General features: G+C 64.4%; 115 protein-coding genes and 3 pseudogenes (1 of these 118 running past the window's edge). 50 read left to right on the top strand and 68 right to left on the bottom strand.

Annotated features, from left to right (window positions below; all coding sequences use genetic code 11):
- The 6 genes from NF681_20185 to NF681_20160 all read left to right on the top strand — a co-directional run.
- Positions 1 to 49, top strand: the 3' end of a protein-coding gene (locus NF681_20185; protein ID UST56301.1) for a MaoC family dehydratase N-terminal domain-containing protein. 824 nt of this gene lie to the left of the window's left edge; only the last 49 of its 873 coding nucleotides appear in the window; its start codon lies off the left edge, out of view; its stop codon occupies positions 47 to 49.
- A gap of 14 nt (positions 50 to 63) precedes the next feature.
- Complete coding sequence (locus NF681_20180) at positions 64 to 1,233, top strand: acyl-CoA/acyl-ACP dehydrogenase (GenBank protein UST56300.1); 1,170 nt, start codon at positions 64 to 66, stop codon at positions 1,231 to 1,233.
- A 15-nt stretch (positions 1,234 to 1,248) separates the two neighbouring features.
- Positions 1,249 to 2,430: a CoA transferase gene (locus NF681_20175; protein ID UST56299.1), complete on the top strand. Its 1,182-nt coding sequence runs from the start codon at positions 1,249 to 1,251 to the stop codon at positions 2,428 to 2,430.
- Positions 2,430 to 3,293, top strand: a complete 864-nt coding sequence (locus tag NF681_20170) for an aldolase/citrate lyase family protein (GenBank protein ID UST56298.1) — start codon at positions 2,430 to 2,432, stop codon at positions 3,291 to 3,293. The genes NF681_20175 and NF681_20170 overlap by 1 nt, the downstream gene beginning before the upstream one ends.
- Before the next feature lie 67 nt (positions 3,294 to 3,360).
- Positions 3,361 to 4,353, top strand: a complete 993-nt coding sequence (locus tag NF681_20165) for a tripartite tricarboxylate transporter substrate-binding protein (protein UST56297.1) — start codon at positions 3,361 to 3,363, stop codon at positions 4,351 to 4,353.
- Between the two features lie 47 nt (positions 4,354 to 4,400).
- Positions 4,401 to 5,789 carry an MmgE/PrpD family protein gene (locus NF681_20160; protein ID UST56296.1) on the top strand — a complete coding sequence of 463 codons (1,389 nt, stop codon included), beginning with the start codon at positions 4,401 to 4,403 and terminating at the stop codon, positions 5,787 to 5,789.
- 30 nt (positions 5,790 to 5,819) lie between these two features.
- Here the strand turns inward: NF681_20160 and NF681_20155 are convergent, their stop codons facing one another.
- Positions 5,820 to 6,758, bottom strand: a complete 939-nt coding sequence (locus NF681_20155; GenBank protein ID UST56295.1) for a LysR family transcriptional regulator — start codon at positions 6,756 to 6,758, stop codon at positions 5,820 to 5,822.
- A gap of 157 nt (positions 6,759 to 6,915) precedes the next feature.
- Between NF681_20155 and NF681_20150 the strand changes: the two genes are divergently transcribed.
- Genes NF681_20150 through NF681_20135 form a run of 4 tightly spaced genes read left to right on the top strand, consistent with a single transcriptional unit; the run spans position 6,916 to position 10,917 of the window.
- The gene (locus NF681_20150) at positions 6,916 to 7,875 is read left to right on the top strand and encodes a tripartite tricarboxylate transporter substrate binding protein (GenBank protein ID UST56401.1); all 960 of its coding nucleotides are present in this window, start codon (positions 6,916 to 6,918) and stop codon (positions 7,873 to 7,875) included.
- Between the two features lie 32 nt (positions 7,876 to 7,907).
- On the top strand, positions 7,908 to 8,894 hold the full coding sequence (locus NF681_20145) for a tripartite tricarboxylate transporter substrate binding protein (GenBank protein ID UST56294.1): 987 nt from the start codon (positions 7,908 to 7,910) through the stop codon (positions 8,892 to 8,894).
- A gap of 36 nt (positions 8,895 to 8,930) precedes the next feature.
- The gene (locus NF681_20140; GenBank protein UST56293.1) at positions 8,931 to 10,010 is read left to right on the top strand and encodes an isocitrate/isopropylmalate family dehydrogenase; all 1,080 of its coding nucleotides are present in this window, start codon (positions 8,931 to 8,933) and stop codon (positions 10,008 to 10,010) included.
- Positions 9,997 to 10,917 carry an amidohydrolase family protein gene (locus NF681_20135; protein ID UST56292.1) on the top strand — a complete coding sequence of 307 codons (921 nt, stop codon included), beginning with the start codon at positions 9,997 to 9,999 and terminating at the stop codon, positions 10,915 to 10,917. The genes NF681_20140 and NF681_20135 overlap by 14 nt, the downstream gene beginning before the upstream one ends.
- A 54-nt stretch (positions 10,918 to 10,971) precedes the next feature.
- Here NF681_20135 and NF681_20130 read toward each other — a convergent pair whose 3' ends face one another.
- Positions 10,972 to 11,934: a VTT domain-containing protein gene (locus tag NF681_20130; protein UST56291.1), complete on the bottom strand. Its 963-nt coding sequence runs from the start codon at positions 11,932 to 11,934 to the stop codon at positions 10,972 to 10,974.
- Between the two features lie 173 nt (positions 11,935 to 12,107).
- On the opposite strand from NF681_20130, the gene NF681_20125 reads away from it, so the two are divergent.
- Positions 12,108 to 13,139, top strand: a complete 1,032-nt coding sequence (locus NF681_20125) for a D-cysteine desulfhydrase family protein (GenBank protein UST56290.1) — start codon at positions 12,108 to 12,110, stop codon at positions 13,137 to 13,139.
- Between the two features lie 130 nt (positions 13,140 to 13,269).
- Here the strand turns inward: NF681_20125 and NF681_20120 are convergent, their stop codons facing one another.
- The 3 genes from NF681_20120 to NF681_20110 form a co-directional block, all read right to left on the bottom strand.
- Entirely contained in the window at positions 13,270 to 13,446 is a 177-nt protein-coding gene (locus NF681_20120; GenBank protein ID UST56289.1) for a hypothetical protein, read from the bottom strand.
- Positions 13,443 to 14,813, bottom strand: a complete 1,371-nt coding sequence (locus tag NF681_20115) for an MmgE/PrpD family protein (protein ID UST56288.1) — start codon at positions 14,811 to 14,813, stop codon at positions 13,443 to 13,445. Before NF681_20115 ends, NF681_20120 begins: the two co-directional genes overlap by 4 nt.
- Positions 14,814 to 14,874: 61 nt before the next feature.
- Entirely contained in the window at positions 14,875 to 15,846 is a 972-nt protein-coding gene (locus NF681_20110) for a tripartite tricarboxylate transporter substrate binding protein (GenBank protein ID UST56287.1), read from the bottom strand.
- Positions 15,847 to 16,035: 189 nt separating this feature from the next.
- On the opposite strand from NF681_20110, the gene NF681_20105 reads away from it, so the two are divergent.
- From NF681_20105 to NF681_20075, 7 genes are all read left to right on the top strand, one after another.
- A complete protein-coding gene (locus NF681_20105) occupies positions 16,036 to 17,226 on the top strand; it encodes a CoA transferase (protein ID UST56286.1) in 1,191 nt (396 codons plus the stop codon).
- Between the two features lies 1 nt (position 17,227).
- Positions 17,228 to 18,037 (top strand): enoyl-CoA hydratase, encoded by an 810-nt coding sequence (locus NF681_20100; protein UST56285.1) that lies wholly within the window; start codon positions 17,228 to 17,230, stop codon positions 18,035 to 18,037.
- A gap of 25 nt (positions 18,038 to 18,062) precedes the next feature.
- Positions 18,063 to 19,046 carry a zinc-binding dehydrogenase gene (locus tag NF681_20095; GenBank protein ID UST56284.1) on the top strand — a complete coding sequence of 328 codons (984 nt, stop codon included), beginning with the start codon at positions 18,063 to 18,065 and terminating at the stop codon, positions 19,044 to 19,046.
- Between the two features lie 33 nt (positions 19,047 to 19,079).
- Positions 19,080 to 20,057 carry a tripartite tricarboxylate transporter substrate binding protein gene (locus tag NF681_20090; protein ID UST56283.1) on the top strand — a complete coding sequence of 326 codons (978 nt, stop codon included), beginning with the start codon at positions 19,080 to 19,082 and terminating at the stop codon, positions 20,055 to 20,057.
- Between the two features lie 56 nt (positions 20,058 to 20,113).
- On the top strand, positions 20,114 to 20,809 hold the full coding sequence (locus NF681_20085; protein UST56282.1) for an FCD domain-containing protein: 696 nt from the start codon (positions 20,114 to 20,116) through the stop codon (positions 20,807 to 20,809).
- Positions 20,810 to 21,289: 480 nt separating this feature from the next.
- Entirely contained in the window at positions 21,290 to 22,849 is a 1,560-nt protein-coding gene (locus NF681_20080) for a hypothetical protein (GenBank protein UST56281.1), read from the top strand.
- Between the two features lie 18 nt (positions 22,850 to 22,867).
- On the top strand, positions 22,868 to 23,065 hold the full coding sequence (locus tag NF681_20075) for a hypothetical protein (GenBank protein ID UST56280.1): 198 nt from the start codon (positions 22,868 to 22,870) through the stop codon (positions 23,063 to 23,065).
- An 85-nt stretch (positions 23,066 to 23,150) separates the two neighbouring features.
- Here the strand turns inward: NF681_20075 and NF681_20070 are convergent, their stop codons facing one another.
- A complete protein-coding gene (locus tag NF681_20070; GenBank protein ID UST56279.1) occupies positions 23,151 to 23,900 on the bottom strand; it encodes a helix-turn-helix domain-containing protein in 750 nt (249 codons plus the stop codon).
- On the opposite strand from NF681_20070, the gene NF681_20065 reads away from it, so the two are divergent.
- Complete coding sequence (locus tag NF681_20065; GenBank protein UST56278.1) at positions 23,899 to 24,180, top strand: hypothetical protein; 282 nt, start codon at positions 23,899 to 23,901, stop codon at positions 24,178 to 24,180. The genes NF681_20070 and NF681_20065 overlap by 2 nt on opposite strands.
- Positions 24,181 to 24,314: 134 nt before the next feature.
- Positions 24,315 to 24,887: a TetR/AcrR family transcriptional regulator gene (locus tag NF681_20060; GenBank protein ID UST56277.1), complete on the top strand. Its 573-nt coding sequence runs from the start codon at positions 24,315 to 24,317 to the stop codon at positions 24,885 to 24,887.
- An 89-nt stretch (positions 24,888 to 24,976) separates the two neighbouring features.
- Here NF681_20060 and NF681_20055 read toward each other — a convergent pair whose 3' ends face one another.
- Positions 24,977 to 26,086 carry an alpha/beta hydrolase gene (locus NF681_20055; protein ID UST56276.1) on the bottom strand — a complete coding sequence of 370 codons (1,110 nt, stop codon included), beginning with the start codon at positions 26,084 to 26,086 and terminating at the stop codon, positions 24,977 to 24,979.
- Positions 26,087 to 26,468: 382 nt separating this feature from the next.
- Between NF681_20055 and NF681_20050 the strand changes: the two are divergent.
- From NF681_20050 to NF681_20040, 3 genes and pseudogenes are all read left to right on the top strand, one after another.
- Positions 26,469 to 27,263 (top strand): annotated as a pseudogene (locus NF681_20050) (PAS domain S-box protein).
- A gap of 45 nt (positions 27,264 to 27,308) precedes the next feature.
- A pseudogene (locus NF681_20045) lies at positions 27,309 to 27,758 on the top strand (GGDEF domain-containing protein).
- 21 nt (positions 27,759 to 27,779) lie between these two features.
- Positions 27,780 to 28,628 carry an EAL domain-containing protein gene (locus tag NF681_20040; GenBank protein ID UST56400.1) on the top strand — a complete coding sequence of 283 codons (849 nt, stop codon included), beginning with the start codon at positions 27,780 to 27,782 and terminating at the stop codon, positions 28,626 to 28,628.
- A 349-nt stretch (positions 28,629 to 28,977) separates the two neighbouring features.
- Here NF681_20040 and NF681_20035 read toward each other — a convergent pair whose 3' ends face one another.
- From NF681_20035 to NF681_20000, 8 genes are all read right to left on the bottom strand, one after another.
- Positions 28,978 to 29,799, bottom strand: a complete 822-nt coding sequence (locus NF681_20035; protein UST56275.1) for a hypothetical protein — start codon at positions 29,797 to 29,799, stop codon at positions 28,978 to 28,980.
- 1 nt (position 29,800) lies between these two features.
- Complete coding sequence (locus NF681_20030) at positions 29,801 to 31,858, bottom strand: ATP-binding protein (GenBank protein UST56274.1); 2,058 nt, start codon at positions 31,856 to 31,858, stop codon at positions 29,801 to 29,803.
- Positions 31,859 to 32,330: 472 nt separating this feature from the next.
- Positions 32,331 to 33,308 carry a tripartite tricarboxylate transporter substrate-binding protein gene (locus NF681_20025; protein UST56399.1) on the bottom strand — a complete coding sequence of 326 codons (978 nt, stop codon included), beginning with the start codon at positions 33,306 to 33,308 and terminating at the stop codon, positions 32,331 to 32,333.
- A 35-nt stretch (positions 33,309 to 33,343) separates the two neighbouring features.
- On the bottom strand, positions 33,344 to 34,795 hold the full coding sequence (locus tag NF681_20020; GenBank protein UST56273.1) for a sensor histidine kinase N-terminal domain-containing protein: 1,452 nt from the start codon (positions 34,793 to 34,795) through the stop codon (positions 33,344 to 33,346).
- The gene (locus NF681_20015) at positions 34,796 to 35,461 is read right to left on the bottom strand and encodes a response regulator (GenBank protein UST56272.1); all 666 of its coding nucleotides are present in this window, start codon (positions 35,459 to 35,461) and stop codon (positions 34,796 to 34,798) included.
- 70 nt (positions 35,462 to 35,531) lie between these two features.
- On the bottom strand, positions 35,532 to 36,542 hold the full coding sequence (locus tag NF681_20010) for a tripartite tricarboxylate transporter substrate binding protein (protein ID UST56271.1): 1,011 nt from the start codon (positions 36,540 to 36,542) through the stop codon (positions 35,532 to 35,534).
- Positions 36,543 to 36,603: 61 nt separating this feature from the next.
- Entirely contained in the window at positions 36,604 to 37,788 is a 1,185-nt protein-coding gene (locus NF681_20005; GenBank protein ID UST56270.1) for an MBL fold metallo-hydrolase, read from the bottom strand.
- Positions 37,789 to 38,097: 309 nt separating this feature from the next.
- Positions 38,098 to 38,544: a hypothetical protein gene (locus tag NF681_20000; protein ID UST56269.1), complete on the bottom strand. Its 447-nt coding sequence runs from the start codon at positions 38,542 to 38,544 to the stop codon at positions 38,098 to 38,100.
- Between the two features lie 400 nt (positions 38,545 to 38,944).
- On the opposite strand from NF681_20000, the gene NF681_19995 reads away from it, so the two are divergent.
- Complete coding sequence (locus tag NF681_19995) at positions 38,945 to 39,955, top strand: amidohydrolase family protein (GenBank protein UST56268.1); 1,011 nt, start codon at positions 38,945 to 38,947, stop codon at positions 39,953 to 39,955.
- Here the strand turns inward: NF681_19995 and NF681_19990 are convergent.
- A complete protein-coding gene (locus NF681_19990; protein ID UST56267.1) occupies positions 39,927 to 40,400 on the bottom strand; it encodes a metallophosphatase family protein in 474 nt (157 codons plus the stop codon). The two genes, NF681_19995 and NF681_19990, sit on opposite strands and share 29 nt — an antisense overlap.
- Positions 40,401 to 40,639: 239 nt before the next feature.
- On the opposite strand from NF681_19990, the gene NF681_19985 reads away from it, so the two are divergent.
- Entirely contained in the window at positions 40,640 to 40,825 is a 186-nt protein-coding gene (locus NF681_19985; GenBank protein ID UST56266.1) for a hypothetical protein, read from the top strand.
- Positions 40,826 to 40,989: 164 nt separating this feature from the next.
- Here NF681_19985 and NF681_19980 read toward each other — a convergent pair whose 3' ends face one another.
- From NF681_19980 to NF681_19970, 3 genes are all read right to left on the bottom strand, one after another.
- Positions 40,990 to 41,337, bottom strand: a complete 348-nt coding sequence (locus NF681_19980) for a hypothetical protein (protein UST56265.1) — start codon at positions 41,335 to 41,337, stop codon at positions 40,990 to 40,992.
- A 28-nt stretch (positions 41,338 to 41,365) separates the two neighbouring features.
- Positions 41,366 to 41,566 carry a hypothetical protein gene (locus tag NF681_19975; protein UST56264.1) on the bottom strand — a complete coding sequence of 67 codons (201 nt, stop codon included), beginning with the start codon at positions 41,564 to 41,566 and terminating at the stop codon, positions 41,366 to 41,368.
- Positions 41,567 to 41,799: 233 nt separating this feature from the next.
- On the bottom strand, positions 41,800 to 42,222 hold the full coding sequence (locus NF681_19970; GenBank protein ID UST56263.1) for a Cd(II)/Pb(II)-responsive transcriptional regulator: 423 nt from the start codon (positions 42,220 to 42,222) through the stop codon (positions 41,800 to 41,802).
- A 97-nt stretch (positions 42,223 to 42,319) separates the two neighbouring features.
- Here NF681_19970 and NF681_19965 point away from each other — a divergent pair, with 97 nt between their 5' ends.
- Positions 42,320 to 44,848, top strand: a complete 2,529-nt coding sequence (locus NF681_19965) for a heavy metal translocating P-type ATPase (protein UST56262.1) — start codon at positions 42,320 to 42,322, stop codon at positions 44,846 to 44,848.
- Positions 44,849 to 44,907: 59 nt separating this feature from the next.
- On the opposite strand, the gene NF681_19960 is transcribed toward NF681_19965, so the two are convergent.
- The 12 genes from NF681_19960 to NF681_19905 all read right to left on the bottom strand — a co-directional run bounded on the left by NF681_19960 (position 44,908) and on the right by NF681_19905 (position 59,066).
- Positions 44,908 to 46,260: a heavy metal sensor histidine kinase gene (locus NF681_19960; GenBank protein ID UST56261.1), complete on the bottom strand. Its 1,353-nt coding sequence runs from the start codon at positions 46,258 to 46,260 to the stop codon at positions 44,908 to 44,910.
- Positions 46,257 to 46,940: a heavy metal response regulator transcription factor gene (locus tag NF681_19955; GenBank protein UST56260.1), complete on the bottom strand. Its 684-nt coding sequence runs from the start codon at positions 46,938 to 46,940 to the stop codon at positions 46,257 to 46,259. The genes NF681_19960 and NF681_19955 overlap by 4 nt, the downstream gene beginning before the upstream one ends.
- 206 nt (positions 46,941 to 47,146) lie before the next feature.
- A complete protein-coding gene (locus NF681_19950) occupies positions 47,147 to 47,584 on the bottom strand; it encodes a hypothetical protein (GenBank protein ID UST56259.1) in 438 nt (145 codons plus the stop codon).
- Between the two features lie 129 nt (positions 47,585 to 47,713).
- Complete coding sequence (locus NF681_19945; GenBank protein ID UST56258.1) at positions 47,714 to 48,136, bottom strand: hypothetical protein; 423 nt, start codon at positions 48,134 to 48,136, stop codon at positions 47,714 to 47,716.
- A gap of 88 nt (positions 48,137 to 48,224) precedes the next feature.
- Positions 48,225 to 51,479 (bottom strand): CusA/CzcA family heavy metal efflux RND transporter, encoded by a 3,255-nt coding sequence (locus NF681_19940; protein ID UST56257.1) that lies wholly within the window; start codon positions 51,477 to 51,479, stop codon positions 48,225 to 48,227.
- 13 nt (positions 51,480 to 51,492) lie between these two features.
- Positions 51,493 to 53,067, bottom strand: coding sequence for an efflux RND transporter periplasmic adaptor subunit (locus NF681_19935; protein UST56256.1), 1,575 nt, complete (start codon positions 53,065 to 53,067; stop codon positions 51,493 to 51,495).
- Between the two features lie 10 nt (positions 53,068 to 53,077).
- Positions 53,078 to 54,253 carry a TolC family protein gene (locus NF681_19930; protein UST56255.1) on the bottom strand — a complete coding sequence of 392 codons (1,176 nt, stop codon included), beginning with the start codon at positions 54,251 to 54,253 and terminating at the stop codon, positions 53,078 to 53,080.
- A gap of 268 nt (positions 54,254 to 54,521) precedes the next feature.
- Entirely contained in the window at positions 54,522 to 54,899 is a 378-nt protein-coding gene (locus tag NF681_19925) for a cobalt-zinc-cadmium resistance protein (protein UST56254.1), read from the bottom strand.
- Positions 54,900 to 54,920: 21 nt separating this feature from the next.
- A complete protein-coding gene (locus NF681_19920; protein ID UST56253.1) occupies positions 54,921 to 55,844 on the bottom strand; it encodes a cation diffusion facilitator family transporter in 924 nt (307 codons plus the stop codon).
- A gap of 213 nt (positions 55,845 to 56,057) precedes the next feature.
- The gene (locus NF681_19915; GenBank protein ID UST56252.1) at positions 56,058 to 56,306 is read right to left on the bottom strand and encodes a hypothetical protein; all 249 of its coding nucleotides are present in this window, start codon (positions 56,304 to 56,306) and stop codon (positions 56,058 to 56,060) included.
- A 33-nt stretch (positions 56,307 to 56,339) separates the two neighbouring features.
- Complete coding sequence (locus tag NF681_19910) at positions 56,340 to 58,271, bottom strand: cytochrome c/FTR1 family iron permease (protein UST56251.1); 1,932 nt, start codon at positions 58,269 to 58,271, stop codon at positions 56,340 to 56,342.
- 354 nt (positions 58,272 to 58,625) lie between these two features.
- Positions 58,626 to 59,066 (bottom strand): DUF305 domain-containing protein, encoded by a 441-nt coding sequence (locus NF681_19905; GenBank protein UST56250.1) that lies wholly within the window; start codon positions 59,064 to 59,066, stop codon positions 58,626 to 58,628.
- Between the two features lie 445 nt (positions 59,067 to 59,511).
- Here NF681_19905 and NF681_19900 point away from each other — a divergent pair, with 445 nt between their 5' ends.
- Entirely contained in the window at positions 59,512 to 59,946 is a 435-nt protein-coding gene (locus NF681_19900; protein UST56249.1) for a hypothetical protein, read from the top strand.
- Positions 59,947 to 60,005: 59 nt separating this feature from the next.
- Here the strand turns inward: NF681_19900 and NF681_19895 are convergent, their stop codons facing one another.
- Both NF681_19895 and cueR read right to left on the bottom strand, forming a co-directional pair.
- Positions 60,006 to 62,333 (bottom strand): heavy metal translocating P-type ATPase, encoded by a 2,328-nt coding sequence (locus tag NF681_19895; protein UST56248.1) that lies wholly within the window; start codon positions 62,331 to 62,333, stop codon positions 60,006 to 60,008.
- Between the two features lie 167 nt (positions 62,334 to 62,500).
- Complete coding sequence (gene cueR / locus NF681_19890; GenBank protein ID UST56247.1) at positions 62,501 to 62,965, bottom strand: Cu(I)-responsive transcriptional regulator; 465 nt, start codon at positions 62,963 to 62,965, stop codon at positions 62,501 to 62,503.
- A gap of 272 nt (positions 62,966 to 63,237) precedes the next feature.
- Here cueR and NF681_19885 point away from each other — a divergent pair, with 272 nt between their 5' ends.
- Positions 63,238 to 63,489, top strand: coding sequence for a heavy-metal-associated domain-containing protein (locus NF681_19885; GenBank protein UST56246.1), 252 nt, complete (start codon positions 63,238 to 63,240; stop codon positions 63,487 to 63,489).
- 17 nt (positions 63,490 to 63,506) lie between these two features.
- On the opposite strand, the gene NF681_19880 is transcribed toward NF681_19885, so the two are convergent.
- The 5 genes from NF681_19880 to NF681_19860 all read right to left on the bottom strand — a co-directional run bounded on the left by NF681_19880 (position 63,507) and on the right by NF681_19860 (position 68,762).
- On the bottom strand, positions 63,507 to 63,989 hold the full coding sequence (locus NF681_19880; protein ID UST56245.1) for a DUF411 domain-containing protein: 483 nt from the start codon (positions 63,987 to 63,989) through the stop codon (positions 63,507 to 63,509).
- 38 nt (positions 63,990 to 64,027) lie between these two features.
- Complete coding sequence (gene copD / locus NF681_19875; protein ID UST56244.1) at positions 64,028 to 64,954, bottom strand: copper homeostasis membrane protein CopD; 927 nt, start codon at positions 64,952 to 64,954, stop codon at positions 64,028 to 64,030.
- A 3-nt stretch (positions 64,955 to 64,957) separates the two neighbouring features.
- Entirely contained in the window at positions 64,958 to 65,329 is a 372-nt protein-coding gene (gene copC / locus NF681_19870) for a copper homeostasis periplasmic binding protein CopC (GenBank protein UST56243.1), read from the bottom strand.
- Positions 65,330 to 65,358: 29 nt separating this feature from the next.
- Entirely contained in the window at positions 65,359 to 66,528 is a 1,170-nt protein-coding gene (locus NF681_19865) for a copper resistance protein B (GenBank protein UST56398.1), read from the bottom strand.
- Positions 66,529 to 66,998: 470 nt separating this feature from the next.
- Positions 66,999 to 68,762: a copper resistance system multicopper oxidase gene (locus NF681_19860; GenBank protein UST56242.1), complete on the bottom strand. Its 1,764-nt coding sequence runs from the start codon at positions 68,760 to 68,762 to the stop codon at positions 66,999 to 67,001.
- Between the two features lie 191 nt (positions 68,763 to 68,953).
- Between NF681_19860 and NF681_19855 the strand changes: the two genes are divergently transcribed.
- Positions 68,954 to 69,646 carry a heavy metal response regulator transcription factor gene (locus tag NF681_19855; protein ID UST56397.1) on the top strand — a complete coding sequence of 231 codons (693 nt, stop codon included), beginning with the start codon at positions 68,954 to 68,956 and terminating at the stop codon, positions 69,644 to 69,646.
- Positions 69,643 to 70,998 (top strand): heavy metal sensor histidine kinase, encoded by a 1,356-nt coding sequence (locus NF681_19850; GenBank protein ID UST56241.1) that lies wholly within the window; start codon positions 69,643 to 69,645, stop codon positions 70,996 to 70,998. Before NF681_19855 ends, NF681_19850 begins: the two co-directional genes overlap by 4 nt.
- 47 nt (positions 70,999 to 71,045) lie before the next feature.
- Here the strand turns inward: NF681_19850 and NF681_19845 are convergent, their stop codons facing one another.
- Both NF681_19845 and NF681_19840 read right to left on the bottom strand, forming a co-directional pair.
- Complete coding sequence (locus NF681_19845) at positions 71,046 to 71,222, bottom strand: hypothetical protein (GenBank protein UST56240.1); 177 nt, start codon at positions 71,220 to 71,222, stop codon at positions 71,046 to 71,048.
- A 74-nt stretch (positions 71,223 to 71,296) separates the two neighbouring features.
- Complete coding sequence (locus tag NF681_19840) at positions 71,297 to 71,626, bottom strand: hypothetical protein (protein UST56239.1); 330 nt, start codon at positions 71,624 to 71,626, stop codon at positions 71,297 to 71,299.
- 280 nt (positions 71,627 to 71,906) lie between these two features.
- On the opposite strand from NF681_19840, the gene NF681_19835 reads away from it, so the two are divergent.
- The 8 genes from NF681_19835 (at position 71,907) to NF681_19800 (ending at position 80,711) form a co-directional block, all read left to right on the top strand.
- The gene (locus NF681_19835; protein ID UST56238.1) at positions 71,907 to 72,401 is read left to right on the top strand and encodes a hypothetical protein; all 495 of its coding nucleotides are present in this window, start codon (positions 71,907 to 71,909) and stop codon (positions 72,399 to 72,401) included.
- An 83-nt stretch (positions 72,402 to 72,484) separates the two neighbouring features.
- Entirely contained in the window at positions 72,485 to 72,817 is a 333-nt protein-coding gene (locus NF681_19830; protein UST56237.1) for a four-helix bundle copper-binding protein, read from the top strand.
- 82 nt (positions 72,818 to 72,899) lie between these two features.
- Positions 72,900 to 73,598 (top strand): DUF305 domain-containing protein, encoded by a 699-nt coding sequence (locus NF681_19825; GenBank protein UST56236.1) that lies wholly within the window; start codon positions 72,900 to 72,902, stop codon positions 73,596 to 73,598.
- Between the two features lie 74 nt (positions 73,599 to 73,672).
- Positions 73,673 to 74,128, top strand: coding sequence for a DUF305 domain-containing protein (locus NF681_19820; GenBank protein UST56235.1), 456 nt, complete (start codon positions 73,673 to 73,675; stop codon positions 74,126 to 74,128).
- A 228-nt stretch (positions 74,129 to 74,356) separates the two neighbouring features.
- Complete coding sequence (locus NF681_19815; GenBank protein ID UST56234.1) at positions 74,357 to 74,743, top strand: hypothetical protein; 387 nt, start codon at positions 74,357 to 74,359, stop codon at positions 74,741 to 74,743.
- 75 nt (positions 74,744 to 74,818) lie between these two features.
- The gene (locus tag NF681_19810) at positions 74,819 to 76,051 is read left to right on the top strand and encodes a TolC family protein (GenBank protein UST56233.1); all 1,233 of its coding nucleotides are present in this window, start codon (positions 74,819 to 74,821) and stop codon (positions 76,049 to 76,051) included.
- A complete protein-coding gene (locus NF681_19805) occupies positions 76,048 to 77,571 on the top strand; it encodes an efflux RND transporter periplasmic adaptor subunit (GenBank protein ID UST56232.1) in 1,524 nt (507 codons plus the stop codon). The genes NF681_19810 and NF681_19805 overlap by 4 nt, the downstream gene beginning before the upstream one ends.
- On the top strand, positions 77,568 to 80,711 hold the full coding sequence (locus NF681_19800; GenBank protein UST56231.1) for an efflux RND transporter permease subunit: 3,144 nt from the start codon (positions 77,568 to 77,570) through the stop codon (positions 80,709 to 80,711). The genes NF681_19805 and NF681_19800 overlap by 4 nt, the downstream gene beginning before the upstream one ends.
- Positions 80,712 to 81,164: 453 nt before the next feature.
- On the opposite strand, the gene NF681_19795 is transcribed toward NF681_19800, so the two are convergent.
- From NF681_19795 to NF681_19755, 9 genes are all read right to left on the bottom strand, one after another.
- Entirely contained in the window at positions 81,165 to 81,413 is a 249-nt protein-coding gene (locus tag NF681_19795; GenBank protein UST56230.1) for a hypothetical protein, read from the bottom strand.
- Positions 81,414 to 81,446: 33 nt separating this feature from the next.
- The gene (locus NF681_19790; GenBank protein ID UST56229.1) at positions 81,447 to 83,378 is read right to left on the bottom strand and encodes an FTR1 family protein; all 1,932 of its coding nucleotides are present in this window, start codon (positions 83,376 to 83,378) and stop codon (positions 81,447 to 81,449) included.
- A gap of 169 nt (positions 83,379 to 83,547) precedes the next feature.
- Entirely contained in the window at positions 83,548 to 84,282 is a 735-nt protein-coding gene (gene arsH / locus NF681_19785; protein ID UST56228.1) for an arsenical resistance protein ArsH, read from the bottom strand.
- Complete coding sequence (gene arsC / locus NF681_19780) at positions 84,251 to 84,682, bottom strand: arsenate reductase (glutaredoxin) (GenBank protein UST56227.1); 432 nt, start codon at positions 84,680 to 84,682, stop codon at positions 84,251 to 84,253. The genes arsH and arsC overlap by 32 nt, the downstream gene beginning before the upstream one ends.
- Positions 84,683 to 84,720: 38 nt before the next feature.
- Positions 84,721 to 86,004 (bottom strand): arsenic transporter, encoded by a 1,284-nt coding sequence (locus tag NF681_19775; protein UST56226.1) that lies wholly within the window; start codon positions 86,002 to 86,004, stop codon positions 84,721 to 84,723.
- A 79-nt stretch (positions 86,005 to 86,083) separates the two neighbouring features.
- The gene (locus NF681_19770; protein UST56225.1) at positions 86,084 to 86,578 is read right to left on the bottom strand and encodes an arsenate reductase ArsC; all 495 of its coding nucleotides are present in this window, start codon (positions 86,576 to 86,578) and stop codon (positions 86,084 to 86,086) included.
- 61 nt (positions 86,579 to 86,639) lie between these two features.
- Entirely contained in the window at positions 86,640 to 86,966 is a 327-nt protein-coding gene (locus NF681_19765; GenBank protein ID UST56224.1) for a metalloregulator ArsR/SmtB family transcription factor, read from the bottom strand.
- 81 nt (positions 86,967 to 87,047) lie between these two features.
- Positions 87,048 to 87,539: a hypothetical protein gene (locus NF681_19760; protein ID UST56223.1), complete on the bottom strand. Its 492-nt coding sequence runs from the start codon at positions 87,537 to 87,539 to the stop codon at positions 87,048 to 87,050.
- Positions 87,540 to 87,565: 26 nt separating this feature from the next.
- Positions 87,566 to 87,874 carry a hypothetical protein gene (locus NF681_19755; GenBank protein UST56222.1) on the bottom strand — a complete coding sequence of 103 codons (309 nt, stop codon included), beginning with the start codon at positions 87,872 to 87,874 and terminating at the stop codon, positions 87,566 to 87,568.
- Between the two features lie 296 nt (positions 87,875 to 88,170).
- Between NF681_19755 and mntP the strand changes: the two genes are divergently transcribed.
- Both mntP and NF681_19745 read left to right on the top strand, forming a co-directional pair.
- Positions 88,171 to 88,743, top strand: coding sequence for a manganese efflux pump MntP (mntP, locus tag NF681_19750; protein ID UST56221.1), 573 nt, complete (start codon positions 88,171 to 88,173; stop codon positions 88,741 to 88,743).
- Between the two features lie 21 nt (positions 88,744 to 88,764).
- Positions 88,765 to 89,820, top strand: coding sequence for a DMT family transporter (locus tag NF681_19745; GenBank protein ID UST56220.1), 1,056 nt, complete (start codon positions 88,765 to 88,767; stop codon positions 89,818 to 89,820).
- 461 nt (positions 89,821 to 90,281) lie between these two features.
- Here the strand turns inward: NF681_19745 and NF681_19740 are convergent, their stop codons facing one another.
- Genes NF681_19740 through NF681_19720 form a run of 5 tightly spaced genes read right to left on the bottom strand, consistent with a single transcriptional unit; the run spans position 90,282 to position 93,649 of the window.
- A complete protein-coding gene (locus tag NF681_19740; GenBank protein UST56219.1) occupies positions 90,282 to 91,721 on the bottom strand; it encodes a rhodanese-like domain-containing protein in 1,440 nt (479 codons plus the stop codon).
- 60 nt (positions 91,722 to 91,781) lie between these two features.
- A complete protein-coding gene (locus tag NF681_19735; GenBank protein UST56218.1) occupies positions 91,782 to 92,438 on the bottom strand; it encodes a DUF599 domain-containing protein in 657 nt (218 codons plus the stop codon).
- Between the two features lie 4 nt (positions 92,439 to 92,442).
- Positions 92,443 to 92,880: a YeeE/YedE family protein gene (locus tag NF681_19730; protein ID UST56217.1), complete on the bottom strand. Its 438-nt coding sequence runs from the start codon at positions 92,878 to 92,880 to the stop codon at positions 92,443 to 92,445.
- Between the two features lie 10 nt (positions 92,881 to 92,890).
- A complete protein-coding gene (locus tag NF681_19725; protein UST56216.1) occupies positions 92,891 to 93,325 on the bottom strand; it encodes a YeeE/YedE family protein in 435 nt (144 codons plus the stop codon).
- Positions 93,326 to 93,328: 3 nt separating this feature from the next.
- A complete protein-coding gene (locus NF681_19720) occupies positions 93,329 to 93,649 on the bottom strand; it encodes a metalloregulator ArsR/SmtB family transcription factor (protein ID UST56215.1) in 321 nt (106 codons plus the stop codon).
- 74 nt (positions 93,650 to 93,723) lie between these two features.
- On the opposite strand from NF681_19720, the gene NF681_19715 reads away from it, so the two are divergent.
- The 6 genes from NF681_19715 to NF681_19690 all read left to right on the top strand — a co-directional run bounded on the left by NF681_19715 (position 93,724) and on the right by NF681_19690 (position 98,065).
- Positions 93,724 to 94,617, top strand: coding sequence for an MBL fold metallo-hydrolase (locus NF681_19715; GenBank protein UST56214.1), 894 nt, complete (start codon positions 93,724 to 93,726; stop codon positions 94,615 to 94,617).
- A 28-nt stretch (positions 94,618 to 94,645) separates the two neighbouring features.
- Positions 94,646 to 95,440: a redoxin family protein gene (locus NF681_19710; protein ID UST56213.1), complete on the top strand. Its 795-nt coding sequence runs from the start codon at positions 94,646 to 94,648 to the stop codon at positions 95,438 to 95,440.
- 176 nt (positions 95,441 to 95,616) lie between these two features.
- On the top strand, positions 95,617 to 95,994 hold the full coding sequence (locus NF681_19705; GenBank protein UST56212.1) for a hypothetical protein: 378 nt from the start codon (positions 95,617 to 95,619) through the stop codon (positions 95,992 to 95,994).
- Between the two features lie 35 nt (positions 95,995 to 96,029).
- Positions 96,030 to 96,554 (top strand): sigma-70 family RNA polymerase sigma factor, encoded by a 525-nt coding sequence (locus tag NF681_19700; protein UST56211.1) that lies wholly within the window; start codon positions 96,030 to 96,032, stop codon positions 96,552 to 96,554.
- 1 nt (position 96,555) lies between these two features.
- Positions 96,556 to 97,392: an anti-sigma factor gene (locus NF681_19695; GenBank protein UST56210.1), complete on the top strand. Its 837-nt coding sequence runs from the start codon at positions 96,556 to 96,558 to the stop codon at positions 97,390 to 97,392.
- Positions 97,393 to 97,450: 58 nt separating this feature from the next.
- Positions 97,451 to 98,065 carry a class I SAM-dependent methyltransferase gene (locus NF681_19690; GenBank protein ID UST56209.1) on the top strand — a complete coding sequence of 205 codons (615 nt, stop codon included), beginning with the start codon at positions 97,451 to 97,453 and terminating at the stop codon, positions 98,063 to 98,065.
- Positions 98,066 to 98,080: 15 nt separating this feature from the next.
- On the opposite strand, the gene NF681_19685 is transcribed toward NF681_19690, so the two are convergent.
- The 9 genes from NF681_19685 to NF681_19645 all read right to left on the bottom strand — a co-directional run bounded on the left by NF681_19685 (position 98,081) and on the right by NF681_19645 (position 105,869).
- Entirely contained in the window at positions 98,081 to 98,710 is a 630-nt protein-coding gene (locus tag NF681_19685) for a hypothetical protein (GenBank protein ID UST56208.1), read from the bottom strand.
- A gap of 52 nt (positions 98,711 to 98,762) precedes the next feature.
- Positions 98,763 to 99,320, bottom strand: coding sequence for a hypothetical protein (locus NF681_19680; protein ID UST56207.1), 558 nt, complete (start codon positions 99,318 to 99,320; stop codon positions 98,763 to 98,765).
- A gap of 29 nt (positions 99,321 to 99,349) precedes the next feature.
- Positions 99,350 to 100,744 (bottom strand): hypothetical protein, encoded by a 1,395-nt coding sequence (locus tag NF681_19675; protein UST56206.1) that lies wholly within the window; start codon positions 100,742 to 100,744, stop codon positions 99,350 to 99,352.
- A gap of 31 nt (positions 100,745 to 100,775) precedes the next feature.
- Positions 100,776 to 101,105: a DUF305 domain-containing protein gene (locus NF681_19670; protein ID UST56396.1), complete on the bottom strand. Its 330-nt coding sequence runs from the start codon at positions 101,103 to 101,105 to the stop codon at positions 100,776 to 100,778.
- 71 nt (positions 101,106 to 101,176) lie between these two features.
- Positions 101,177 to 101,497: a high-potential iron-sulfur protein gene (locus tag NF681_19665; protein ID UST56205.1), complete on the bottom strand. Its 321-nt coding sequence runs from the start codon at positions 101,495 to 101,497 to the stop codon at positions 101,177 to 101,179.
- Between the two features lie 61 nt (positions 101,498 to 101,558).
- Positions 101,559 to 102,239 (bottom strand): c-type cytochrome, encoded by a 681-nt coding sequence (locus tag NF681_19660; protein UST56204.1) that lies wholly within the window; start codon positions 102,237 to 102,239, stop codon positions 101,559 to 101,561.
- A 9-nt stretch (positions 102,240 to 102,248) separates the two neighbouring features.
- The gene (locus tag NF681_19655; protein ID UST56203.1) at positions 102,249 to 103,520 is read right to left on the bottom strand and encodes a molybdopterin-dependent oxidoreductase; all 1,272 of its coding nucleotides are present in this window, start codon (positions 103,518 to 103,520) and stop codon (positions 102,249 to 102,251) included.
- Between the two features lie 114 nt (positions 103,521 to 103,634).
- The gene (locus tag NF681_19650) at positions 103,635 to 104,687 is read right to left on the bottom strand and encodes a YncE family protein (GenBank protein ID UST56202.1); all 1,053 of its coding nucleotides are present in this window, start codon (positions 104,685 to 104,687) and stop codon (positions 103,635 to 103,637) included.
- 66 nt (positions 104,688 to 104,753) lie between these two features.
- On the bottom strand, positions 104,754 to 105,869 hold the full coding sequence (locus NF681_19645) for a YeiH family protein (protein UST56395.1): 1,116 nt from the start codon (positions 105,867 to 105,869) through the stop codon (positions 104,754 to 104,756).
- A gap of 120 nt (positions 105,870 to 105,989) precedes the next feature.
- Here NF681_19645 and NF681_19640 point away from each other — a divergent pair, with 120 nt between their 5' ends.
- Complete coding sequence (locus NF681_19640) at positions 105,990 to 106,940, top strand: LysR family transcriptional regulator (protein UST56201.1); 951 nt, start codon at positions 105,990 to 105,992, stop codon at positions 106,938 to 106,940.
- Between the two features lie 320 nt (positions 106,941 to 107,260).
- On the opposite strand, the pseudogene NF681_19635 reads toward NF681_19640, so the two are convergent.
- Positions 107,261 to 107,452, bottom strand: a pseudogene (locus NF681_19635) (arsenical efflux pump membrane protein ArsB).
- Positions 107,453 to 107,598: 146 nt separating this feature from the next.
- Between NF681_19635 and NF681_19630 the strand changes: the two are divergent.
- The 3 genes from NF681_19630 (at position 107,599) to crcB (ending at position 108,927) form a co-directional block, all read left to right on the top strand.
- Positions 107,599 to 107,874, top strand: coding sequence for a hypothetical protein (locus NF681_19630; protein UST56200.1), 276 nt, complete (start codon positions 107,599 to 107,601; stop codon positions 107,872 to 107,874).
- Positions 107,871 to 108,281 carry a type II toxin-antitoxin system PemK/MazF family toxin gene (locus tag NF681_19625; GenBank protein UST56199.1) on the top strand — a complete coding sequence of 137 codons (411 nt, stop codon included), beginning with the start codon at positions 107,871 to 107,873 and terminating at the stop codon, positions 108,279 to 108,281. The genes NF681_19630 and NF681_19625 overlap by 4 nt, the downstream gene beginning before the upstream one ends.
- Before the next feature lie 256 nt (positions 108,282 to 108,537).
- On the top strand, positions 108,538 to 108,927 hold the full coding sequence (gene crcB, locus NF681_19620) for a fluoride efflux transporter CrcB (protein UST56198.1): 390 nt from the start codon (positions 108,538 to 108,540) through the stop codon (positions 108,925 to 108,927).
- A gap of 325 nt (positions 108,928 to 109,252) precedes the next feature.
- Here crcB and NF681_19615 read toward each other — a convergent pair whose 3' ends face one another.
- The 4 genes from NF681_19615 to NF681_19600 all read right to left on the bottom strand — a co-directional run bounded on the left by NF681_19615 (position 109,253) and on the right by NF681_19600 (position 111,313).
- Positions 109,253 to 109,945 (bottom strand): Crp/Fnr family transcriptional regulator, encoded by a 693-nt coding sequence (locus NF681_19615; protein UST56197.1) that lies wholly within the window; start codon positions 109,943 to 109,945, stop codon positions 109,253 to 109,255.
- 135 nt (positions 109,946 to 110,080) lie between these two features.
- Positions 110,081 to 110,362 (bottom strand): DUF421 domain-containing protein, encoded by a 282-nt coding sequence (locus tag NF681_19610; protein ID UST56394.1) that lies wholly within the window; start codon positions 110,360 to 110,362, stop codon positions 110,081 to 110,083.
- Positions 110,274 to 110,759, bottom strand: a complete 486-nt coding sequence (locus NF681_19605) for a hypothetical protein (GenBank protein UST56408.1) — start codon at positions 110,757 to 110,759, stop codon at positions 110,274 to 110,276. Before NF681_19605 ends, NF681_19610 begins: the two co-directional genes overlap by 89 nt.
- Before the next feature lie 134 nt (positions 110,760 to 110,893).
- Positions 110,894 to 111,313, bottom strand: a complete 420-nt coding sequence (locus tag NF681_19600) for a hypothetical protein (protein UST56196.1) — start codon at positions 111,311 to 111,313, stop codon at positions 110,894 to 110,896.
- Between the last annotated feature and the right edge of the window lie 43 nt (positions 111,314 to 111,356).

The raw sequence follows: 111,356 nt of genomic DNA, 5'->3' as shown, positions 1-111,356 counted from the left end.
GGACGCCGACGGGTGGCTGACGATGCAGGCCACCGCCACCCTCGCCTGAAAGGCCCTTGCTCCATGAAGACCCAGATTCCCCCGCCCGACGACCACCAGGACATGCGCGACGCCCTGCGCGACGTCTGCGGCCAGTTCGACGCCGCCTACTGGCAGAAGGTGGACCACGAGCGCGGCTACCCCGAGGCCTTCGTCGACGCCCTGACGCGAGCCGGCTGGCTCGCCGCGCTCATCCCGGCGGCCTATGGCGGCTCCGGGCTCGGGCTGACCGAGGCGGCGGTGATCATGGAGGAGATCAACTTCTCCGGCGGCAACGCCGGGTCGTGCCACGGCCAGATGTACAACATGGGCACCCTGCTGCGCCACGGCAGCGAGGCGCAGAAGCAGCGCTACCTGCCCGCCATCGCCAGCGGCGCGCTGCGCCTGCAGTCGATGGCCGTCACCGAGCCGACCACCGGCACCGACACCACCAAGATCAAGACCACCGCCGTGCGCCGGGGCGACCGCTACGTCGTCGACGGCCAGAAGGTCTGGATCTCGCGCATCCAGCATTCGGACCTGATGATCCTGCTGGCGCGCACCACGCCGCTGGCCGACGTCAAGCGCAAGTCCGAGGGCATGTCGATCTTCATCGTCGACCTGAAGGAGGCGCTGGGCAAGGGCATGACCGTGCGCCCGATCCTCAACATGGTCAACCACGAGACCAACGAGGTGTTCTTCGACCAGCTGGAGATCCCGGCGGAGAACCTGATCGGCGAGGAAGGCCAGGGCTTCCGCTACATCCTCGACGGCCTGAACGCGGAGCGCACGCTGATCGCCGCCGAGTGCATCGGCGACGCCTGGTGGTTCATCGACAAGTCGCGCCGCTACGCGAGCGACCGCAACGTCTTCGGCCGCGCCATCGGCCAGAACCAGGGCGTGCAGTTCCCGATCGCCGACAACCACATCGAGACCGAGGCGGCCAACCTGATGCGCCTGAAGGCCTGCGCGCTGTTCGACGCGGGCCGGCCCTGCGGCGCGGAGGCCAACATGGCCAAGTACCTGGCGGCCAAGGCCAGCTGGGAGGCCGCCAACACCTGCCTGCAGACCCACGGCGGCTTCGGCTTCGCCTGCGAATACGACGTCGAGCGCAAGTTCCGCGAGACGCGGCTCTACCAGGTCGCGCCGATCTCCACCAACCTCATCTATTCGTACGTCGCCGAGCACCTGCTCGGGCTGCCGCGTTCGTTCTGACCGCTCGGAGGCACCATGACCGGACCGCTCGACGGCATCACCGTCGTCTCCCTCGAACACGCCATCGCCGCGCCGTTCTGCACCCGCCAGCTGGCCGACCTGGGCGCGCGCGTCATCAAGGTCGAACGCCCCGGCGCCGGCGATTTCGCGCGCGCCTACGACCAGCGGGTGGACGGCGAGGCGTCGCACTTCGTCTGGGTCAACCGCTCCAAGGAGAGCCTGACGCTGGACCTCAAGCAGCCCGCCGCTCTGGCCGTGCTGCGCGAGCTGATCGCGGGGGCCGACGTGCTGGTGCAGAACCTCGCGCCCGGCGCCGCCGCGCGCATGGGCCTGGGCTGGGAGACGCTGCACGCCGCGCATCCGGCGCTCGTCGTGTGCGACATCTCCGGCTACGGCGAGGACGGGCCCTACCGCGACAAGAAGGCCTACGACCTGCTCATCCAGAGCGAGGCGGGCTTCCTGTCGGTCACCGGCACGCCCGAGGCGCCGTGCAAGTCGGGCAATTCGATCGCCGACATCGCCGCGGGCATGTACGCCTACACCGGCGTGCTGGCCGCGCTGCTGCAGCGCGGCCGGACCGGCGAGGGCTCGCACATCGACGTCTCGATGCTGGAATCGCTGGCCGAGTGGATGGGCTTCCCGATGTACTACGCCTACCAGGGCGCCAGCCCGCCGCCGCGCAGCGCCGCCTCGCACGCGACCATCTATCCCTACGGACCGTTCGCCGCCGGCGACGGCGGCACGGTGATGCTGGGCCTGCAGAACGAGCGCGAGTGGCGCGTCTTCTGCGAGCGGGTGCTGCTGCGGCCGCAGCTCGCGAGCGACCCGCGCTTCGACACCAACGCCCGGCGCAACGCGCAGCGCGGCGCGCTCGAGGCGCTCATCCTGGAGACCTTCGCCGCGCTGAGCACCGCGCAGGTGCTCGAACGCCTGGACGCCGCGCAGATCGCCAACGCGCGCATGAACGACATGGCCGACCTGTGGTCGCACCCGCAACTGCGGGCGCGCGAGCGCTGGCGCGATGTCGGCTCGCCCGCGGGCCCCATCCCGGCGCTGCTGCCGCCCGGCCGCCAGAGCGCCTTCGACTACCGCATGGACCCGGTCCCCTCGGTGGGCGAGCACACCGAGGCCATCCTGCGCGCGCTCGGCCGCGACGCGGACGCGATCGCGGCGCTGCGAGCCACGGAGGCGATCTGATGGCCGCCGCGCCCGCCGTCGCGCTGGCCATGGCCAGCAGCTTCCTGTTCGTGCCGGGCGACCGCCCGGAGCGCCTGGCGCGGGCGCTCGCCAGCGGCGCGGGCGGCGTCATCGTCGACCTGGAGGACGCGGTGGCGCCGGCGCGCAAGGACGCCGCCCGCGCCCAGATCGCCGACGGCTTCGCGGCGCTGCCGCCGGCCGCGCGCGACCGCCTGCTGGTGCGCGTGAACGCCAGCGACACGCCCTGGCACGCCGAGGACCTCGCGCTGGTCGGCCGCCTCGCCGCGGGGGACCGGCTGGCCGGCGTGGTGCTGCCCAAGGCCGAGCGCGCGACGGACCTGGCCGCCCTGGCGCGCGCCGCCGGCCCGGGCGTCGCGCTGCTGCCGCTGGTCGAGTCGGTCGCCGGGCTGGACGCGCTCGACGCGCTGGCGGCCGCGCCGCAGGTCCTGCGCCTGGTGTTCGGCCACCTCGACTTCCAGGCCGACGCGGGCCTCGCCTGCGGCCCCGACGAGACCGAGCTGGTGCCGGTGCGCCTGGCGCTGGCGCTGGCGTCGCGCCGGGCCGCGCTGGCCGCGCCGGTCGACGGCGTCGTGGCGGACTGGCGCGACGCGGCGCGGCTCGCGGCCGAGGCCGCGCGCGCGCGCCGGGGCGGCTTCGGCGCCAAGCTGTGCATCCATCCGGACCAGGTCGCCGCGGTGCAGGCCGCGTTCCGCCCGGGCGACGACGAACTGGCCTGGGCCCGGCGCGTGGCCGAGGCGGTGCGCGCGGCGGGCGGCGGCGTGGTCAACGTCGACGGCCGCATGGTCGACGCCCCCGTCGTCCGGCTCGCCGAACGCCTGCTGGCGCGGGCGGCGGCGGGCTGAGCCCGCGCCCCGCCCGGCCCCTCGGCCCGACCCCCCCCCTTTTTTCAAACGACCCACAGGAGACGACATGACATCGAAGATCAGGACATGGCTGGGCATCGCACTCACCGCCGCCCTGGCGCCCCTGCACGTGCCCGCGGCGGCGCAGGCCGCCTGGCCCGACAAGCCCATCACGCTGGTGGTGCCCTACTCGGCCGGCGGGCCGACCGACGTGGTGGCGCGCATGCTCGCCATCCCGATGGGCAAGTCGCTCGGGCAGACCGTGATCGTGGAGAACACGGTCGGCGCGGGCGGCACCATCGCCCCGGCGCGCGTGGCGCGCGCGGCGCCCAACGGCAACACCATCCTCATCCACCACATGGGCATGGCGACCGCGCCGGCGCTCTACCGCAAGCTCTCGTTCGATCCGCTCAAGGACTTCGAGTACATCGGCCAGGTGCTCGACGTGCCGATGACGCTGCTCTCGCGCAAGGACTTCCCGGCCAACAACTTCCAGGAACTGCTCGCCCACGTCAGGGCCAACAAGGACAAGGTGACGCTCGCCAACGCCGGCATCGGCGCGGTGTCGCAGCTGTGCGGCCTGCTGTTCGCCAACCAGGCCGGCGTCGAGCTCACGACCGTGCCCTACAAGGGCGCCGGCCCGGCGCTCAACGACCTGATGGGCGGCCAGGTCGACCTGCTGTGCGACCAGACGACCCAGACCGCGCCGGTCATCAAGGACGGCAACCGGGTGAAGGTGTTCGGCGTGACCACGCCCAGGCGGCTGGCGTCGATGCCGGCCATTCCGACCCTGGACGAACAGGGCTTCAAGGACTTCGACGTCCGGGTCTGGCACGGCGTGTACGCGCCCAAGGGCACCCCCGCCGACGTCACGGCCAAGCTCAACGTCGCGCTGCGCGCCGCCCTGCAGGACGAGGCGGTCCGCGCGCGCATCGCCGAACTCAGCGCGGAGATCGTGCCCATGGACAAGGTCACCCCGGAGTCGCTGCGCGCCCTGCTGACCACCGAGACGGCCAAGTGGGGCAAGGTCATCAGGGCCTCCGGCGTGCAGGCCGAATGACGCGCCACGATCCCTCCACCGACCCGACCCGTCCCCACCCCCATCCCATGACCGCTGTCGACCACCCCTCACTGACCCTCGCGACGTTCGCCGCCGGCCTGCGCTTCGAGGACATCCCGGCGCCGGTGCTGCGGCGCGCGGAAGACCTGTTCCTGGACTGGCTCGGCTCCGTGCTCGCCGGCAAGGGATCGCGGCCCGTCGAGGCCATCGCCGCCTTCGCGCGGGCCATGGGGCCGGGCGACGGGCCCAGCGAGGTGCTGATCTCCCGCACGCGCACCAGCCCGATGTTCGCCGCCATGGTGAACGCGGCGGCGTCGCACGTGGCCGAGCAGGACGACGTCCACAACGGTTCGGTGTTCCATCCGGCGGCGGTGGTCTTCCCGGCGGTGCTGGCGGTGGCGCAGTCGATCGGCGCCTCGGGCCGCGACCTGCTGGCGGCGTCCGTGGCGGGCTACGAGGTCGGCATCCGCGTGGGCGAGTTCCTCGGCCGCTCGCACTACCGGACCTTCCACACCACCGCGACCGCCGGCACCGTGGCGGCGGCCGCCGCGGTCGGCCGGCTGCTGGGCCTGGACGCGACGCGCATGCTGCACGCGTTCGGTTCGGCCGGCACGCAGGCCGCCGGCCTGTGGGAGTTCCTGCGCGACGCGGCCGACTCCAAGCAGCTCCACACCGCCAAGGCCGCCTCCGACGGCCTCGCGGCGGCCTACCTGGCGCGCGAGGGCTTCACCGGCGCGCGCCGCATCCTCGAGGGCGCGCAGGGCATGGGCGCGGGCATGTCCACCGACGCGGACCCGCGCCGGCTGACCGATCGCCTGGGCGAGCGCTGGGCGCTGGTCGAGACGTCGTTCAAGTTCCACGCCTCGTGCCGCCACACGCACCCGGCGGCCGATGCCCTGCAGCAGGTGATGCGCACGCACGGGCTGCGGCCCGAAGCGATCGAACGGGTGACGGCGCGCGTGCACCAGGGCGCGATCGACGTACTGGGGCCGGTGGTCGCGCCGTCGACCGTGCACCAGAGCAAGTTCTCGATGGGCACGGTGCTCGGGCTGATCGCGGTGTTCGACCGCGCCGGGCTGGGCGAATTCGACACCCACTTCCTCGATCCGCGCGTGGTGGACGTGCGGCGCAGGGTGACCATGGAACTCGACGCCGAAGTGGACGCCGCCTACCCGAAGCGCTGGATCGGCAAGGTCGAGGTCCTGACCACCGACGGCCGCCGGCTGCTCGGGCGGGTGGACGAACCCAAGGGCGATCCCGGCAACACGCTCGCGCGCGCGGAGATCGAGGCCAAGGCGCGCGCGCTCGGCGCCTACGCCCGGGGGGCCGGGGCGGCGGAGATGGACGCGGTCATCGCGCGCGCGTGGCGGCTGGCGGAATGGCCGCGCGTGGACGCGCTGTTCGCGCGGCCGGCCCCGGTCGCCGCGCCCGCCTGACCCACGCCGTCGCGCCGCCGACGACGGCCGTCAGGCCGCCGGTCCCGCGCGGGGCCGGGCGGCGCGCGCCGGCGCGTCGTGGGAGCGGTGGGCCGCCACGAGCGCGTCGTGGAACGCCTGCGCGGCGGCGCCGGCGGGGCGTCCCCGGCGGCGCACGATGCCCACGCTGCGCGCGAGCGCGGGTTCGACCAGCGGCACGCCGACCAGCGCGGCACCGGCGCCGCCGGCCAGCGCCAGCTTGGGCACGGCGCCGACCCCGACGCCGGCCTCGATCAGGCTGAGCTGCGCCGGCACGTGCTGGACCTCGCAGGTCCAGCGCGGCTTGGCCGCCACGTGTGCCAGGCCCTGGTCCATCAGCAGCCGGTTGCCACTGCCCGGCGCGAGCACCACGCAGTCGTGCTCGGCCAGTTCGGCCCAGCGCACCCGGCGCCGGCGCGCGAGCGGGTGGTCGCCCCGGCAGGCCAGCACGAACGGTTCGTCGACGAGCCGCTCGAATTCCAGGTCGGGTTCCTGGAGGCCCAGGTAGGTGATGCCGAAGTCGGCCTCCGACCGCGCCACCGACAGCAGGATGTCGGGCGCGGGCTGGTCCAGCAGCCGCACCCGGATGCCGGGCAGCCGACGGTGGAAATCGCGCACCACGCCGGAGATGAAGTTGTCCACCGCCGACGGGATGCACGCCACGGTCACCAGGCCGTGGATGCGCGCGGACAGGTCCACCATGCCCAGCAGCGCCGACTCCAGTTCGCCGAGCACGTGCCGCGCCCGGGGCAGGAAGGCCCGTCCCATCGCGTTGATGTCGACCTTGCGCGTGGTGCGCTCGAACAGCCGGAAGCCGAGTGCCTGTTCGAGCTTGTCGACGCGCCGCGAGAGCGCCGGCTGCGACAGGTGCAGCGCCTCGGCAGCGGCGCGGAAGCTTCCCAGGTCGGCGACGCAGACGAAGGCGCGCAGGTCGGACAGATCGAAATTCATGCGCCGAGCGTATCAATGCGAAGCTTCTTTGCAATTTACAGCGACCGCCGGCCGATCGATCATGCCCCGCACCGGTCACCGTCCCGACGTCCTTCGTCGCGGTGGCGCGGCAAGAAACGACGGAGACACCATGACCCTTTCCCATCGCCGCCGGCAGATGCTGCTGGCCACGCTCGCCGTCCTGGCCGTGCCCGCGCTCGCGCCCGCCCGGGCGCAGGCCCCATGGCCGACGCGCGCCATCACGCTGGTCGTTCCCTTCGCGGCCGGTGGCGGCACCGACAGCATCGCGCGCGACATCGCCAAGACCATGTCCGAACGCCTCGGACAACCCGTGGTCGTCGACAACCGGGGCGGCGCGGGCGGCGCGATCGGCGCCAACCTGGTCGCCAAGGCGCCGGCGGACGGCCACACCCTGCTGTTCGCGACCTCGACCTTCGCGACCAATGCCGCCATCGAGCCGAAACTGCCCTTCGATCCGGTCAGGGATTTCAGCCCGATCGCCATGATCGGGCGCGGCCCGCTGCTGGTGGTGGCCAACAAGGCCCTGGGGGTGTCCGGCATCGCCGAGCTGGTGGCCGCCGCGAAGGCGAGGCCCGAGGGGCTGAACTATTGCTCGGCCGGCAACGGCAGCATCAACCACCTGGCCGGCGAGATGTTCCGCCAGAAGACCGGGCTCGCGATGACGCACGTGCCCTTCAAGGGCAGCGCGCCTGCGACGGTCGAGCTGCTGGCCGGGCGGGTCGACCTGTTCTTCGCGACCGTGCCGACGATCCAGACGCACCTGAAGGACGGCAAGCTGAGCCTGCTGGCCGTGACCAGCGCCCGCCGCTCGCCGCTGTTTCCAGCGCTGCCCACGCTGGCGGAATCGGGCGTGCCGGGCTACGACGTCACCACCTGGTGGGGCGTGCTCGCGCCGGCGGGGACGCCGCCGGCCGTCGTGGCGGCGCTCAACGCGGTGGTGAACGACGCCGCCGCCGCCGAACCGGTGAAGGGCCGCCTGCTGCACGAAGGCGCCGACCCGATCCGCCTGACGCCCGCCGCGTTCGCGGCCGAGCTGGGCAAGGAGCTTGCGCTGTGGCGCGACGTCGCCAACAAGCCCGGCATGCAGCTGCGCTGAACGATCCCGATCCCGTACAGGAGCCTGTTCCCATGACCCCCTTCGAACTCGACCGGCGCCGGCTGCTCGGCGCGTGCGCCGCCGGCGCGGCCCTCGCCCTGGCCGGCAACGTCCGCGCCGCGACCTGGCCGGAGCGCACCGTGACCGTGATCGTGCCGTACGCGCCCGGCGGCCAGGGCGACGTCTTCGCGCGCCTCGTGGGCGATCGCCTCGCGCGCGCGCTGGGGCAGTCCGTGATCGTCGACAACCGCCCGGGCGCCACCGGGGCACTGGGCGCCAGGCTGGTGGCCAGGGCACCGGCCGACGGCCACCTGCTGCTGCTGGGCCAGACCGGCGAGATCGCCATCAACGGCACCGCCATGAAGAACCCGGGCTACGACGCGCTCAAGGACCTGCGCCCGGTGGCGCTGGTGGGCAACGCGCCGCTGGTGCTGGCCGTGCCGTCGGGCTCGCCCTTCCAGAGTGTCGCGGACCTGGTCAAGGGCGCGCGGGATGCGCCCGGCCGCGTGGCCTACGCCTCCTCCGGCACCGCCACCCCCGGCCACCTGGCGGCGGCGGCGCTGGCCGCGGGCACCGGCACCGAGATGACCCACGTGCCCTACAAGGGCGCCGGCCAGGCCATCACCGACCTGATCGGCGCGCAGGTGCAGTTCTTCTTCGCCAGCGCGTCGTCGATCGTGCCGCACCTGCAGGGCGGCCGGGTCCGGGCGCTGGCGGTCTCGACCCCGGCACGGCTGGCCGGCCTGCCGCAGGTGCCACCGGTCGCGGACACCCTGCCGGGCTTCGACTTCAGCCTGTGGGGCGGTTACTTCGCCCCGCGCGCCACCCCCGAGGACATCGTCCGGCGCCTGTCCGAGGAGATCAACCGGATCATCGTGACGCCCGACCTGAAGGCGCGCTTCGAGGCCGAAGGCAGTGCCGTGTCGCCGATGACGCCGGAGCGTTTCGAGCAGTTCGTGCGCGCGGAGGTCGCCAAGTACGCGCGCCTGATCAAGGCCACGGGAACGATCCTCGACTGAGTCCCGCACGAATCACCAACCCACTGGAACACTCCCATGAAAATCGTTGTACTCCCCGGCGACGGCATCGGTCCGGAGACCATGGCCGCGACGATCGAGGTGCTGGCGGCCGCGTCCTCGCGCTTCGGACTCGCGCTCGAATTCGATCACGACGTGGCGGGCCACGAGAGCCTGCGGCGCCACGGCGCGACCGTTACGCCGGACCTGCTCGCCAAGGTCAAGGCCGCCGACGGCCTGATGCTCGGCCCGATGGCGACCTATGACTTCAAGGACGAGGCCCGGGGCGAGATCAATCCTTCCAAGTTCTTCCGCAAGGAACTCGACCTCTACGCCAACATCCGGCCCGCGCGCACCTGGAGCGGGCTCCCGCAGAAGGTCGGCGAATTCGACCTGGTGGTGGTGCGCGAGAACACCGAGGGGTTCTATGCCGACCGCAACATCGCCTCCGGCGGCAGCGAGATGCTCATCACGCCCGACGTGGTGGTGTCGCTGCGGCGCATCACGCGGGTGTGCTGCGCGCGCATCGCGGCATCCGCCTTCGAGCTGGCCATGACGCGCGGCCGCCACGTGAGCATCGTCCACAAGGCCAACGTGCTGAAGATCGGCGACGGCATGTTCATCGAGGAATGCCAGCGCGTGGCCGAGCGCTTTCCCGAGGTGCGCGTCGACGACTACATCGTCGACGCCATGATGGCCCACGTGGTGCGCGACCCCCGGAAGTTCGACGTCATCGTGACCACCAACATGTTCGGCGACATCCTGTCAGACCTGACGGCGGAGCTGTCGGGCAGCCTGGGGCTGGGGGGATCGCTCAACGCGGGCCAGGACCACGCCATGGGCCAGGCTGCGCACGGCTCGGCGCCCGACATCGCGGGCCAGGACGTCGCCAATCCGTTCTCGCTGATCCTGTCGGCCGGACAGCTGCTCGGCTGGCACGGACAGCGGCGCGGTCTGCCCGCGTTCGTCGCGGCGGCGCAGGCCATCGAGCACGCCGCCACCGCCGCCATCCGGGCGGGCCAGGCGACGCGCGACGTCGGCGGCGCCCTGGGCACCGGCGCCACGGGGCGGGCCTTCGCGCGCCGCCTGGCGAGCGCGGACGACCATGTCGGCGGCTGAGACGCACCACGTCCCGGACGCACCGGACACCGCGCTGCCCGCTGGCGCGTGCGACTGCCATGTCCACGTCATCGGCACGCCGGAGGCCTATCCCATGGTGGCGCAACGCCACTACACGCCCGGTCCCGCCTCCCTGGACGCCTTGCGCCGGCACCTGTCGGGTCTGGGGCTGCAACGCGCGGTGATCGTGCAACCCAGCGTCTACGGCACCGACAACCGCTGCACGCTCGACAGCCTGGACCGCCTGGACGGCGCCGCCCGTGGCGTGGTCGTGCCGCCCGAGGACGTCGCGCCGGACGCGCTGCGGCGGATGCATGCGCGCGGCGCGCGCGGCGTCCGCATCAACCTTGAGAGTTCGGGCCGCCAGGACGCCGCCGTGCTCGACGACCTGCTGACGCGGTGGAGCGAGCGCATCGCGGACCTTGGATGGCACCTGCAGCTCTATGCCGCTGCGGGCGTCGTCCGGGTCCTGGCCGACCGGCTGGCCACCCTGCCGGTGAAGGTCGTGCTCGACCACTTCGCGCTGGTGGACGGCGACCCCCGCGACGGCGGCGCCGCCACCGTTGCCGACCTGCTGCGCGCCGGACGCGTCCTTGTGAAGCTGTCGGCGCCCTACCGGTTGGCGGTGCCCGGATCGGCCGGCGCCTGGGCACGGGCGTTCGTCGAGGCCGCCCCGGCCTCGCTCCTGTGGGGCAGCGACTGGCCCCACACGGCCCGGCAGCCGGAGGCGGGACGGTGGGGCGTCAGCGCCTACCGCGCCATCGCGCCCGGCGAACTGCTCGACACGCTGCACGCGTGGCTGCCCACGCCCGCGCTGCGGCGTCTGGTGCTGGTCGACACGCCGGCGGCGCTCTATGGCTTCCCGCCGGCGGACGCGACGCGGGGCCGTCCCCGGGTCGACCCCTGAGCCGATGGCCGGCGCCGCGCGGCTGCCGGATCGGCCCGCGCGCGGCAGGCCGCATCAGCCCGCGGACGTCGTGGACGTCGCGGTCGTCTGCGCAGGACCCGGGGGCGGGTTGTTCGCCTTCCTCCAGCCTTCCAGGCCCTCGGCCAGTGGGCGCACGCGGCCGAAACCGGCGTCGCCCAGGGCGCGCGCGATCACGGCGGCGGAGGCCTCCGCCGGACAGTCGCAGTACGTGACGATGACCTTCTCCAGGTGCGGGTGGCCGGCCGCGGTCTTCCACGCCCGGGCGTCGTAGGGGATCGATCCCGGAATGCGCTCCTTCTCCCAGAGCGCGCGCTGGCGCACGTCGATGAGGACCACGTCCGCGCCGCTGTCCTGCAGGTCCTTCAGTTGCGCGATCGTCAGGCGTTCCAGGCGCAGGTGCTTGCGGAAATTGATCCGGCTCCAGGCCTTGCGCGCGACGTAGATCAGGATGGCCGCGGCCAGCAGTCCCGCCCCCCAGTGCCCGAGCTGCTGCAAGGTCGCGAGCACGACCTCGACGGCCGGCGCGAACAGCCATCCCAGGGCCAGTCCCACGACCGCCCACAGCAGGGAGCCGATGAAGTCGTAGACCAGGAACGCGGAGCGCGAGACGCGCGTGGCGCCGGCCATCGCGGTGGCCACGGACGCGAAACCCGGAATGAATTTGGCGACGATCAGCGACCGGGGTCCCCATCGGTCGAAGACCGACTCCGTCTGACTGACACAGCTGTCGGGCGTGAGCGACAGCCTGCACATCAGCCGCAGGACGCGTCCGCCGAAGCGGTGTCCCGCCAGGTACCAGCCATGGTCGGCGATCAGGCAGGCCGCGACGGTCACGGCGACGAGCCACGGCAGCGAGAGCTCGCCGACGGCGGCCAGCGAACCGGCCACCATCAGCATCGGGTAGGCGGGCAGGGGAACGCCCGCCTGCTCGATCAGCACCCAGGCGAACACCGCGACGAGCCCGTACTGGCCCAGCAAATCGACAAGGTAGGTCATCGCCTGATCGTAGCGACTCGTCCGCCGCCGGTGGTCCGGCGGGACGGCCGGAGCGGCGCCGCCGGGCCCCGGTCGGCGCGGCGGGCGTCGCGGTGGCCGCGCCGGGAGGTGCCTGCGCCACGCGGTCCTACACTGGAACGTCCAGAGGCCAGGCCCTCGAACAGGACGCTCCCGTGACCCCCCATGAACTCGCCCGGGCGCTCGCTCGTTTCGCCCGCGTCCCCCTGGTGGCGGGACCGACGCCGATCCGGCGCCTGAAGCGCCTGGAGGCCGCGCTCGGGGCCGACGCCCTCGGCGTCGCGCTGTTCGTCAAACGCGACGACCACATGGAACTCGGCGGTGGCGGCAACAAGCTGCGCAAGCTCGAATACCTCCTGGGCGCCGCGCGGGCGCAGCGCGCGGACACCGTGCTCACGGTCGGTGCCCTGCAGTCCAACCACGCGCGGCTGACGGCGGCGGCGGCCGCCCGCATCGGGCTCGCCTGCGAACTCTTCCTCGCCAGAACCGTGCGGCGCACCGACGCCGATTACGAGCACAGCGGGAACCTCGTGCTCGACGCCGTCTTCGGCGCCCGGATCGTCACGCTGGAGCCCGGATCGGACGCCCTGGAAGCAGCGAACGCGCGCGCGGAGGTGCTGGCCGGCCTCGGCCGGCGCGCCTGCGTCATCCCCACGGGAGGCTCCACCCCGCTGGGCGCCCTGGGCTACGTCCGGTGCGCCCTCGAGATCGCGGGGCAGGAACGGCGCTCCGGCTGGCGTTTCCGGCAGGTCGTCGTCCCCAACGGCAGCGCGGGCACGCAATCGGGCCTGGCGGCCGGCTTCGAACTCCTGGGACGCGGCGCCGCCACCGTGCGGGGCCATTCGGTGCTGGCGGATCTGGCGCCGACCCGGGCCGCGACGCTGGAACTCACCCGGTCGACCCTGGCGCTCCTCGGCCACCCCGGGGACCTCGACGACGACGCCATCGACCTCGACGGCACGCACCGGGGCGCGGGCTACGGCATTCCGACCGACGGGATGCTGGCCGCCCTCCGCCTGCTGGGCGCCACCGAGGGTCTGCTGGTCGACCCGGTCTATTCGGGCAAGGCCCTGGCGGGGCTGATGTCGGACCTCGCGGCCGGGCGGTACGCGCGCGGCGACAAGGTGCTTTTCGTGATGACGGGCGGGACCCCCGGCCTGTACGCCTACCGCAGCCTCTTCACGTGACGGCGGGTGGCGGGACGGCCGGCCCGCGCGGAGCCACGCAGCCACCCCGATCGCGATCGCGCGCCGGGCCGGTCGATGCGGCATCGCCCCGCGGACGCACGCTCCGTCGCATCCCGTGGCGCCACGGCGTTCAGGCCACCCGGTGCGGCAGCACGCCGCCGTCGAGCCAGCACCGCAGGTTGTCCAGGAAGCGCGCCGCGACCCGCGCTTCGTTGCCATCGGAATGCCCGGCGCTGTGCGGCGTCACGATCACGGGGTCGAAGCCCCGGAGCGCGGAGCCGGCGGGCAGCGGCTCGTTCGTCCTCATGGCCGGGCCAGCGCGGTCAGCGCGCGCACGTCCGCGGCATCGCCGAGGGCCCAGCAGGCCTGCAGCAGGCGGTCGCTCGCCCCGGTGCCGAGCAGCGCGTCCGACAGGCCGTGGAACTTGCGTTCCAGGTCGCCGTCGCTCATGGGCCGCTGCACCGATCCGATCGCGTGCTCGACGAACACGTGCTCGCGCCGGCCGTCGGCCAGCACCGCCGTGACGTCGGCGCTGGCCTCGTCGATGCCGTCGTCGACGGTCGCCACGACCTTGCGGCGCAGGGCGACCACGTCGGGACGGCTCACGATGTCGTCGGCGAACTCCTCCTCGGCGGCACGACCGAAGACCAGGCCGGCGGCGCACCCGTGGTAGACGCTGAACTTGCCCTGGAGACCGTCGACCGGTTCCTTCTTGCCGGTGAGTTCGAGCACCAGCGAATGCACCTTCAGCTCGATGCGCTCGACCTGCTCGGGCTTCACGCCGCGCTCGCGCAGCTGCACGCAGGCGTCGATGCTCGGGTGGATCACGATGCCGCAGGCGAACGGCTTGTAGCTGTTGAAGGAAATCTCGAAGCGCTCGCCCAGTTCGTCGGTCACCTCGTTCCACGCGTGCTTGGTCGACACCACCTGCGCCCAGCCCCGGGGCGCTTCGATGGCCCGCGGGCTGGCGGTGAAACCGTGCCTGGCCATCAGGGCGGACATCAGGCCCGCGCGCGCGGCGCCGCCGGGGTGGAACGGCTTGGTCATGGTGCCGAACTGCTCGCGCAGGCCGACCGGCTGCGACGCCGCGATGCCCAGCGCCATCGCCGTCCGGTCGGCGCTCAGGCCCAGCAGTCGCGCGCAGGCGGCGGCCGCGCCGAACATGCCGGTGGTGCCGGTGATGTGCCAGCCGCGGTCGTAGTGCTCGGGATAGACCGTGTTGCCCAGCCGGCAGGCGACGTCGATGCCCAGCACCAGCGCGTCGAGCATCACCCGGCCGCTGGCGCCGGTGTGTTCGGCCAGCGCCAGCACGGCCGATGCGACCGGGCCGGCCGGATGGATGATGGTCTTCAGGTGCGTGTCGTCGAAATCGAAGGTGTGCGAGGCGATCCCGTTGAGCAGGGCCGCGCTGGCGATGTCGACCTGCTCGGCGCGGCCCAGGACGCTCGCCTGCGGCGCGGGCTGCAGCGTCTGCACCGCGGCCAGGGCGGCCTCGACCGCTTCGTGGCGGGCCGCGCCCACGGCGCAGCCCAGCCAGTTGAGGAACGTCCGGTGCGCCTCGTGGTCGACGGCGTCGCTCCATCCCCGCGACGGGTGATTGGCCACGTAATCGGCCAGGATGCGGGTGACGGGCGGCGCGTCGTGATCGGCGGTGACTTGGGTATTGCGTGCCATGGGTGGGAAGTGGTGGTTGAGGTGGGGGTTCGAAGGGGAAGGTCGGACGCGGACGGCCGCCTCAGGTGTCGAGTTCGATCTTTCGCTCGCGCGCCAGCTGGGTCCAGCGCGCGAGATCGGCCCGCAGGTAGTCGCCGAACTGGCGCGGGGTCATGGGCATCGGCTCGACCGCCTCCACCGCCAGTTTCTCGCTCAGGTCGGGGGCTCTGAGCACGGTGTTGAGGGTGTCGTTGAGCCGGCTCACCACGTCGCCCGGCATGCCGGCCGGGCCGACGACGCCGTACCACTGCATGGCGTCGAAGCCCTGCAGGCCCAGCTCCTCGAGCGTGGGCACGTCCTTGAGCTGGGGATGGCGTGCCTTGCCGGTCACGGCCAGGGGCACCGCGCGGCCGGACTTGATGTGCGGCATGGCCGCGGCGAGCCCCGGGAACATGGCCTGGGTCTGGTTGCCGATGAGGTCGGTGAACGCCGGGGCGATGCCCCGGTACGGCACGTGGGTCATCTGGATGCCGGTCTGCTGCCTGAGCAGCTCCATCGTCAGGTGCGTCAGCGAACCCGCGCCGGCCGAGCCGTAGCTGACGCCGCCCGGCTTGGCCTTCACCAGGGCCACGAACTGCCTGAAGTCCCTGGCGGGCAGATCGACGTTCACCACCAGCACGTTGGGCGTCCCGCCGATCATGCCGATCGGCGTGAAGTCCCGCACGGCGTCGTAGGGCACCTTGCGGGTGGCCGGACTGGTGCCGTGGGTGGCGACATAGCCCTGCATCAGGGTGTAGCCGTCGGGCGCCGCGCGCGCGGTGTTCTGGGAGGCGATGACCCCGCCGCCGCCGCCCTGGTTGTCGACGACGAAGGTCTGGGCGAGCAACCGGCCCCAGCGCTCGGTCACGGTGCGTCCGACCATGTCGCTGCCACCGCCGGCGGAGACCGGAACGATGTAGCGGATCGGCTTGTTCGGAAAATCCTGGGCGAAGGCTCGGAGGTGCATTCCGAGCAGCACAGGCGGCATCGCCAGGGCGAACGTGCGACGTTGCATGAAAGGGTCCGGTGGATGGGCGGCACCCACCGGTGCCGTCGCTCGAAAGCCTGCCGATGCTGCAGCACCGCCGATCAAAATGCGATAAGGGTTTGCGATTGGGATCAAAGTGTTGACACTTTCGACGATTCATTCTGACAATCCTCGGCATTCGAAGCCGCCTTGCGCTTCCCACCGGTGCCATCGCCCATGCCCCACCTCCCCGCTTCCACCGCGCTCCAGCGCTTCCGCGTCATCGACCTGAGCCAGGTCCGCGCGGGTCCGACGGCGTGCCGGCAGCTGGCCGACTGGGGCGCCGACGTGATCCAGGTGCAGATGCCCGAGCACATGCGCGGCGACGACACGCTCGGCGGGCAGGACGGTTCCGACTACCAGTACACCCACCGGAACAAGCGCTCGATCACGCTCAACCTCAAGGAGCCCGAAGGCATCGCGACGCTCAAGCGCCTGATCGCCGGCGCCGACGTCGTGGTGGAGAACTTCCGCCCCGACGTGAAATTCCGCCTCGGCATCGACTACGAGACGCTGGCGGCGGACCATCCCCGCCTCGTCTACGCGAGCATCTCCGGCTTCGGCCAGACCGGTCCGCTCGCCTCGCGCCCGGGCTTCGACCAGATCGCGCAGGGCATGGGCGGCCTGATGTCGGTCACCGGGCTGCCGGGCGACGGGCCGGTGCGCGTGGGCATCCCGATCGCCGACCTGTGCGCCGGCATCTTCGCGGCGCAGGGCATCCTGGTCGCGCTGCTCGAACGCGAGACCTCGGGACGCGGCCAGTTCGTCCACACCTCGCTGCTCGAGTCCATGGTCTACATGATGGATTTCCAGACCGCGCGCTACCTGATCGACGGCGAGGTCGGCACGCAGGCCGGCAACTTCCATCCGACGAGCATTCCCACCGGCGTCTACAAGGCGCGCGACGGCTACCTCAACATCGCCGTCTTCGGCTCGAAGATCTGGGAGCGGTTCTGCCACATCCTCGGGGCGCCCGAGTGGATCGACGACGCGCGCTACCGCGACAAGGCGTCGCGCTCGGCGAACCGCGACGCGCTCAACGCCGAGATCGACCGGCGCCTGGCCGCGCACGACCGCGGCCACTGGATCGCGCAGTTCAACGCGGGCGGCGTGGCCTGCGGACTCATCAGCGACATGCGCGAGGTCTTCGCCGAACCGCAGATCGAACACCTGGGGATGGTGAAGGACGTGGTGTCGGCACGGCTGGGCCCGCAGCGCCTGGTCGGCCAGCCGATGCAGCTCGCGCGCACGCCCAGCACCATCGCGCGGTCGGCACCGCTGCGCGGCGAGCACACCGTCGAGGTGCTGCGCGAGCTGAGCATCGAGGCCGACGAGATCGACCGCCTGAAAGCCACCGGAGTCCATTGAGATGAACACCCCCGACTACGCGTCCACCAGCGACCGGGTGCTGGCGTGGCGCGACGCCACCACCCTGCACGTCCGCTTCAACAACCCCGCGCGCCACAACGCGCTGTCGGTCGACATGTGGGAGGCGGTGCCCCCGCTGCTGCGGCGGGCCGCCGACGACGACCGCGTGCGCCTGGTCGTGTTCTCGGGCGCCGGGGAGAAGGCCTTCGTATCGGGCGCCGACATCTCCCAGTTCGAGGACATGCGCGCGGCGAAGGACGCGGTGGCCCGGTACGAAGCCATGGCCGAGGACGCGCTCATGAGCATCCACGACTTCGCCAAGCCGACGCTGGCGTGCATCCGCGGCTACTGCATCGGCGGCGGCGTGAACGTGGCGATCAGCTGCGACATCCGCATCGCGGCGAGCGACGCGGTGTTCGCCATCCCGGCGGCGCGGCTGGGGCTGGGGTATCGCTATTCGGCGCTGAAGAACCTGGTCGACCTGATCGGTCCGGGCGCGGCGAAGGACCTGTTCTTCACCGCGCGCCGCATCGGCACCGACGAGGCGCGGGCGCTGGGCCTGGTCTCGCGCGTCGCGCCGCCCGAAGGCCTGGAGGCGCTGCTGGCCGAATACACCGGCGCGCTCGGCGACAACGCGCCCATCACGGTGGCCGCCGCCAAGGCCGTCATGCGCGAGATCCTCAAGCCGTCGCCCGAGCTCGACATGGAGCGCTGCGCCACCCTGATCCGCGGCTGCTTCGAGAGCGCCGACTACACCGAAGGCCGCACGGCCTTCATGCAGAAGCGCAAGCCGGTCTTCACCGGCCGCTGACCGACCCAACCGAACGGGAGACCCCATGCGCGCCTACTGGATGCAGATGACCGACGACGCCACCGTGCTCGAGGTGCGCGAGACGCCCGTGCCCGCGCCCGGGCCGCACCAAATGCTGGTGCGCATCGCGGCGGCTTCGCTCAATCGCGGCGAGTTCGTCTCGGGCCACGGCCTGACCACCGCCGGGACCTGGAAGGCGATCGGCGGCGAGGGGGCGGGCGAGGTCGTCCGCGTCGGCGACGGGGTCACGTGTTTCCGGCCGGGTGATCGGGTGTTCGGCCGCTGTGCCGGCGCCTTCGCCGAATGCGCTTTGATGGAGGATGCCGAGGCCATGGCGCTGCCCGAGGGGCTGTCCTGGGAAGAAGGCGCCAGCATCGCGCTGACCTACCTGGTCGCCTACGACATGCTGGTGCTCCAGGGGCGCGTGCAGCCGGACGACTGGGTGCTGGTGAACGGGGTCTCGTCCGGGGTGGGCGTGGCGTCGCTCGAGCTCGCCAAGGTCCTGGGCGCCCGGGTGCTCGGCACGTCGGGCTCGGCGGACAAGCTCGCGGTGCTGAAGCCGCTCGGGCTCGACGTCGCCATCCATTCGCGCGCGGCCGATTTCGCGGCCACGGTGATGGCGGCGACCCAGGGCCATGGCGCCGACCTCGTCGTCAACACCGTCGGCGGCACGGTCTTCGCCGAAGCCATCCGCTGCATGGCCTTCGAAGGCCGGCTGGCCACCGTGGGCTACGTCGACGGCGTGGTCCACGCCGACCTCGATCTGGCCGCCCTGCACGCGAAGCGGCTCAGCGTGTTCGGCGTATCGAACAAGCTGCGCACCAAGGCGCAACGCGCCGCGGCCGTGCCGGGCTTCGTCGCGCAGGTGATGCCGCACTTCGCCGCCGGCTGCCTCCGGCCCCGGATCGACCGGGTCTTCGACTTCACGCAGCTGCCCGAGGCCAAGGCCCGGATGGAAGCGGGCGGGCACGTCGGAAAGATCGTCCTGCGACCGCCCGCCATGGCGTGAGCGCCGGCCGATCACCACCACGAGACATCCACCATGAAGCATTTCCGCAAGATCGCGCTGGCCCTCGGCCTGTTCGCCCTGGCATCGATGCCGGCGGGGGCGCAGCCCGCGCCCTACCCCAGCAAGCCCATCCGGCTCGTCGTCGGGTTCGCGCCCGGGGGCGCCGCCGACTACGTGGCGCGCGCGATGAGCGAGGCCTTCGGCAAGGCCATGGGCCAGCCGGTGGTGGTGGACAACAAGCCGGGCAACGGCTCGAGCATCGCCGCCGAGCTGGTGGCGAAGGCGCCGGCGGACGGCTACACGCTGCTCGTCGCCAGCCCGAGCAGCATCTCCGTGAACCTGGCCCTGAACCCGAAGCTGCCCTACACCGCGCGCGACCTGGCCGCCATCACCAGGATGACGACGTCGCCGCTGGTGCTGGCCGTCAACCCCGACACCGGCATCCAGTCGGTGGCCGAACTCGTGGCGGCCGCCAGGAAGGCACCGGGCCGGCTCAACTACTCGACGTCGGGCAACGGCTCGGCGCCCCACCTCGGCGCCGCGCTGTTCAGCCAGATCACCGACACGGAGATGACCCACATCCCCTTCCGGGGCGGCAGCCTGGCCATCCAGTCGGTGATGGCGGGCGACACCCAGCTGACGTTCGGCACGTCGCCCTCGGTGCTTCCGATGGCGACCGGCGGCCGGCTGCGCGCCCTCGCCGTCAGCACGCGGGAGCGGTCGCCGCTGGTGCCGAACCTGCCGGGAATGAGGGAGGCCGGCCTTCCCGACTACCACCTCGAATTCTGGTACGGCATGTTCGCGCCCGCGAACACGCCGCCCGCGGTGATCAGGAAGATCTACGAGGCCACCCGGATCGCCATGCAGCAGCCGTCGGTCAAGGCATCGCTCGCACGCGACGGCACCGAAGTGTCGGTATCGCCGTCACCGGAGGATTTCAACAATTTCCTCGAGGGGGACGAGAAGTTCTGGGTCAAGCTCGTGAAAAGCGCCAACGTGAAGGTGGAGTGAGGTCGCAGGGCCCTGCGCGAGCCGGCGCCGGGGGTCGTTGCCGTTAGGATTTGCCGATGCCCACCCCAACTTCCCATCCTCGCGGCGCCGGCCTCTCGCACTCGATCGTGAACGAACTCAAGCAGCTGATCTACTCGGGCGAATTCCAGCCCGGCGACCGGCTCAACGAGGCGGCCCTCGCGTTGCGCATGGGCACCAGCCGAGGTCCCATCCGCGAGGCCATCAAGGTGCTCGCCGGCCTGGGGCTGGTCACCGCCGTGGCCAATCGAGGCGTCTTCGTGAGGCAGTTGTCGCTGCGCGAACTGCTGGAGATCTACGAGTTGCGGGCGCTCGTCTTCGGCTACGCGGCGGACCGTGCGTGCGAACATCTGACGGAGGATTACAGGCGCCAGCTGGAATCGTTGCTCGACGCCATGGACGCGGCCTGCGACGCGGAGGACGGCACGCTCTACTACGACCTGAACCTGCAGTTCCATGCACTGGTGCTGATCCTCTCGAACAACCAGCGCGCGCATCAGGCCTACGACGACTACGTCAAGGAACTGCACCTGGTGCGCCGCAAGTATTTCAACGTTCCGGGCAACATGCGCCGCTCGAACGTGGAGCACCGCGCCATCTTCGATGCCATCGTGGCCTCCAATTCGTCGCGCGCGAAAGCGGCTGCGGAGCGTCACGTGCATGCGGGTCGCGGCCGGTTGCTGGCCAATTTCGAAGCATCGCTGCCGATGCCGCCCGCTCGCAAATCGACCTAGGAAACCGGCCGGTCGGCCCCCGGGCGGCGGCGCGTCGGCGTCGGTTTCCGGGCCGGCGGCGATCGCCAACGCGCCGTTCGACGCCATCGGCAGGCACGGACCGTGGATCGGAGCCGCATGCGCGGAAATCGGTCGCTGGAGGCTGCCCCGGCCGGGTGTCGTTTCTCCGCGCAACGCGAGCCCTCCGCACTCGCGCCCTCGCGCGACTTCCACATCCATGGAAGCCGATGCGCAATCCCGCCAATTGTCCTGTGGCTCGGGAAACGTTCCCCAATACTCCGACACGCCAGCCCGCTGGACCGTTCCGTTGACGACGGAGCGAACCCCTTCCGGAGAATTTTGATGGTCGTTTTTCAACGCTTGAGAGTCATGGGTTTGTCGGTGGTCGCGATGGCCGCGCTGAGTGCGTGCGGCGGCAGCGACAACGACGAGCCAGCCCCGATACCGCCCACTTCCGGGGGGGTCCCCGCACCCGCACCGGTGTCCTGCAGCTGGAATGCCAGCGTTCCCCTGGCCTACGAGGAGCAGCGTCTCCTGACGCCACTGCCGAGCGGAACGCCCACCGCCGTCGGCAACGACACCACGCCGGTCGCCGAGCGGCTCGTCAAGGGCGCCGCGTTCGACACCTTCAATCCCGCTTTCGCGAGCGTGCTGTGCGCCGCGGACAACACGACGGCCATCGCCTCCTACGATGCCGCGCTCGCGCTCGTGAAGCAGCAGGGCGCGTCGCTCTGGCGCGCCGCGGTCGACCGCGTCCAGGGCCGCCGCGCCGGCGGCACGCTGCCCGCGAGCGACGATCGCGCGCTCTACTGGACGCGCGTCTACATGACCAAAACGCTGCGCCAGTGGTCGCCATCCTTCGCGATGACCGATGCCCAGCGGGAGGAGCTGCAGTGGCAGTTCGAGCGCTCCTCGCGCGGCCAGTACGATCTGGACCTCCCCACCGGAGCGAACGCGAACGGCGCCCGCTACCGGCGCGTGCTGATGAGCGGCTTCGACACCTTCACCCTCGGCATCCCGGGCACGCCGAACACCGGCCTGCGCAACGGCAATCCCTCGGGCGCGACGGCGCTCGAACTCGACGGGCGGGAATTCCCATTGGCCGACGGCACCATCGCGCGCGTCGAGACCTACCTGCTTCCGGTCAGCTACGACCCCTTCAACAAGGGCATGCAGGAAGACACGATCGGCCCCTTCTTCAGGCCGGGCCCCCAGCGCGTCGATGCATCCATCACCATGAGCCAGGGGAGCGCCAACATCTTCAATCTCGAAGCGTTCAACGGCCGCTTCCACGGGTCGTCCGCCGGCAACGACGGGATCGTCTACTGCCCGGCGGGCGCGACGCGACTGCCCGCCTACGTGCTGCCCATCGGGTCGCCCTCCACGGCGGGCGCGTCGCCCATCACCCTGTCCAATTCGGGCTGCAACGTGTACCCGCCGGCACGATGGCTCGGCTACCAGAGCGCAGGACAATGGATGAAGGACTATCCGCCCCAATTCAGCAATGCCAGCCTGCCCTTCCCCGCCATGGTCACGGGCCAGACCGGCGCGGGCGTGGCGCGCCCGCCAGGCGCCACCAGTGCCGGCACGGAAGGTTTCGATGTCACCTACCATACCAATTACACCTATTTTCCGAATTGCGGCGCGCTCGAGACGCTGAGCAAGCCGTCCAACGGGGTGGTGAATCGCATGCCGGACTTCCTGCCCACCACGCTCGACCCCTACGATCCGACCAACACCAGCGTGGTGCCACCGAAGCCGGAATGGTGCTCGCGTCAGGGCGGCGGTGGCGATTACCTCTCCAACGAAAGCGCCTACCGCAACACCGTGCTGCGCGACACGTTCGGCCTGAGCATTCCGGCGGGCCACATCCACACGCCGGTCATGACGAATTTCTTCGGGGGCACGCCCACGACGGGTGGCAACGTCCGCGACGACAACGCCATCACCGACGCGCGGTTCGAGGCCTACCGCACCGCCATCGTTGCCCAGGGCAAGAACCTGATGATGGTGGTGGCCAACAGCCTCGCCTACAAATAATCAACCTGGAACCGATCCATGAAACTCCAACTCATCCTCGCCACCCTGGCGCTCGCCGCATCCTCACTGGTCGCGGCGCAGCCCAGCGAGTACTACGTGTGGAAGAACAAGGCCACCGGCGCCACGCTGTGCGAACCCGACATGCCGGCCGACAAATGGACCCGGGAGTCCGGTCCCTACGAGGATTCGAACTGCAAGTTCAAGAAGCCGACCTGACGCGGCGCCTGGCGCCTGGGCGGCACGGGCCGTCCGGGTGCGCCGGCGTCGGCCAGGGATCGACCGGCCGCCGGCCCGGCCTGTCCTAGGCCCGGATCAGCCATTCATCGAGCACTTCCTTGAGCGTTCGATGCAGGAGCGTGAGCTTGGTGTCCAGCCGCTCCAGCGGGCCGCCGATGCCGACGGTCAGGCGCCGGCCATCGACAGGCCGTGACAGCGGCATCGCGATCATGCCCGCGCCCCACGTGACACGACCACGCGACATGGCGAAGCCGCGCTGGCGCACCTCCGCCACCTCCCGCCTGACCGCCGCGACCCGGAGTTCCGGCGAACTGGCGACCTTGTCGAGTCGCACCTGCGCGAGGGCCTCGCTGAGTTCGTGCGGAGCCAGCTCGCTCAGCAGTGCCAGGCCGACCGCCGACGTGCACAGCGGCCGCAGCATGCCGGTCTGCACATGGGTGAGCACCGGATGCGCCACACGGATCACGTGCACATAGCGGGCGAAGTTGCCGGTGCGTTCGGCGACCACCACCGTCTCCCCGGTGCGCGCATGCGCCTGCTCGAGCAGTCGGATCAGTTCGGCTTCGCTGGAAAGCGCCTGCGGGCTGACCCAGGCACCGAGCTGCGACAACTTGGGCGTGGGCATGTAGCTGCGGTGCCGGCGATCGTGCAGGAAGTAGCCACGGTCGGTCAGGGTGCCCAGCAGCGCGGCGCAACTCGACGACGGATAGCCGGTCAGCGCCACGATCTCGCCGAACACGAGCGGGCGTTGCAGATGGTCGAAGAGTTCGAAGAGTTCGAGCACCCGGAGTGCGCTCTTGACGGGAAGGTCCATGATGATCGGCACACCGCTGTCCAGGGATGTCGGCTCGAACGGTGGCGTGACGCATCGCTCGCCGGTGACAACGGAATGTCCATGCAGTTTTCGTGCCCTGGATGATCCGTGGAATTTCGTTGTGCCGCAGACCGGCCACGGCCTGGCCGATGCACGTCACGCGGTGCGATACCGGCCCGGCGCGTGTCGTCGATCCGCCATTGAACCCGATGACAAAGGCCGGCATATGGGTCTCGGCCTTTCGCAATGCGCATTGCATGACAGCATGGAAAAAGGATGAGACTGTTTTTTCCAGGTGCAGCAGGAACCGGAGACTTGTCGAGTTACCTCGATTCCAATTGACAGGAAGGTGCCCATCGTGGCGCTGCTGCCGGAATCGACTGAAGGTTGAAACGGCGGCTGCTAGAGTGACCCATGACGAACAAAAGTGCAGGTCGCCCCCGAAGCTTCGAGGAGGATGCGGTCCTTCGGCGTGCGACCGGCCTGTTCTGGGAAAAAGGCTACGCGGCCACCTCGCTCGACGAGCTTTTGACGACGATGGGCATCGCGCGCTCGAGTTTCTATGCGATCTTCGGCTCCAAGCAGAAGATCCTGCGGGCCGTTCTGCTCCTCTACACCGACGAACTCGTCGAGCGCATGCGAGCGGCGGCGGCGACGGGACCGACGCCCCGGGACGCACTGGTGGCGGTGCTGGAAGTCGCGGGATGCAGCCTGCGGCCATCCGAAGGCTGTCTCTTCGTCAACGTGGCGATGGAACTGGCACCCTCCGACGCGGAAGTCCGCCGGATCGGTCAAGCCTATCTGGGCAAGGTGGACGACCTGCTGACCTCCTTGCTGACCCAGCATGGCTTCACCGCCGAGCGAGCGTCCGACATCGGCGGTGCCATGATGGCGTTGACCACCGGTGCCATCACCCTGCGCAAGGCGGGCGCGTCGGAAGCACGCGCACGTGCCATGCTGAAGGTGGCCATCGAACTGATGGACTAGGCCTCGGGCACGCGGTCGAGGCACGGCCGACGCGCATGCCCCATGAAAAAAGCCGACGTGGCGTCGGCTTTTTTCATCGCTGGCTGGCTTTATTTGCCAAAGGACGATTTCAGCGCCTTGCCACCGTACTTCTGGGCGTCCGCCGCGTCCTTCACCACGGCAGCCATGCCGAAGAACTCGTGCGTCACGCCGTCGTAGACCTTGCGATCGACCTTGACGCCCGCCTTCTTCAACGCGGCCTGCAGCAGGGCACCGTCTTCGCGCAACGGATCGATCTGGGCATTGATGATCGTCACCGGCGGCAGGCCGGCGAGCTTGGCATTGAGGACGTCGAGACGGGGATTCGCCTTGTCTTCCGGCTTGGCCAGCAGCTTGTCCACGAACCACTCGATCATCGGCTTGTTCAGGGGCTTGGCGGTGGCGCTGTCGACATACGACCTGGTGTTGAGGTTGCCGGTCTGGCCCACGGGATAGACGGCCAGGATGTGCGTCGGTTTCGTCAGGCCCGCGTCGCGCACGGCCACGGCCGTCGAGATGGCCATGTTGCCGCCTGCGCTCTCGCCCGCGAGGGCCATGCGCTTGGGGTCGCCGTTGATGCTGGCCGCGTTGTCCGCTGCCCACTTGTACGCCGCGAACGCGTCGTCGTGGGACGCCGGGAACTTGGCTTCCGGCGCCCGGCGGTAGTCCGACGACACGACGATCGCATTGGCCTGCTTGGCGAGGCCGCGCGCGCCACCGTCGTACACCTGCTTGTCGGCGATCACCCAGCCACCGCCGTGGTAGTAGACGATGACCGGGAACGGGCCCGGGCCGTCCGGGGTGTAGATGCGCGCGGGAATGTTGCCTGCGGCACCGGTGATCTCGCGGTCGACGCTGGTGACGCCCGGGACCAAGGCCGTCGGCGACGTGTCCTTGCCCTTCTTCTTGAGGACCGACATCACCGCATCGGTCGGCGTGGGCTGCTGGCGAGCCTCGTCGGGCGTCAGGGTCTCGATGGGCTTGCCGCCGAGCGTCGCCAGTTCGTCCAGGACGACCTGCATGTCCGCATCGGCCTTGTACCGGGTGCCGGTCTTGGCCATGGCATCGTCGGGTGCCGCCTGGGCGGTCAGGCCGACGAGGGCGGCAGCCGCGGCCAGCGCGACGCAACGGGCCCGAAGAAGTCGTCGGGGGGAAGACACGGCAACTGGCATCTGATTCATGGAGTTCCTTGGAATGAATGATCTGAACTGGATGGTTCAGAATACCTAGTGTCCCGGTGGATGGCAATGGCCATCGAGTCGTCCGATGACGATTCGGCCTGTTGGCTGACAAACGAGGTCGAGCAGGAAAATGCTTGGCGCCATCTGAAAGCAAAACCTTTCTTTTAAGCGTCTTCATGTCGAAGTGATTTCTTGCTCGAAAACCGAAATTCATGCATCGAGAATTCCCGTGCCGGTGGGACCATCAATTCCTGAAACGACGTGTGGCAATCTCGGATTTCCCATTGAATGCTAAGTTTTCACGGCAGGTTGCCGATAAGCAGTCAGCACCTTCTTTTTTCGACGAACTTTGGTTTTCAGGTTTTTTATGCGATTTGCGCCGATGCTGTTGAATGAACCGGACCGTCTGGCCACCCTGGCCGACTATCAACTCAAGTCGGACGACACCGAACTGCACTTGGATGCCATCATCGAACTGGCATCCAAGCTGTTCGACGTGCCCATCGTCCTGGTTTCGATCGTCGAACAGACGCGGCAGATCTTTTCCGCCAGGATGGGCCTGGACGTCTGCGAGAGCGGGCGCGACGAGTCGTTCTGCGCGCATGCGCTGGCGCTCGATGACATCCTCGTGATTCCTGATGCCAAGCTGGATGTGCGTTTTGTGCAGAATCCGTCGGTCGTGGGCGAACCCTTCGTCCGGTTCTATGCCGGCATGCCACTGCTCACGCCCGGTGGTCATGCACTGGGCACGCTGTGCATCATCGATCGTCGACCCCGCAACGGCCTCTCGCCCCAGGAGCGAGCACATCTGAAGGCGTTGGCGACGCTGGTGCTCGACAAGCTGGAGGTCCGGCGGCTGGCCGTCGCGCATCGCGCGGGACAGACGCGTTTCGAACAGATCGCCGCCACGTCGCCCGACGGCATCATCTGCGCCAACCATCTCGGCCGGATCACGTTCTGGAACCCGGCGTGCGAGCGGCTGTTCGGTTTCGACGCCAGTCAGGCCATCGGCGCCAGCCTCGACCTGATCGTGCCGCCACGCATGCGGGGTGGACATGGCAGTGGGCTGCAGCGGGTGGCCGCAGGCGGTGCGCCGCGCTTGCTGGGAACCACGGTCGAACTCGAAGCGTGCCACCAGGACGGTCGGGAGTTTCCCATCGAGCTGTCGCTGTCGATGTGGCAGGAGGACGGGCAAGCCAGCTTTGGCGCCATCATCCGCGACATGACCACCCGCCGGGCCGATGCGGACCGGTTGTTCCAGCTCGCCCACATCGACAGCCTCTCCGGGCTGCCCAACCGTGGCGTGCTGTTGAGCCGGGTGGCGGAATCCCTGGATCGCAAGGAACCGTTCGCGCTCCTGATGCTCGACCTCGATGGCTTCAAGGACGTCAATGACACCCTGGGCCATCGCGCCGGTGATCAGGTCGTCAAGGAAGTGGCTCGGCGGTTGCTGTCCTGTGCCCGATCGATCGACACCGTCGCCCGATTGGGAGGGGATGAATTCGCGGTGCTGATTCCGGCCGAATCGGTGCTGAGCCAGATCGAGCACGGCGCCCAATGCATGCTCGGCGCCGTCGCTGCACCCGTGACGGTCGACGCTCACCTGACCCACGTGACCGCCAGCATCGGGATCGCCGTGTTTCCTGGCGACGGTCTCGATGTCAACGATCTGCTCGCGGCGGCGGATCTGGCCATGTACGAGGCCAAGGCCAAAGGCCGCAATTGCGTGCGGTTCTTCAACGCACGCCTGAAGGACAAGGTCCTGACCCGACGCGCCCTGGAAGACGAGGTCCGCCGCGCCATCGAGCACCGTGAATTCGAATTGTTCTACCAGCCCCAGATTCGCGTGGCCGATCAGGCGCTCGTGGGTCTGGAAGCCCTGCTGCGCTGGCGCCATCCCACCGAAGGCCTGCTGCCACCGGTCCGGTTCATCGCCGCCATCGAGTCGGGCGCGTTTGCCGCCGAGGTCGGGCAATGGGTGCTGGCGACGGCGTGTGCCTACGCGGTCGAACTGCGCAAGGTGCTGCCCGGCTTGACCATGGGCGTGAACCTCTTCGGGGCCCAGTTCCAGAACGGGCACCTGGCAACGAACGTCATGGACGTGCTCGAGTCGACCGGACTTCCTCCTGAAGCGCTGGAGCTCGAGATCACCGAGAACATCATCCTCGCGCATGACGAGCGGCTGCTGCAGCCGCTGCGCGTGCTGCATCGGTTGGGCGTGGGCATCGCCTTCGACGACTTCGGCACCGGCTACGCGTCGTTGAGCCTGCTCAAGCGCTACCCGCTGACGCGGCTGAAGATCGACCGGAGTTTCATCACCGAGATCTGCAACGACGAGGCCGATGCCGCGATCGTCAAGGCGGTCATCTTCCTGGCCGACAAGCTCGGACTGCAGGTGATCGCCGAAGGCGTCGAAACCGTCGCGCAGTGCGATTTCCTGCAGCGGTGCGGTTGCGGGCAGGTGCAGGGCTACCTGTACGGCAAGCCCATGGCGGTCAGGGATCTGGAAAACTTCATCCAGCAAAAGCTGCTCACGGTCTGAGGCCGACGATCGGCCAGACGGACCGGCTAGACCGTATCTCCTTTTTTCTTTTCCCTTTTCCCTTTTACATTCCTCTTGCCACTGCTTCTATCGATGAATCGGAATTCATTGATCTGCTTTCAATCCAAGAAAGATAAGGCCGGCATGGAAAATCCGGCCTTCCTCGAACCTTTCCTCCAATTCAAAGAAGTCGATTCTCCTATCGAAGGCGTCCGCTGTCGCAACGACATGCCGGCAACTGGGTGATTTCCGGTTCAACGGAATTCGGCGACACGAGGCCGGTACCGGAGAGCCGATCATGAATCTCACGGATTTGACGCAAATCCTCATATTCTGTTTTGATGGCCGATCAGCGAGCCTGGTATTTTCCCCGATCCCGTCTTGTTGGTTCAAGCTCATTCAAATACAACGCCAGTGAATTGATCGCCGATTCCGCCGGCGTGCGCAGACGTCGAGAAATCAACCATTCTTGATAACGAGCAGGAAATAATTGTTCGGCCGAGGGGTCACGAAAGACACTCGGACCGCCCGTGCAGTCCAGGACAACATCGCGTACGGCCTGGTGCCTGGCAGTTCGCTCGATGTGAACACGACCTTGTGCAAGCACCAGACCCCTCGCACCCACGGGATCGGAAGCGACATCGCCGTGCCCGTCGTGCGCGCCGACGGCGTGTACTTCGGCGACCTCTGCGCGGTGGATCGGGCGCCACGCAAGGTGTCCGATCCGCGGACCGTGGCCACCTTCACTGCCTTCGCGGGTCTGATCGCCATGCTGCTCGACAGCGAAGATCAGTTGCGAGCGTCCAACCCGGCACGTCTGGACGAGCAGGCCACCTCCGAACTGCGGGAACAGTTCATCGCCGTCCTGGTACACGACCTGCGCGATCCGTTGTCGTCGGTGAGCATGACCGCGGAACTGCTGCTTCAGCGGCCCGAGGCCGAGGTCGCCGGACTGGGCGGGCGTTCGAAGACCACGACGCGGCGCATGTCCAAGCTGATCGACGACGTGCTGGACTTCGCCCGGGGTCGAATGGGCGCGGGCATCGGCGTGAGCCTGGAAAAGCAGTCGCACCTGACCGGCGCCGTTCTCGAGGTTGTCGAGGCCCTGCGCCATGCGCATCCGGAGCGCAGCATCGCGACCCGGGGCGAGCCGATGGTCGTGGGGACTCATGTCATCCACCCAGCACCCGTCGGCGCCGCTGCCAGGCAGCGACCTTGCGCAGCAGACGAGACAGCTGCTCGACCGAATACGGCTTGTGCAGCAGTTCGAAACCGCAGGTGCCGTTCTGTGCGAGCACGTGGCTGTAGCCCGAGGCCAGCAACACCGGAAGATCGTGGTGCAAGCGACGGATCTCGTGAGCCAGATCGATGCCATTCATGCCGGGCATGACCACATCGGAGAACACCACGTCGAAGCGATCCGCGTCCCTCGCCAGTTCCATCAGCGCCTCCTGCGCGTTGGTGGCCAGCACGGTCCTGTAGCCGAGGTCCGTCAGCGTCTGCACGGCGAAGTTGCCCACGTCGACGTTGTCCTCGACCACCAGCACGCACGTGCCGTGACCGTCCACGAGGGGTTCGGGCTCCTCGGTCTTTTTCGCCTGCTCGGCCGCCGTGGCACGCGGCAGGTACAGGGTGAACACGCTGCCTTGGCCCACTCGGCTTTCGACCCGGATCTCACCCCCGGACTGCTTGGTGAAGCCGTAGACCTGGGACAGGCCCAGGCCGGTGCCCTGGCCCACGGCCTTGGTGGTGAAGAACGGCTCGAAGATCTGCTCCAGCCGCTCTGCCGGGATGCCGCTGCCGGTGTCCCTGATCGACACCGCGACGAACGCGCCGGCATACGCCGGGCTGCTCCGGGTGGCCGGCATCGCCTCGACGCCTTCGACGCGGATCGTGAGCCGGCCTTGCCCGTCCATCGCATCGCGTGCGTTGATCGCCATGTTGACCAGGGCCGTATCGAACTGGCTGGCATCGGCGTTGACGAAACAGGGATGTGCGGGCAGTTCGGTAACGATCCCGATCCCGGCGCCGGTGATCGTTTCCATCATGGCCGAGAGCGACCGCACGCTGTCGCAGGCGGCGAACACCTCGGGTTGCAGTGCCTGTCTTCTGGCGAACGCGAGGAGTTGCCCGGTGAGCTTGGCGGCTCGATCGACGGTGCTCGAAATGGCCAGAAGGTAGCGACCACGGCGATCGTCCGGAAGATCGGGCCGCTTGAGCAGTTCGGTGGAGGACTTGATGACGGTCAGCAGGTTGTTGAAGTCGTGCGCGACGCCGCCCGTGAGCTGGCCCACCGCTTCCATCTTCTGCGACTGCCGCAGGGCGTCCTGGGCAACCGCCAAGGCCGTGGCTTGCGCTTTCTCCGACGTGATATGCCGACCGCTCGCGTAGATCAGGTCGGCCTCGGGTGTCGCCACCCAGGAGAACCAGCGAAACCCACCGTCCTTGTGGCGGTAGCGGTTCTCGAAGGTCGGCAGGTTCCCTGCGCGCGCCTGGTCGAGCGCGCCTTGGCTGGCTTCTTCATCGGGCAGGATGAAATCGAACACGTTCCTGCCGCGCACGTCGTCGGACGTCCAGCCGAGGATCGTCGTGAAGGCTGGACTGACGGCCTTCAGGACACCCCGCCCGTCGATGATCAGCTGCACGTCCTGGGTGTTGCGCCAGAGCCGGTCCCGCTCCTGGGTCCGTGCCGCCACCTGCTGTTCGAGCGATTGATTGAGTTCATGCAAGGCCTGCTTGCTCGCCTCCATGCGCTGTTCGGCGAGCACCTTGTCCGTCGTCTCGGTGACGAGGTTGTAGAGCCCTGCGACCTCGCCTTCGTCATCGACGACCGGGGTGTAGGAGAAGGTGAACCAACTGAACGCCTGGACGCTCGATGCCAACGTGAAAGGCATGTCCTTGAACCGCTGGGCTTCGCCGGCGAACGCCGCTGCGTTGATCGGTCCGAGCGTGTCCCAGATGTCGGCCCAGACCTCGGCGGCGGGACGCCCGAGGGATGCCGGATGCCTGTCACCGAGAAAAGGGACGTAGCCGTCGTTGTAGATCGAGACTTGCTCGGGTCCCCAGAAAAGACACGCCGGCTGCGGCGTGCGCAGCGTCAGTGCAACGGCCATGCGCAGACTCCGAGACCAGGCGTCCAGCGGACCCAGGACGGTGGTCGACCAATCGTGATGCTGGATGCGCTCACCCATCGCACCCCCGCGTTCGAGAAACTTGTGGGTGCGGCTCATTCGGCCGGATCTTTTTTCGTGTGCATGACGTCTTGCGAGTTCGAGATACAACTTGCCATGCAGGCATTCAGCGAAACGTGACACGCAGGGATGCGAAAGGCGTACCGATCTCGCACTGCGAGGTCTCCCCTTGTCTGACGGCCCAGGCATCGGTCCGTGTCCCGGTGGTCACGATGCTGCCTGCCTCCAGGCTCGGCAGGTCTGGGCAGGTCTCCAACTCGTGGACGAAATGCAGGACTGCATGCGGGGGTCCATCGAGAGGAGCGTTTCGGGCGTCATCCGACCAGTCTACGCCGCCTGCTTTTGCACGGCACGCTTGCTCAAATGCTTAAAACCAAATCATTCAAAATGCTGATAAACCACATGCTTCGTTCTCATCATCAATAACGTCGACAACACGAATTCTTCCAATTCGTCGTTCTGGCAGATTGGCGCGAACCGCAGAATTAGATGAACATCCACCCAATGGCGCTCATTGGTGCCAGCGTCTCAACCCAAGTCCATCAGCGATCTTTCGATAAATCGTGATCTGCGTCGCGACGAACGCCTCGAGCGAGGATCCCGTGAGAGAAAACGGGTAGAGCCCGTGCTGCTCGCGCAGCGTCTTGAATCCCGGGGCATCGATGGCGTTGCGAAACGCCGAGACCCAGGCTTGCACGGCTTCCTCGGGAACATCCGCGCTGAGATACAGGCCTCGAACGGTTGGCCACACGATGTCGACGCCCTGCTCCCGCGCCGTCGCGATGCCCGACAAGGCACCGCCCAATCGGTCGTTCGACAGGACCGCAAGAATTTTGATCGGCGCACCGCTGGCAATCGCTTGCAAGGCTTCAGCGGCGTCCCCTGGAAACACGTCGACATGCTTGCCCTGAAGGGCCTTCAATGCATCGCCGCCGCCCTCGAACGACACGAATCGCATCAGTTTCGGATCCTTTCCAGCGACCCTGACCAGTTGGGCAGCCTTGACCCAATCCTGGCTGCCTACCGTGCCTCCGGCACCAAAGACAACTTGTGAGGGCGCTTGCTTCAAGGCCGTCACAACGTCACCGAGCGTCTTGAATGCAGCGTCGCGATGCACGGCGATGACACCATAGTCGGTGCCCAGGGTGGCGATCCATCGCACCGATGTGGAAGGATGGGGACCGAATCGACCTTGTGCGATGTTCAGCAAGGAGCCACTGGAGAACGCGATCAGCACCGCGTCCCCACCCAGGCGGCCTGTGGCCACACGATCGAAAGCCACGGCACCGATGCCGCCCGGCAAATAGCGCAGGGCCAAAGGAGGACGCAGCGGCCTTGCCAGTTGCAGCGCATCCCGCGCCAGCACACACGTCAGATCGAAGCCACCGCCTGCCTTCGCCGGGATCACACAGGACGCCGGTCTCAGGCTTGGATCGAGCGGGGCATCGGCACCCCAAGTCACAGCAGGAAGCCCGCCGCAGGAAATCATGCCAAGCACCCTGCGGCGCCGCAGAACATAAGGACTCATACCGGTTCCTCGGACTTTCCCTGGCAGGCGCATCGAGGCCACCAGATGACGGCGTGCAGGCCGGAGGTCGACGCCCTGGGTGTCAGTTCCAACCCGCCGCCATGTCGTTCGGCGATGGATCGGGCGATCGCCAACCCCAGGCCCGACCCGCCCTTCGCCGCGCGTTGTCCCCGCTGGAACCGGTGGCCGAGCGTCGCGCATTCCTCGATGGTCAATCCTGGACCGTCGTCCTCCACGATCATCCGCCAGCTGTGTTCCCGGGCCGAGGCGTGCACGGTGATGGTTCCACGCGTGGGGGTGTATGCAATGGCGTTGAAGACCAGGTTCCCCAGCGCCTCGCGCAGCAGCGCCTCGTCCGCCACGGCCATCAGGACGGGCATCGAGGGATTGATACCGAGGTCGATGTGCTTGAACCGTGCCATGGGCAGCAGTTCCACCGCGACGTCCCTGAGCAGGGCGGCGAGGTTCACCTCGCCCAACTCCAGTGCGACGGTGTCGCTTCGTCCGAGTGCGAGGAGCTGTTGGGTACTCCGGGTGATCCTGCCGATCTCCCTGCCCATGGCCTTGAGCGTCTCCGCGAGACGGTCGGGCGCCGTCTCACGCTGCGCATAGTCGACCTGCATCTGGAGGGTCGTCAAGTGGGTGCGCATCTGGTGCGACGCGTCGTCGAGGAACTGGCGCTGCTGCACGACGAGTTCCTGGGTCCGCGTCATGTACTGGTTGACCGCGACCATGAGCGGACGGATGTCGGCGGGCAGGTCCGCGTCGTCGATGGGTGTCAGGTCGTCCGCGCTGCGCGCCTGGACTTCCCGGGCGAGCCGTGTCAGCGGTCGCAAGGCGGCCGCCAGCGCCAGGGATGTGCCGCAGACGAGAAACAGCAGGATCGCGACATCGCGCAGGGCCGCTCGACGAACGAAGCGGGCCGTGAAATCCTGGCGCGAGCGCGTGCTTTCACCGACCTGGACCAGGATGCTCTGACCCTCGCCACCCACTGCGAGGCCATTCAGGGTGCGCCGGTAGGCGGCGAAGCGGAATTCCTCTCCGAAGTACATCGCATCGTAGAACCGAGGCACGCCCGTCGACAGCGCGACCGTGGACTCGGGAAGGTCCGCGCTCCCGAGTTCGACCAGACCGTCGGATGTCGCCACCCGGAAGACCACCTGACCGCTCGCCGTCAACTCGAAGAATTCGAACATCGTGTAGGGCAGCTCCACGGCCAGCCCGCCAGAGGCCACCGAAATGTTGGCATCGATGGACTTCAGCGCTCCCAGCAGTGAACGGTCGTAGGCCGAGTTGGCTGCCTCCAAGGCATCGTGGCGCGTCATCCAAAGTTCCATGGAGGTCATCGCGAGCAGACAAGGCAGCAACAGCAATGCAAGTCGCCGCCAGAGGCTGGCTCTCCGGAACCATTGCCAAGCCCGACGAAACACCCTTGAAACGCGGTTCATTCAACGCGCTTCCAACGTATAGCCCAGACCACGCAACGTGACGATTCGAACGCCCGAGTCGTGCAGGCGCTTGCGCAGCCGGTAGATGAAAACCTCGACCGCTTCAGGATGCACATCCTCGTCATCGGAGAACACCCGGTCCAGGATGTGTTGCTTGGACAGCGGTTCTCCGCTGCGTTGTGCAAGCGTGAGAAGCACGGACGTCTCACGCGGCGAAAGTGCCAGTGGTTGTCCGTTCATCTGGAACTGCTGGGATGGTCCATCGTAGACCAGCGGCCCGCAGGCCAGTCGCGGATGCTCCGTTCCCCTGGCGCGTCGTACCAGGGCATGGAGCCGGGCTTCGAGTTCGGCAAGGGCGAATGGCTTGGCCAAAAAATCGTCGGCCCCGGCGTTGAGCGACGTGACGCGTTCTGCCAGCGAGTCGCGCGCCGTCAGGATCAGTGTGGGCAAGCGCTGGTCGCGCTGACGGAGTCTGCGCAGCACCGCATGTCCGTCCATGCCGGGCAGGCCCAAGTCCAGCACCAGGGCATCGTATTTTTGAGCACAAAGCGCGCGATCGGCGAGCTGGCCATCATCGACCCATTCGACCTGGATTCCCGCATGCTCGAGCGCCTTGCACAGCCAGGTCCCCAGCGCGTGTTCGTCTTCAGCGAGAAGGATGCGCATGATGCAATCGTTGGAAGCAAAAGGGCCCGCCGTGGACACAACGAGCCCTCAGGTCCGCTCGTGGCCAACGTCAGTCGGGCTTGATGTTGGCCCGCGCAATGACCTTCTTCCAGCGCTCCTGCTCAACGGCGATGAACTTGGCGAATTCCTCCGGTGTACCGCCGACGGCCTCCGCCGCGTCGCCCTTGAGGCGCTCGAGAACAGCTTGTGTCTTCATGCCTTTCATGGTTTCAGCAGACAGTTTCGCGAGATTGGCCGGGGCCATGCTGGCGGGGGCCAGCATGCCGTACCACTGGGTCATCTCGAAGCCTGGGAATCCCTGCTCTGCCACCGTCGGGACGTCGGGCAACTGCGGGAGACGTTTCGACGAACCCGTCGCGATGCAGCGCACCTTGCCCGTCTTGATGAAAGGCAGGATGGCGGCAGCACCGATGGCCGAGGCTTCCAAGCGACCCGAGATCAGGTCGGTCAGCATCGGCCCGGTGCCGCGATAAGGTACATGCAGCATGAAGACACCGGAAGTGATCTTCAGGTACTCGAAAGCCAGATGCCCAGCGCTTCCGTTGCCAGCGGAGCCGTAGCTCAGCTTGCCCGGATTCTTCTTGGCGTAGGCGATGAACTCGGTCAAGTTCTTGGCCGGCACATCCGGATGCACCACATACAGGCTGGGCACCTTGGCCAGCAAGCTCACGGGCTTGAAGTCCTTGTTGGCGTCGTACGGGAGCTTTTCGAAGATGTAGGGATTGACCGCCAGCGTTCCGATGTGACCCAGGATGATGGTGTGCTGGTCGTCGCTGCGCGCCACTTCGGACATGGCAATGTTGCCTGCCGCACCGGGCTTGTTGTCGACGTAGACGCTTTGACCGATGGTGTTGGACAACTCGGCGGCGCTGGAACGCGCCACGATCTCGGAGCTGCCGCCCGGTGCGAAAGGCACCACGAAGCGGATCGATTTGCTCGGCCATGCCGCTTGCGCACCGGCCATCGAGGGCAACATGCCGCTCAGGGCAAGACTGCCTCCGGCCTGCAGCCAGCGGCGCCGGTTCGCCGACAGGATGTCTGTGGAATCTAGCGTATTCATATCTTTGTTTGTCGATGCCTGGTGCTCACCCTCGCGAGGAAGGTGAGCACGCCATGTAAGGTCAGTCGTTGAGACATTCCAGCTGGCCCGAGCGCGGATTGGGGCCCTGCTTGCCAGGCCCCGGGCCCGTCGCCGGCAACCCATAGACCGCCTTCACGTCCGCGTTGTCCACGGCCTTGAAACCATTGCGATCCAGGACCCAGGCATCGAAGTAGTTGGAAGGGTTGAAGGGCTGCGTGCCGATGCTCTTCATGAAACCGGTCAGGAGCGGCACCTCGGATTCCAGGTACGGGAAATGGAGACCGTACTCCAGCTTGTAGCCCACGCTCACGCCATCGACCTGCGTCGCGCGCGTGCCGAGGTGATGCGGCTGGAAGTACTTGATCTTGAAGACCGGCATCAGGATGCGCGCCTGATTGACCACCCGCGACTCCGGTCCACCCTGCCAGAGGTCGATGCTGGGAACGTTCGCCGCACGCACCGCATCCGAGAGATTGGAGAACGGCGCGCCGTAGACGACCTCGGATGGCGTGCCCTTGCCCACCACGCGCGGGATGAACAGGTCGACCCCGCCGGCGCCGCTGTCGGACACATAGACCGTCAGTACCTTGTCCTTGTCAGGCGTCTGCGCCGTGATCAGGAAGCCGAAGGTCTCGACCCCTGCCGTGCCGTTGCCGACTCCGCCGCAGTCGATGCTGTGGAGCCAACGCACCACCCGCACGGTGGTGTAGTCGTTCATCTTCAGGGTCTCACCGCCCTTGAGCGTCGTGCACTGATTGTCCGGGTTGCCATAGGCCTTCACCGCCGCACAAACCGCTGCCGGTGCGTAGATCGGCTTGCCCGTCTGCTTGGCGTACTCAGGAATCTGCAGGGCATGGTCGCCGTGCTCGTGACCCACCAGAAAGAAATCGACCGTACCGCGCTTCTTCAACGCCGTGAGTGCCTTGGTCACGGCTGCGGGCGTCGGCGCTTGGCCCGAGTTCACCACTTCGCCATCGAGAATGAAGCCGAGACCCCCGACCTGATAGTGCCAATTGCTGATCCCGAACCATGTGGTCCTGAGTTCGGTGGGTGCTTTTGCCAATGGGTTGACGGGTTCTGGCGTCGGCGTCGGCGTCGGCGTCGTCGTGGCCGGTGGCGGTGTGCTGGCCGTGTTGTCGTCACTGCCGCCTCCGCAGGCCACGAGCGTCAGGCTCAGCGCCGATGCCGCCGCCAGAGAGGTAAAAATGAAGTTCTTGGAAGTCATGGATGTGCGTGCCTCGTGTCGTTGGGAGAGCAATCGCGAAGCCACTCGTCGCGGCTTCACAACATCTCCCATCGTCGTTGGCCGAAGCTGTCAGAAAGCTGTCAGTTCGCGCAGGCGGCACTCGGTGAATACCCTCAATGCGACGGGACGAGCTGATCTGAAGTCGTCGTCTCGGTCACGGCCTGTGGTGCACCGGAGGCGCCGTCAATGCGGTGGCGTAGCAGTGAAACCATGTCGCGGCGCCAACAGCACGTTATTGAGCCGATGCAACGACCGGTCGCCAAGCCGCTCGCATGATGTGAACCGCTGTCAGTTTCTCATCGCCTGCGATGCGAGTTTCGTCACGGCAGAAGGCGGGAACCGCCCATAATCAATTTCCCCGGTGGCTGATGCCAACTTCAAGGCGACCTCGTCACCAACCATGAGTTTGGCCCCCACAAAAACAATGGCCGTGCCACGTGGCTTGCCTTTGAAAATTATCTTGCGCCCGACGCGCTGAATCTGCAGCTCAGCCGCGCTTCCCGTGACATCCAGCGGCTTGCCATGATCTGACGCATGGGCGACGAGTCCAGCGGAATCGCCTACCAGTTCGAAGCTGGTCTCCCCACCATCGTTCATCACACCGCCGAAACGCGGTGGCCAGTCGCCATGAGCGCATGCGCCGACGGGAAGCAGCACCAGCGCCAAGGCCAGAACCCGTTTGACGACCAATTGCAGAGCAACCGGCTTCCGGCGTTGGATTGATCGAGAAAACATTCAAGTGCTCCGGTGCGAAGGTGTTGTCAGGGACCCGTTGTTCGAACTGCGACCGAGGTGGTGATCGATCGCGCCCGTCGATCGGTCCAGCCGGTCAGCTTCTCACGATCTGTTTTCACGGCGCAAGCGACGGCGCTGCCGCCGGCCTTGCACTCGTGTGGAGGTGACGTCGTGAAGTGTCTGCCAGTGACCACTGGTGCGTGCGATGTTCGCATCGTGGACAAGCCATCTTCCTTGCGACCTGGACTTGCAAGAGAAACGTCGTTCTTCCATAAGTCGTTCTTATAAAAAATGAACGAAAACCAGTCTTACGGCGCCTCTACGGCCTCCCGATACTGCTGCCACCTGAACAGGTGCCACAGACACATCGTCGACAAGGCGCCACGTTCCCATCCTGACCATGTCTTTGATTCCTTCGAGCATCACCGCCGTCGACAGTCATGCCCACGTGTTCGTGCGCGGTCTTCCCCTGGCGTCGCTGCGACGGCACGCACCCGAGCATGACGCGACGCTGGTGGACTACTTGGCGCTGCTCGATGCCCATGCCGTTTCTCACGCGGTGCTGGTACAGCCAAGCTTCCTGGGCACCGACAACCGTTTCATGCTCGAAGCGATCCGTGAGCAGCCGAAGCGCCTGCGCGGCGTCGCGGTCGTCGATGCCGAGACGCATGACGATCAGATGCACGCACTGGCCGCCGGTGGCATCGTGGGGATCCGGTTCAACCTGATCGGTCTGCCAATTCCCGACTACACGCAAGGCGCTTGGCCACGCTTGCTGGCGTGCGTGCGAGAACTCGACTGGCACGTGGAAGTGCATTGCGCGTTGCGCGATCTCGCCTCCGTCGGCCAAGCCGTGCTCGACGCCGGCTGCAAGCTGGTCGTGGACCATTTTGGCCGACCCAGTGCGTCAGGCATCGAGGGCCTGGATTGGTTGCTGAGCAGCGCCAGTGGCAAGCGCACCTGGGTCAAGCTCTCCGCGGGGTATCGCAACTGGCCCGAGGCCCAAGGTCCGCGACGCAATCCTTCGGGCCACTGGCCATCCACCGGCAAGCCGTCCAGTGCTTGGCAGATCGACCCAAATGCGTTCTGGACTGGCTGGACATCGATCACATCATGGGCCTGCGCACCTTCGACGGCTCGGTCTGCTTCAGGCCGCCACCTGCCGCTCGACCCGAGCGAGAAACGCGGTGTCCTGTGGGCGCTGCGCGCAGCCGGTGAAGAACAGCGTGGCCACTGGCATGAGGAAGCGCCATGCCACGGTCAGCAGGAAGACCTCGGCAAGGTCGGCTCGAACGGTTTTTCCAGTGTCGTGCGCGCGTCCAGTCTGTGTGTTGTTTGCTCCGAGGGTCCCAAAGCAAATACGAACGCTGCCGACCGTTGGCTCAACGTGGAGGCGAAACGTCCAGCATGACCAGCCGCGGCGTCACCTGGCCGCCGTCGATCCACAGTTCGCCCACAGAAATCGGCAGGCTGAAGCGACGCGGTCCCGCGCTGCCCGGGTTGATGAACAGCACCCCATCGCGCTCGGCCATCGACGGTTTGTGCGAGTGGCCAGATACCACCACACGCACGTTCGTACCAGCCGAAGCCAGATTCAGATCGGCGATGTCGTGCACCGCGTGCACCGCGACGCCGTCCAGCACCACCGTCAACGACACGGGAATGTCGGCCGCCCAGGGCGCATGGTCGTTGTTGCCGCGCACCACGCTCATCGGTGCGATCGCCGACAGTCGCGCCAGGATGTCAGGCCCGCCGATGTCGCCGCCATGGACGATGTGATCGCAGCCGGCGAGGAAGGCCAAGGCTTCGGGGCGCAGGAGGTTGTGGGTGTCGGAGATGAGGGCGATGCGGGGCATGGAGATAAAGCGCCACGCGCTAAAAGGCTACAACCTTGACCTTAACTCGAACACGCAAGGTAATCGGCTGTTCAAACCAACTTAGTTCGACACCGCGCTGCGTCCCGTCACAAACCTATTCCCTTAAGATTACCCTGATAATCTTCGAGCACTACAGCAACAAATGATTAGCCACATTTTGCTGATTTGTCATCAAAAATAAGTTGAACTCTGCTGCGCCTTGAAATAAAAAACCCGGCATGAGAATGCCGGCTTTTTTATTTGCCAGTCAGGCTGGCTTTTCCGCTGCTTACTCGCAGCAGGGCATCGTGACCTCGTCGCAGCAGTCCTCATCGCAGCAAGGTGCGGCGGCGAGTGCACCGGTCGAGGCAAAGGCGAAGGCCATGATGGCCAGAAGTTTCTTCATAGGAGTGCTCGGTGGGTGACTCGGTGGGCCGAAAGACGGTTGTAGGTTACGCCATTGGTCTTCGCAATGCAGGATGTCTCTCCATGGCGGCGCACGGGGCCAGTCGCGCTGATATAGCCCCTGATCAGTTCGCAAGCCGTGTGACTTGCCTTTTGGTCCCATTTTTAATTTGACTTATTATCTTCAAACCGCTCTTAGGGCATGAAAGTTTATTTTCATGGGCATGCTGCCTACATGCGCATCTAGAGAGTCAAGCGGAAAATTCTCAGGAATCAAAAAGATGTGCGCGCGTACTTCAATTTCAAACTCTTTCGAAGTTTCTAAATATTTTCCATTTTTATCAACGCACCCCGTAATTATTGCATTCACTGCAAAATTGACAATCCAGTCCTCATTTATATCCTGAAAAATCTCGTCATAAGCAATTGGCTTTACGAACTTGATTTTTTTGCATTCGATGTTATCGCTGATGGCGCGAAGCAATCTTGAATCCCAATTTTTGCTGGCCATCATCCTATCGAAAATTGTCATAACTAATACTGGTAGAAAAAAGCTATTTTCAGGTTTGCGGTGCAGTGGAAGGCACGCAAACTTGCAGGGTGTTGCTGGCTTTTTCGTGTGCCAGTGAAGGGTGCTGTGATTTTGTTTGCTCCCAGTAAAGCATCTTGTCCTCATCGCAGCAACTGTTGCATAGAGGTGTGGCTGCGCGGCCTGCGGTCCAAACCAGTGCAACGGCCAGAACCGCCAGCAATCTTCTCATGGGGGTTCTTATAAAATGCTTAAACAGCAAAAAGGTGCCTGCAACGCATGTCAATGACCCTGGCAATGCACGATGTCTCTAAGTTTCTGTCCATGAGACTGCGTTTCATGGTCGCGAAATTTTTACTTGGTCAAAAAATTTGTTATTTTCCACACCTGAACCGATTGGGAAGCTCAACCCATAAAGCCGATGGAGTCTGAGCTTCAAAAATAACGTGTTTTTGCGTAATCGCCTTAAGGGTGGCACACGCAGGCTTCGCCATGAGCCGCCGATACCAGCTCGCCCAAGATGCCGCACTCGTTCGTCTGATGATGGTCAGTGCATTTGGCGCGCAACACCGTCAGCTGTTTTTCCAGTGCCTTCAGGCTTTCGATGCGCGCACGAACGCGCTCGATCTGCTCATCCACCAGTTCGTTGACGTTGCCGCAATCCTCCGTGGGCAGCGTCGCCAGGTCCAGCAGGCGCCGGATGTCGGCCATGGGAATGTCCAAAGCACGACAGTGGCGCACGAACGCAAGGCTTTCCAGGTGCCGGGGTCCATAGCTGCGATAGCCGTTGGGCATGCGATCGGGCAAATCGATCAGGCCAGCGCGTTCATAGAACCGGATCGTGCCCACCTCGACCCCCGTGGCCTTGCTCAAATCACCAATCTTCATGTCATTCCCCTGTCTGCTTCGCGGACACCCATCCTAGCCGCTTGACCCTACAGCAGGTGCAAGGTGTTCAATCGACCCCAGAAAGCGAACAACACCCATGGCCAAACTCCCCGACGACGACCGCACGACCTGCTGCAGCGGCACTTCGACCTGCTCGACCTCGCCCGCCAGCGCATCGCAACTGCAAAAGCCAGTCATCGACCTGAACCCGCACGCCGGTCGTTCAGTGCCCGAGCTTGCACCCACGAGCTCCTGTGCGGCACAACCTGCTCAGGACGCTGCGGGGACCGCTTGCAGTTCGAAATCCACTCAACCAACCGTCGATGCGTGCTGTGGACCCAGTCCGGCAGCGACCGTCGAGAGCGCATGCTGCGCGCCCAAAGCGTCCGTCAAAGCCGCTGACACCTGCTGCGCGCCCGTAGCGATCGAAGCCACAGACGCTTCGTGCTGTGCCGCACCGTCTTTCTCGGCGGCCAAGGACACCGTGTCCGAGGTCGTCGCACCTAACACCTTCCGCATCTCGACCATGGATTGCGCGGTCGAGGAGTCGGAGATCCGCCGCGCGGTCGAACCGATCGACGGCATTCGCGGCCTGCACTTTCGTCTCGCCCAGCGCAACCTGCGCATCGATGGCACCGACGCGGCCGTGGAAGCCGCGCTGGTGGCGATCCGCAAGGCCGGTTTCGCGCCAGAGCCGGTGGCAGTGCGTGTCGCCACCGCAGCCGGTGCCACCGACGACCATGGACACGACCACGCTGAAGGTCCCAGCCATGCGCGGCTGGCGGCAGCGCTGGGCTTGGCGATCGTGGCCGAGGGCATGGCGTACTTCGCGCCCGACACGATGGTGTGGATGGGCCTGGGCATGGTCGTCGCTGCCGTGGCGATCTGGCTGGCGGGCATCGAGACCTACACCAAGGGCCTGATCGCGCTGCGTCGCGGCAAGCTCAACATCAATGCGCTGATGTCGGTGGCCGTGACGGGCGCTTTTCTGCTCGGTCAGTGGCCCGAAGCGGCCATGGTCATGGCGCTGTACGCCATCGCCGAACTCATCGAGGCGCGGGCCGTGGACCGGGCGCGCAACGCCATCAAGGGCTTGGTGGACCTCGCGCCGGACGAGGCCGATGTTCAGCAAGCCGATGGCCGCTGGCAACGGGTGAAGGCCACGGACGTTGCCTTGAACGCCATCGCCCGGGTCAAGCCCGGCGAACGCGTCGCGCTCGACGGTCGCGTGACCAAGGGCAACAGCAGCATCGACCAGTCGCCCGTCACGGGCGAGAGCATTCCGGTGGACAAGGAACCGGGCGACCTGGTGTTCGCCGGCACCATCAACCAGAACGGCGAGCTCGAGTTCCAGGTGACTGCGGCGGCGAGCAACTCGACCCTGGCACGCATCATCCATGCGGTGGAGGAAGCGCAGGGCACCCGTGCGCCCACGCAGCGCTTCGTGGACCGTTTCGCCGCGATCTACACGCCCGCCGTGTTCGTGCTGGCGCTGGCGGTGGCCGTGCTGCCGCCCTTGCTGCTGGACTGGACGTGGATGACCGCCATCTACAAGGCGCTCGTGTTGCTGGTGATCGCCTGCCCGTGCGCGCTGGTCATCTCCACCCCGGTGACGGTGGTCAGCGGGCTGGCCGCAGCCGCACGGCGCGGCATCCTGATCAAGGGTGGCACCTACCTGGAAGAAGCCAGGCACCTGAAGGCCATCGCGCTGGACAAGACCGGCACGCTCACCGAGGGCAAGCCGAAGCTGGTGGCGTTCGTGCCGTCGAACCCATCGACAGAGGCGCAAACGAAGCGGTGGGCCAAGAGCCTGGCCTCACGCTCGGACCACCCGGTCTCCCAATCCATCGTGGCCGGCCTCGACGGCGCGGTGGCGGAGGTGGACGCGTTCCAGGCGCTGCTCGGACGCGGTGTGGAAGGCGTCGTCGAAGGCAAGCGCATGGTGCTGGGCAACCACCGCTTGATCAAGGAGCGCCAGCAATCCGATGCCCGCCTGGAAGCCGAACTCTCCGGCCATGAGGCGCAAGGCCGCACGGTCACCCTGCTGGCCGACGAGACCGGCGTGCTGGGCATCTTTGCCGTGGCCGACACCATCAAGGCCAGCTCGATCGAGGCCGTGGCACGGCTTCAGAAGCTGGGCGTCGTGCCCGTGATGCTCACGGGCGACAACGTCGCCACAGCGCAGGCCGTGGGCCGCGAGGCCGGCATCGCCGAGGTGCGCGGTGGCTTGCTGCCCGAGGACAAGCTGGCAGCGATCAAGGAACTGCGCGAGCGCCATGGCGCCACCGCCATGACCGGCGATGGCATCAACGATGCGCCGGCCCTGGCCCAGGCCGACATCGGCTTTGCCATGGGCGGTGCGGGCACCGACACCGCCATGGAGGCCGCGGACGTGGTCATCATGAACGACGACCTGGGTCGCATCGCCGAGACCATTCGCCTCAGCCGCCGCACGCATGCGGTGCTGATGCAGAACATCACGCTGGCCCTGGGCATCAAGGCGGTGTTCTTCGTGCTGGCGGTCTTCGGCAGCGCCACCATGTGGATGGCCGTCTTCGCCGACATGGGCGCTAGCCTGCTGGTGGTGGGCAACGGGCTGCGGCTGCTGCGCAAGCACAACGACTGAGGCCCGAAGCCCTGGGACCTCGTCTCAGGCCACGCCAAGCCGCCTGCTTCGCTGCGGCGTCAGGACGGCCTGGGTTCCAATTCCTGCGCCGACGCATGCCGCACCGAGAACGAAATCTCGGTGCGCCCGTTGGCCGAGCGTGCCAAGGTCGCTCCGCCGTGCATGCGTGCGATGGCCGCGACGATGGCCAGACCCAGGCCGTGGTGGGCCGATGACCGCGAGCGGGAACGCTCGGCGCGGAAGAACCGCTTGAAGAGGTGTGGCAAGGCGTCCACGGGAATCTCCAGCCCGGGGTTGATGACCCGCAGCCAGACGCTGTCTGCCACGGCCTCGATGCGGATCTCGATGGTCGTGGCAGGCGTCGCATAGCGAACCGCATTGCTCAGCAGGTTGGACAGGGCACGGCGGACCAGTGAGACGTCGATGCGGACCATGGCATCGCCGTGCACCTGCACTTGCAAGGCCGTCTGTTCCAGCTCCGCTTCATGGAACTCGACCACCGCCAGGGCTTGCGCTGCCAGGCTCACCGGTTCGGAGCGCCGGGCGGTCGCGCCACGGTCGGCCTTCGACAGGAAGAGCATGTCGGTGACGATGGCCGACAGGCGCCGCGTTTCCTCCAGGTTGGAGATCAGTGCGTCCTGCAGGGCCTCCGGGGTCCTTGGCCGGGCCAGCTCGACCTCGACTTCGGCAATCATGTTGGCCAGCGGCGTGCGCAGCTCGTGCGCCACGTCGGCGTTGAAGGCTTCGAGTTGCTGATAGGCCTGCTCCGCGCGTCCCAGCACGGCATTGAACTGGTTGATCCAGGGCACAAGCTCCAGGGCGTACGTGCCTGGATCGATGCGACGGTCGGCAAACTCCGGGCCCGTGGTGGCAAGTTGCGTGGCCAGTTGCTGCAGCGGCCTCAGGCCACGGCGAACCAGCAGCACGCCGGTGAGGGACACCAGCATGGAACCCAATACGGCCATGCCCAGGAGCGTCAGGCCCAGGCGATGCAGGAGTTTTTCGTCCTCGCGCACATCGACGCCCAGCCACAGCTTGGGGTCGGTGCCCAGCTGCGGTGCCTTGTCCCTCAGATCGGTTGACGTCCATCGCCATCGGGTCGAAGACTCCGCTGGCTTGGACTCGTAGACCGTCTGGCCACCGGCATACAGCACGATGCCGATGTCGTTGTGGGAGCGAAAAAAGTCATCCAGCTTGTGCTGGAACGCAAGCTGCTGCGAATCGCTGCGCGGCTCGTTCAGCAGGTGCACGACCAGCTCGACATGGCGCTCGAACTCGTCTTGCTGCTTGAGCTGGAAGCTCCAGGCCGTGAGGGCGTAGATGACCACGCAGATGGCGCTCAGGCCAACGAACGTCTGGAGGGCGAACCAGCGCGAGAGCGAGGCCTGGATCGAGGTCGGCGTGGACGTCACGGCTCGGCGTCGGGCCGACGCTCCAGCACGTAGCCCATGCCGCGCACCGTGTGGAGCAGCTTGTCCGCGAACGGGTCATCGATCTTGGCGCGCAGGCGCCGGATGGCGACCTCGACCACGTTGGTCTCGGTGCTGAAACTCATCTCCCACACCTGCTCGGCCAGCAGCGTGCGCGAGAGGATCTGTCCCTGACGGCGCAGCAGCAGCATCAGGAGCGCGAACTCCTTGGCCGTCAGGTCCAGGCGCTGGCCGGCACGCGTGGCCCGGCGCGTGGTCAAGTCCAGCGTCAGGTCGCCCAGCGCGTAGTGCGTGACCTCGCGCAGCTGGCCGCGACGCAGCAGGGCCTGCAGGCGCGCAAGCAGTTCGGAGAACGCGAAGGGTTTGGAGAGGTAGTCGTCGGCGCCGCTCTGCAGGCCGCGCACCCGGTCGGCCACTTCGTCGCGCGCGGTCAGCATCAGGACCGGCATCGTCTTGGTTCTACGCACGGCTTCCAGGACCGCAAAGCCGTCGATGCCCGGCAGCATCACGTCCAGCACCAGGGCGTCGTAGGCGCCGTCGAGCGCCATGGCCCGGCCTTCGGTGCCGGTGCGCGCGAGGTCAACGGTAAAGCCGCTCTCGCTCAGGCCCTTGTGCAGGTAGTCGCCGAGCTTGGGCTCGTCTTCGATGACCAGGATTCTCATGGTGCAGGCAGGCCGGACAAGGTGAGTGAGGCAAGCGCCATGGGATCGATCTGGAGGGAGAGAAAGCGAGCGAGTCCAGGTATGCCACAAGCCTGCGCTCGATGGTTCATCGCGCGCAGGCTGGGGTCAAGGTCGGCTTCAGGGTCAGGGGTCATCGGTGACGGTGAGCCAGAGCGCCGGGGAACAGTCCCCGGTGCATAGCGGGATCAGCGGGTGACCGGGCCCGTTGCGCCGGTGGTTGGCGCGGCAGCGGCGGAGACGCCTTGCTGGCTCTGCATGTAAGCCTGCATGGCCTGGCGGTACGGCTGCTGCGCACGGTCGGCACCGGCTTCCTTGTACTGCACGTCGCCCAGGCCCGAACGCATCCAGTTCAAGGCATCGGCATGCACTTGGGCGCGCAGGTTGGCCTTGACCGGCGCGATGGCCTGCGGCTGGCCTTCCGGGTAACCGAGGGTCGGCGCTGTGCGGGTCCACTCACGGGCTTCGGCGGCCACGGCGGCGGACGAGCGTTCGGCGCGAACGGTCATGGGCGTCGGGTCGCCTTCCTTGTAGTTCGTGCCCTTGTAAGCCAGGGCGGGTGTGGCGACGGCGGCCAGCACGACGGCCAGGGCGAGGAAGGGAGCGCGCAGCGAGACGGTGTTCATGTCGGTGTCTTTCGAAGTGGATGGGTGGGTGGGTTGAGTGGCACCACCTCGTCGGTGGCATGAAGCAACTTTAAAAACCCAATCCATCAACTTCCCAACTGCCAGATTACAGTTTGGTTATCTCGCCGGTCACTTCACCGAGAAGCGCACGGCCTGGGCCGGCTGGCCCTTCATCGCCACCTGCGCCACGGCCTTGGTGCCAGCGGCCACGGCGAAATCGCTCTTGGCCTGCAGGGCGTCCTTGCCTGGCACCAGCGTGAGCTCTTCCTTCTTGCTGCCCGAGAGCAGCGTCAGTTTGGCCGTCGCGCCGCTCAGGTCCACGGCCTTGCCGTGGTCGGTGACGTAGAGCAGCACTTCACCCGCGCGCGCGACCAGTTCGTAGTTGGTGTCCTTGACCACCGACACCACGCCGCCGTGCTGCGCCTTGGCCTCGTGCGGGTGCGCTGCGGCCTTGTCGTCGTGCCCGTGGCCCTTGTGTTCCTCGGCAGCCTGGGTCAGGCCGCACAGGCCGAGCGCGAGCGTGGCAGCGGTGATGAGGGAAGACGTTTTCATGATGCAGAGACCTCGTGTGAATGGGAGTTGGAGAAAAGAAAAACTGCCCTCGGTCATGACGCCGTGCGAGGGCGATCACGGCACGGGATCAGGCGGGGTGGTGGGCCGGCAGGAGCGGCGCGCCATTGATGCGCTCGCCTTGCGGTTGCTCTTCCTCGGCGTCCTCGTCGCGCCGGTGCGCGAACCGGTAGAGCACGGGCAGCACCAGCAGCGTCAGCGCGGTCGACGACAGGATGCCGCCGATCACCACGGTGGCCAGCGGTCGCTGGACCTCGGCGCCGGTACCCGTGGCGATGGCCATCGGCACGAAGCCCAGCGAGGCCACCATCGCGGTCATCAGCACCGGCCGCAGCCGCGTCAGCGCGCCTTCCCGGACCGCTTGGTCCAGCGTGGCGCCGCCCTCGCGCAGGTGGCGGACGAAGGAGATCATCACCAGCCCGTTCAGCACGGCCACGCCCGACAGCGCGATGAAGCCGACGGCGGCCGTGATCGACAGCGGGATGTCGCGCAGCCACAGCGCCAGGATGCCGCCGGTGAGCGCGAACGGGATGCCGGTGAAGACGACCAGGCCGTCCTTGAGGTTGCCGAACATCGCGAACAGCAGCGTGAAGACCAGCAGCAGCGAGACCGGCACCACGATCTGCAGGCGCTGCGTGGCGGACTGCAGGTTCTGGTACTGGCCACCCCAGGTGGTCCAGTAGCCGGTGGGGACCTTGACCTGCCGCGCCAGGGCCGCCTCGGCCTCGGTGACGAACGAGCCCAGGTCACGCCCGCGCACATTGGCACTCACGACGATGCGGCGCTTGCCTTCCTCGCGGCTGACCTGGTTGGGCCCGGGCGCGAGCGCGAGCGTGGCCACCTCGGACAGCGGAATGAAACTGACCCGGTTGCTGCTTCCACCGGCCGGTGTGACACCCGTGACGGCGGCTGCGCCCGAGGATGCAGCGGCGACAGCGGGTGGCAGCGCGATGGGCAGGCGCTGGATGGCCTCCATGTCGCTGCGCAGGCGCTCGGGCAGGCGCACCACGATGTCGAAGCGCCGGTCGCCCTCGAACAGCGTGCCGGCTTCCTGGCCGCCCACGGCCGTGGCGACGGTGGCCTGCACGTCGGCGATGTTCAAACCATAGCGGGTCGTCTTCTCGCGGTCGATGTTGACTGTGAGCATGGGCAGTCCGGTGGTCTGCTCGACGTTGACCTCGGAGGCACCGTCGATGGACTTGAGCACCCCTTCGATCTCGCGCGCGGTCTCATTGAGCACATCCATGTCGTCGCCGAAGACCTTCACTGCCACGTCCGCCCGCACGCCGGAGACCAGTTCGTTGAAACGCAGTTGAATGGGCTGTGAGAACTCGTAGGCGTTGCCAGGAATTTTTCCCACCTCGGCTTGGACCGCTTCCATCACTTCCTGGCGCGTCCGTTTGGGCTCGGGCCAGTCGCTCTCCGGGTTGAGCATCACGTAGGCGTCCGAGATGTTCGGCGGCATCGGGTCGGAAGCGATCTCCGCCGTGCCGGTGCGGGCGAAGACGCGCTTGATCTCGGGGAACTTGGCCTTCAGCGTGCGTTCGAGCTGCTGCTGCATGGCGACCGACTGGGTCAGGCTGGTGCCAGGGATGCGCAGTGCCTGGACGGCGAAGTCGCCCTCGTTCAGGCTGGGGATGAACTCGCTGCCCAGCCGGGTGGCGAGCAGGCCGGAGAGCACGACCGCGATGACGGCGACGGTGGCGACCACCGCCTTGGCGCCCAGGGCGCGTTCGAGCAGCGGCTCGTAGCCCTTTTTGGCCCACACCATCAGGCGGTTTTCTTTCTCGGCCACCTTGTTGCCGATGAACAAGGCGACCGCTGCCGGGATGAAGGTGATCGACAGGATCATCGCGCCCAGGAGGGCAATGACCACCGTCATCGCCATCGGGTGGAACATCTTCCCTTCGACCCCCGTGAGGGCAAAGATGGGCAGGTAGACGATCATGATGATCACCTGCCCGAACAGGAGCGGGCGGCGCGCTTCCTGCGACGCGGCAAAAACTTCATCGAACCGCTCCTTGAGGGTGAGCGGTCGTCCGTGATGGGCCTGCGCATGGGCCAGGCGCCGCACGCAGTTCTCTACGATCACCACCGCGCCGTCCACGATGATCCCGAAGTCGAGCGCGCCCAGGCTCATCAGGTTGGCGCTCACCTTCTGGTTGACCATGCCGGTGAAGGTGAAGAGCATCGACAACGGAATCACCAAGGCGGTGATCAGTGCCGCGCGCAAATTCCCGAGGAACAGGAACAGCACCACGATCACGAGCACCGCGCCCTCGAGCAGGTTCTTCTTCACCGTGGCGATGGCCTTGTCCACCAGCACCGTGCGGTCGTACACCGTGATGGCTTCCACCCCGGCAGGCAGCGTGCGGTTGATTTCCTCCATCCGCTTGTCCACGGCCTGCGAGACAACACGGCTGTTCTCGCCGATCAGCATGAACACCGTGCCCAGCACCACCTCGCGGCCGTTGTCGGTGGCCGCGCCGGTGCGCAGCTCCTGCCCGATGCCCACGGTCGCAACGTCGCGCACGCGCACCGGCGTGCCATCGCTGTTCGACAGGATCACGTTGCGCAGGTCTTCCATGCTGCGCACCTGGCCGGGTGCGCGGATCAGGTACTGCTCGCCGCGTCGCTCGATGTAGCCGGCGCCGACGTTGGCGTTGTTCAGTTCCAAGGCCTTGACCACGTCGGCGAGCGACAAGCCATAGGCGGAGAGCTTTTCGGGGTCGGGTGCCACCTGGTACTGCTTCTCGTAGCCGCCGATCGAGTTGATCTCGGTCACGCCAGGAACGTTGCGCAACTGCGGCTTGATGATCCAGTCCTGGATCTCGCGCAGGTCGGTCGACGTGTACGGGGTCCCATCAGGCTTCTTTGCACCGTCCTTGGCTTCGACCGTCCACAGGTAGATTTCCCCCAGGCCCGTGGAAATGGGTCCGGCCATGGGTTCGATGCCCACCGGCAAGGCCGCCTTGGCCGACTGCAGGCGCTCGTTGACCAGCTGGCGCGCGAAGTAGACGTCCGTGCCGTCCTTGAACACGACCGTCACCTGCGACAGGCCGTAGCGCGAGAGCGAGCGCGTCTGCAGCAGGCCGGGCAGGCCCGACATCACGGTCTCGATCGGGAACGTAACCCGCTGCTCCGTTTCCAAGGGAGAGTAGCCGGGTGCGCCGGTGTTGATCTGCACCTGCACGTTGGTGATGTCGGGCACGGCGTCGATGGGCAGCTTCTGGTAGTTGTAGACCCCCAGGGCCGCCATGGCGAAGACAGCCAGCATGACCAGCCAGCGCTGGTCGATGGCAAAGCGAATGATGCGTTCGAACATGCGTGCTTCCGCCTCAGTGAGTGTGCGTCGCAGAGCCCTTGCCCTGCTGTGCCTTGACGACGAAGCTGCCAGCGGCGGCGTAGTTCGCGCCCGGCTTCAAGCCGCTCACGACCTCGATGCGCTTGCCGTCGCTGCGCCCAAGCTGCACGGCCTGCGGCACGAAGCCACCTTCGACCTTCAGGAAAACGACGGGTTTTTCAGCGAGCGTCTGGATGGCCGATGCAGCCACCGTCACGGGCGCATTCACCTCGTTGGCCACCACCTCGACCGTGACGAACAGGCCCGGGCGCCAGGCGTCCTGCGGATTGGGCAAGACCACCCGCGCACGCGCCGTGCGCGTCTGCTCGCCCAGCAGCGAGCCGACATAGGACACGGTGCCGTTGGCGGTCGCGTCTGATGCCCCTGCGCGTACCACCACCCGCTCGCCCACGCGCACCTGCGACAGGTCGCGTGCCGGCACGTTGAGCTCGGCCCAAACGTTGGACAGGTCGGAGATGGTGAACACGGTCGTGTCTTCCCGCACGGCCTCGCCCAGGGCGACGTGCTTCTCGATGACGATGCCGTCGAAGGGTGCGCGCAGTTCCAGCCGGCCCAACGAGCTGCTGCCGGTGGACGCGCCCAGGGTCAGGAGCTTCTGCGTGGCGTTGGCCACCGAGATCTCGACTTCACGCAAGGTCTGTTGTGCCTGCAGCACGTCCTGCTCCGGAGAGATCTTCTGCTCCCAGAGTGTCTTCTCGCGCTCGTAGGTGGTCCGCGCCAGGGCCTGGCGCTGCTGCGACCCGCGGAGTTCCGAGCGCAGTTCCGAGACCATGGCGCTGGAGACCACTGCCAGCACCTGGCCGCGCTTGACCTTCTGGCCCAGGTTGGCGCTCACGCTGTCCACCACGCCACCCACGCGCGGCACGATATGGGCCGTGCGGTCCTCGTTGAACTTGATCTCGCCGGGAAACTGCAAGGCGCTGCGGATGCTTGCCGGACGGCTCGTCTCCAGCGTGATGCTCGCGGCCTGGATCTGGGCCTCGGTCATCTCGACCTTGCCTTCCATCTCGGCGAAGGTGAACAGGTAGGGCTCGGTGGGGGTCTGCACGGCCACGGTCGCTTCGAAGACGTGTGGTTCGGGCACGGCCTGCTCGTTGGTCAGGACCCCATTTTTGGGCGTGAGCTTGATCTCTTGCGTGTCGCCGTTCGGGCGCACGAGCGAGAGCGTGACCTCGTTGCCTTCCAAGGGCGCGGGCTTGTCCTTGTTGTAGACCCAGGCCTTGTAGCGCGGAACGCCGCCTTCCTCGACCAGCAGCAGTTCCAGGCCGAATTCGCCTTCGGTGAAGCGCTGGCCGCCGTTGGGACCCTTGGGCGTTTCTTCCGCGTGGCCAGCGCCTTCTTCGCCGTGACCGTGGCCGTCGTCCTTGCCTTCGGCCTTGGCGGTTTCGCTGTGCTCGGCATGGCCTTCGGCGCCTTCGCCCGATTTGGACGCCGCGCCGCTGCGCAGGATGAAGGCGCCAGCGACGACGCCGAGCGCAATGAGGCAAGCAATGACGATGAGTTGCTTGCGGCTGGGTCGGCCGGAGGCCGTGGACCGTGGTTGAACCATGATGAGTCCTTCAGGGATTGGAGAGGGAAAGGCCGCTGGACAGGGCCGGATCGCCCAACAGGCGGTCGATGTCGGTGACGGCGCGGTGCGCTTCGGCCAGGGCGCGCAGGTACTGGGCGCGCGCCAGCAGCAGGGTGCGCTGGGCGTCCAGGACGTCGAGGAAGGCGAACTTGCCCAGCTCGAAGCCGGTGGTCGCCGCGTTGAAGGCGGTCAGGGCACCGGGCAGGATGTCCCTTTGCAGGGTCTCGACCTCGGCCAGCGCGTTGGCATAACGCTGGCGCGCCGTGGCGGCGTCCGAGCGCAGCTGCAGCGCCGTGGCGGCGGCCTGGTCTTCGGCCTGGTAGCGCCGGCTCACCGCGGCGGCGATGTTGCCGCGGTTGGTGTCGAAGATCGGCAACGGGATCGAGATGCCGACGATGGCCTGGTTGCGCCCGAGCGTCCGGTCGCGTTGGCCGCCGGCGGTCACGGTGATGTCGGGGATGCGTCGCGCACGCTCGACATTCGCCAAGGCGGCGAAGCGCTGCACCTGCAATTGCGCCTCGCGGCTGGCCGGTGCGCCGGGCAAGCGGGCCTCGACATCCTGCGTGCTCGGCAAGCCGGGCATCGTCAACGCGTTGCCATCGAGCGTCTGGTCCAAAGCCGGGCGTCCGAGCAACGCGCCCAGCTGCTGCCGTTGGGTCTGGAGTTCGCCTTGTGCCTGGACGAGCTCCAGGCGAACGCCGGCTTCGGCCACCCGAGCGCGTGTCTCCTCCAGCGGCGAGACCTTGCCCGCGCGCACGCGGTTGCTCGCCGCTAGGCTGCCGCGCGCAGCAAGTTCGAGCGAACTCTGCGCGAGCGCGACGCGGTCCTGCGTCGTCAGGGTGACGAAGAAGGCCGCCGTGACGCTGGCGCGCAAGGCCACCTGCCGGGCCTCCAACTGCACGCGGGCGACATCGAGGGCGCGTTCACTCGCCTCGATGCGGGCAGCACGCTGGCCGCCGAGCTCGAACGGCTGGCTCAGCAAGACCGTGTTGGTACGGCTGTCACGCCGAGGGTCCTCCATCTGCGCCGTCAAGGTCGGGTTGGGGAACACACCCGCCTGGATGCGTTCGCCCTGCGCCGCTTCGATCTCGCGGCGCGCGACCTGGATCTCAGGGTTGTTGTCGAGCGCGGTGCGAATCGCACCGGCGAGGGTGAGCGGCGGCACGGCGGCCGATCCCGGCGCCACCGGGGGAAGCAAGGGAGCGGCCAGCGGGAGCAAAACACCGGGGGGTGGCGCCATGGGCGCCGCAGTCCCCATGCCCTGGGGTTGGGCCAGCGCGTGGCTGCCCGTGAATGCCGTCAACGCCAAGGCGAGCGGCACAAAAAACCTGCACATCGAATTCTCCAGTCATAGGAACGAGACCAAGGAATCCGACGCGTTTCGTCAAACCATCAACGGCAAAGGGTGTGGGGTTGGAAGCGAACGCGCCGGCTCAGGCGGCGCGTGCCCATTTAGGGCGTTCGATGCTGGAGGCCCGGCTGCCTTCGAGGCGTGCGATGGCGACCGCGAGAAAGACATGGCGCGCTGGCAGCTCGAGCTCAAGCGCCGCAGGAGAAGCGAGTTGACCGGCCACCCCATGGCAGTAGTGGCAGTCGCTGTGGTCAGAGGCTACAGGGCTCTTGGACGCCTCTTTTTCCGGCGCCGACGCCGTGTGCTGCGCCTCGGCCGACGCGTCCTGATGCACGTGGGCGTGATGCCCGACATGGAACGAAATGGGATTGCTTTCGTGCGCACAGTACGGCGCGGCCGCCGCCCAGCTGAACTGGGCCGGCAGCAGAACCATCAGGACGATGAGCAACCAGCGGGTCATGGGAGGTGGGTGACGAAGGACTCAGGCAGCGGCGTGGGTGAAGCGGTGATCGCCCGAAGCCATTTCGCACGGCACGCGTTCGACCTGCACCGTGGTGTGGTGCAGCCCGAATTGTTCCTCAAGCAGGTCTCTCGCCGCGATCGTCAGGGCAATCGGGTCGGCCGACGTGCTTACCAGGTGCACGGTCAGGCTGGATTTGCCGCTGGTCAGGGCCCACACATGCAGATCGTGCTGCGACTCAACCCCCGGCAAGGCCGTCAGGGCCAAGCGGATCTTCTCCAGGTCCACATCGGCGGGAACGCCTTCGAGCAGGATGTTCAAGCTGTCGCGCAGCAGCACCCAGGTGCGTGGCAGCACCCACAGCCCGATGAGCACGGCAATGATCGAATCGACCCAGACCCAGCCGGTGAACCAGATGACCGCCGCCGCAGCGATGACCCCCACCGAGCCCAGCATGTCGCTCCAGACCTCCAGGTAGGCGCCCTTGACGTTCAGGCTGGCGTCCTTGCCCGAGGACAGCAGGCGCATGCTGATGAGGTTGACGACCAGACCCAGGGTGGCAATGGCCAGCATCCAACCCGACTGCACTTCGGCCGGCTGGGTCCAGCGGCGATAGGCCTCGTAGAGGATGTACCCGGCCACGCCGAAGAGCAGCAAGGCGTTGAACGCCGCTGCCAGAATCTCGAAGCGGTGGTAGCCGAACGTGCGCTTGCCGTCGGCCGCGCGCTGACTGATGCGAATGGCCACCAGCGAGATGGCCAGCGCGGCCGAGTCCGTGAACATGTGCGCCGCGTCCGAGATCAGGGCCAGGCTCCCCGTCACCAAGCCACCGATCACCTCGGCAATGAGAAAGGTCGTGGTCAGGCCGAGGGCGAACCACAGCGCGCGCGCATGACCCGCATCGGTCGGCTGGATCGCGTGGGAATGCTGGTGACCTGAGGACATGGTGGGTGGGAAGGGTCGAAAAGGGAGCGCGAGCATACCGACCTCGGATGAACGCTGGCTGAGGCGTTCTGGCACGCGATGCTGCAGCGCACAGCCGGGGGTGTGCAAGGAGCGGATGCTAGGCGCCGAAGCAGACAACTGGCCAACCGCCAGATTACATTTTTGTAATGTGACGCCTTTCCTGGCGCCCACAGGCACCCAGGAAGGCGTTTCTCAAAGTCCGAAGTGCGTGCGCAGCGCGGACTTCAGGGTTTCGATGCTCACCCGATCGGGATCGCCGGGTTGGGCATTTTTCCCCGCCACGCCGATGCATTCCTCGACCACAAGGCGTGCAAAGGTGTCGAAGTTGATCTCGGTCCAGGTTTCGGTCTTGCCGGTGCAGTGATCGCTGGATTCCTTGAAGTCCATGGCGCGCGTGGCCAGCGCCTTGATCTTGGGATTCGTGGAGTTGATGGCTTGCATGGGAAGTGGTCGCGCTGGATGCGGGTATGAAGGTCAGGCCGCCTGCAGGCGACGGCCTCGGTAGGCGTTCATGGCGTAGCCGGAGAACGCCACCAGCAGGATGACGACCTGCGCCATGACGGTCTCCATCGACGGGTAGATGCCCAGCAGTTCGATGCGCGGCGCGAGGATGGGCGTCGCACCCACCCAGCCGGCTTCCTGCAGACCCGCCACGCCCTTGCCCACCAGGACCACGGCCAGCAAGGCGACCAGCACGGACGTGATACTGAAGAACTTGCCAATGGGCATGCGCGCACTGGTCTTGAGCAGCACCCAAGTCAGAACCGCGAGCAGCGCGACGCCCACACCCAGGCCCGCGAGCAAGGCGTTGCGGTTGCCATCGGCCGACAGGGCCGAATAGAACAACACCGTCTCGAAGACTTCGCGGTAGACCGCCACGAACGACAGGCCGAACAAGGCCCAGGCCGAGCGCTTGGACAACGCCGAGGACAGCTTTTCCTTGAGGTAAGCCTGCCAGCGGCCGGCCGCGCTCTTCTGGTGCATCCACATCCCCACGCTCAGAAGGACCAGCGCGGCGAACAGGGAGGACAGTCCTTCGGTCACTTCACGGCTCGCGCCACTGATGTTCACGAAGTAGGTGGCTACGGCCCAGGTCAGGCCGCCCGCGGCCAGGGCCACGATCCAGCCGCCATGCACATAGCGCAGGACGTCCGGACGGTTGGCCTTCTTCAGGAAAGCGATCATGCCCACGACGATCAGCAAGGCCTCCAGGCCTTCGCGCAGCAGGATGGTGAGCGAGCCCAGGAAGGTGGTGAGCGGTTCGGCCGCCTTGCCGCCCAGCTCGCGCTCCACCTCGGCAAAAAGGTAGTCCAGCCGCTGCGCGGCGCCCTCGCTTTGGGCCAGGGTGCCGTTAGCGATGGCCGAGCGATAGGCCAGCATGCCGTTTTCCACTTCGGTCAACAGTGCCTTGTTGCGCGCGCCCAGCGAAGGCTCCAGCGGCTCGAAGCCGTCCAGGTACGCCGAAAGGGCGAGGCGCGTGGCGGCAGACTTGTCGCCTTGGTGGAGGGCCTTCAGGCTCTCGTCCAGGCGCTGGCGCGACAGGGCCAGGCCGTTGCTGTTGCCGCTGGCAGCGGCCACCGCAGGCTGGGCACGCACGAAGGCCGTCACATCGCGTGCGGCATCCGCGCCGACTCGGGTTGCTATCGACGCTTCGGTGAGCGTGGTCACGGCCGCGAGGTCGGCGAATTCCTTGCGGGCGGGCGCGTTGCCCTTCCACAGCTGCTCGCCGCGTTCGCGCATCGCGTTGTCATGCGACAGCGTGCCGGCAAAGAAGGCCACGGCCCACTTGTCCTCCTCGGACAGCGCGGCAAAGCTCGGCATCGAGGTGCCCTGCACCCCTTGGGAGACGACTTGGTAGAGCGCCATCAGGCTGCGCGAGCCAGCGCGCTCCCGGTCGGTGAAATCGATCGGTGGCGGGTCCATGTTGGCGGCCAGCGGGCCGTTGCCGCCACCCGTGGTGCCATGGCACGACGCGCACTGGGCCTGGAAGAGCGCGGCACCGCGCTGCAGGTCAGGCAGCGCCTTGGGCGCGACCGGGATCGGGTAAGCGGCAACGAGTAAGGCTTCGGCTTGGTGAGCCAGACGGGCCACCTGGGCGCCATCGACCTTGCTGGCCACGGCTTGCTGCAGCTGGTTGGCCGCATCGACCACCGCCTGCTTGGAGGCATGGGGAGGCAGCGCCTGCGCCTGCGTAACCGCGTTGGCGGTGAAATCGCGCATTTCGGCGTACTCGGACTCGCTGACGACGGCGCCCTTGTCCACGGCGCCGCCATAGTCCACGGCCACATAGTCGAGCAACTGCCACAGCTGGCGTGGCCCTTCCTCCGTCTGCCCAGGCGCAGTTTGCGCGACCGCAGAACCCCAAACACACACACTCAACCACAGCACCCAGACCAGACGTTTCATCACACGACTCAAACAAGAACAACACTCATTTTCGTTCATTCAGGCAGTCTGAGCTGACCGAGGTTCGCACTCCCTTTGCCAGGCGCCAGGGCAACGCTCCCCCAGCTTAGAGACAGCAGCTTTCGAATGTCGGAAAAGCGTGGTTGATCGTGAAGCCACAGCAGCTGGCATCGCGGTCAATGCCGCGTCCGATTTGCATGTTGTTCGTCTCGCCAAGCCAAATAAGAAAAGCCGGCGTCGGACGCCGGCAAGTGGTCATGCTTGCCCACTTCGATAAAAGTCACCCAAGGGCGTTGGCAGCACAGCGTAACGATTTGACTGTGCTCGCCGAGCTTGCAGTTTTGAAGATCTGGATCAAGAACCTTTGATAGAAACGCCGTTTTTGGCCAGATAACGATCAATGGTCGCAATTTCCTTCTTCTGCGCCTTGATGACTTCCTGCGCCATCTTGCGCATCGAGGCATCCTTGCCGTTCTTCAGTTCCATCTCGGCCATGTCGATGGCGCCCTGATGATGGATGCGCATCATCTGCGCAAAATCGACATCGTGATTGCCAGTCATTGTCATGCCGGCCATCTTGTCGTTCATGCCCTTCATCATGGCTTTCATGTCACCGCCGTGATTCATGCCACCAGCGGGCATGGTATGACCGGCCATGGGTGCCTCGGTCTTGGCGGGTTGCGCATGAACGGCCAACGGCGCGACCAGACTGCCGAGCAGACCGGCCGCACACAAAACGTTCAAAAACCCGGCGCGAAGGGTCTTGGGCTGGCGCGCATGGGAGGTGAGGTTCATGAGGTTTCCTTGATAAAGATCGAAGTGACAGGTTGAGTAGCCTCTCGCAGTGCTTTCAGATCTACCTGACTGCGCCGCGTTGCGGTGTAAGAAATACAGACTGACGTTTGGTGCGATAGAGAGGCGCTTTGGCAAGTGGAGGTGCACGTCCTCTTTTGCGATGAACCTTGTCCTACTGGGTCATTTTGAGAAGTCGCATGCCCTACCTTGAGCCTGACGAACTTGTTGGCACTTTTCGACATGCACATGCTGCCAAGTCGGCATGCTTGCCATGACGCGTGGCGCGGTGCTGTACCCGATCGACCATGACGAATTTGTCATCCCCCCGTCAGCCTCCGGACGTCGAGAGGTTTTTAAAGTTCACCCCATGACGCGATGAGGTGCTTGAACAAGATACCGACGTCATGGACATCTTGAACATTGAACTAACTAGGAATTCACTCTCATGAACCGCATTACGTCCCTCGTGTCCTTGGCTCTTCTGAGCAGCTTCGCCGGTCTGGTCATGGCCGATGACAAGGCGCCCGCCGCACTGCAGCCTGCGCCGTTTGCCTCCACCTTGAGCCGGGCCAGCGTGTCCGGTGAGGAGCCGCAGTCCAATCTGTGGACACGGTTGGAGCACTCCGACGGCACTGCCGCACCCGCTCCCGCCGTCAGCGCGAACAGCCGGGCGTTCGTTGCCGCCGACACGGCGGTGTGGATGCGTTCCGGTCTCGCGACCCTGCAGGCCGGTGAAGCAGGTGCTGGCACGTCGAGCCCGGCTTACCGCCAGGCCACGGCAGCCTATGCCACGGCACGCTCCGGTGCTGAGTTCAACGCAACGCTGGAGCGAATGGAACGTGCGCAGCAAATCCGTGGCGTGAAGGCTGCCCAGCGTTGAGCATTCGGGAAGCATTTGAGGCTTCCCTCGCAACAATTCGGTAAATTTCGGCCGCCAGCTCATGCCTTTGAATGTGCATGATCTGAGCGGCCGATTTCATTGACTCGGCTGGACCTCAGGCGCAAGGCGTTGGTGATGACGGAGGCTGAACTCAGGCTCATCGCCAGCGCCGCAATCATGGGCGAGAGCAACCATCCAGTGAACGGGTACAGCACCCCCGCCGCCAGCGGGATGCCCAGCGCGTTATAGAGAAAAGCAAACATCAGGTTCTGCTTCATGTTAGCGATGGTTTGCTCAGAAATCAGACGGGCCTGCGCGATGCCGCGCAGGTCGCCCTTGACGAGTGTCACCTGGGCACTGTTCATGGCCACGTCGGTTCCTGTTCCCATCGCGATGCCCACATCGGCTTTGGCCAGTGCCGGCGCGTCGTTGATGCCGTCGCCTGCCATGGCGACGATGCGGCCTTCCTGCTGGAGCCGACTGACCAGCGCCAGCTTGTCAGCGGGTTTGACTTCGCCGTGCACCTCGTCGATGCCCAGCCGCTCAGCGACGGCCTTGGCCGTCGTCAGGCCATCGCCCGTGGCCATGATGACGCGCAGACCTGAAGCCTTGAGGCCGGCCAGTGCTTCCAAGGTGGTGGCCTTGATCGGATCGGAAACTGCCACCAAACCTGCAGGCTGACCATCGACCGCCAAGAACATCACGCTGGCGCCTTGCGTGCGCATGGCCTCGGCCTGCGACTTCAGGTCATCGACCGGCACGTGCAATTGCGCCATCAGCGCGGTGTTGCCCAAGGCGAGCTTTTTGCCGTCCACGCTGCCGCTGACGCCGATGCCGGTGCTGGACTCGAAACCCTCGGGCGTGGTCAAGGTCAGGTTTCGCTCTCGCGCTGCCCGGACAATGGCGTCCGCCAAAGGATGCTCGCTGCCTTGATCCAAACTGGCGGCAAGGCGCAGAACCTCGTCTTCTGTGAACCCCGACACAGGCACGACTCGTTCGAACACGGGCCGGCCTTCCGTGAGCGTTCCTGTCTTGTCGACGATCAGCGCATCGACCTTGCGAAAGTTCTCGATTGCTGCCGCGTCTCGGAACAGCACGCCCTGGGTGGCGGCCTTGCCGGTCGCCACCATGATCGACATCGGCGTGGCCAAGCCAAGGGCACAGGGACAAGCGATGATGAGCACGGCCACCGCATTGATCAGTCCGTAGACCCAACTGGGTTCGGGCCCGAAGAATCCCCAGGCCAGCAGCGTCAAGACCGCCACGCCGATGACGGTCACGACGAAGTAACCGGCGACATGGTCCGCCATGCGCTGCATGGGCGCCTTCGAGCGTTGGGCCTGCACGACCATCTGCACGATGTTCGCCAGCACGGTTTGCGATCCGACCTTTTCCGATCGCATCACCAGCGCGCCGTTCGTGTTCAGCGTGGCGCCGATCAGCGGATCGCCCACCCGCTTGGTCACGGGCAGCGGCTCACCCGTCAGCATGGATTCATCGACCGCGCTGCCGCCTTCGAGCACCACGCCGTCCACCGGCACTTTTTCTCCAGGCCGCACGCGCAAACGGTCGCCCACGTGGACGTGCGTGATCGGCACATCCTCTTCAACGTCATCGGCGTTGATTCGGCGAGCCGTCTTGGGCGCCAGGCCAAGCAGCGACTTGATGGCAGCCGAGGTCTGCGAGCGCGCCTTGAGTTCCAGGATTTGGCCGAGCAGCGTGAGCGAGATGATCACAGCGGCTGCCTCGAAGTAGACCGAGACCCTGCCCATGGACACGAAGGACGCAGGGAACACACCCGGCGCCACCGTCGCCACGACGCTGTAGACAAAGGCTGCAGCCGTGCCCAAGCCGATCAGCGTCCACATGTTGGGACTGCGGTTCGCCACCGACTGCACGGCACGCACGAAGAACGGCCAGCCGGCCCACAGCACGATCGGCACCGTGAGGACCAGTTCGATCCAGCTTTGGGTGCCCATCTCGAACCACTGCAGGCGGTGACCCGCCATCGCCAGCACGGTGACGACGATCGTCAGCGGCAGGGTCCAGAAGAATCGATGCCTGAAATCGCGCAGTTCCGGGTCTTCGCCCTCTTCAAGGGTGGGCATCTCCGGCTCCAGCGTCATGCCGCACTTGGGACAGTTGCCGGGGTGGTCCTGACGGATCTCCGGGTGCATGGGACAGGTGTAGATGGCACCTATGGCATCCGGGGGTGCGACTTGGGAAGGATGAGCAGGTTGAACATCGACGGTCGCAGCTGACACCGGCGAAGGCTTCATGTACTTGGCCGGATCGGCCTGGAACTTGGCCTTGCACCCCGCGCTGCAGAAGTAGACCGGCCGTTGTTCGTACTGCAGGACATGAGGCGACTGGACGGTGACGCTCATGCCGCACACCGGGTCCTTCAGAGGTGGGTCCGTGGGGGTGGAGGATGCCTTTTCACCCAGGACTGAGGGAGGCGAGCCGTGAGTTCCGCGAGGACCCCCATGGGAAGGTGAATGTGTGTGTTCCATGCGGTTTGTCCAAGCGGTGGGAGGGTTACAAATGCAGTGGCTCAGTGTCGACCTGGCTGGAGGCCACTGCCACGAAAGCGAAGCGGTGTCGCATCGGGAATTGGACGCTGCTCGTCTGCCAGGTTTTCGACGATCGGACAGTCGGGTCGGTCATCGCCATGGCAGTGGTCCACCAAATGCGCCAGCGTGGCCTTCATAGCCTGGAGCTCCTGGAGCTTGGCGTCGAGTTCCTGGAGGTGGGCCTGCGCCAGCACCTTGACCTGTAGGCTGGGACGTCGCTGGTTTTGCCACAAGCCCAGCAACTCGCGGATCTGCTCGATCGAAAAACCCAGATCGCGTGACTGGCGGATGAACCGCAGCGTGCTGACTTCCTTGTCCGTGTACTGGCGGTAGCCGGCCTCGGTGCGCAACGCCTCGGGGAACAGACCCACCTTCTCGTAGTGACGGATCATCTTGGCTGACAGGCCCGAAGCCTTGGCCGTTTCGCCGATGTTGAAAGGACCCATGCGCCTTCTTCCTTGAAAGTGATGCTTGGCAACGCGGACTGCCGGTGGCACCGAAGGCAACTTTGCAGCTCAGCAAAGTTGCTAAGAGGTGGCCAATGGATCACATCAACCTGCCAAGTTCAACAACGCATCTTCAAGGTTCCCACAATGGCAAGGTCAAAGCTTATGTGCGTGAACATTTCGGGATGAGGGACAAGACAGCTTTTTTGTTGACCTTCCCATTGAGGCAAGGATGAACATGAGCTTTTCAAACCCTTCTGTCGAAAGAATCCATGATCACATTTGAAGTCAACGACATGACCTGCAAGCACTGCATCGCCACCATCACCCAAGCGGTGGCGAGCGTCGATCGGCAAGCAGACGTTCGCATCGATCTGGCAAGCCACAGGGTAGAGATCGAATCCAGCACGGCCAGCGCAGAAGCTTTGAGCCAATGCATCCGAGACGCCGGGTACAGCCCTTCTGTTGCCACTTCGGCAGCAGTGACAACGGCACCGAAAAAAGGTGGCTGCTGCTGCGGCTGAAGCGGGAACACCTGCGCTTACCGGTAGGCTCGATAGACGGTAGGCGCGCCCTGTTTTGAAACCAACAAGACATCGAAACGGGGTTGTGGTTGAGCAGCACCGGGGGTGCCTTCCATGCCGGGTGACCCCATGGGCATCCCAGCAACGGCAAGTCCGACCGCCTGAGGGCGCTCAGCCAGCAAACGCTTGATTTCCGAAGCCGGCACATGCCCTTCCAGGGCGTACCCGGCGACCTCGCCGGTATGGCACGACGCCAATGCGAGCGGGATGCCTTTTTTGGCACGAATCGCAGAAGTGTCTTCGACATCGTGCACCGTTGTTTTGAAACCGGCGCGCTCCAAATGCGAAACCCATTCCTTGCAGCAACCACACGTTGGCGTTTTCCACACCTCGATCAGCGGGCCTTTCGCCTCTGTGGCTGCCAGCACAGGCAGCGCTAGAGCGGAAAAGGCGCCTGCCACCATGAAGCCGCGGCGCGTAGGGTTGATTTCATTTGGCATGTTGGAGATCGTGTTGAAAAAGCTGAAAGGTTGTTTTTTTACTTTGGAATTTCAGGCGACAGCAGGCCGAAAATCGCCACCAGAAGAAGTATGGCAACAGCCAGTGAAAATTCGACGTTGAGACTGCGCTTGAGAGCCATGCACGCCGCCTGCGTGTTACCCGAAAAAGCAGCTGCTTCAATGCGTGGCGCGAGGCGATAGCGATTGAGGGCGGCCATCAGCAGCATGCCGGCGAACAATGCCAACTTGAGCAGCAATAACCTGCCGTAGGCACTCTGAAAAAGCAGGTTCAGGTTTGTCCCTGCAATCAGATAGAAGTTGATGATTCCGGTCACGAGCAGTGTGACGACAATGATCGTTCCGACCATGGCAAAACCCACGGACGTTCTGGCAAGAACTGCAAAGTGCTTCTCACTCGAACCTGGCTTGGCCAAGGCAAGGAATGAAGCGAGGGCACCCACCCAAGCGCCAGCTGCCAGCAGATGAAGAATGTCGGCTGTAAAGTGCAGAAAGCCTCGCGTTCCTTCGTCCATTGCGCCATGACCACCCCAAGCCAGCGAACCCAAAGCAATTGCGCCACCCAAGGAAACAAGGATGCATCCTTGGGCAGGGCTACTGCGAAATCGTAGCATGCCCATCAAACTCACAACCACTCCCAGCATGCGGGCAATCCAAGCGGTGCCGAAATAGGTTTCGCCAAGAATCATCCCGAATGCGTGACTCTCGATTGTTTGAAAATCGGTAGCGCCGGTCATGTTTTTGACCATGACGACCAAGCTGGCAACTGACAGTGCGAAACCAAGAAAAATGCTTGTGAGAATGACTTTTGGAAAAACACGACCCGGAAAAGTTGAGCGCTCTTCATTTTTCAAAGCATAAAGGCTGAACAATGGCGTTCCAAAGAGAACCATAAAGTCCAAATACAGCCCGAATCGAAAAAGCACGCTCCACCAATCCAGATCCATGATTTACTTCACTTTGAAACTAAAGTTGCCGGTGATGGGATGTGTATCGCTGGACACTGCGCGCCAGTCCACACGATAAGTGCCGGTGGAGAGGGGTTGCGTGGGAGTGATGACCATGACCTTGGGATCAGCCGAAGAAGAAACGGAAGCAGGTGTTTTCATGGTGCCTTGCATTCCAGGCATTTCGGTCATTGTCAACGTGGCGCCAGAGAACTGCTTGACCAGATTTTCAGAAAATTCCAGTTCGATTTTCTGGGGAGCTTCTCCCATGGCGCCCTCGGCCGGGGTGGAAGACAACAATTTCGGATGTGCGAGGGCTGCGGCACTTGCCATGACCATCACCAATGCGCTTGCAGCGCGGACAACGTTACGCATTTGAACCATTTTGACTAACTCCATTTAAATTAAAACCACATCCGAACACCGGCAACGACGCGTGTTTCACTTGCCCGCCCGCCTGAAGCGCGCACCAAGTCCGCCGTTTTCCCGAAAGTCGAATACTTTTCAAGTCCGATATAAGGAGCGAATTGCCGACTAAATTCGTAACGAAGCCGCAAGCCTGCAGAGACATTGGCAAGTCCACTGCCAATCCCTGCGTCCGGGTCATTTTTTGAATAGATGTTTGCTTCTACGCGCGGCTGCAAAATCAAGCGCTGAGTCAGAAGCAATTCGTATTCGGCAGCGAATCGTGCGGCAGCTCGGCCATCTTGCGAAACATATCCTGTCGCCTCGACTTCAAACCAGTAGGGCGAGAGTCCTTGAATACCAAACGCCAACCAATTGCGCGACGGTCGGCCACTGCCCGCATCATTTCGAATACCAAGCTGAGTGTCGAAATATGTGGATACGGCGCGACTCCAAAGGAGTTCGTTTCTGGCTTCATGGACCCGGCCTTTTTCCACTTCGCCTTCTGTCTTGATCACCAGTTTGTTGTATGAGTTACCAAACCAGGCTTGCGCTTCATAGGAGGTAGAACGACCTGAATTTGTATCGACGGCTTCCAAGCGGTCCACCAGCACCGTGGCAAAGCTATGTTCGTCGGCCATGTGGAGGCTGCGCTTTGAACCAATGGCATACAAGCCACTGCCGGTGACAAAGCCGTCCGCGTAGGCGTTGGGATCACGTGCGTCTGGCGGCGCCGAGCCACCCTGCATCTGCATACCCCCCGCTCCATGATCCATGCCCTGCATGCCGCCCTGGTCCATGCCCTGCATCTTGCTGTGGTCCATGCCCTGCATGCCGCCCTGGCCCATGCCCTGCATCTTGCTGTGGTCCATGCCCTGCATGCCGCCCTGGCCCATGCCCTGCATCTTGCTGTGGTCCATGCCCTGCATGCCGCCCTGGTCCATGCCCTGCATCTTGCTGTGGTCCATGCCCTGCATGCCGCCCTGGCCCATGCCCTGCATCTTGCTGTGGTCCATGCCTTGCATGCCGCCGTGGTCCATGCCCTGCATCTTGCTGTGGTCCATGCCCTGCATGCCGCCCTGGCCCATGCCCTGCATCTTGCTGTGGTCCATGCCCTGCATGCCGCCCTGGTCCATGCCCTGCATCTTGCTGTGGTCCATGCCTTGCATGCCGCCCTGGCCCATGCCCTGCATCTTGCTGTGGTCCATGCCTTGCATGCCGCCCTGGTCCATGCCCTGCATCTTGCTGTGGTCCATGCCCTGCATGCCGCCCTGGTCCATGCCCTGCATCTTGCTGTGGTCCATGCCCTGCATGCCGCCCTGGCCCATGCCCTGCATGCCGCCCTGGCCCATGCCCTGCATCTTGCTGTGGTCCATGCCCTGCATCTTGTCCTGGCCTGTACCAGGCTTCTTGGCAGGGCCGACGCATTTCATCTTGCTTGAATCCATACCTTTCTGCATGTCGCCTTGCGTCATGCATGGCGCATTGCCGCTTGGCGCTGCGTCTGTCACGGATGGTTTGACCATGCCGTGCCCGCTATGCGACTGGGCAAAAGCGGGCAACGCGCTACCCGCAGTAAGGAGGCCAACGAGAATCGAGACAGCGTTTTTTTTCATGTTCATTCCTGGTTGCTTGGCGCTCATGCCACGATCGCCTCGCGGAACATGCCCGCATCCATGTGCATCATGAGGTGGCAGTGCCAGGCCCAACGTCCGAGCGCATCGGCCGTGACGAGAAAACTGATGCGTTGCGCAGGCTGAACCGGAATGGTGTGGCGGCGTGCCTGGAAGGCGCCTTCAGGTGTTTCCAACTCGCTCCAGACCCCGTGGAGGTGCATGGGGTGAGTCATCATGGTGTCGTTATGCAAGATCACCCGCACCCGCTCGCCGTATTTGAAATGCACTGGCGTGGACTTGCCGTACTCCACGCCGTCAAACGACCACGAGTACCGCTCCATGTTTCCGGTGAGATGGAGTTCAATCTCACGGCCAGGGCCGCGTGCATCCAATGCGCCACCGATCGTGTGAATGTCGGCGAGGGTGAGCGCACGCCGGCCGGTATCGCGCAATCCAATGCCCGGGTCGTCCAGATTCGTGCGAGCCATGTCGACCCGCATGTCGGTGCTGGGACCGTACTCGGTTCGAGCATGACGAGCCTGCGTGCTTGGCGTCGCCAGCGTGTTTTTGGCAGGTGCACCGTGACCCATGGCCGCATGGTCCATGCCTGCCATGCCACCCATGCCACCCATGCCACCCATGCCACCCATCATGTCCTTCATGGTCAGCCACTGGATCTTGTCCAAAGCAGGCACGGGCGCTTCCAGTCCCGCACGGATAGCCAGTGTCGCGCGGGCATAGCCTGTGCGTTCCATCGCCTGCGCAAAGATCGTGTGCGCATCGTCGCTGGGCACCACGAGGACGTCGCAGGTCTCCCCCGGCCCAAAGCGGAACTCATCCACGCTGACCGGTTCACAGTCGACCCCATCGACCTGAACCACCTTGAGCTTCACGCCCGGGATGCGAACGTCGTAGAACGTATTGCCCGAACCGTTCACGAAGCGCAGTCGAACGGTTTCACCCTTGGAAAAAATACCCGTCCAGTTACCGGCCGGCGTTGTGCCGTTGGCCAGGTAGGTCAAGGTCGCCGAGGAAAGATCCGCCAAGTCGGTGGGACTCATGCGCATTTCGTTCCACATCTTCCTTTTGTCCATCGCTGCGCGAAGACCGTCCTTGGAAACATCCCGGATGAAATCCGGCAAGGTGGGCTGGTTGTAGTTGTAAACGTCGCCTTGAACCTTCAACTTCTTGAGGACACGCATGGGATCTTCATCGGTCCAATCCGAGAGAAGCATCGTGTAATCACGATCTGCACGAATGTCCTTGCTTGCATCGGCAGGATCGATGATGAGGCTGCCATACACCCCGGTCATCTCCTGGAAGCCCGAATGCGAGTGATACCAGTAGCTGCCGTGCTGCTTGACTTGGAACCGGTACGTGAACGTCGTCCCCGGTGGGATGCCGTCGAAGCTAATGCCCGGAACCCCGTCCATCTGGAACGGCAGGATGATGCCGTGCCAGTGGATGGACGTGTGTTCCTGCAGCCGATTGGTCACGCGGATCGTGACCGTGGTGCCTTCGCGCCAACGCAGCGTCGGCCCGGGCAGGCTGCCGTTGATGGTGGTCGCGGTCGTCGGCTTCCCCGTGAAATTCACTGGGGACTCGTCGATGACGAGGTCAAATTCGGTGCCTGACAGCACGGGTGGCGACTGCGTGCCGGCGCTTGAGTTTGCAGCGCTCCACGCCCATGCGGGCAGCGCGGAAATCACACCGCCCGCCACCAGACCTTGCACGAACCGACGACGAGGCAAGGGCGGCAGCGCAGAAGCGACAGAGTAACGATTCATAGGGCTCTCAGGTGAGGGTTCGGCTGGCCGGTGAGACACCGGTTGGGAGAATGGACGTAGCGTAGAAATCCCGCACGAACAGGCGTCTGACCGGTTCATTACATTCGCGTAATGAACCCGTCATGTTGACGTTGGCTGGGCACGTCTACAGTGACCCGAACGCCCAAGAACTGGGCAATCAAGGCGATGCGATGAAGCTGCTGGTGGTCGAGGACGAGGTCAAGACGGGCGAATATTTGCGTCAAGGGTTGGCAGAAGCCGGCTTCGTCGTGGACTTGGCATCCAACGGACTGGACGGTCACCATCTGGCCATGAGCGAGGCCTACGACCTCATCATGCTTGACGTGATGCTGCCCGACGTGGATGGCTGGCGAATCCTGGAGACACTGCGCAAGACAGACAAGTCGGTGCCGGTGCTTTTCCTGACAGCGCGCGACAGCGTGGCCGACCGCGTCAAAGGGCTGGAGTTGGGAGCGGACGACTACTTGGTCAAACCGTTTGCCTTCGCAGAACTGCTGGCAAGGGTGCGTACCTTGCTGCGTCGAGGTAGTCAGGCCGTTGCGCCGGACCGGGTACAGGTCGGAGACCTGATCTTGGATCTTTCCCGCCGACGTGCTTCGCGAGCAGGCAAAAAGATCACCCTGACCAGCAAGGAATTTGCCCTGCTCGAACTTCTGGTCCGTCGGCGCGGTGAGGTGCTGCCACGCTCGCTCATCGCGTCTCAAGTGTGGGACATGAATTTCGACAGCGACACGAATGTCATCGATGTGGCCGTTCGCCGGCTGCGGGCCAAGATAGACGATCAGTTCGAGACCAAGCTCATTCAGACGGTGCGCGGCATGGGCTACCTCATCGATGAACCAGAGATCGATGCGCCCGCATGAGAAAAGTCTCGATCACGACTCGGCTGACGCTTCTCTTTGCCGGAACATCAGCAACCGTGCTGCTGGGACTGGGCATTTTGATTTCGAAGTCACTAGATGCACATTTTGCCAGTGAAGATTATTCGGCACTGGAAGAACGTATCGAACTCATTCAGACAACCAGCATTGAATCGACAGCCGAAACGCTCCCCGCGAAACTGGAAACAGCGCTCAAGAATTATCCGGGTTTCATTGCGCAGGTCACCTCGCGCGACCACGGCATTGTCTATGCCACCAAAAACTTTGATTTCGTCCTGCCGAATGCAATAGCCAAAACCAACAAAAGGTTTGAATGGACCGAGAACGGTCAGAAATACCGGGGTGTCGTGTATCGCACTCCACCAGGCTCGCGCAATTTGGGAGATCTGACCATCCTGGTGGGATTGAGTACATTGATTCACGAGCATTTCATGGGAAGCTTCACGTACACGCTGTTTGCGTTTGTGCTGGGAGCCACCGTCCTGTGTGGTTTGCTGGGTTGGTGGGCCGCAAGAAGAGGCTTGGAACCGTTGCGAGCCATGTCCAATCGTGCAAAAACAGTCACGGGCAGTCATCTGCATGAGCGCATGCCAGTCGAGTCCGTGCCTGTAGAAATTGCAGACTTGGCCCACACGCTCAATGCCATGCTGGCACGGTTGCAGCAAGATTTTCAGAGGCTGTCGGATTTCTCATCGGACATTGCCCATGAACTGCGCACACCCATCACCAACATGATGACCCAGACGCATGTGACATTGACTCAACGTCGATCCAACGAGAAATACCGGGACATCATGGCTTCGAATGCCGAGGAGATGCAGCGGCTGGCGCGGATGATCTCGGACATGCTGTATTTGGCCAAAACCGAAAACGGATTGAATCTTCCCAGTTCTGAAGATGTTTTTCTGGACAAGGAAATTGAAGCTCTTTTTGAATTCTACGAGGCTCTCGCGGAAGATAAAACCGTCACCTTGAGTGCAACAGGAGCCAGTGTGATCTGTGGTGACAAACTCATGATTCGCCGTGCGATCAGCAATGTGCTTTCCAATGCATTGCGTCATGCCTACCCGCACACCTGCATTCAGGTTCAAATACTTAAAGAAAACTCAAATTCAATAATTAATATTACCAATACAGGTGATGTGATTCCAGCAGATCAAATCGCCTCGATATTCGATCGTTTTTTCAGGGCCGACAAATCACGCACCAGGCCGGATTCGGAAGGAGTTGGTTTGGGTTTATCTATAACCAAGGCAATCATGACGGCGCACAATGGAGCGATCAAGGTAAGCTCCAATGATGATAAAACCACCTTCACTTTGATTTTTCGTTAGATATTTTCAGATAAAGGCCAGACAAACTTGTGGGTCGTTATTGAGGTTTAGAAATGCACGCTGCGCCGGTCTGGCTCTGCCAGCGCCTTAGTGTCCATCGCCCAAAGGTCGCGCGACACACTGATCGTCGATAGTATGACGGAGGAGCTTTCAATAACAGCCAAAAAGGTTTCGCCGCCTTGAGCGCGCAGCAACGGATTGAAGTCAAAGCGCGCTTGAATCACGGGGGATGGCTGGCTTTGTCGTCCAGCGCCTCCGCCCGACACCCAAGGTCGAGTTTCGCGGGAGCGAAATATGGCTAAAGCGTGACGACGTCGATGGGCAAAGCGCCCAAACCTACGTCTTGGTGACGATCGGCCACCCGGTCCCAATCCCTGAGCAAACGCGCGTAGACGGGGTTTCCCCGATCGAAGATGTCATGACCCCCTGGATCGCCCACGATGTCCAGCAGCAACAAGCCTGCGGAGGGCTCCGCGTGCTTGAGGGAATACACCGCCACGCGATCACTGGTCCGTTCGTAAGGCGTTGAGCGTTCGTCGTCTGCTTGCTGGTTCCAGGCCACCCGCGCCACAGGATCGAACGGCTGCAGATGGACGTAAAACGCAAAACTGACCGCGTTGGCCGACACCGGCCGGTTAGGTTTGTCTCTGCCGATGGCGCAACAAATTTCCAGGCCACCTCACGGGTCAGGGTGGCGACGCAAACGTCACCAGAAGATTCATAGAGAAGTTCGCTGTCTCAAGAAAATGATCTTCTCTTACGTGGGTCAAAAACCGCTTGAGCAGATTGACCAACATCGTGTTCCTCGAAATCTTCTCGCAATTTGAAGTTTGCTGGTGACGGATTTCCGCGCAAACAGGTCATGGCATGCCGATTGCCCAGATAGAGACTAGACACACCATCCCATCATGGCTTTTCTCGTTGCAGCCTTTCACTCGCTGATTTTCAGGTGGCACTGGGATGTGCGCACCCCATCAGGGTTCTCTGCCATGCAATTTTTGCTGCCTGTGCTGCAGCTCAAATGGCTTCAGCGTTTTGTTTTTGTTGTGGTGCTGGGGACATTTCTTCCGGTGACGATCGCAGCAGCGGCCTGCCAAATCCACTGCACAATGGAACAAAAAACCGACGCTGACAGTCTCCAAGAAAATTCCCATGAGCATGAATTCTCCACGGGACTTGGATTGGCTGGCAGCAAATCGGACCACGCTGGAGACAACTCGTCGAGCAACGTGAGTGATCATCTGCAGCATCCGGGCGCATGTCATTTGGCACACGTTCCGGGTCTCGATGGTGCATTGACTGAATCGGGAATCTTGAAGACAACATCAGGGTGGATGAACCAAGTGATGGTTAATCCCTCTTCCTGTACATGGCCGCCACCGCGTCATCCGCCACGCACCTGAAATTTTCCTTACTTTTGCGATTTTGATTCTATCTGCCACGCGGATGTTCTGCGTTGGTAGTATTTCGTAATTAGGAGAATTTCATGACTGAACAGAACAACCAAACCTGTATTGATGCTTGCAATGCTTGCGCAGATGCTTGCGACCGCTGTGCGAGCGCGTGCTTGAAAGAAAAAGACGTGCAGATGATGGCACGGTGCATTGCCTTGGACATGGACTGTGCTGCGATCTGCAGATTGGCCGCTGGTCACATGGCTCGAAACAGCGATTTCGCCAAGCAGATTTGCCAGTTGTGTGCTCAAGCCTGCCAAGCCTGCGGCGACGAGTGCTCGAATCATCAGCACGACCATTGTCAAGCCTGCTCCCAGGCGTGTCTTGAATGTGCGCAAGCGTGCTTAAGCATGGCGCGCGCATAGCGCTTTGACGCCTGTACGTCTCTTTTTTCACTCGTGGCCCGCCAGCCTACGGTGGGCCAAACACAGTTTTTTGGAGTTTCAAATGCGTATTTCAAACCTTTTATTCATTGCAGCTTGTGTACCTCTCATGGGCACAGCGCAAGCCCATGCTGAAGGGCCAGGTCAGGGCCAAACAGCTCGTTTTGAAGTTGAGTTCATGCAGATGGCCATCGACCATCACTTTGCTGCCTTGCGCATCACTGAACTCGCTGCCGGCACCGATGTTCAACGGGATGCCGACATCAATGCCATGGAGGGCACCTCGCCGACGCCAGGCTTCTCACCGACCCCAGCAAAATCCTCGCTGGACGACTTGAAGTCCATGGCGCGCCGCAACAACCGCATGCAACGCGAGGAAATCATGAAGATGCAGGGTTTTCTGCGAGATTGGTACAGCATCCAGTACCAGCCTCGACTTCGCCCGGAAAACGCCGCACAGATTGCCATCTTGGAACGCGCCCAGACAGGAGCGGATTTCAATCGAAGTTTTTATAAGGTGTTTGCTCGCCACCATTACACGCTGATGGAACCAGTCAACGCCTGCATGACTGGAACGGATCTCGATCATGAGGAATTACGCAAGGAGTGTCGTGGCATGTGGCACAGCCAGATCGCCGACATCGACATGATGCGCATGGAGCTGAAGAAGCACTTCGGAATCGTCGACTACCAACCTTTCAGGAACTTGGAACCATTGCGAGGCAACAACGGATTGCCACAAGGCAGCCACAGCGGCGGTTGATGACATTGGATCGACTTGCCATTTGCCTGGGACAAATGGTGAGTCGTTTTCTCATACAAAAAAAGGAAAACAAGATGCAGCACCCTTATCGCCGTTTCGGCGCCATGATTGCCACCTCGACTGTGGTGATGTTCGGATTGATGTATCTGAACACCTATCAAACAGACCACATATTCTTTAGCCAGACGCGGATGTGGATGGCACTGCTGATGGGCGCGGTCATGGCAATCATCATGCTGGCCTTCATGACACACATGCTGGAGAGTCGTTCAGCGAATTTGAAAATCTTGATAGGAAGCGTCATCGTCTTCGCCTTGTCCTTGTGGCTTGTTCGCAGTCAAACCACCGTCGATGATGTTTCTTACATGAAAGCGATGATTCCGCACCACTCGATTGCCATCATGACCAGCAAGCGAGCCCATATAGCAGACCCTCGCGTTCGCAAGTTGGCAGATGACATCATTTCAGCACAGGTTCGTGAAATCGATGAAATGAAAAATTTGATCCAAGATCTGAATAATAAACGCTGAATTTTATTGAGCCTGTTACAACGCATCCGTCGCCCGTTTGGCCGCCGCCGCCGCGGTGCCAAGTAAAGGCTGCTGCTACGGTCAAGGGTTTGCCTTGGATACCGCTTCTGTGTGTCAGTCTGACAGGCGTTTTGGCATCGCCGGGCGTGGCCGATGCATGTTTAAGAAGTCTTGACGCTAACGGTAATTTCTGCGATCAAAAGTCTGCGCGCTACACTGAGGCCTGACATGTTTGGTCCTCATCGTCTTCATCGCTGCATGACTGCGTTCTTCGTGGTCCTGGCCCTGCTGTTCTCCCAGCTGGCGCTGGCTGGCTACGTGTGTCCTGGCACGCCGGATGCCGAGTCGATGGCGGAGACGATGGCCGCTGGCGCGCCCTGCGATGGCATGGACACGGTGCAGCCCGTGCTGTGCTTCCAGCATGCCGCCGACTTGTCGCTGTCCTTCGAGCACTTGAAACTGACCACCCCTTCACTGCCGGCCATCGTGCAGTTGGTGGTAATGCCGCTGGTGCTTGCGGCTCAGGGTGATGCCCTTCCGCCACAGGCGGTGCCCGAGCGACAACATCCCCCACCTGACCCCGTTTTTCTCGCGACACGCAGACTTCGCGTCTGACATCTCCATCGACTGACCGATGCTGGTGCGGCTTGCCCGCCTGCCAGCCATTACTCGTTCGTCTGCGGAGATTCCATGTCCTTCTTTCTTTCTCGCGCGGTCGCCTGGACTGCGGCGCTGGTGCCTTGTCTGGCAACAGCTGCTCCCCTGTCACTGGAGGCGGCGCTTGAGCTCGCTGCCCAACGCTCGCAAACCACGCGTGCGGCCCGCGCGGGCGCCTTAAGTGCGTCTGAAGCGGCGCGAGCGGCCGCTCAGCTTCCTGATCCGATGCTGCGTGTGGGCATCGACAACCTGCCAGCCACAGGGCCCGATCGCTTCAACACCGCCCGCGATTTCATGACGATGAAGCGCATTGGCATCAGCCAGGAATGGTTGTCCGCCGACAAGCGCGACGCCCGACAGGCTGCCGCTGAGGCCTTGGTCCGCCGCGAGGACGTGCAGGTGCAAGCCGCTGCGGCCGATGCCCGCCGGCAGACCGCCCTGGCCTACCTGGACGCATTCTTCATCAGCGAAAGCCTGAAGCTCGCCAGGCTCCTGGAGCACCATGCCCAGGAGGAACTGGCCGCGTCCCGGGCACGCTTGTCCTCGGCCACGGGCAACAGCCAAGAGGTGCTGGCACTCACCGGTGCACAAGGTGCTGCACAAGACGAAACGGCCGATCTCCTGCAGCAGCAAGACAGCCTCAGCGTCGCTTTCGAGCGCTGGGTCGGCAGGCCGCCTGAGGATCTGGTGCCTCCCGGTACGTTCAGGCTTCCAGCGGAGGAAACCTACGTGCGCGCGCATCCGAGCGTTGCGGCCATGCAGCGCGACGTGGACGTGGCCAGGCAAGCCGCAAGCGTTACCGCGTCCAATCGCCAGCCCAACTGGACCTGGGAGGTCGCGTACGCCCAACGCACCGGCTACTCGGACATGGTGTCGGTGGGCGTCAACATTCCACTGGCCATTTCGCCGGGGGAACGCCAGGACCGGGACACGGCTGCCAAGCTGGCGCTGGCGGACAAGGCAGAAGCCGACCTGGCCGAGGCAACCCGTGCCGCCGCCGCCGAGTACCGGTCGCTGCGCGGTGAATCGCAGCGCCTCGCGCAACGAATCGACGGCTACCGCACGGCTATCGTGACACCAGCCAGCCAAAGAACAGCCGCAGCCATGGCGGCGTACCGATCCAACCAAAGCGGCTTGGTCGCTGTGTTCGAAGCGCGACATGCGGAGGTCGAAGCGCAGCGCAAGCTCCTTGCGCTGCAGCGCGACTTGGCCCGAACCCATGTCCAACTGGCTTTCCGGCCGCTCACTGCCCAGGTGTCGCCATGAACAGAACCCGTGTGATCGGCTTGTCCCTGCTGGGCGCTGTGCTGCTTGCCACTGGCACCTTCTACCTGGGACGTCGGACCGGCCCACCCATGGACGCGGCGATGACCGCACCCGCCACCGCGTCTGCCACGGAAAGCCGCAAGGTGCTCTACTGGCATGACCCCATGGTCCCTGGCCAGCGCTTTGACAAGCCTGGCAAGTCGCCCTTCATGGACATGCAACTGGTCCCTGTGTATGCAGACGCTGCAACGGGCACCGCCGGCGACGAGGGCGTCAAGGTCAGCGGTGCGGTTCAGCAGAACCTGGGCATTCGCGTGGCTCAGGTCAGACGGGCACAAACCTCCGCCTCCTTCGACGCACTCGGCAGTGTCCAATTCGATGACCGGCTCAACGTTGCCGTGCAGACGCGAGTGGCGGGCTATGTCGAAAGGCTGACAGTGCGCGCACCCATGGAGCGGGTGCGCAAGGGTCAAGCCCTGGCCACGGTCTTTGCGCCCGAATGGCTCGGGCCGCAGAACGAATGGCTGGCGCTCCAGCGCGCTGGCGTCTCCTCCGACCTCGTCACGGCGGCGCGCGATCGCATGCGCGCGATGTCCATCCCCGCCGATCTGATCCGCCGCAGCGAGGAGACGGGCACGGCGCAAGCGCACTACGTCTTGAGCGCGCCGATCGATGGGATCGTGGCCGAGCTGAACGTGCGCGAAGGTGTGGCGGTCACGCCCGGCACGACGCTGTTTCGCATCGCCGGCCTGGGAAAGGTCTGGGCGGTGGCGGAGGTCCCCGAAGCGCAAGCGGTGCGTCTGGTGCGAGGTCAAAAGGTCAAAGCCGTCCTCCAAGCCGATGCGGCACAGGCCTTCGACGGCGCGCTCGACGAGATCCTTCCCGAGGTCAATGCCGCCACGCGCACCCTCAAGGCGCGCTTCGAGGTTGACAACAGGAACACCAAACTGGTGCCGGGCATGCTGCTGAGGCTGCAAGTGACGGGCGCCAGCAGCCTGCGGTTGGTGGCGCCCACCGAGGCGGTGATCCGCACCGGCCAGCGCGCCGTCGTGATCGTGCGCAAGGCCGATGGCGCGTTCGAGCCGCGAGACGTGTCACTGGGCGCGGACATGGGCGAGGAGATCGAGGTGGTCTCGGGCCTGGCCGACGGGGACCAGGTGGTGGTCAGCGGCCAGTTCCTGATTGACTCCGAAGCCCGATTGCGCTCCGTGCTGGGCAGCATGTCGCCGATGCCGCCGCCGTCTTCCGCCGCCGCTGCCGCTGCCGTGCCATCGGCCACCGTGCTGCATACCGCAGAAGGCAAGGTCGAGAGCGTGGCGCCCGATGGCCTCACGATCTCGCACGGCCCGGTCGCCACGCTCAAGTGGCCTGCCATGACCATGGGCTTCGCCAAGGCGGCGCCTGAGGCTTTTTCGGACATCAAGGTGGGCGAGACGGTTCGATTCGAATTCAAGGAAGGCGGTCCCATGGGCTACGAACTGGTCGCCGTCCAGCGCGTGCAACCAGGCGCCAAGCCATGATCGCCGCCCTGATCCGCTGGTCGGTCGGCAACCGATTCCTGGTGCTCATCGCGACCCTATTCCTGGTGATCGCCGGAGGATGGTCGCTGGCCCGAACGCCGCTCGATGCATTGCCCGATCTCTCGGACACGCAGGTCATCATCCGCACACCGTTTCCCGGCAAGGCCCCTCAGGTCGTGGAGGACCTGGTCACCTACCCGTTGACCACCACCATGCTCAGCGTGCCCGGTGCCAAGACCGTTCGCGGGTACTCGTTTTTCGGCGATTCCTTTGTCTACGTGCTGTTCGATGACCAGACCGACCCCTACTGGGCGCGCTCACGCGTGGTGGAGTACCTCAACCAAGTCCAAAGCCGCTTGCCCGCAGGCGCCAACGCCTCGCTGGGTCCGGATGCCACCGGAGTCGGCTGGGTCTACGAATATGCGTTGGTCGACCGCACCGGCACGCGCGACATCGGGCAGTTGCGCGCGCTCAACGACTGGTTCCTGAAGTTCGAGCTGAAGACCGTGCCCGACGTGGCCGAAGTGGCCGAAGTGGCCAGCATCGGCGGCATGGTGCGTCAGTACCAGGTGGTGCTGGACCCCGACCGCATGCGTGCTCTGGGGATCACGCAGTCGATGGTGTTGAAGGCGCTGCAAGCGGCCAATCAGGCCTCGGGCGGCTCGGTCGTCGAATTTGCCGAGGCCGAGTACATGGTGCGTTCGCGTGGCTACCTGCGCTCGCTGGACGATTTCCGCACGATTGCCTTGACCACGACGAACGCGACGCCGGTGCTCCTGCGTGACGTGGCAACGGTGCAGATTGGCCCGGAAATGCGGCGCGGCATCGCCGAGCTGGACGGCGAAGGCGAAGTGGCGGGTGGCGTCATCGTCATGCGCTCGGGCAAGAACGCCCGCACGACGATCGAAGCCGTCAAGACCAAGCTCGAAGCGCTCAAGCCGAGCTTGCCGCCGGGGGTCGAGATCGTGCCCACCTATGACCGGTCGCTGCTGATCGACCGGGCCGTGGAAAACCTGCGCGACAAGCTGATCGAGGAATTCGTCGTGGTGGCGCTGGTCTGCGCGGTCTTCCTGTTTCATCTGCGCTCGGCACTCGTGGCCGTGGTGGCGTTGCCGATCGGCGTGCTGTCGGCGTTCATCGTCATGCACTGGCAGGGCGTCAACGCCAACATCATGTCGCTGGGCGGCATCGCGATCGCGATCGGTGCCATGGTGGACGGCGCCATCGTGATGGTGGAAAACGTCCACAAGCACATCGAAGCCTTCGAGACGGCGCACGACCGGCCGCCCACGGTGGCGCAGCGATGGCAACTGGTCACCGAGGCGTCCGTGGAAGTTGGTCCCGCCCTGTTTTTCTCGCTGCTGGTGATCACGCTGTCCTTCGTGCCCGTGTTCTCGCTCGAAGCGCAGGAAGGTCGGTTGTTCGCGCCGTTGGCGTTCACCAAGACCTACGCGATGGCGGCGGCAGCGGGCTTGTCAGTGACGCTGATCCCGGTGCTCATGGGCTACCTAATCCGGGGACGCATCCCCCATGAAGCCTCGAACCCTGTGAACCGCTTCTTGACGGCGGTGTATCGACCCGCGCTGGAGCTGGTCCTGCGTTTTCCCAAGGGCACGCTGGCCATGGCGACCGTGCTCCTGGCGCTGACGGCGGTGCCATTGACGCGATTGGGCGGTGAGTTCATGCCACCCCTTGATGAGGGTGACCTGCTTTACATGCCCTCCGCGTTGCCGGGTCTGTCGGCATCAAAAGCGTCCGAGCTGCTGCAGCAGACCGACCGCTTGATCAAGACCGTGCCGGAGGTCGCACGCGTGTTTGGCAAGGCAGGCCGTGCAGACACTGCGACCGATCCGGCACCGCTCGAAATGTTCGAGACCACCATCCAGTTCAAGCCGAAGGCGCAATGGCGCGTAGGAATGACGCCGGACAAGCTGGTCGAAGAACTGGACCGCACCGTCAAGGTGCCGGGCCTGACCAACGTGTGGGTACCGCCCATCCGCAACCGGATCGACATGCTGGCCACAGGCATCAAGAGCCCGGTAGGCATCAAGGTGGCAGGAGCCGATTTGGCCACCATCGATGCGTTGACCACGCAGATCGAAGCGGCGGTCAAAGGCGTTTCGGGCGTGTCGTCGGCACTGGCAGAGCGCCTGACGGGCGGACGCTACATCGACGTCGACGTGGATCGGTTTGCTGCCGCGCGCTATGGGCTATCGGTGGCAGACGTGCAGTCAGTGGTCTCCACGGCCATCGGCGGCGAGAACGTCGGCGAGGTGATCCAGGGCCGTGAGCGTTATCCGATCAACGTCCGATACCCGCGCGAGATCCGCGATTCGCTGGAACGGTTGCGACAACTGCCTTTCGTGACCGACAAGGGTGCGCAGCTGCTGCTGGGCGACGTGGCAAAGATCGCCATCGAGGACGGGCCGCCGATGCTGCGCAGCGAGAACGCTCGGCTCTCAGGCTGGGTTTATGTCGATGTCCGCGGTCGTGACCTGCGGTCTGCCGTCAACGACATGCAGGCGGCGGTCGATCAGGCCGTGAAGATGCCTTCGGGCTATGCCGTGTCATGGTCTGGTCAGTTCGAGTACCTGGAGCGCGCCACTCAACGACTGAAGCTGGTGGTGCCTGGCACGCTGGCAGTCATTTTCGTGCTGCTCTACATGCTGTTCCGATCGTTTGGCGACGCGGCGCTGGTGATGGCGGCCGTGCCGTTTTCGCTCATCGGCGGCTTCTGGCTCGTTTGGATATTGGGTCATGCGATCTCGGTTGCCACGGCGGTCGGCTTCATCGCGCTGGCCGGGGTAGCCGCCGAGTTTGGAGTGGTGATGCTGGTCTACCTGAAGAACGCGCTGACACGGCGTCTCGACGCAGGCGAGCCGATGAATGACGACACCCTGCTGGCCGCGATCCGCGAAGGTGCGCTACTGCGCGTGCGACCCAAGGCCATGACCGTCGCCGTTGTGATGGCCGGACTGCTGCCCATCCTGTGGGGAAGTGGCACGGGCTCTGAGGTCATGACCCGCATCGCCGCGCCGATGGTTGGCGGCATGGTTACCGCGCCGCTGCTGAGCATGCTGGTCGTTCCTGCCGCTTGGTATCTGATACACCGCCGCAGCCACGCCACGCGCATTGTTTGACCGAACAATTCTGCTCAATATTCCAAAAGATTCATTTATGAAGATCTTGCATTTGCACGTATTTGACTTACTTGTTGCATCCGCTGCGGCGACTTAAATAAAACATTTAACAGCGTTGGATATTTTGTCGTGTACAGCAGTCTTTCCAACCCTTCGGTAGGCAAAAAAGTTCTTGTTGTTTACTTAATTTTTGGCTGCTGCTTTGCTCTGGCAATTTATTTATTCCGGCTTTGGCAGCGACACTCGACGCGCGCCAAGCTACGCGATTACTCTTATGCGGATCGACTCACCTACCGATTCAATCGCAAGCGAAAGCAGCTATTAAAAAAGGCAGGCAAGATAAAAAAAGTTCGTTCTTCCAAACGATGAGGACGCTTTGCGCATAGCAGATCGACGGGAATAATTTTCATGATTCAGGCTTGAATCAAGGACTGAGTTTCGAAAATTGCTTGCTCAAATTTTGAAGTGCGCGCTCAGGGCGGATTTCAAGGTGTCGATGCTCACCAAATCCTGATCGCCGGGCTTGGCATTCCTCTCAGCCACGCCGATGCATTCCTCGACCACAAGGCGTGCAAAGGTGTCGAAGTTGATCTCGGTCCAGGTTTCGGTCTTGCCGGTGCAGTGATCGCTGGATTCCTTGAAGTCCATGGCGCGCGTGGCCAGCGCTTTGATCTTGGGATTTGTGGAGTTGATGGCTTGCATGGGAGATGGTCGAGCTTGATGCGGGGGTGAAGGTCAGGCCGCCTGCAGGCGACGGCCTCGGTAGGCGTTCATGGCATAGCCGGAGAACGCCACCAGCAGGATGACGACCTGCGCCATGACGGTCTCCATCGACGGGTACAGGCCCAGCAGCTCGATGCGCGGCGCCAGGATGGGCGTCGCACCCACCCAGCCGGCTTCCTGCAAGCCCGCCACGCCCTTGCCCACCAGGACCACGGCCAGCAAGGCGACCAGCACGGACGTGATGCTGAAGAACTTGCCAATGGGCATGCGCGCACTGGTCTTGAGCAACACCCACGTCAGGACCGCCAGCAGCGCGACGCCCACGCCCAGACCGGCGAGCAAGGCGTTGCGGTTGCCATCGGCCGACAGGGCCGAATAGAACAACACCGTCTCGAAGACTTCGCGGTAGACCGCCACGAACGACAGGCCGAACAAGGCCCAGGCCGAGCGCTTGGACAACGCCGAGGACAGCTTTTCCTTGAGGTAAGCCTGCCAGCGGCCGGCCGCGCTCTTCTGGTGCATCCACATCCCCACGCTCAGAAGGACCAGCGCGGCGAACAGGGAGGACAGTCCTTCGGTCACTTCACGGCTCGCGCCACTGATGTTCACGAAGTAGGTGGCTACGGCCCAGGTCAGGCCGCCCGCGGCCAGGGCCACGATCCAGCCGCCATGCACATAGCGCAGGACGTCCGGACGGTTGGCCTTCTTCAGGAAAGCGATCATGCCCACGACGATCAGCAAGGCCTCCAGGCCTTCGCGCAGCAGGATGGTGAGCGAGCCCAGGAAGGTGGTGAGCGGTTCGGCCGCCTTGCCGCCCAGCTCGCGCTCCACCTCGGCAAAAAGGTAGTCCAGCCGCTGCGCGGCGCCCTCGCTTTGGGCCAGGGTGCCGTTAGCGATGGCCGAGCGATAGGCCAGCATGCCGTTTTCCACTTCGGTCAACAGTGCCTTGTTGCGCGCGCCCAGCGAAGGCTCCAGCGGCTCGAAGCCGTCCAGGTAGGCCGAGAGGGCCAAGCGCGTGGCGGCGGTCTTGTCGCCTTGGCGCAAGGCCTTCAGGCTCTCGTCCAGGCGCTGGCGCGACAGGGCCAAGCCGTTGCTGTTGCCGCTGGCCGCAGCCACTGCCGGTTGCGAGCGCACATAGGCGGTCACATCCCGGGCCGACTCCGCACCGACTCGGGTTGCTATCGACGCTTCGGTGAGCGTGGTCACGGCGGCCAGGTCGGCGAACTCCTTGCGGGCGGGCGCGTTGCCCTTCCACAGCTGCTCGCCGCGCTCGCGCATCGCGTTGTCATGGGACAGCGTTCCGGCGAAGAACGCCACGGCCCACTTGTCCTCCTCGGACAGCGCAGCAAAGCTCGGCATCGAGGTGCCTTGGACGCCTTGAGAAACCACCTGATAGAGCGCCATCAGGCTGCGCGAGCCAGCGCGCTCGCGGTCCGTAAAGTCGATCGGTGGCGGGTCCAGGTTGGCAGCCAGCGGGCCGTTGCCACCGCCCGTGGTGCCGTGGCACGCCGCGCACTGCGCCTGGAACAGGACGGCACCGCGCTGCAGGTCGGGCAATGTCTTGGGCGCCACGGGGATCGGGTAGGCCGCTACGAGCAGGGCTTCGGCTTGGTGAGCCAGCCGGGCCACCTGGGCGCCCTCGACCGTGCTGGTGACGGCTTGCTGCAGCTGGTTGGCCGCATCGACCACGGCTTGTTTGGATGCATGCGGTGGCAGCGCCCGTGCTTGCGTCACCGCGTTGGCAGTGAAGTCTCGCATTTCCGCGTACTCGGACTCACTGACGACGGCGCCCTTGTCCACCGCACCGCCATAGTCCACGGCCACATAGTCGAGCAGTTGCCACAGCTGGCGTGGGCCTTCCTCCGTCTGACCCGCAGGGGTCTGCGCGGCTGCAGAACCCCAGACACACACACTCAACCACAGCATCCAGAACAAACGCTTCATCATTCGACTCAAACAAGAACGACACGCATTTTCGTTGAGTCTGAAAAACCCGGGTTGACCCACGCTCCGACAACGAGGTTCGTCATGGTTCGAGGGATTCATGGTTCAGGCTGCCTTGTGCGCCGGCCTGCCGAAAACATGCGCGGCCGGTAGGAATGTCACTGGGCCTTCAAATGCTGCGCAGGTTGACCCGCTTGGACAGGGCTTCTGCGCTCTCCCGCCGCTCGCTGTAGCGGTCCACCAGGTAATCCGCGCAGTCGCGCGTGAGCAGCGTGAATTTCACCAACTCCTCCATCACGTCCACCACCCGCTCGTGGTACGGCGAGGGCTTCATGCGCCCGTCCTCGTCGAACTCCAGGAATGCCTTGGCCACGGAGGACTGGTTGGGGATCGTGATCATGCGCATCCAGCGCCCGAGCACGCGCATCTGGTTGACGGCGTTGAAGGACTGCGAGCCGCCTGAGACCTCCATCACCGCCAGCGTCTTGCCTTGCGTGGGTCGCACCGAGCCGATCGCCAGGGGAATCCAGTCGATCTGCGCCTTGAGGATTCCCGTCATCGCGCCGTGGCGCTCCGGGGATGTCCACACCATGCCCTCAGCCCACTGCGCGAGGTCGCGCAACTCCCGCACCTTCGGATGATCCTCCGGTGCGGCGTCGGGCATCGGTAGGCCGCTCGGGTCGTAGATGCGCGTCTCGCACCCCAGGGCCTGCAGCAGGCGGGCCGCTTCCTCCGTCAGCAGCCGGCTGTAGCTGCGCTCGCGCAACGATCCGTAGAGCAGCAGGATGCGCGGCGGGTGGTCTGCCCGTCGCGGGGGAAACAGGCGTTGAGGATCGGGCAGGTGGAACTGGTCCGCATCGAGGTTTGGCAGGTCAGGGCTTGGCAACACGCTGGCCTTTCTCATCGATCACGGCCTCACCGTCTTCCTTGGCGAACGGGCCTCGCTGCAGCGCCGGCAGCAGGTCGATCACCGCTTCGGAGGGCCGGCACAGCCGGGTGCCGATGGGGGTCACCACGATCGGCCGGTTCATGAGGATGGGATGCTGCAGCATGAAGTCGATCAGCTGCTCGTCGCTCCACTTCGGGTCGCCCAGGCCAAGCTCGTCATAGGGTGTGCCCTTCTGACGCAGCACCTCGCGCACGGGCACGCCCATGGCCGCGATCAGCCGCTTCAGGGTGGCACGGTCGGGCGGCGTCTTCAGGTACTCGACGACAGCAGGTTCCGCGCCGGTGTTGCGAATCAGCGCGAGCACGTTACGCGAGGTCCCGCAGTCGGGGTTGTGATAGATCGTGATGTCACTCATGGATCGGTCTCGATGATGGAAAGGGGGGAAGGAGGCGTTCAGCCGGTGCTCAGTCGGATCGCCAGCGCGGCCAAGGTGATGGCCAGGACCGGCACGGTCAGCACGATGCCCACCTTGAAGTAGGCACCCCAAGCGATCGTGATGCCCTTCTTCGAGAGCACGTGCAGCCACAGCAGCGTGGCGAGGCTGCCGATGGGCGTGATCTTCGGACCCAGGTCGCAGCCGATCACGTTGGCGTAGATCATGGCTTCCTTGACCACGCCGGTGGCGCCCGACGCGTCGATGGACAGCGCGCCGATCAGCACGGTGGGCATGTTGTTCATGACCGAGGACAGGATGGCGGTCAGGAAGCCGGTGCCCAGGGCCGCACCCCAGACACCGTTTCGAGCGAAGACGTCGAGCAGGGACGCGAGCTGGTCGGTCAGTCCGGCATTCCTCAAGCCATAGACCACCAGGTACATGCCCAGCGAGAACACGACGATCTGCCAGGGCGCGCCTTTGAGGACCTTGCGGGTGTCGATCGGACCGCGCGCCGCAACCGCCAGCAGCAGCACCGCGCCCACCGCGGCGACGGCACTGACCGGCACGCCCAGCGGCTCCAGGCCGAAGAAGCCCACCAGCAGCAGCACGAGGACCACCCAGCCGGCCTTGAACGTGGCTGGGTCGCGAATCGTGTCCCGGGGGGTTCTTAGCTGCGCCATGTCGTAGCGCGCTGGAATGTCGCGGCGGAAGTAGAGCAGCAACACACCCAGGCTCGCCACGACCGAGGCGATGTTCACCGGCACCATGACCGAGGCATAGTCGGCGAAACCGATCTTGAAGAAGTCGGCCGAGACGATGTTCACAAGGTTGGAGACGATCAGCGGCAGGCTGGCGGTGTCGGCGATGAAGCCCGCCGCCATGACGAATGCGAGCGTCGCGGCCGGTGAGAACCCGAGCGCCACGAGCATCGCCAGCACGATCGGCGTGAGGATGAGCGCTGCACCGTCATTGGCGAACAGGGCCGAAACTGCCGCGCCCAGCAGCACGATGCATGCGAAGAGGCCTCGACCGGCACCGCCTCCCCAGCGTGCGACGTGCAGCGCGGCCCATTCGAAGAAACCCGCCTCGTCGAGCAAGAGGCTGATGACGATGACGGCGATGAAGGCCGCCGTGGCGTTCCAGACGATGTGCCACACCACCGGGATGTCGGAGAGCTGCACGACGCCGGTCAGCAGGGCCAGCACGGCGCCCAGTGAGGCGCTCCAGCCGATGCCCAGGCCGCGTGGCTGCCAGATCACCAGGACAAGCGTGAAGACGAAGATCGAGAGAGCGACAAGCATGTCAGTGGTTTTTATAGGTGTTGTGGGGACTGCGCTTGGGAGGTGATGCCTTCAGCGCCCGATCGGGCAGCGCTGCAACTCAGCTTTCGGAGATGCGGTTCAGAGCGCTTTGCAGTTCGGCATCGGTCATCGTGTCCAGCGGCAGCGCGAGCAGCTGCACCATGCGATAGCCGATGGCCTGACGCGTCAGTTCGAAGGCCACGCGCTTGCCTTCATCGCCACCGGGCGCGTTGGACGGGTCCGGATACCCCCAGTGGACCTTGACGGGACTGCCCGGCCAGTACGGGCAGGTCTCCTGCGCGGCGCTGTCGCAGACGGTGATGACCACGCGCATGGTCGGCACCTCCTCTCCCACGAACTCGTCCCAGCTCTTGCTGCGGTAGCCCGACACATCCACGCCGGCACGCGTCAGTGCCTCCAGCGCGAACGGGTTGAGCCGGCCGCTGGGCGCACTGCCGGCGCTGAAGGCCTGGACGCTCCGGCCAGCGGCCTGGGCCAGGTGATTAAGCATGCCCTCGGCGAGCACGCTGCGCGCGGAGTTGTGGGTGCACAGGATCAGGATGTTCGTGTTCATCACGTCAAGCAGTCAGCGGGATCAGGGAGGGGGAGGAATGGACAAGCAACGCTGGCAAGCGTCAGCAGTCACAGGCCAGGGTCTTGCCGTCCACTGCACAGGCCTCGCCTTGACAGCAGTTCTCGGTGAGGTAGCCCAGGAGTGCGTTCATCTGGTCGAACGATGCCCGATAGACCAGATAACGGCCCTGTCGCTCTTGAGAGGCCAAGCCCGCGTTCGTCAGTTCCTTGAGGTGGAAAGACAAGCTGGTCGCTGGCAGGTCCAAGGCTTCGCTGAGCGCACCAGGCGTCAGGCCTTCCTGGCCTGCCACGACCAAGGCACGGAAAACGCGCAAGCGGCTGGATTGGGCCAGCGCAGCGAGCGACTTGACAACGGTTTCTTCTTCCATAATTCAATTTTTATTGAATGATTGGATAAAAACAAGGAAGTGAGAAAACAAAGGCCGAGTTTCGCGGGCGCGAAATTTTCGTCAGAGCGTGACGATCTCGGTGGGCAGAGCGTCCAGGCCGGCGTCCTGATGACGATACGCAGCCCGGTCCCAGGCTCGAAGCAGCCGCGCATAGACAGGATGGTCTCGATGGAAGATGGCATGGCCACCCGGGTCGCCCACGATGTCCAGCAGCAGCAGGCCCGCTGCAGGATCGGCATGCTTGAGCGAGTAGACCGCCAAGCGGTCACTGGTGCGTCCGTAGGGGGTCGCATGTTCGTCCTGGGCTTGCTGGTCCCAGGCTGCAAGCTCGACGGGGTCGAACGGCCGGAGGTGGACGTGGAACGCGAAACTGACCTTGTTGCCACTGACTGGCCGGTTGGGCTTGTCTCTGCCGAAGAACCAATGGTCTTGCGTTGCGATCCTGCCCTGAGCGTCAATGACCTTCCACTCGCGGATCAGAGAGGCAAGTTCCTGCAAGTCTTCCCGGGACCCGATCTTCCTTGCAAGCTCAGGGTCAAAGTGCACGCTCAAGACAGCCGCAGCTTCTTGCGGCGAGCTCAATTTTTCTGGAGACCGTAGGTGTCCTCGATGCGGCGTGCGCGTTCGTCGGCATCAGATGCCTCCCAAACGTCCCGCTGGAGGTTGCGGGCCAAGGACAGGTGCTGCGCAGACGGTGGACCTTGACGGCGGATGCGCCGAGGCGGCTCCGGACGCGCCACAGCACTGCCCTGGGCATCTTCGATGTCCAGCACAGGTGCATGAGAGGTGACAAGAGGCCGGTGGTCCATGCCTTGATTGTCCGTAGAAACCGGGCCGAGCGCAATTTGCTGCCCAAAAGGCGGGATGCTGGAAGTGATGAGCGCCAAGATTGTCTTGAGCAACAGAAACGCAACAAAGTCCTCGAAGTTGGGTTTCCCGCTCTAGAGGCTCAGGTACTACTTAGGGTTTCCACGTAGCAGCGTTTATCATCGCGCCACCCCTTGGGGAGTAGCCAGTTTCCACATACATGGAAACGCCTTTCGTCAACACACTCGGCGTCTCACACGCTGTGGCGAAGGCAACCGTTCTCGGTTGGCGAGACCATTGGCATGTCCTCCGCGTTGCAAGTCGGGCCGCGGAAGCATGTCTTTGTGCTTGCCCGACGCGAAGAACGATCGACCCCATGAACCTCGCATCCACTGCCATCCTCGCGCTGGCGATGTCCACCGATGCCTTTGCCGCCGCCGTTGGCAAGGGAACTTCCCTTCAAAAGCCGCGCTGGTCGGAAGCCCTGCGAACCGGCGCCATCTTCGGCGTCATCGAAGCGCTGACACCGCTGGCCGGATGGGCGCTAGGCCTCGCGGCCGCCAGCTACGTCAAGGACTGGGATCACTGGATCGCATTCGTGCTTCTGGCCGTCCTGGGCGTTCGCATGATCCTGGCGGCAGCCAACGCGTCTGACGAGGAGGACAAGACCAAGCCCACGAAGCACAGCTTCTGGCTGCTGGCCATCACGGGCTTTGCCACCAGCATCGATGCGATGGTGGTGGGGGTCGGCTTGGCGTTCCTCGATGCCAACATCCTGCAGATTGCGCTTGCCATCGGACTGGCGACCTTCACCATGGTCACGCTGGGCGTGATGGTGGGCCGTGTGCTGGGCAGCGTCGCTGGACGCTGGGCTGAGGCCCTGGGTGGCGTGCTGCTGATCGGCATTGGCAGTGCCATCCTCTACGAGCACCTGTCAGCGGTCGTTTGAGCCTGGCGCGAGTTGCCATCGATGAGGCATCGTCACTTGTCGCTGCCAGCCGTGCACGGTGGGCTGCTCGCTCTGTTGGCGGCTGCGCTCTTCGGCGTGAGCACGCCGCTGGTTCAACACTTCAGCGAGGGAATGGGACCGTTCACAACGGCCTGCCTGCTCTACGCCGGCGCCGCAGCGGTGGGCGCGTTGTCACGCCAGCGCATCGAGCGCGAGGCGCGTCTGATGCGCGGCGATCTGCCACGCCTCGCGGCGATGGCCGCCTTCGGCGCCGTCCTGGGTCCGGTGGCGCTGGTGTGGGGTCTGCAGCACACCAGTGGCACAAGCGCCTCGCTCATGTTGACCCTGGAGGCGTTGTTCACGGCCATCCTGGCGCGCTACCTGTACCAGGAGACCATGGACCGGCGCGTCTGGACCGCCATGCTGCTGCTGCTCGCAGGCGGCGTGGCGCTGGTGCTCGACCAGGGACGCGGCGGCGGGACCCAGCTCTGGGGTCTGCTCGCGGTGCTGGTCGCGACCGCGGCCTGGGGAACGGACAACACGCTCTCGCGGGCGCTGGCCGAGCGCGATCCCGGCCAGGTCGTGCTGGGCAAGGCAGCGATCGGCGCTACAGCGACGCTGGTCCTGGCGCGTGCCTTCGGGGAACCGTGGCCATCCCTTGAGGCAGCGGGCATCCTGCTGCTCATCGGTGCCACCGGGTACGGTCTGAGCCTGCGCTTCTACCTGCTCGCGCAGCGTGCCTTCGGAGCGGCCAGGACGGGGTCGGTGTTCGCGTTCGCGCCCTTCATCGGCGCCGGCCTGGCCATTGCCTTGGGCGAGCGCAGCGGCTCCTGGGTGATGGCGGTCGGCGGGGTGCTGATGCTGCTGGGCGTGGCCCTTCACCTGATGGAGTCGCACGGGCACGCGCATCAACATGAACGGCTCACGCACGAACATGCGCACACGCACGGCGACGGACACCACGACCATGTGCACAGCAATTTCGTCTCGGGCTCGCACAGCCACGCTCACACGCACGAGCCGATGTCGCACGCCCATGCGCATGTGCCCGATGCGCACCATCGGCACGTGCACTGAGGCGCCGATGGCCATCCCTAGGACTGCGATCTGTCCTGCCAAAATCAGCACCACCGTGGAGGCGACCTCATAACGATGCGGTTGATTTGCCAGGAGCCGGTTGGTTGCAGGCCCTAATAAAGCGCTGCGGTTTGCGGAAAGAACAACGCTGGACGACCTCGGTTTAACGCACCAGCAGGAGGTTGGTTGAGAGTCCGACCAGTGCGCAAGCTGTCAGCAGCAGCACACCGATCTTGAAACCGACTAGGGCCACCGCAGCCGCCATTTTTATGAGGGGGGAATACGGCGTCGAAGCGACCTCCTAACCTCTAGGGCCACAGCATGCGGTGCGCAACTCATAACAATGAACATCGCTCTCGTGGTCACTTGTCCTGTTGATAAATTACATATGACTGACTTATCATCAAGTCAATTGAAAAAAGCCGACACTATTTCGGCTTTTTCCATGCTTTAGCTTTGAGTTATTTCTTCTCTTGTCTGACTCCTAGCTCGTTAGTCTCATTGTTGATCTCCACGGGAAGGTCACTCGATTTCCACGCTTGCCAGCTTCCGGGAACGTTCGACACCTTGAAACCATGCGACTGCAGCAGGCTGGCTCCGATGGATGCACGGTAGCCACTGTCGCAGTGCACAGCCATCGCCTTGGTCTTGTCCAGCGTTTGGAGTTGACCAGGCAGGTCCGGCAGAAAGATGTGTCGCGCACCGGGGATATGGCCTTTGGCCCATTCTTGCGGCGATCGAACATCGAGGACTGACACCTCATCTGTTTGCGCATTCTGTTGGGCCAGCGCTTTGACATGGAGCTGCGGCAGGGATTCCAGTTCGTACCCGGCGTTTTCCCACGCCGACATGCCGCCCACCAAATAGCCCGCGAATAGGTTGAATCCGGTGCGTGCGAAGTGATGCAGGACGGTGGGCAGCTGCGCATCGCTTTCGATCACCAGCAGCAGCGGCCTGTCCGGCTCCAGCATCCACCCCGCCTGGATGGACAGCGGACCCCCAGCGCCGATGTTGAGGGCGCCCGGAATGTGTCCGCCGCCGAACGCGAGCATGTGGCGCGTGTCCACCAGGACGTTTGCTGGGTCCGAGACGGCCTTTCTGAACTCCGCCGGGGGTAGAGCCGGTGCAATGAGTTTGCCGGCCGCCGCCGCAGGCGAGCTGGTGTTCATGTCCTTCAGGCGCGGGTGGTAGCGCGGCTTGGGCGGCAGATTCTTCAACGCCATCTCTCGGAATTTCGTTTCCGTGGACTGCCGCAGCAGATCGTTGTGTTCGAACTCATACCCGATGGTGGAGCAGAGCTTGTCCCCGATGGCCGCGCCGCACGGTGAGCCGTGCACATGGGTTGGGTACAGCAGCATTCCCTTGTCCAATCCACGGAAGAACGTGTACAGCGTGTGAAACTGGGCTGACGTCAGCTCCTCGACACGCTCTGGCCCAAGCAAGTCGGTGCGGCCCGCCGTCTCTACCAGCAGGGAGCCACCAGAAAGCACTGCGAAAGGCGCGTCTTTCGTTGCGGCTTTTGCGACCAGCAGCGAAATGTGTTCGGGCGTGTGCCCGGGCGTGTGCTTGACCGTCAACCGGACAGCACCCAGCTCCAGGACATCGCCGTCGTGGACGGCCCGATGGGGAAATCCATACTCCGGCGCATCATGACCGCTGACGCAGACCTCAGCGCTGCCGGTGGCTGCAGCCAGCGCGCAAGCACCGCTGGCGAAGTCCTCATGGATGTGCGTTTGCACCACGTACTTGATGGTCAGGCCGCGCTTGCGCGCGAGCTCCAGGTACTGCTCGACATCCACCTGGGGGTCGACCACCGCGGCGACGCGGGCCGAATCGTCGCCGATGAGGTAGCTGGCGTCGCCCAGCTCACGGGTCAGTAGTTGCTCAAAAACGAGTGCCATTTCACATTCCTTTGCTGTGGTGATGCAGGTGATGCAGGTGGAGGGGAGCGGATGTCGGATTCAGCCGGCCTCAGAAGGCCTGGGGTGGAACCGATCGAAGTTGAAGAGAAGTACGCAAACGACCAATGCAGCGATCGGGCCGGCTGCAGGATGAAGAATGAACGCCACCACAGGCGCCAGCAGGATCAGCTGACGCAGGGCCCAGCTGTAGAGCACGCCCGCTTTGCGCACGTAGGCCGTGCCCGCACGAGTCCAATGCTTCCTCGCCTCCGAATCGACCGGCATGCCGCCGATGAAGCCGGCATGGTTGTAGTACCGCACGGCCATTACGGAGGAAACCAGTGACGCGAACAGCAGCGCCAGGAGAACCAGTTCCATCGCCAGGCGCGGCGTGAAATTCGGAAGCGGCGATGTCGCGTCGCCGAACTGCGCATGCAGGGAAGGCACGGCGAGCGTCACGGTTCCCATCAACCCGAGCGCGGCCGTCGATGCGGTCATCGAGGCTGACATGACGGCGTTACGCAAGGTCTGGACAGCCAGGATTTCCGAGCCCTTTTGTGCCGACACCGCTTCAAACCAGTCCTGACGCAGGTTGGCATGCACCGTCCGGGCCATGCGTTCCGGGCGCCGGCGCTGGGCCATCGCCAGCGATGTCTCGTAAGCGAGCAGGACCGCCAGGGTCAGCAGCGCGGCAAGCCAACTCAGGGCGAAGCTCATTTGTTCACGCGTGGCTTGGTTGGGCAGCGCGCTGGCAGCGCTCGAGCAGTTCAAACACGCCCATGCCGATCAACATGGCGGCGACGAACACCACTGCTTTTTTCTCCCCCATGCCCAGCGCAACGAGTGCAGGTCCAGGGCAGAAGCCGGCGATCCCCCACCCGATGCCGAACAAGAGGCCGCCGCCGATCAGGCGCCGGTCGATCTTGTTGGCCTTGGGCAGCTTCATCTCGGCACCCAGGAAAGACACCGTTCTGCGGCGTGCAACGGCGAAGGCGATCAGCCCAACGGCGATGGCGCCAGCCATCACGAAGGCCAGCGACGGGTCCCAACGGCCAGCGAGGTCCAGGAAGCCAAGCACCTTGGCCGGATTGGCCATGCCCGAGACGATGAGGCCCAAGCCAAACACGAGGCCGGCGAGCAGCGACGTAAAAACGTACATGGTGGTCTCCTCAAAGTCCGAACAAATGGCGAGCGACGTACACGGTCAGGAATCCAGCACCCATGAACGCTGCCGTGGCAGCGAGCGAGCGCGGCGACAGGCGCGACAGGCCACTCACGCCATGGCCGCTGGTGCAACCCGACCCATACCGTGTCCCCACCCCCACAAGAAGTCCGGCCGCAATCAGGGCTGCGTAGCCGGCGTCGATCTGGAGGCTGGGCACGTTGTTGAAAAGCAAGTACGCCGAAGGGGCGCCCAGTAAGCCGAGCACGAAGGCAAGCCGCCAGCCAACATCACCCTTGGCTGGCTTCAACAACCCGCCGAGCACGCCGCTGATGCCGGCGATGCGGCCATTCAGGAGAATGAACATCGCCGTGGCGATGCCGATGAGCACGCCGCCAGCCAGGGACGACCAGGGTGTGAAGGCGCTCCAATCAATCGACATGGGTTACTCCTTGGGACAGTACAAGCGGTACAAAACCGACAGCATTTCGAGCAGGCGTTCGTCGGCCACGCTGTAGAAGATGTTCTTCCCCTCCCGACGCGTGCTCACGACGGCTTCGTTGCGCAACACGGACAGCTGTTGCGACAGCGTGGGCTGACGGATCTCCAGCGTTTCTTCGAGATCACTGACGCACATCTCTCCTTGGGAAAGCTGGCAAAGGATGAGCAACCGGTCCGTGTTAGCGAGCACCTTGAGTGCGGCCACGGCTTCGGTAGCTGCGTTTCGCAGCAGCTCGGGCGTGATGGCGGTGGGTTTGGCGTTCATGAGTCTTAGAAAGATTGACTTCAATATACCAAAACATATAATCAATGTCAATAAACTGAACAATGAGGTACTGCATGGCTGCCCGCACTCACATTCAATCGTTCTTCGATGCCAAGACCTGGACCGTTTCGTACGTCGTCACCGACCTTGGAACCCGGCAAGCGGCGATCATCGATCCGGTCCTGGACTACGACTTCAGGTCCGGGCACACGGACACGAACGCTGCCGATGCCTTGCTCGCGTACGTGAAGGCCGAAGGGCTCACCGTGCAGTGGATTCTCGAGACGCATGCGCACGCGGACCATCTGTCGGGCGCGCGCTACCTGCAAGCGCAGGTGGGCGGGCAAATCGCCATCGGCGAGCACATCCGCGAGGTGCAGGCGACGTTTAAGAAGCTCTACAACCTCGAACGAACGTTCCTGCCCGATGGCAGCCAGTTCGACCATCTCTTTCAAGACGGCGAAGTGTTCAAGATCGGCGATGTCGAAGCCACTGCGCTGCTGGTGCCGGGCCATACGCCCGCGGACATGGCTTATCAGGTCGACGGCGCCGTTTTCGTGGGCGACACCCTGTTCATGCCCGATGTCGGCACCGCCCGCGCCGACTTTCCAGGCGGCGACGCCCACGTGCTGTACCGCTCGATCCATAGGCTCCTGGCCCTGCCGTCCGAGACGCGAGTCTTCGTATGCCACGACTACCCACCCAAGGGTCGGGAAGCCAAGTGGGAAACAACGGTCGCAGAGCAAAGGGCGAGCAACATCCACGTGCGCGATGGCATCGGCGAAGCGGAGTTCGTCGCGATGCGCAAGGCGAGGGACGCGACCCTGGAGGTGCCCACGCTCATCCTGCCCTCGATCCAGGTGAATGTTCGGGCAGGCCAGCTGCCGCCCGCCGACGAGAACGGCATCGCCTACTTGCGCATTCCACTGAACGCAATGCCCAGGCGAAAGCAGCCCGATGCCAAGTAGCGTTCAGATCGGGCCGTTCGTCCTGCCCATGGCGCTGCTCTTCATGTTCGCTGCCCTCGCAGCAGCTTCGTTCATTGGCAGACGCGCCGCTCGCAGGGTCGGGGTGGACGTTGAACCCGTGCTGTTCTGGTCGCTGGTGGTTGGCCTCGGGGTGGCGCGGCTTGCGTTTGTGCTTCAGTTCAGCACGACCTACCGCGCATCGCCGCTGGCGGTCCTGGACATCCGTGACGGCGGGTGGCAGCCGTTGGCGGGATTTGCCGCCGCCTGGCTGTTTGCCATCGCATGGCAGTTTAAAAGGGCTGTCCTGCGCAAACCACTGCTGTCCGCCCTGCTTGCAGGCACTGCAATCTGGGCGGGTGGTCTGGCTGCCGTGTCGCTGCCTGTCGAGGAGCGCAAGCTTCCTGCGTTGGCGTTCACAAGCCTGCAGGGTGCCAGCATTGACCTCACGCAGTTTGAAGGCAGGCCCACGGTGGTCAACCTCTGGGCCACCTGGTGTCCACCATGCGTGCGTGAGATGCCCGTGCTGCATACGGCACAGGTTGACAATCCGGTCGTGAACTTTGTTTTCATCAACCAAGGTGAGTCTGCAGAGCGGGTGGGCCATTGGCTGGCTGCTCGCAACCTGCCGCTGCGCAATGTTCTTTTGGACCGGGAGAGTCAGGCGCTGAAGGCATTTGAACAGCGAGGACTCCCGACCACGCTGTTTTTAGACGCCACGGGACGGTTGATCAACACGCGAACGGGCGAGCTTTCGGCATCGACGCTGGCTGAGAAGCTCGGATCCATCACTACCAGTGGCCCCTCACCCTTGAAGGCCCCTTGATCATCGCCCTATCGTCGACCGGCGCGTGCAGTTGCTCCATCGGTACAGTGTTGCCCAAGGCGTCAACGCAAAGACCGAACCGGTCCGCGCCGCAAATTGTTGGAAATCATTGGAATAGACAGGCACTGCCGTGCGTCTATGCAGTGTCTTTTCCACTTTTCCTTCAAAGGACTCCCATGAACAAGCACCTCGTCTCGACTCTCGTTCTCGCCATCGCCGCCGCGTCGGCTGGCTTCGCCCAGGCTGCCGCCCCAGTGAAGACGGCCGGCGGCATGCTGGTCAACACCAGCGGCATGACGCTCTACACCTTCGACAACGACACCGCCGGCAGCGGCAAGAGCGCCTGCAACGGCCCGTGCGCCGGACTGTGGCCGCCGGTGATGGCGGAAGCGGACGCGAAGCCCGAAGGCGACATGACCCTTGTCACGCGAGACGACGGCACCAAGCAGTGGGCCTACAAGGGCAAGCCGGTCTACCTCTATAAGTCCGACATGAAGGCCGGCGACATGACCGGCGACAACTTCAAGAACGTCTGGCACGTCATCAAGCCCTGATCAGGCTGGTCGGCACGAGGACGAACTTCCAGCCCATGCGCGCACAGGACGAAGCCGCGATCGTCGCCTGCATTCCCGGCCTGCGCCGTTACGCGCGCGGGCTGGTGTCGGACGCCACGCGTGCCGACGACCTGGTGCAGGACACGTTGGAGCGGGCGTGGAGCCGGTTCTCGCTCTGGCAGAAACGCGGAGACGTCCGGGCCTGGATGTTCGGCATCATGCACAACCATTTCATCGACGGCGTACGCGCCAGGGGCAGCCGACCCGAGGACAGCGCAGGCGACGACCTGCCCGAAATCCCGCAGCGCGCCAGCCAGTCCGACGGCATCGAGGTCCGCGACCTGGACCGCGTCCTGCAGCGGCTGCCCGTGGAGCAACGCGAGGTGCTGCTGCTCATCGCGGTCGAGGAAATGAGCTACGCAGAAGCCGCCACCGCGCTCGGCGTGCCCATTGGCACGGTGATGTCCCGGCTGGCGCGCGGCCGCGACAAGCTGCGGCAGGAACTGCAAGGCCGCGCGCCGTCAGCCCAAGCGGTCGCACCCCTGCGCAGGATCAAGTGACATGGACTCTCCCCCACTCAAACCCATTTCCACCGACGGCAGTAAGCCGGTGACCGAAGCCGATCTGCATGCTTACGCGGACCACCTTCTGGACCCGACCCGGCATGTCGAAATTGATGCATTCCTGGATGCGCATCCGGCCGAACGCGAGCGCGTGGACGATTGGCGCGCGCAGAACCTGGCGCTCAGGCAGTTGCTCGATCCGGTCCTGTCCGAGCCCTTGCCATTGCGCCTGCCGCTGAAGCCGGCGCCGGGGGCGGGCTGGCAGGAATGGCCGTGGCGCTCCCTGGCAGCCGGCGTGGCGATCGCGGTCGTCAGCACCGGGTCGGCCTGGTGGGGCCGTGGCGCCTACGACGGGCAACTGCAGCGCAGTGCCACGCTGGCCGCGGCGCGGGCGGGCACGCTCAATGGTTTTGCCCACCGCGCGGCCGTGGCCCACGTGGTCTACAGCCCGGACGTGCGTCGTCCGGTGGAGGTCGGCGCTGACCAGGAGCAGGCGCTGGTCACTTGGCTGACCAAACGCATGGGCACCGAAGTGAAGCCGCCCGATCTGCGCGCCCTGGGCTACGGGCTCATCGGCGGGCGACTACTGCCGGGCGACAAAGGACCGGTCGCGCAGTTCATGTTCGAAGGCGCGAAGGGCGAGCGTCTGACGCTGTACGTCACTCGCGAGGACGCCGGACGCGAGACGGCCTTCAAGTTCGGCCAGGACGGCCCAGTCAATGTCTTCTACTGGGTCGACAAGGACTTTGGCTACGCCATCTCTTCAGGCGACAGCAAGCAGGAAATGCTGCGGGTCGCCGAGGCGGTTTACAGCCAGCTTGAAGCACGCAAATAATTTGGTCCTTCGACTGGCAAGATGTTTTGCCATGCCCAAATTTTCAGGAATTGGAACCATGCAGGACAAGTCGCATTGGGAGCGTGTCTACAGCACGAAGTCGTCCAGTACGCTGAGCTGGTTTCAACCGCATGCGGACCGGTCCCTCGGACTCATCAAGCGAATTGCTGCTGGCGGTCAGACGCGGGTCATCGACGTCGGAGGCGGTACTTCGACACTGGTGGACGATCTGCTCGGACTGCATGGCTTCGACGTCACTGTGCTCGACATTTCGGAGAGTGCGCTCGACGTGGCCCGTCAACGGCTCGCTTTCGACGCCCGGCGGGTGCGATGGCTTGCGGGAGACATCACTCAGCTTGCCTTGCCCGCACAAGCCTACGAGATCTGGCACAACAGGGCCGTCTTTCATTTCATGAGCACACCCGAGCAACGCCAGGCCTACATCGCACAAGTGCGCCAGGCTGTGCGCCCCGGCGGTCACGTCATTGTCGCGGTGTTCGGGCCGGACGGGCCGATGCAGTGCAGCGGGCTCCCGGTGATGCGGTATGCGCCCGATGCGCTGCACGCCCAGTTCGGCGATACCTTCGAACTGGTCGAACATGCGTCGGAAGCCCATCGGACGCCCGCAGGCGTGGAGCAGCAGTTTGTCTATTGCCACTGCGTGATGCACTGAAGCTTGGCCAGTACTTCACAGCCCATCGGGAAACGTGTACGTCACAGGAGACGCCGAGGGTTGCCCGATCACCAGCGCGATCTGGTCGTGCGGCTTGAGCGGAAGGTCGCGCACCGGCGTGAATTGCACCTTGCCGTTGACATACACCCGCAGCGCGCCCCTGAGCCCTGCCACGTTGTCGGCCGCCAACGGCTGTCCCCACACGTCGAAGAAGTTGCCCAGCGTGTACACCCGGTCGTTCGGCGATTCGACATGCAGGATGCCGCTGGCATCATGCGTGTGCAGCCAGTAGAAACCCTTGCCACCACTGACAAAACCGCGATCGATGCGCAGTGGCGCAATGATGCCGATGCCGCGTGGCACTGCGATCTGTTCGCCCTTGTAGTAAATGGCCAGGTGGGCATGGAAATGGGTCTTGAGCATCTCCTGGCTTGAACCTTCGATGCCATCTACCGGCTGGCCTTGGCCGCCACGGGCGGTATTACCGTCAGGAAACACGGACTTGCCGAGTTGCCCACCTTGTATGAGCAGTTCGGCACCACCGGCGACTGCGGCCGGCCTGTCGTCGCCATGTGCAAAAACGGGCGGGGCACCGGCTGCGATGGCGATGGCGAATGCCGCTGCAACGAATGGCTGGAAATTCATTGAGAGTCTCATCAGAAAAATTGAATAAGAGCAGCGCTCGGCCACCGCGGCTTCAGGCCCGCCTCGTGACGAACACGCGGGGCCGCCAGGCATCGACAGGCGCTCCGTTGCGGCCCATTGGCCAGTGGTCCAGCCAGTGCTGCAGCACGGCGACGTCATCAGCCCGCCGCCGCCGGTGCAGCGAGTGTCCCTGGCCCGAATGCGTCAGGTGCACCAGATCGGTCGGCAGCGGTGGGCTCTGGTCGCCGAAGTACCAGAAATGCCACGACACCAGGGCGTTGAGGCCCGCAATGTCTCGCGCGGCCTCGCTGTCGTCGTGCAACGTGTTGACCACCTGCTTCATCGAGCCGTTCGCCATCGCCCGATAGAAGTTGTCCGGGGGGCCGTCGCCGCCAGGTCGCTTGGCGACAAAGCGCGGGTCCGCCCAGTAGTTGCCCAGCGCCATGACTTCATCGACGCGCATCGCGTAGACGAGCTGGTCGTTGTGGCGGCTGCGCAGACCGACGATCCAGTCGCCGACACGTGCCGAGCGACGAATCTGCGGCTTGCAGACAGCGAGCGAGCACCAGCCATGAAAAGGATTCGGCGACCCGCCGCGGTCTTGCCGCACGACGTAACGAAAGATGCGAGGGCCTCCGATCACATCGGGCTGCGCAGCACCACCTTCGCCGCATCCATCGGCCCATCGCCTTCGATGACCACGATCGATGCGGTCTTCGGATTGGCTTCTGACTGCAGACGAGCGACCTCGCGGATCTCGCCGATGGCCGTGCCGTTGGCCATCCCCATCGGGTTGGTCTTGAAGCTGGCGACGGGCACTTTCTGATCGCCCACGTAGATGCTGTAGACCGTTTCCGGCTTGAGTTTGTAGAGGAACAGTTCCAGCGCATCGACCACGCCGAAATTGCGTGCCACCACGAAGCCCTTGGCGTCGCCGGAATCGGGCATGAGCGGAATGTTGACCGGCGCCGCGTTCGCCAGCGGCTTCAGGTTGTCCGTGCCAGCGCCCGCCGGTACGGCGTTCGAAACGTAGACCAGCGCCTGCGGAGCCTGTCCAATCGGCACCGCCGCGATGACTTTGTCGCTGGCGGTGTCGATCACCTGGACCGCGTCGCCGTTCTCCAGTCCGACGTACATGCGCGTGCCGTCGTCCGATGGCCAGACGCCATGCGGCAGCGCGCCGGTCGCGATGGTGTTGAGCAGCTTCGCCTCTCCATCGGTCGTGTAGACCTTCACGACGTTCTCGCCACCCACGGCGACGTACGCCAGCGTGCCGCGCGAGGTTTTGGCGAAGCCAAGATGGTTGGTGATGAAGCCGGTGTCGATTACGCCGGTCACCGCCATCGACTTCACGTCGATGCGCGTGACCTTGCCGACGTCCTTGTGACCCATCCAGACCTCCTTGCCGTCCGGCGTGAACTGCAGGAACGGCGAGAATGGGCTCACGACCGGAAGACGCTTCACGACCTTGTACGAGCGCGTGTCGACCACGGCCACTTCGGGCGTGAAGCTCGAAACCACAAAGGCGCGCCCACCGTCCGGCGTGAACAGCACCATGCCGGGGCCCGGCGCGGTCTCGATCCGGCGTTTTTCCTTGAAGGTCTTCGCGTCGATCACCGAGATGTAGTTCTCTCCGCGCACCACGGCCCAGACCTCCTTGCCGTCGCGGGTGAAGAAGGCCTCGTGCGGCGAGCGGCCGACGTAAGTCACGCCCTTGACCTTGTTGGTCGCCGTGTCGATGAAGGTCACCGAGTTCGAGCCGTTGGCAATGACGACCAGCGTGCGGTGGTCGGGCGAGAAACCGAGGCCGTGAATGTTGATCTCGCCCTTGTAGATCGGCGACAGCACGTCGGGGCGCTGGTTGCCCAGCTTGATCTGGCCGAGCAATGCGTTGGTGTTCGGGTCGATCACCGACACCGTGTTGGTGTTCTGGTCTGCGGTGTAGACGCGGTCGCCGGGATTGGAAGCTGCCGATGCAGCGAAAGATGCAACGGCCAGCGCCATGGCAAGGACAAGGGGGTTGAGTGAATTCATGAAAGGTCCTTCTTCGACGTGTCTGGAGCGACTACTTGGCGGGTGATGCGTGGCGTGCGAGCCAGGCCTGCATCAGCCGGATCTCGTTGGCCTGCTCGGTGATGATTCCCTGCGCAAGGTTGCGCACTTCCGGGTCTTGCGTGTTGAGCAGGATCGACTTAGCCATGTCGATGGCGCCCTGGTGATGGGGAATCATCATGGTCATGAAGTCGTGCGCGGGCTGGCCGTTCATGGGTGCGGTGCGCATGTCGTGGTCCATCACGGCCATGGCATCACCCATCAGCGCATCGAAGGGCTTGGCCGTGCTGGCCATGAAGCTGGGAGGCACGACGCCCTCGGCTTTCATACCGTGCGCGTGCATGTCGGCCGCCTGCGTCAACGTGCTCACTGCGACCAGCAGCCCGAGGATGCCCGCGCGAACGAAGCCGCTGCTCATGCCGCTTTCTTGTTCCATGCGCTGCACCAACCCGCGGCAGCGACCTGCTTGCCGGCGAATAGCGGGCAGCCGCCCGTCGCTTCCTTGGGCTTGCCTTGAAACAGCTGACAGTTGGCGCAGTTCTGGCTGACCGTGTGATTGGGGAATTTCTTGGCGTCGACCTTGGTGGTGTCTTCCTTATAGCCAAGCGCCACGGCCTGAGGATCGGTCTCGGCCAGCTTCGGGCCGCCGGACTGTGCGTGGGCGGCGGAGACGGACAACGCAGTTGCCGCGCCGGCAACTTGCAAGATGAAAAAGCGGCGATTCGTGGGAGTCATTTTTGGATCTCGTGAGGGATTTGTCGGTGCCGGAATCTTTGCTACGGTGATGGGAACGCGTCTATTGCTTCAAGACGAACGCAGCCATCGCCTTCACCTCTTCGGGTTTCAGCGCTGCGAAAGGCGGCATCGGCACGCTGCCCCACTTGCCGACGCTGCCGCCACGGATGCTGGCCTCCAGCTTCGACTGCGCCTGCGGATCGGCCTTGTACTTTTCGGCAACGTCGTGATAGCCCGGACCGACGATCTTCTGGATCAGGCCATGGCAACTCAGGCAGGCGTTGCTCGCAAGAAGTGCCTGCACGTTGACGCTCGCGCCACTCGCTGGTGGCGTGGCCGCAGCACCCGGTGACGTTGGCGGAGCGGGCGGCGCTGGCGCGGGTGTGGAGGCGGCGATCACACTGGCGTCTGTGGCCTTCGCGGACCCGTAGGCGACCGCCAGATAGGCACCCACCTGCTTGACTTCGTCGTCACTGATCGGCGCACCGTAGGTGTGCTGCATCTTGGCCATCTCGGCGGTCCACTGCGTCTGCGTCATCCCGGGCGGCTGGTAGTTGACGTAGTCCGCCGAATGGCAGATCGCGCATTTCTGCATCGCGATGGCGTAGCCCGGCAGCTTCGACGGGCGCAGCTTCGACGTGTCCGGCAGCAGCTTGATGTCGGGCGGCGCGGCCAACGCGTTGAACGCGATCAACACGCAGCAGCCAAGAACGGCACGGGCCAAAAAAATGGTGGTTTTCATGGCTTGTCCTCAGGCGATGGTGACCGGCGTGGACTCGACCACATGGCGGCGGTAACCTGCCGGATTCCAGTCCGCCGTGGCGGGCTGGCCTTCGCCCTTCTGGTTGGTCGCACGGACCATGAGCACGGCTCGGCCCTTTTTCGCGAAGCTCACCGGCACCCGCCATTCGCGAAACGAGAAGCGCCCCAGATCCTTGCCGAGCGTCGCCGCCTTCCAGCTCCGGCCGCCGTCGATGGAGACTTCCACCGTCTTGATGCCGGCACCGGCATCGAAGGCGATGCCCTTGAGTTCGATCGATCTGGCCGAAGGCAGGATGCCACCGGCTTGGACGCTGGTGATGAAGCTGCGCACGGGCAGCGTCGAGATCGGCCGCGTCTTCGCCACTGCTGAACCCGGTGCCACGCACTGGCAGTCGTTGTCGGGCACGCGGTAGGCGGTCGTCATGAACAGCGCGTCGTGACCGTCGAACACATGGTCGATGACCTCGATTTCCGAGAGGTGCTTGACCCAGTAGGTGCCGAAGTAGCCCGGCACGATGAGCTTGACCGGGTAGCCGTTGAGGAACGGAAGGTCCTTGCCGTTCATGCCCCAAGCGAGCATCGGTTCGTCCTGCAGCGCGTGTTCGATGTCCAGCGCCTTGCGAAAATCCGAGGTCGCGGGCAGCACCGGCGTGTCGAGGCCGTTGAAGGTCACCTGTCGGGCACCCGCAGCCACACCCGCCTTCTCGAGCACCTTGCGCAGCGGCACGCCGACCCATCGGGCATTGCCCATCGCGCCATTGGCGAGCTGGGCGCCGAAGACGCGCGGCGACGAGTACCCGCGGCTGTTGCCGGAGCACTGGTTGACCGCCACCACCTCCACCGGCTCGGCCAATGCCTTCAGTTCGGCCAGCGACAGGTTCAACGGCGTGTTGACCTTTCCCTTGACGGTGAGCCGATAGGTGGCAGGGTCGACCGCCAGCGGGATGTTGGCCAGGTGGTAACGCACGAAGAAGGCGTCGTTGGCGGTGATCGGCCCTTCGTTGAAGACTGAGAACGGCGTTTCCAGATGCGGCGGCCGGGTGTGAACGCGAATCAGCGGCCGTTTTTGCGGGTACGTCACCATGGGGCGCGGTCCGTCGGCAAAGGTCACGCCTTCGCCAGTATCGCGACCAGCCGCCAGCGCGGCGAGTGGCGACGCACCCAGCGCGAGAAGACCGGCGCCCTGGACGAAGCGCCGACGGGATGGAGCGCGCTGGGCGTCGTGCTGCGCGGTGGGTACGGTTTTGCGATCTGATGTCATGGGTTGTCTCCACTTATTCGAATGACACGGTGGCGCCTCAGCATGTCTTCGGCCCCCGTTCGGCGAGGATCGCTTCTCCGCACAGTGACTTTCAGTAGTCCGCAAGCGCTTTCATCACGGCGCGGCCTTCTGCATCTTTGCCGCAGGCGCAGCCAGCGTCGTCTCCACACGGTTGCTCGCCAGGTCGACCTTGGCAATCCCCAAGTCTTCGTTCAGCACATAGGCCGTCTTGCCGTCGCGCGTGAAGACAATGGCCTGCCGCGGTTCCTTGAAACCGGTGATGGTGGCGACCACGGTCTTGCTCGCGACATCGATGACGGACAGCGAGTTGTCGCCCAGGTTGCCGGCGTAGACGCGCTGGCCGTCGGGCGACAGCGCCGCGCCGTACGGGTCCTTGCCGACTGCGATCGTCGAGTCGATGGCGCGCTTGTCCAGGTCGACGACCGCGATGGTGTCGCTGCCACTGTTCGCCGCGAAGAGCGTCTTGCCGTCGGCGGTGACCGAGATCGCGCGCAGCTTGTTGAAGCCGGTGATCTCGCCGTCGATCTTGTTGGTCGCCGTGTTCACGATGGTGATCTTGTCGCCCATGAAGTTCGTGACGTACAGGGCCGATCCGTCGGGACTCAGGCGTACGCCCTGGCGCGGCTGAGCGAATCCCGTGATGACGGCGCGAGGCTCGCCGCTCGCGAGATCGAAACGCGTGACGGTGCTGGCCGCCTGGTTGTTCACGTACATCGTGCCGCCGTCCTTGCTCAACACGGTGCCGAAGGCGCCGGGCCCCGCGGGCAAGGTGCTGACCGTTTTCAGGCTGGAAGTGGCGATCTTGGCCACGGTGCCCCGGCTGCTGTCCGAGACGTAGAAAAACTCGCCCGACGGCGCAAACACGATGTTGCGTGGCGTCACGAAGCCATTGAGCACCTTGCGCACCTTGCCCGTCTTCAGGTTATAGACGACGACGTCCGGGCGTTCGCTGTACGACACCACGGCCGTGCCATCGTCCGGGCTCAGCGCCAGCGAGTTGTTGTGGATGGCGCCGTCGAAGGTCCAGCGCTGCGTCGCACTTGCGGACGCTGCGACAGGCGCAGGTTGTGCCGTGACCGTCGAAGGGATCGAGGCGAGTGCCGAGGTGGCGAGGCACAGCGAGAGTGCAAGAGGACGGAGTTTCATGAGATTCTTTCGGTTGTCTGGATGGATGGACGAATGGCGGGGGCGATTTATTCCAGGTCCGCCCTGTCAGTTGAGGATTGCAGTGATGCCCGCGTTGATGGCGAAGCCGCCGCACACCAGCCAGACGAAGAGCACGGCCGCCAGCGCCAGCGGCTTGATGCCGGCCTTGCGGATGGCCGAGACGTGCGTCGTCAGCCCGAGGCCGGCCATGGCCATCGCCAGCAGCACGGTGTCGATGTCGATCACCTGCGTCACCACCGCATGGGGCAGCAACGCGAGCGAGTTGAGCCCGGCGACCGCCACGAAACCGAGGGCGAACCAGGGAATCACGATGCCGCCGCGTGGCGAGGCTTTGCTTTCGTCGCCGCCGTCGACAGCATCGGCATCCTTGGCACCGGAGCGGGAGAGGTAGGCGGACAGGATGATCAGGAACGGCGCCAGCATCATCACGCGGACCATCTTGGCGATGACGGCGGTGTTCGCAGCCTGCTCGCTGACGGCGCGACCGGCAGCGACCACCTGTGCCACTTCGTGGATGGTCGAGCCGGCGAACACGCCGTAAGCGGTCGGCGACAGGTCGAACAAGCGGTACTGAGCGATCAGGTGATACAGCACCGGATACAGGAAGATCGCCAGCGTCCCGAACACCACCACCGTGGCCACCGCCACCATCACCTGCTCGGCGCGACCGCGCACGACGGGTTCGGCCGCCATCACCGCTGCTGCGCCACAGATCGAACTGCCGGCGCCGATCAGCATGGCCGTCTTGCGGTCGAGGCCGAACACCCGCGTGCCGAGGAAGCAGGCGAGGCCGAAGGTGCTGCACAGCACCGTGGCGTCGATCGCGACGCCGGTCCAGCCCACGTTACCGATGTCCTGGAAGGTCAGGCGCAGGCCGTACAGGATGATGCCCAGGCGCAGCAGGTTGGCCTTGGAGAAGGTCACGCCCGCGCCGGCCATTGCGCCGAGGCGCGGATAGACGGTGTTGCCCACCACCATGCCCAGCACGATGGCCAGGGTCAGGGCGCTGATGCCGTTGGACTGCAGCCAGCCGATCTTGCCCAGCTGGATCGACGCGAATGCCAGGACACCCGTCAGTGCGAGGCCGGGAGCCAACTCGCGCAGACGCTGCATGGCAGCAGGGGTGTGCGTCAGGGGGGCTGCGGAAGTGGCGCTGTGCATCGATTTCTCCATCGCGTCGTTTTCGGAAGGCATGAACGAACTTTGAACCGGCGTGATCTATCAGTCAAACGGATACTTCCGCTATAACCTAGCTACCTAACAGGTAATGCGAGGATTTGGATGCGTCTGACATTGCGTCAACTTTTGATCTTCACGGCCGTGGCCGATACCGGCAGCACCACCGCCGCCGGCGAGCGCGTCGCGCTTTCGCAGTCGGCGACCAGCGGCGCGCTGAACGAGCTCGAGAGCCTGCTCGGCGCACAGCTCTTCGACCGCATCGGCAAGCGCTTGCTGCTGAACGACAACGGTCGTGCGCTGCTCCCGCAAGCCAGGTCATTGCTCGACGGCGCGCAGGAGATCGAAGGCCGGTTCGGGCTCCGAAGCGCGGGCGCTGCGACCGCGCCGCTGGTCACGCGACTTCGCGTTGGCGCCAGCACGACGATCGGAAACTATGTGCTGCCAGCGCTGGTCGCTGGCTACAGCAGAACGTGGCCCAACGCTGCGGTGGACGTCGTCATCGACAACACGCGCGACATCGCCGCCGCCGTGAGCCGGCTGGAGGTCGACGTCGGTCTGATCGAAGGGCCATGCCACGAGGCAGAACTCAGTGTCGCGCCCTGGCTGCGGGACGAACTGGTCATCGTGGCCGCGCCGACGCATGCGCTGGTACAGGCCGATCCACGGGCGCGCGTTCCGCTCAAGGACTTGCGGCAGGCCCGCTGGTTGCTGCGCGAGCAGGGATCAGGCACTCGCGAGGCAGTGGAACATGTGTTGCTGCCGCACCTGCACCATCTGAACGGCGACATGCAGCCGGGCAGCACCGAGGCGATCAAGCAGGCGGCGGCCGAGGGCATGGGGCTGGCTTGCCTGTCGCTGTGCGCGGTGCGGGACCTGGTGACACTCGGCAGACTGGTCGTATTGCGAACCACGTTGCCTCACCTGACGCGACGCTTCTACTTGGTCCACCATCGGCAGAAGCGCCTGTCGGCCAACTTGCAGCGCTTCATGGCGCACTGCGAGCGTCCTGGAATGGAATTCCCTTGGCTGCCGATGAACCTCCCGAAAAAATAGCGGCCCCAGACGCGGTCGTGCGCGCCTTTGAACCATGAGGCTGGCTGCCGAAACGCTTCGCGGAAGATGAAGGCTTGCAGTTACGAGCGCGCTCGCCGCTGCGGCGGTCATGGGCATCCATTGGTTAACGTATTGGGTTGAGAAACTTGCCAGTCGAACTGGCGCCTGAGCTGCTTACTCGCAGCAGGGCTTCGCCACCTCGTCGCAGCAGTCGCTGTCGCAGCAAGGGAAGGCGGCGAACGCAGCAGCGGACGCCAGGGCAAAGGCCAGGATGGCAAAAGGTTATTTCATCGGATTCGTAATAAAGAGCGCAGCAATGACACGACGATCTGCCCAGGTGCGCCTTTCAGAACCTTGCGGGTGTCAATCGGACCGCGCGCCGGAGCTGCCAGCAGCAACACGATGCCCACCGTGGCGCCGGCGCTCACTGGCAAGCCCAGCGGCGCCAGATCGAAAAAGCCGACCCGCGGTGGCACGAGCACCATCCAGCCGGCCTTGAACATGGCCGGATCGAGCTTTCTAGATTCTTGTGAGCTAGGAATCTAGTAAGGCCAGACGTCAATTTGACGGAGACGCACGACCCTTGCCTATGGGGTCCGAGACTTGACAACCTCATGCTGATTTGATATCTTTAAGATATCATATAAAGGATTCGGTCATGAGTGTCTCTGTCGAACAGATCGCTTTTCGCTACCGCTTGGTGGACAGCGCATCGGGCGTCACGCGCGAGACGGCCAAGCGCCTGGCCAAGCAGTTGGGCATGGATGAGACGCAAGCGATTCATCACGCTCTGCACGAACTCGCCATGCGCGTGCTTCCCCAGTACGAAGCCGACGAGGGTGCGCTGACGACAGCGCAGGTCCGCCAGATCCAGGATCGCGTTCCACCCGCTGTCAAACGCTCGGTTCGCTCCAGCTTGCTTGACCCCAAATGAGCGTCGTGTGGTGGGCAGAGCCCACGGCCGGCGACATTGTCTGGTGCCATTTCCCTGACGACATCCATCCAAGACCCAAGCCGCGCCCAGCCCTGATTCTGAGTGTGTTTGACGACGCGTCGCCACAGTTCCAGGTCAGTGTGGTCTACGGGACCAGTCAGCGGACCACGACCCTTTACCAAGGTGAGTTCTCGATCCTGAGGCTGCGCAACCTCGCCGCCTGTGAGATGGCGGGTCTGAGCTACGACACCAAGTTCGATCTGAAGCAGATCGTGGACCTGCCCTACAACACCGACTGGTTTTCAGTTCCGCCTTCGGCGCCGCACGGCCAAAACCCGAAGCTCGGAACGCTGCATCCATCGCTGGTCAAAGCTTTGCTGGCCGCCCACAAAGCCGCAACGTCGTGAAGATCGAATTCAGCTTTGCAATCCTTAGACATGCTTGTGGGCAGTGCCAAGATGGGCTAAGACATGGGTATCGGCTATGGACGGGCTCGAACCCTGACAAGCATGACAGTCGCCGCTCTCATGGACACGGACCCCCACCATTGGTCAGCGTTTTGCACGCCACAAGCCTTCGCATTTTCCTGCTGACATTGTTCATGCCCAGTCCCCGGAGCCTTCTCAAACTGCGCGAACATCCCTGGGCGTAATCTGCACAAGAATGAACTCGTCAATCTCATTTTTTGCAGTGGTGATCGGCGGAGCGTTGGGGTGTGTTTCACGTTGGCTGCTGGGCATGGCGCTGAACATGATTTTTCCGGCGATTCCACCGGGCACCCTGGTTGCCAACCTGCTGGCTGCTTACCTGGTGGGACTTGCGCTGGCGTTCTTTGGTGCCCATCCTGAACTGCCACCACAATGGAGACTGCTGGTCATCACAGGATTTCTTGGTGGTTTGAGCACGTTCTCGAGTTTTTCGGGTGAGGTGGTCCAGCTGATGCGCCACGATCGCCTTGGGATGGCCTGCGCCGCGATGACGCTACACCTTGGCGGCTCGCTGTTGCTGACCTTCGCAGGCATGGCCACAACGTCGCTCCTGCGAGGCCGCTGAATTTCTAAGTCTTGGCTAGCAAGGAAAGACAGCTTTGATACCGCGTTACTTGGCATCGACGTGAAGTCCAAGCGTCTCAAGCCCTGCACAGATCGATGCCTCCTTGCTTGGAAGCTGACGGCAATGGACAACGTGAACTCATCGCCCTCGACAACCACGGCGTCCTACGGACTTGTCGGTTTTCCGCTGTGTCTAAGCACGACACTTATGCGAATACTAGTGTTGATAAATCACATTTGGTTGATTTATCATCAACTCAAAAGCCAAAAGCCCAGAATTTCTATATTGGGCTTTTGGCTTTAATATCGAAAGAAGACTTGACTTATCAACGCAGCAGCGCCTCATAGCTTTCCTGATCGGCACGATAACAACTGCAGGCCGTCTCTTCCAGCATTGTGCGATCAAGAATATGGATGTCACCGCGGCGGTAGCTGATGGCGCCACGTTGTTGCAGCACGTTCGCCGCCGTGGTGATGCTCACGCGGCGCACCCCTAGCATGCTGCCCAACGCTTCCTGGGTCACTTGGCAGTGGCTCGATCCGGTACGGTCCTGGCTCATCAGCAGCCACCGTGCCAGGCGCGCACCAACCTCGTGGAAGCGCAAGCACAGAGCGAGCGTCGCGGATTGATTCAGCACCACCGCCACATACCGGTCCATCAGGCGCTTGAGCGCCGGGCTGGTTTTCAACTGCTGGTCAAAGACCTGGGTGGGCATTCGCCAGGCCCACCCCTCGCCATGAACAAGCGCTCGCACCGGGGTGTGTGCGATGCCCAAGATCGCACACGAGTCCAGCATGCCCTCCCGGCCCACCATCGCGATGATCAGTTCCGGGGTGTCAGCCTCGTGTGCCATGAGGCAGACAAACCCCTCACCAGGAAAATACACATGGTTGATTGGATCGCCCGGCTGGAACAGGCAGGTCGTGGGGATCAACTGTGTTCTCTCGCACAGGTCGAGAAAGCGTGTGCGATCGGTGCCATCGAGGCGGGCGATCAGTGCGTTGTCGTTCGAGGTCAAGCGATTTTCCAGATCAGGACTTGAAGGGAGTGGATTTAGGAACTGGATCGGCAGACGCGTTTGCGTTTTAAACAAGGCCTACCGGGGTTTAGCAACAAACAACAGCTGGCAGATCACCAGCATCTCAAAACTTCATCAGGCCAAGCGTTTTGACGCCATGGCTTGTACCCATTCATCTTGATGGCACCGCACGCATGTGTGGCGACCTGCATCCAGTTGCTGGACGTTCGCGCACGTGGTGCAGGCATACAGGCCTTTGTGATTCATGTGCTTGCTTCTTTGACCAAAGACCTTGGGCAACACGGGCAAGCCAGACTTGACCTCGTCGTCAGCGTAGAAGAAAAAGCTGACCGAACCGTTGGTCTCGAGGATTGCCGTTCGCACTTGGCCCACATGCTCGATGGACTGTTGGCGCATCTCGGAGAAGAACTCGTCCTTCGCATAACCCGTCTGGGTGTTGTTCAGCACGAATTGAACCGTCCTCGATCACGTAGATCGGGTCACCTTCGAGCACACTTTCGAACTTTTCACTCCTGGAGGCCAACCAGGTGATGAAGCGATAAAAAAGCAGAATCGTGCTGAACACGATGAGCGCTGGGACGATCGCGTTCTGCTCGTTGGACATCGGGTCGCCCGCTGCAGAACCCAGCCCGATGACGATCGCCACCTCGAAGATGGACAGTTGCCGCACGCCCTTCTTGCCGGAGAGCCGCAAGAACAGCAAGATGACGGTGAACATGACCAAGGTACGCAGACCGATCTCAGCGGCAAACGACCAATCGAGGTCATGAAAGAGCATCTGTTCAAAATCCATCGACCCATGGTGCAGGCATGCCCTTTGCCCACCCGGCCATCCCAACGGCTGTCACATGGTCAGAACCGAGCGCCTGACTGCGAAAGTATTCAGGCTTGGGGTCGAACGAGGTGCCGTGGGAACCCTTTTGTCAATCAAGCCCAGTGGACAGATCGTGTCTCGACTGAGAGCGGCACGTGGATTGCCCTGTGGTTGCAATAAACACATCTTGCAACAGACCGTTTTTCTCGGCGGCGCAACCGTTCTTGCGAAACCGTCAGGGATGGCGAGTGTTCTTGCGAGTTGATCGGATCGTTCCTGGGCCGCTTCAAAGGTTTCAGGGCACGGTGGTCGTCGAAAGCGGCCAAGGAAGATCCGACTTCGTCGGCTTGGTGGATGAAGTGCAATGTCCAAGGCACCATGCGACCTGTGCGGACGCAACGTGCGATGCCGTGGACTTGGCGCAGGTCGTTCTTGCCGTCATCGATGCGGCATTGATGACCGAGAACCCTGTTTCCTGGCATGCGCTCAAAGCCTTGTTGCGAGACACACGGTAGATTTTCGAGGCTCTTCATGGCCTAAAGCACCGTGGGCCATCCGATGCCTTAAACGCGAATC

The organism is Comamonadaceae bacterium OTU4NAUVB1, from assembly GCA_024372625.1.
GTDB lineage: Bacteria > Pseudomonadota > Gammaproteobacteria > Burkholderiales > Burkholderiaceae_C > Variovorax.
Note: the sequence above shows the minus strand (reverse complement) of the source record. Positions and strands in the feature narration are given on the sequence as shown.

Excerpts from the sequence above, each read along its gene's own strand:
- NF681_20180 (UST56300.1), top strand. The coding sequence starts at position 64 with ATGAAGACCCAGATTCCCCCGCCCGACGACCACCAGGACATGCGCGAC.
- NF681_20175 (UST56299.1), top strand. The coding sequence starts at position 1,249 with ATGACCGGACCGCTCGACGGCATCACCGTCGTCTCCCTCGAACACGCC.
- NF681_20170 (UST56298.1), top strand. The coding sequence starts at position 2,430 with ATGGCCGCCGCGCCCGCCGTCGCGCTGGCCATGGCCAGCAGCTTCCTG.
- NF681_20165 (UST56297.1), top strand. The coding sequence starts at position 3,361 with ATGACATCGAAGATCAGGACATGGCTGGGCATCGCACTCACCGCCGCC.
- NF681_20160 (UST56296.1), top strand. The coding sequence starts at position 4,401 with ATGACCGCTGTCGACCACCCCTCACTGACCCTCGCGACGTTCGCCGCC.
- NF681_20155 (UST56295.1), bottom strand. The coding sequence starts at position 6,758 with ATGAATTTCGATCTGTCCGACCTGCGCGCCTTCGTCTGCGTCGCCGAC.
- NF681_20150 (UST56401.1), top strand. The coding sequence starts at position 6,916 with ATGCTGCTGGCCACGCTCGCCGTCCTGGCCGTGCCCGCGCTCGCGCCC.
- NF681_20145 (UST56294.1), top strand. The coding sequence starts at position 7,908 with ATGACCCCCTTCGAACTCGACCGGCGCCGGCTGCTCGGCGCGTGCGCC.
- NF681_20140 (UST56293.1), top strand. The coding sequence starts at position 8,931 with ATGAAAATCGTTGTACTCCCCGGCGACGGCATCGGTCCGGAGACCATG.
- NF681_20135 (UST56292.1), top strand. The coding sequence starts at position 9,997 with ATGTCGGCGGCTGAGACGCACCACGTCCCGGACGCACCGGACACCGCG.
- NF681_20130 (UST56291.1), bottom strand. The coding sequence starts at position 11,934 with ATGACCTACCTTGTCGATTTGCTGGGCCAGTACGGGCTCGTCGCGGTG.
- NF681_20120 (UST56289.1), bottom strand. The coding sequence starts at position 13,446 with ATGAGGACGAACGAGCCGCTGCCCGCCGGCTCCGCGCTCCGGGGCTTC.
- NF681_20115 (UST56288.1), bottom strand. The coding sequence starts at position 14,813 with ATGGCACGCAATACCCAAGTCACCGCCGATCACGACGCGCCGCCCGTC.
- NF681_20110 (UST56287.1), bottom strand. The coding sequence starts at position 15,846 with ATGCAACGTCGCACGTTCGCCCTGGCGATGCCGCCTGTGCTGCTCGGA.
- NF681_20105 (UST56286.1), top strand. The coding sequence starts at position 16,036 with ATGCCCCACCTCCCCGCTTCCACCGCGCTCCAGCGCTTCCGCGTCATC.
- NF681_20100 (UST56285.1), top strand. The coding sequence starts at position 17,228 with ATGAACACCCCCGACTACGCGTCCACCAGCGACCGGGTGCTGGCGTGG.
- NF681_20095 (UST56284.1), top strand. The coding sequence starts at position 18,063 with ATGCGCGCCTACTGGATGCAGATGACCGACGACGCCACCGTGCTCGAG.
- NF681_20090 (UST56283.1), top strand. The coding sequence starts at position 19,080 with ATGAAGCATTTCCGCAAGATCGCGCTGGCCCTCGGCCTGTTCGCCCTG.
- NF681_20085 (UST56282.1), top strand. The coding sequence starts at position 20,114 with ATGCCCACCCCAACTTCCCATCCTCGCGGCGCCGGCCTCTCGCACTCG.
- NF681_20075 (UST56280.1), top strand. The coding sequence starts at position 22,868 with ATGAAACTCCAACTCATCCTCGCCACCCTGGCGCTCGCCGCATCCTCA.
- NF681_20065 (UST56278.1), top strand. The coding sequence starts at position 23,899 with ATGATGATCGGCACACCGCTGTCCAGGGATGTCGGCTCGAACGGTGGC.
- NF681_20070 (UST56279.1), bottom strand. The coding sequence starts at position 23,900 with ATGGACCTTCCCGTCAAGAGCGCACTCCGGGTGCTCGAACTCTTCGAA.
- NF681_20060 (UST56277.1), top strand. The coding sequence starts at position 24,315 with ATGACGAACAAAAGTGCAGGTCGCCCCCGAAGCTTCGAGGAGGATGCG.
- NF681_20055 (UST56276.1), bottom strand. The coding sequence starts at position 26,086 with ATGAATCAGATGCCAGTTGCCGTGTCTTCCCCCCGACGACTTCTTCGG.
- NF681_20040 (UST56400.1), top strand. The coding sequence starts at position 27,780 with ATGTACGAGGCCAAGGCCAAAGGCCGCAATTGCGTGCGGTTCTTCAAC.
- NF681_20035 (UST56275.1), bottom strand. The coding sequence starts at position 29,799 with ATGAGTCCCCACGACCATCGGCTCGCCCCGGGTCGCGATGCTGCGCTC.
- NF681_20030 (UST56274.1), bottom strand. The coding sequence starts at position 31,858 with ATGAGCCGCACCCACAAGTTTCTCGAACGCGGGGGTGCGATGGGTGAG.
- NF681_20025 (UST56399.1), bottom strand. The coding sequence starts at position 33,308 with ATGATTTCCTGCGGCGGGCTTCCTGCTGTGACTTGGGGTGCCGATGCC.
- NF681_20020 (UST56273.1), bottom strand. The coding sequence starts at position 34,795 with ATGAACCGCGTTTCAAGGGTGTTTCGTCGGGCTTGGCAATGGTTCCGG.
- NF681_20015 (UST56272.1), bottom strand. The coding sequence starts at position 35,461 with ATGCGCATCCTTCTCGCTGAAGACGAACACGCGCTGGGGACCTGGCTG.
- NF681_20010 (UST56271.1), bottom strand. The coding sequence starts at position 36,542 with ATGAATACGCTAGATTCCACAGACATCCTGTCGGCGAACCGGCGCCGC.
- NF681_20005 (UST56270.1), bottom strand. The coding sequence starts at position 37,788 with ATGACTTCCAAGAACTTCATTTTTACCTCTCTGGCGGCGGCATCGGCG.
- NF681_20000 (UST56269.1), bottom strand. The coding sequence starts at position 38,544 with ATGTTTTCTCGATCAATCCAACGCCGGAAGCCGGTTGCTCTGCAATTG.
- NF681_19995 (UST56268.1), top strand. The coding sequence starts at position 38,945 with ATGTCTTTGATTCCTTCGAGCATCACCGCCGTCGACAGTCATGCCCAC.
- NF681_19990 (UST56267.1), bottom strand. The coding sequence starts at position 40,400 with ATGCCCCGCATCGCCCTCATCTCCGACACCCACAACCTCCTGCGCCCC.
- NF681_19985 (UST56266.1), top strand. The coding sequence starts at position 40,640 with ATGAGAATGCCGGCTTTTTTATTTGCCAGTCAGGCTGGCTTTTCCGCT.
- NF681_19980 (UST56265.1), bottom strand. The coding sequence starts at position 41,337 with ATGACAATTTTCGATAGGATGATGGCCAGCAAAAATTGGGATTCAAGA.
- NF681_19975 (UST56264.1), bottom strand. The coding sequence starts at position 41,566 with ATGAGAAGATTGCTGGCGGTTCTGGCCGTTGCACTGGTTTGGACCGCA.
- NF681_19970 (UST56263.1), bottom strand. The coding sequence starts at position 42,222 with ATGAAGATTGGTGATTTGAGCAAGGCCACGGGGGTCGAGGTGGGCACG.
- NF681_19965 (UST56262.1), top strand. The coding sequence starts at position 42,320 with ATGGCCAAACTCCCCGACGACGACCGCACGACCTGCTGCAGCGGCACT.
- NF681_19955 (UST56260.1), bottom strand. The coding sequence starts at position 46,940 with ATGAGAATCCTGGTCATCGAAGACGAGCCCAAGCTCGGCGACTACCTG.
- NF681_19950 (UST56259.1), bottom strand. The coding sequence starts at position 47,584 with ATGAACACCGTCTCGCTGCGCGCTCCCTTCCTCGCCCTGGCCGTCGTG.
- NF681_19945 (UST56258.1), bottom strand. The coding sequence starts at position 48,136 with ATGAAAACGTCTTCCCTCATCACCGCTGCCACGCTCGCGCTCGGCCTG.
- NF681_19940 (UST56257.1), bottom strand. The coding sequence starts at position 51,479 with ATGTTCGAACGCATCATTCGCTTTGCCATCGACCAGCGCTGGCTGGTC.
- NF681_19935 (UST56256.1), bottom strand. The coding sequence starts at position 53,067 with ATGGTTCAACCACGGTCCACGGCCTCCGGCCGACCCAGCCGCAAGCAA.
- NF681_19925 (UST56254.1), bottom strand. The coding sequence starts at position 54,899 with ATGACCCGCTGGTTGCTCATCGTCCTGATGGTTCTGCTGCCGGCCCAG.
- NF681_19920 (UST56253.1), bottom strand. The coding sequence starts at position 55,844 with ATGTCCTCAGGTCACCAGCATTCCCACGCGATCCAGCCGACCGATGCG.
- NF681_19915 (UST56252.1), bottom strand. The coding sequence starts at position 56,306 with ATGCAAGCCATCAACTCCACGAATCCCAAGATCAAGGCGCTGGCCACG.
- NF681_19910 (UST56251.1), bottom strand. The coding sequence starts at position 58,271 with ATGAAACGTCTGGTCTGGGTGCTGTGGTTGAGTGTGTGTGTTTGGGGT.
- NF681_19905 (UST56250.1), bottom strand. The coding sequence starts at position 59,066 with ATGAACCTCACCTCCCATGCGCGCCAGCCCAAGACCCTTCGCGCCGGG.
- NF681_19900 (UST56249.1), top strand. The coding sequence starts at position 59,512 with ATGAACCGCATTACGTCCCTCGTGTCCTTGGCTCTTCTGAGCAGCTTC.
- NF681_19895 (UST56248.1), bottom strand. The coding sequence starts at position 62,333 with ATGAGCGTCACCGTCCAGTCGCCTCATGTCCTGCAGTACGAACAACGG.
- cueR (UST56247.1), bottom strand. The coding sequence starts at position 62,965 with ATGGGTCCTTTCAACATCGGCGAAACGGCCAAGGCTTCGGGCCTGTCA.
- NF681_19885 (UST56246.1), top strand. The coding sequence starts at position 63,238 with ATGATCACATTTGAAGTCAACGACATGACCTGCAAGCACTGCATCGCC.
- NF681_19880 (UST56245.1), bottom strand. The coding sequence starts at position 63,989 with ATGCCAAATGAAATCAACCCTACGCGCCGCGGCTTCATGGTGGCAGGC.
- copD (UST56244.1), bottom strand. The coding sequence starts at position 64,954 with ATGGATCTGGATTGGTGGAGCGTGCTTTTTCGATTCGGGCTGTATTTG.
- copC (UST56243.1), bottom strand. The coding sequence starts at position 65,329 with ATGCGTAACGTTGTCCGCGCTGCAAGCGCATTGGTGATGGTCATGGCA.
- NF681_19865 (UST56398.1), bottom strand. The coding sequence starts at position 66,528 with ATGCAAGGCATGGACCACAGCAAGATGCAGGGCATGGACCAGGGCGGC.
- NF681_19860 (UST56242.1), bottom strand. The coding sequence starts at position 68,762 with ATGAATCGTTACTCTGTCGCTTCTGCGCTGCCGCCCTTGCCTCGTCGT.
- NF681_19855 (UST56397.1), top strand. The coding sequence starts at position 68,954 with ATGAAGCTGCTGGTGGTCGAGGACGAGGTCAAGACGGGCGAATATTTG.
- NF681_19850 (UST56241.1), top strand. The coding sequence starts at position 69,643 with ATGAGAAAAGTCTCGATCACGACTCGGCTGACGCTTCTCTTTGCCGGA.
- NF681_19835 (UST56238.1), top strand. The coding sequence starts at position 71,907 with ATGGCTTTTCTCGTTGCAGCCTTTCACTCGCTGATTTTCAGGTGGCAC.
- NF681_19830 (UST56237.1), top strand. The coding sequence starts at position 72,485 with ATGACTGAACAGAACAACCAAACCTGTATTGATGCTTGCAATGCTTGC.
- NF681_19825 (UST56236.1), top strand. The coding sequence starts at position 72,900 with ATGCGTATTTCAAACCTTTTATTCATTGCAGCTTGTGTACCTCTCATG.
- NF681_19820 (UST56235.1), top strand. The coding sequence starts at position 73,673 with ATGCAGCACCCTTATCGCCGTTTCGGCGCCATGATTGCCACCTCGACT.
- NF681_19815 (UST56234.1), top strand. The coding sequence starts at position 74,357 with ATGTTTGGTCCTCATCGTCTTCATCGCTGCATGACTGCGTTCTTCGTG.
- NF681_19810 (UST56233.1), top strand. The coding sequence starts at position 74,819 with ATGTCCTTCTTTCTTTCTCGCGCGGTCGCCTGGACTGCGGCGCTGGTG.
- NF681_19805 (UST56232.1), top strand. The coding sequence starts at position 76,048 with ATGAACAGAACCCGTGTGATCGGCTTGTCCCTGCTGGGCGCTGTGCTG.
- NF681_19800 (UST56231.1), top strand. The coding sequence starts at position 77,568 with ATGATCGCCGCCCTGATCCGCTGGTCGGTCGGCAACCGATTCCTGGTG.
- NF681_19795 (UST56230.1), bottom strand. The coding sequence starts at position 81,413 with ATGCAAGCCATCAACTCCACAAATCCCAAGATCAAAGCGCTGGCCACG.
- NF681_19790 (UST56229.1), bottom strand. The coding sequence starts at position 83,378 with ATGAAGCGTTTGTTCTGGATGCTGTGGTTGAGTGTGTGTGTCTGGGGT.
- arsH (UST56228.1), bottom strand. The coding sequence starts at position 84,282 with ATGAGAAAGGCCAGCGTGTTGCCAAGCCCTGACCTGCCAAACCTCGAT.
- arsC (UST56227.1), bottom strand. The coding sequence starts at position 84,682 with ATGAGTGACATCACGATCTATCACAACCCCGACTGCGGGACCTCGCGT.
- NF681_19775 (UST56226.1), bottom strand. The coding sequence starts at position 86,004 with ATGCTTGTCGCTCTCTCGATCTTCGTCTTCACGCTTGTCCTGGTGATC.
- NF681_19770 (UST56225.1), bottom strand. The coding sequence starts at position 86,578 with ATGAACACGAACATCCTGATCCTGTGCACCCACAACTCCGCGCGCAGC.
- NF681_19765 (UST56224.1), bottom strand. The coding sequence starts at position 86,966 with ATGGAAGAAGAAACCGTTGTCAAGTCGCTCGCTGCGCTGGCCCAATCC.
- mntP (UST56221.1), top strand. The coding sequence starts at position 88,171 with ATGAACCTCGCATCCACTGCCATCCTCGCGCTGGCGATGTCCACCGAT.
- NF681_19745 (UST56220.1), top strand. The coding sequence starts at position 88,765 with ATGAGGCATCGTCACTTGTCGCTGCCAGCCGTGCACGGTGGGCTGCTC.
- NF681_19740 (UST56219.1), bottom strand. The coding sequence starts at position 91,721 with ATGGCACTCGTTTTTGAGCAACTACTGACCCGTGAGCTGGGCGACGCC.
- NF681_19735 (UST56218.1), bottom strand. The coding sequence starts at position 92,438 with ATGAGCTTCGCCCTGAGTTGGCTTGCCGCGCTGCTGACCCTGGCGGTC.
- NF681_19730 (UST56217.1), bottom strand. The coding sequence starts at position 92,880 with ATGTACGTTTTTACGTCGCTGCTCGCCGGCCTCGTGTTTGGCTTGGGC.
- NF681_19725 (UST56216.1), bottom strand. The coding sequence starts at position 93,325 with ATGTCGATTGATTGGAGCGCCTTCACACCCTGGTCGTCCCTGGCTGGC.
- NF681_19720 (UST56215.1), bottom strand. The coding sequence starts at position 93,649 with ATGAACGCCAAACCCACCGCCATCACGCCCGAGCTGCTGCGAAACGCA.
- NF681_19715 (UST56214.1), top strand. The coding sequence starts at position 93,724 with ATGGCTGCCCGCACTCACATTCAATCGTTCTTCGATGCCAAGACCTGG.
- NF681_19710 (UST56213.1), top strand. The coding sequence starts at position 94,646 with ATGGCGCTGCTCTTCATGTTCGCTGCCCTCGCAGCAGCTTCGTTCATT.
- NF681_19705 (UST56212.1), top strand. The coding sequence starts at position 95,617 with ATGAACAAGCACCTCGTCTCGACTCTCGTTCTCGCCATCGCCGCCGCG.
- NF681_19700 (UST56211.1), top strand. The coding sequence starts at position 96,030 with ATGCGCGCACAGGACGAAGCCGCGATCGTCGCCTGCATTCCCGGCCTG.
- NF681_19695 (UST56210.1), top strand. The coding sequence starts at position 96,556 with ATGGACTCTCCCCCACTCAAACCCATTTCCACCGACGGCAGTAAGCCG.
- NF681_19690 (UST56209.1), top strand. The coding sequence starts at position 97,451 with ATGCAGGACAAGTCGCATTGGGAGCGTGTCTACAGCACGAAGTCGTCC.
- NF681_19685 (UST56208.1), bottom strand. The coding sequence starts at position 98,710 with ATGAATTTCCAGCCATTCGTTGCAGCGGCATTCGCCATCGCCATCGCA.
- NF681_19675 (UST56206.1), bottom strand. The coding sequence starts at position 100,744 with ATGAATTCACTCAACCCCCTTGTCCTTGCCATGGCGCTGGCCGTTGCA.
- NF681_19670 (UST56396.1), bottom strand. The coding sequence starts at position 101,105 with ATGCACGCGCACGGTATGAAAGCCGAGGGCGTCGTGCCTCCCAGCTTC.
- NF681_19665 (UST56205.1), bottom strand. The coding sequence starts at position 101,497 with ATGACTCCCACGAATCGCCGCTTTTTCATCTTGCAAGTTGCCGGCGCG.
- NF681_19660 (UST56204.1), bottom strand. The coding sequence starts at position 102,239 with ATGAAAACCACCATTTTTTTGGCCCGTGCCGTTCTTGGCTGCTGCGTG.
- NF681_19655 (UST56203.1), bottom strand. The coding sequence starts at position 103,520 with ATGACATCAGATCGCAAAACCGTACCCACCGCGCAGCACGACGCCCAG.
- NF681_19650 (UST56202.1), bottom strand. The coding sequence starts at position 104,687 with ATGAAACTCCGTCCTCTTGCACTCTCGCTGTGCCTCGCCACCTCGGCA.
- NF681_19645 (UST56395.1), bottom strand. The coding sequence starts at position 105,869 with ATGCACAGCGCCACTTCCGCAGCCCCCCTGACGCACACCCCTGCTGCC.
- NF681_19640 (UST56201.1), top strand. The coding sequence starts at position 105,990 with ATGCGTCTGACATTGCGTCAACTTTTGATCTTCACGGCCGTGGCCGAT.
- NF681_19630 (UST56200.1), top strand. The coding sequence starts at position 107,599 with ATGAGTGTCTCTGTCGAACAGATCGCTTTTCGCTACCGCTTGGTGGAC.
- NF681_19625 (UST56199.1), top strand. The coding sequence starts at position 107,871 with ATGAGCGTCGTGTGGTGGGCAGAGCCCACGGCCGGCGACATTGTCTGG.
- crcB (UST56198.1), top strand. The coding sequence starts at position 108,538 with ATGAACTCGTCAATCTCATTTTTTGCAGTGGTGATCGGCGGAGCGTTG.
- NF681_19610 (UST56394.1), bottom strand. The coding sequence starts at position 110,362 with ATGCGCCAACAGTCCATCGAGCATGTGGGCCAAGTGCGAACGGCAATC.
- NF681_19605 (UST56408.1), bottom strand. The coding sequence starts at position 110,759 with ATGGATTTTGAACAGATGCTCTTTCATGACCTCGATTGGTCGTTTGCC.
- NF681_19600 (UST56196.1), bottom strand. The coding sequence starts at position 111,313 with ATGAAGAGCCTCGAAAATCTACCGTGTGTCTCGCAACAAGGCTTTGAG.